Consider the following 115,343-nt stretch of genomic DNA (forward strand, 5'->3'; position numbering starts at 1 on the left):
CGCCGGCGGGGGCCACCACGTGCTGGCCGGGGTGTACTCCGAGGAGCACGCCAAACGGGTCTACCCGGGAGGGGACCTCGCGGCCGCCGTGCTCGGCTTCGTCAACTCCGAGGGCAAGGGCAGCGGCGGCCTGGAGGCGAAGTTCGACAAGGTGCTGGCCGGGAAGGACGGCAAGATCACCTACGCCCAGTCCGGCGGCCGCCAGGTGCCCACCGCGGGCGAGCACGAGCAGCCCGCGCGCCCCGGCTCCGACGTGGAGCTGACCCTGGACCGCGACATCCAGTGGGCCGCGCAGAGCGCCATCGAGGAGCGGGTCGAGAAGTCCGACGCCGACAGCGGCTACGTGATCGTCCAGGACGTCCGCACCGGTGAGATCCTCGCCATGGCCAACGCGCCCGGTTACGACCCGGGCGACCTGTCCACGGCGAGCGCCTCCGCACTGCGCAACGGCGCCGTCGAGGACGCCTACGAGCCGGGCTCCACCAGCAAGGTGATGTCCATGGCCGCGGTCCTGGAGGAGGGCGTGGCCACTCCGGGCACCCATGTCGTGGTGCCCAACCGGCTGCCGCGCGCGGACCGCAGCTTCGCCGACGACATCGACCACCCCACCTGGTACCTCACCCTCAACGGGGTGCTCGCCAAGTCCAGCAACATCGGCACCATCCTGGCCGTCGAGCAGCTCGGCGACACCCAGGCGGAGGCCAACCGGGTGCTCCACTCCTACCTGCGCAAGTTCGGTCTCGGGCAGAGGAGCGGACTGGACTTCCCCGGCGAGACCCCCGGCATCCTCGCCGACCCCGGGGACTGGAACGCCTCGCAGCAGTACACCATCCCCTTCGGCCAGGGCCTGTCGATCAACGCCGTCCAGGCGGCCTCGGTCTACTCCACCATCGCCAACGGGGGCGTGCGCGTCGAACCGTCCCTGGTGCGCGGCACCACCGGGCCCGACGGGGAGTGGGAGCCCGCGCCGGAGCCGCAGCGCACCCGCGTCGTCGGCGAGAAGACCGCCACGACGCTCGCCGCCATGCTGGAGTCGGTGGTGGCGGACATGGAGGGCACCGGCACCACCGCGCGGATCCCCGGCTACCGGGTGGCGGGCAAGACCGGCACGGCCAACCGGGTGGACCCCGAGACGGGCCGCTACAACGGCTACACCTCCTCCTTCGCCGGGTTCGCCCCCGCCGACGAGCCCCGCGTCACCGTCTACTGCGCCGTGCAGAACCCCAAGAAGGGAAGCTACTTCGGCAGCGAGGTGTGCGGCCCGGTGTACCAGCAGGTCATGAAGTACGCGCTCAAGGCCCTGCGGGTCCCCCCGACCGGCGCCGAGCCCCCGCGTCTGCCCGTCACCTTCGACCCCGGGGACTGACCCGGGAACCGACCGGAAAGCGACCGTGAGAACCATCGACGACCTCCCCCGCAACAGCCCCGGCGCCACCGGCGGCGCGCCCGGCACACCCGGCCCCTCGCTTCGCGGCGGGCCCGGCACGGCGGGTACGCTCACCGCCGTGCCACACGCTGATCAGACCCCATCCCTGCCCCCGGCCCCGCCCCGCCCGGAGCGGGTCCGTCCCGTGCCGCTGGCGGAGCTGGCCCGGCGGCTGGGGGTCGCGGCCCCCGAGGGCGACGCGGCCGTCACCGGCATCACCCACGACTCGCGCGCCGTACGTCCCGGCGACGTCTACATCGCGCGTCCGGGGGCCCGCTTCCACGGCGCGGACTTCGCCGTGCAGGCGGCCCGCCTGGGCGCCGTCGCGGTGCTCACCGACCCCACGGGCACCGAGCGGGCCGCCGCCACCGGTCTGCCGGTGCTGACGGTTGCCGAGCCGCGCGAGGTGATGGGCGACCTGGCCGCCGCCATCTACGGCGACCCGGGCCGGGACCTGCTGCAGATCGGCATCACCGGCACCTCCGGCAAGACCACCACCGCCTACCTCGTCGAGGGCGGGCTGCGGGCCGCGGCGAAGGAGGGGGAGCAGACCGGGCTGATCGGCACGGTCGAGTCCCGCATCGGCGACGAGCGGATCAAGTCCGAGCGCACCACCCCCGAGGCCACCGAGCTCCAGGCGCTGTTCGCGGTGATGCGCGAGCGCGGGGTGCGCTCCGTGGCCATGGAGGTCTCCAGCCACGCGCTGGTGCTGGGCCGGGTGGACGGCTGCGTCTTCGACGTCGCCGTCTTCAGCAACCTCAGCCCCGAGCACCTGGACTTCCACCCGGACATGGAGGACTACTTCAGGGCCAAGGCGCAGCTGTTCACGAAGGCCCGCTCCCGCGCCGGAGTGGTCAACATCGACGACGAGTACGGGCAGCGGCTGGCCGCCGGGGTCAGCGAGGTCCCCGTCACCACCTTCTCCGCCGAGGGCCACCCGGACGCCGACTGGCGCGCGAGCGACGTGGAGATCGGCCCGCTCGGCTCCACCTTCACCGTCATCGGCCCGGACGGCGAGACGGTGCGCGCCGCCGCCCCCCTGCCCGGCCCGTTCAACGTCGCCAACGCGCTCGCGGCCATCACCGCCCTGGTCACCGCCGGGATCGATCTGAAGACCGCGGCCGAGGGCGTCGCCGCGGTGCCCGGCGTACCGGGCCGCCTGGAGCGCGTGGACGCCGGCCAGCCGTACCTGGCGGTCGTGGACTACGCGCACAAGCCCGACGCCGTCGACTCCGTGCTGCGCGCCCTGCGCAAGGTCACCGAGGGCCGGGTGCACGCGGTGCTCGGCTGCGGCGGCGACCGCGACCCGCACAAGCGCCCCGCCATGGGCGCCGCGCTGGCCCGGCTGGCCGACACCGCCGTCCTGACCTCCGACAACCCGCGCTCGGAGGACCCGCTGGCCATTCTCGCCGCCATGCTCGCGGGCGCGGCCGAGGTCCCGATCCACGAGCGCGGCACCGTGCTGGTGGAGGAGGACCGGGCCGCCGCCATCGCGGCGGCCGTCGCCCGCGCCGAGCCCGGTGACACGGTGCTGGTGGCCGGCAAGGGCCACGAACTGGGCCAGGACATCGCCGGGGTGGTTCGCCCCTTCGACGACCGCGAGGTGCTGCGCGAGGCCGTCGAGCGCGCCATGGCCGCCCGGCGGGACGCGGGGCGGAACGCCGCGGGCGACGGGGACACCGGGGAGAGCGCGTCGTGATCCCGCTGACCCCCGCAGAGATCGCCGGCATCGTCTCCGGCCGGGTCCACGACATACCGGATCCGGAGCCGACCGTCACCGGCCCCGTGGTCAAGGACTCACGGGAGGTGCGCCCCGGCGCGCTCTTCGTCGCCTTCGCCGGAGCCCGGGTGGACGGCCACGAATTCGCCGCCCGCGCCGTCGCCGACGGCGCGGCGGCCGTGCTGGCCGCCCGGCCCGTCGGCGTGCCCGCGATCGTCGTCGACGACGTGGAGGCCGCCCTGGGAGCCCTGGCCCGCCATGTGGTGCGGCGGCTGGGCACCACCGTCGTCGCCCTCACCGGCTCCGCCGGCAAGACCAGCACCAAGGACCTGATCGCCCAGCTCCTGCGGCGGCTGGGCCCGACCGTCTTCACCCCGGGCTCGCTCAACAACGAGATCGGCCTGCCGCTGACCGCGCTGAGCGCCGAGGAGGGCACCCGCCACCTCGTGCTGGAGATGGGCGCCCGCGGCATCGGCCACATCCGCTACCTGACCGAACTGACCCCGCCGCGCATCGGCGTGGTCCTCAACGTCGGGTCCGCGCACATCGGCGAGTTCGGCGGCCGGGAGCAGATCGCCCTGGCCAAGGGCGAGCTGGTGGAGTCCCTCCCCCCGGCGGACGAGGGCGGCGTCGCCGTCCTCAACGCCGACGACCCCCTGGTGCGCGCCATGCGCGCCCGCACCGAGGCACGCGTCCTCTTCTTCGGCGAGGCCGGGGAAGCCGACATCCGTGCCGAGAATGTCCGTCTCACCCCGAAGGGGCAACCCGCCTTCACCCTCCACACCCCCACCGGGTGCAGCGATGTGACCATGCGCCTGTACGGTGAGCACCACGTGTCGAACGCGCTCGCCGCGGCCGCCGTAGCCCACGAGTTGGGCATGCCCGCCGAAGGGATCGCCACCGCGCTCTCCGAGGCCGGCACGCTCTCCCGCTGGCGGATGGAGGTCACCGAGCGCTCGGACGGCGTGACCGTCGTCAACGACGCCTACAACGCGAACCCCGAGTCCGTGCGGGCCGCTCTCCGCGCGCTCGCCGCCATGGGCAAGGGGCGTCGCACGTGGGCGGTGCTCGGCGAGATGGCCGAGCTCGGCGAGGAGTCGCTCGCCGAGCACGACGCGGTCGGACGGATGGCCGTCCGGCTCAACGTCAGCAAGCTCGTGGCGGTCGGCGGCCGGGAGGCCCGCTGGATCGACATGGGCGCCAAGAACGAGGGTTCGTGGGGTGAGGAGTCGGTGCACGTGTCCGACGCGCAGGCGGCAATCGACCTGTTGCGCGACGATCTGCGGCCGGGGGATGTCGTGCTGGTGAAGGCCTCCAGGTCGGCCGGCCTGGAGAAGGTGGCGCTCGCGCTGGTCGAGGGCGAGGTCGCCGGCCGATGATGAGGCAGATCCTCTTCTCCGGGGTCATCGGGCTCTTCCTGACCCTGATCGGCACTCCGCTGCTGATCAAACTGCTGGCCCGCAAGGGCTACGGGCAGTACATCCGCGACGACGGCCCGCGGGACCACCACAGCAAGCGCGGCACCCCCACCATGGGCGGCATCGCCTTCATCCTGGCGACGCTGATCGCCTACGGGCTCACCAAGGTCATCACCGGCGAGCCGCCGTCGTTCTCCGGCGTGCTGGTGCTCTTCCTGATGGCGGGCATGGGCCTGGTCGGCTTCCTCGACGACTACATCAAGATCGTCAAGCAGCGCAGCCTGGGCCTGCGGGCCAAGGCCAAGATGCTCGGCCAGCTCATCGTCGGCATCGCCTTCGCGGTCCTGTCGCTGAACTTCGCCGACGCCCGCGGCCAGACCCCGGCGTCCACCAAGCTCTCCTTCATCCAGGACTTCGGCTGGTCGATCGGCCCGGTGCTCTTCGTGATCTGGGCGCTGTTCATGATCCTGGCGATGTCCAACGGCGTGAACCTCACCGACGGCCTCGACGGCCTGGCCACCGGCGCCTCGGTGATGGTCTTCGGCGCCTACACCTTCATCGGGGTGTGGCAGTACCAGGACTCCTGCGCGCTGACCGGCAGCCCGAGCTGCTTCGAGGTACGCGATCCGCTGGACCTCGCGGTCGTCGCCTCGGCCCTGATGGGCGCCTGTTTCGGCTTCCTGTGGTGGAACACCTCGCCCGCCAAGATCTTCATGGGCGACACCGGCTCGCTGGCCCTGGGCGGCGCGCTGGCCGGCCTGGCCATCGTCTCCCGCACCGAGCTGCTGCTCGCCCTGCTCGGCGGCCTGTTCGTCCTCATCACCATGTCCGTCGTCATCCAGGTCGGCTCGTTCCGGCTGACGGGCAAGCGGGTCTTCAGAATGGCGCCGCTCCAGCACCACTTCGAGCTCAAGGGCTGGAGCGAGGTGCTGGTCGTGGTCCGCTTCTGGATCATCCAGGGCATGTGCGTGATCGTCGGAATCGGCCTGTTCTACGCCGGCTGGGCGGCCGGGAAATGACGCGCGGCCCCGTCGGCGAGGAGTTCGCCGGAAAGCGTGTCACCGTCGCCGGCCTCGGCGTCTCCGGAATCCCCGCCGCGCGCGTGCTGCGGTCCCTGGGGGCGGAGGTGACGGTCGTCAACGACGGCGACGACGAGCGCGCCCGGCGGCAGGCCGCCGAACTGGAGGAGCTGGGGGCCACGGTGCGCCTCGGCGACGGGGCCACCCTGCCCGAGGGCACCGAACTGGTCGTCACCACGCCCGGCTGGCGGCCGGACAAGCCGCTGTTCGCGGCGGCCGCGGCCGCCGGGGTGCCGGTGTGGGGCGATGTCGAGCTGGCCTGGCGGCTGCGCGGTCCCGGCGCCGCACCCTGGCTGGCCGTCACCGGCACCAACGGCAAGACCACCACCGTGCGGATGCTCGCCTCCGTCCTGGAGGCCGCCGGGCTGCGCACCGCGGCGGTCGGCAACATCGGCGTCTCGCTGCTGGACGCGGTCCTGGGCGGCGAACCGTACGACGTGCTCGCGGTGGAGCTGTCCAGCTACCAGCTCCACTGGTCCTCCTCGGTGCGCCCCCACTCGGCCGCGGTGCTCAACCTGGCGCCCGACCACCTCGACTGGCACGGCTCGATGGAGGCGTACGCCGCCGACAAGGGCCGGATCTACGAGGGCAACCGGGTCGCCTGCGTCTACAACACCGCCGATCCCCTCACCGAGGAACTGGTGCGCCGCGCCGACGTGGTGGAGGGCTGCCGGGCGATCGGCTTCACCCTCGGCGCCCCCGCGCCGTCCCAGCTCGGCGTCGTGGACGGCGTACTGGTGGACCGGGCCTTCGTCCCCGACAGGCGGAGGCAGGCGCAGGAGCTGGCCGAGGTGGCGGACGTCGACCCGCCGGCCCCGCACAACATCGCCAACGCCCTGGCCGCCGCGGCCCTGGCCCGCGCCTTCGGCGTGGAGCCGGGAGCGGTGCGCGACGGCCTGCGCGCCTTCCGGCCCGACCCGCACCGCATCGAGCACGTCGCCGACGTGGGCGGGGTGGCCTACGTCGACGACTCCAAGGCCACCAACACCCATGCCGCCGAGGCCTCCTTGAAGGCCTACGACCCGGTGGTGTGGATCGCCGGAGGACTGGCCAAGGGAGCCGTCTTCGACGAGCTGGTCGCCGGGGCCGCCAAGCGGCTTCGCGCGGCGGTGCTGATCGGCGCGGACCGCCGGCTGGTCCGTGAAGCGCTGGCGCGACACGCCCCGGATGTCCCGGTCGTCGACCTCGACCGGACCGACACTGGGGCGATGGCGGCGGCGGTCGGCGAGGCCGCCCGGCTGGCCCGCCCCGGGGACACCGTCCTGCTGGCTCCGGCCTGCGCCTCGATGGACATGTTCACCGACTACCACGCGCGCGGGGAGGCCTTCGCCGCCGCGGTCCGCGACCTGGCCGCGGACCGTCCCGCGGCGCGGGAGCGATAACCCGCCGGTCCCCGCGCCGCGGACCGGCGGCCGGGGAGACAGGAGGGGACGGATGACGGCCGAGCGACCCGTACCGCCCGCGGCGGTGGCCGCAGCCGGCCTGGCGGGCCGCGTCCTGGCGGCCGTCGCCGCGGCGGCGCCGGGCCTGCCGGCCGCGCTCGCCCGGCCCGTCCCTGCGGCGGGTACGGCCGGGCCGATGCGCCCGGGGCGCGGCGTCGCGCTGCGCGAGGCCCAGCGCTCCCGTCCCGGACCCCGCACGGCGCGTCCGGGTACTGTGCGCGCCCCGCGTCCCGCCGCCGCGCCCCGGGCGTCCGGCGCCGGACGGCCCGCGCCCGGGAGCGCACCCAAGCGCCCCCCTCGCGGCCCGCGCCGTGCCGCGGCCGGGGTCCGCGGGCTCTACCTGCGGGCGAAGCGCGCCTGGGACCGGCCGCTGACCGCCTACTACCTGATCCTCGGCGGCAGCCTGATGATCCTCGGCCTCGGCCTGGTGATGGTCTTCTCCGCCTCGCAGATCGAGGCGCTGGGCTCCGGGCTGCCCTCCACCTACTACTTCCGCAAACAGTTGCTGGCCGCCGTCCTGGGCGGCGTTCTGCTGGTGGCGGCCGCCCGGATGCCGGTGGCCCTCCAGCGCGGGCTGGCGTACCCGCTGCTGGCCGTCTCCGTCTTCCTGCTCTGCCTGGTCCAGGTGCCGGGGATCGGGCAGGAGGTCAAGGGCAACCAGAACTGGATCCAGCTCGGCGGCCCCTTCCAGTTCCAGCCCAGCGAGTTCGCCAAGCTCGCCCTGGTGCTGTGGGGGGCGGACCTGCTGGCGCGCAAGGGCGACAGACGGCTGCTGAACCAGTGGAAGCACATGCTGGTGCCGCTCGTCCCGGTGACCCTCCTGCTGCTCGGCCTGATCATGCTGGGCCGGGACATGGGCACCTCGCTCATCCTCGCCGCGATCCTCGTCGGACTGCTCTGGCTGGCCGGTGCGCCGGTGCGGATGTTCGCCGGGGTCCTCGCCGTCGCCGGAGCGCTGGGAGCCCTCCTGATCGCGACCAGCGGCAACCGGATGGCCCGGTTCGCCTGCCTGGGCGCCACCGACCCCGGCCCCAACGACCAGTGCTGGCAGGCCGTCCACGGCATCTACGCCCTGGCGTCGGGCGGATGGTTCGGCTCCGGGCTGGGCGACAGCATGGAGAAATGGGGACAACTGCCCGAACCGCACACCGACTTCATCTTCGCCGTGACCGGGGAGGAACTCGGCCTGGCGGGGACGCTGCCGGTGCTCGCCCTTTTCGCCGCTCTAGGCTATGCGGGTATCCGCGTGGCAGGACGCACGGAGGACCCCTTCGTCAGGTACGCCGCGGGAGGTGTGACCACCTGGATCACGGCCCAGGCCGTGGTCAACATCGGTGCGGTGCTCGGCCTGCTGCCGATCGCCGGTGTCCCGCTCCCGCTGTTCTCCTACGGAGGTTCCGCCCTGCTGCCGACGATGTTCGCCGTCGGGCTGCTGATCTCCGCCGCGAGATCGGAACCCGCCGCGAAGGCGGCACTGGCCATGCGGCAGCCTGCTGTGAGAAAGAAGCTGGCTGGGGTGAGACGGAAGACGATGGGACGGAGTGCCGTACGGCGCCCGTCCGGAGAGCGGTGAAATTCGGTGCATGTCGTACTCGCCGGTGGGGGGACCGCCGGCCACATCGAGCCCGCGCTCGCCCTCGCGGACGCCCTGCGCAGGCAGGACCCGACCGTGGGGATCACGGCACTCGGCACGGAGCGCGGACTCGAGACCCGGCTCGTTCCGGAACGGGGCTACGACCTGGAGCTGATCCCGGCCGTGCCCCTGCCGCGCAAACCCACTCCCGAGCTGATCACCGTGCCGGGAAGGCTGCGCGGCACCATCAAGGCCGCGGAGCAGGTCCTGGAGCGGACCAAGGCCGACTGCGTGGTCGGCTTCGGCGGCTATGTGGCGCTGCCCGGCTACCTCGCGGCCAAGCGGCTCGGGGTGCCGATCGTCATCCACGAGGCCAACGCCCGCCCGGGTCTGGCCAACAAGATCGGCTCCCGCTACACCGACTACGTCGCCGTCTCCACCCCGGACAGCAAGCTGCGGCACGCCCGCTACGTCGGCATCCCGCTGCGCCGCTCGATCGCCACCCTGGACCGGGCGGCGATGCGCGCAGAGGGGCGGGCCGCCTTCGGCCTCGACCCCGGTCTGCCCACCCTGCTGGTCACCGGCGGCTCCCAGGGGGCCCGGCGGCTCAACGAGGTCGTCCAGGCCGTCGCCCCCGGCCTCCAGCGCTCCGGTGTCCAGATCCTGCACGCGGTCGGCCCGAAGAACGAGCTTCCGCAGGTGGACAACATGCCCGGGATGCCGCCCTACGTCCCGGTGTCGTACCTGGACCGGATGGACCTGGCGTACGCCGCGGCCGACATGATGCTCTGCCGCGCGGGCGCGATGACGGTCGCCGAACTGTCCGCCGTCGGACTGCCGGCCGCCTACGTCCCGCTGCCGATCGGCAACGGCGAACAGCGGCTGAACGCCCAGCCGGTGGTCAAGGCGGGCGGCGGACTCCTCGTCGACGACGCCGAACTGTCGCCGGAGTGGATCCAGTCCAACGTCCTGCCGGTGCTCACCGACCCGCACCGGCTGTACGACATGTCGCGGGCCGCCGCCGAGTTCGGGCGCAGGGACGCCGACGAACTGCTGGTCGGCATGGTGTACGAGGCGATCGCGGCACACCGCCGGGGCTGAGGCCGCAGGCGGGGCGCGGGAGAGCAGGGAGCGTGGCCGGACGGACGGCGGCCGCCGGGCGAGGCGGCCGCGACCAGCGTGACCCCCGCGGGCCGGTGGCGGGCTCAGGGCCGCCCCCGGCCCCGCCGGGCCGGTGGCTCCGGCGCCGCCGCGCGCCCCGCCTTCCGGAGGGCCGCGGACGCCGCCGTCTGCTGCTCGCCCTCGCCCTCGGCCCGGCGCTGCTGATCGGCGGTCTGGCCCTGTGGCTGCTCTACGGCTCCGCGTGGCTGCGGGTGGAGAGCGTCACGGTCACCGGCCAGAGGGTCCTGACGGAGCGGCAGATCCTCGACGCCGCCGACGTCCCCCTCGGTGAACCCCTCGTCTCGGTCGATCCCGGCGAGGTGGAGCGGCGGCTGCTGGAGGCGCTGCCGCGGATCGGCTCGGTGGAGGCGGCCCGCTCCTGGCCGCACGGCGTGGAGTTGACGGTCACGGAGAGAAAAGCCGTGGTCGTGATGGTGCAGGACGCGGAGAACGGGGAAGGCGGGGGAGACGAGGACGGCACGAGGGGGCGGCGCTATGCCGAGGTGGACGGTGAGGGGGTGCTGTTCGGCACGGTCGCCGAACGGCCCGCGGGCGTCCCCCTCCTCGCCCTGGACCTCGCCGGATCCCCCAGCGGGAGCCGCTTCGGACCCGAGAAGATGCGCGAGGAGGCGGTCGGGGTCGCCGCGGCCCTCCCCGAGCGGGTGCGCCGCGACACCCGGACCATCCGGGTCCGCTCCTACGACTCCATCACCCTGGAGATGAGCGGCGGGCGCACGGTGGTGTGGGGGAGCGGTGAGGACAGCGACGCGAAGGCCAGATCGCTCACCCTGCTGATGAAAGCCGCCGACGGTGCGGAGAGATTCGACGTGAGTGTTCCCGGCACACCGGCGGCGTCGGGGAGTTGACGTGCGTACGCGCAGGCCAGCACCCTGGTTGGCTACCGCGTTGCCTGATCACATAGGGTGAGAAGAAAAACGGGAGGTTCGGCGTGTTCATTGAACGCGAACCACTTGTCGACCTAGTGTCCGTTCCAAAGAATCCGAGGAACGACAGACATTGGTAACCCTAAAGTTGAACGTTAGGGTTCGGGTCGGCGTCCGGACCGTCCCACTCGGCATAGGTCGGCGCACCGCAACCATCGTGGAGCGGCGACACGTAACTCGAGGCGAGAGGCCTTCGACGTGGCAGCACCGCAGAACTACCTCGCAGTCATCAAGGTCGTCGGTATCGGCGGCGGTGGCGTCAACGCCATCAACAGGATGATCGAGGTCGGTCTCAAGGGCGTCGAGTTCATCGCGATCAACACCGACGCACAGGCCCTGCTGATGAGCGACGCCGACGTCAAGCTCGACGTCGGCCGCGAGCTCACCCGCGGCCTCGGCGCCGGCGCCAACCCCGATGTCGGCCGCAAGGCAGCCGAGGACCACCGGGAGGAGATCGAGGAGGTCCTCAAGGGGGCCGACATGGTCTTCGTCACCGCCGGCGAGGGCGGCGGCACCGGCACCGGCGGCGCGCCCGTCGTCGCGAACATCGCACGTTCTCTCGGCGCCCTCACCATCGGCGTCGTCACCCGCCCGTTCACCTTCGAGGGCCGCCGCCGGGCCAACCAGGCCGAAGACGGCATCGCGGCCCTGCGCGACGAGGTCGACACCCTCATCGTCATCCCCAACGACCGGCTGCTGTCCATCTCGGACCGTCAGGTGAGCGTGCTCGACGCGTTCAAGTCCGCGGACCAGGTGCTGCTGTCGGGTGTCCAGGGCATCACCGACCTCATCACCACCCCCGGCCTGATCAACCTCGACTTCGCGGACGTCAAGTCCGTGATGTCCGAGGCCGGCTCGGCGCTCATGGGCATCGGCTCGGCGCGCGGCGACGACCGCGCGGTGGCCGCGGCCGAGATGGCGATCTCCTCGCCGCTGCTGGAGGCGTCCATCGACGGCGCCCGAGGTGTGCTGCTCTCCATCTCCGGCGGCTCCGACCTCGGCCTGTTCGAGATCAACGAGGCCGCCCAGTTGGTGAGCGAGGCCGCGCACCCGGAGGCGAACATCATCTTCGGCGCGGTCATCGACGACGCCCTCGGCGACGAGGTCCGGGTCACCGTCATCGCGGCGGGCTTCGACGGCGGGCAGCCGCCGGCCAAGAACCGCGACAAGGTGCTCGGTTCGTACGCCGGCGGCAAGGAGGAGGCGCCGGCCGCCCCGCGCCCGGTGTCCTCCGAGCCCGACCGCCCGTCCTTCGGCGGGCTCGGCTCGGTCACCCCGCGCGAGGACGAGCCGTCCCCGGCCGTCCCGCTGACGGACTCCCCGTCCGCCTACGGCGCGGGCTCCTCCTCGCCGCGGTCCGGCGAGACCGGCCCGTCCCCGGCCCCGCAGGTCCCGCCGGCCCGTCCCTACCAGGACGGTTCGGCCGAGGAGCTCGACGTGCCCGACTTCCTCAAGTAGGCACCACGAGCGTGATAGCACAGCACGACATCGTGAGCGGCGCGCACTTCGCCACCACCGACAGGTGGGGCGGGGTGAGCGCCGCTCCGTATGACGAACTCAACCTCGGCGGCGCGGTCGGGGACGACCCCGGCGCCGTGAGGGCCAACCGGGAGCTGGCGGCGAGGGCGCTCGGCCTGGACCCGGCCGCGGTGGTCTGGATGAACCAGGTGCACGGGCGCGACGCGGCCGTCGTCACCGGGCCGTGGCGCGACGGCCACGTGCCGTGCGTGGACGCGGTCGTGACCGCCCGTCGGGGCCTGGCGCTGGCAGTGCTGACCGCCGACTGCGTCCCCGTCCTCCTCGCCGACCCCGTCGCCGGGGTGGCCGGAGCCGCGCACGCCGGACGGCCCGGACTGGTCGCCGGGGTGGTCCCGGCGGTGGTCGAGGCGATGGGATCCCTCGGCGCGGACCCGGCCCGCACGGTCGTCCGCATCGGCCCCTCGGTGTGCGGGGGCTGCTACGAGGTGCCGGAGCGGATGCGCGAGGAGGTCGCGGCCGCGGTGCCCGAGGCGTACGCCACCACCAGGCGGGGCACCCCGGCGGTCGACGTCGCGGCCGGGGTGCGCGCCCAACTGGTCCGGCTCGGGGTGCCGGAGCCCCCGGAGCCGCCGGTCTGCACGATGGAGTCCCCGGACCACTACTCCTACCGCCGGGAGAGGACCACCGGACGGCTGGCCGGCTACGTATGGCTGGAGGCTCCCGCCGGCGGTGCGGGACAGGCTGACGGGGAGGCCGCCGCATGACCGACCGCAGAGCCGAACTGGCCGCGAACCTCGCCCAGGTGGAGGAGCGCATCACCCGCGCTTGTGTCACCGCGGGGCGCGCGCGGGAGAACGTGACCCTGGTCGTCGTCACCAAGACCCGCCCCGCCGACGATGTGCGGCTGCTGGCCGGGCTCGGGGTGCGGCACGTGGCGGAGAACCGGGACCAGGAGGCGGCGCCCAAGGCCGACGCCTGCGCGGACCTCCCCCTCACCTGGCACTTCGTGGGGCAGTTGCAGACCAACAAGGTCCGGTCCGTGGCCCGCTACGCCGACTTCGTGCACTCGGTCGACCGGCTCCGGCTGGTCGGCGCGCTCTCCTCGGCGGCCGAACGCGAGGGCCGGCGGATCGGCTGCCTGCTGCAGGTCGCGCTCGACCGGGAGGCGGGCGCGGCCGGTGGACGCGGCGGTGCGGCGCCGGAGGAGGTGGGGGAGTTGGCCGACGAGGTGGCCGCCGCCCCGGGCCTCCGGCTCGCGGGTGTGATGACGGTCGCACCCCTTTCCGGACCGTACGCCGGTAGGCCGGGAGCCGCTTTCGAGCGGCTGGTGGAGATCTCAACCGCCCTACGGGCAGACCACCCTGCTGCGACCATGGTCTCGGCGGGGATGAGCGGGGACCTCGAAGAGGCGGTGGCGGCCGGTGCGACACATGTGCGTATCGGCAGTGCGGTACTCGGAGTACGACCCGGGCTCCGGTAACGTCGCCAAGCAAGTCGGACCACAGCAGAAAATATGGTCATTCCCGCCCAGTGTGGATGACCGCGTGGATCCAGGGGCACCGGTGACGGAGTCTTGGGTCTTGGGGCCTCCCTTCGGAGGCACCGGAGGCAGAATGGGGTCCCCGCCGCAGGCAGGGGACGGGGCCTCCCCGCCGAAGGCCGGGGAACCACCACAGAGCGGAGGACGCAGAGAATGGCCGGCGCGATGCGCAAGATGGCGGTCTACCTCGGCCTCGTGGAGGACGATGGGTACGACGGCCCGGGGTTCGACCCCGACGACGAGTTCGAGCCCGAGCCGGAGCCCGACAGGGACCGGCGGCACCAGGCGCACCAGCCTCTGGGGGCCCCCGCGGCGAAGTCCGACGGGGAGCAGGAGGCCGACGAGCCGGTGCGGGTCGTCCACCCTCCCGCCCACCGGGAACGGGAGCAGGCCCCTGCGATCGCCGCCGAAAACGGACGGCACGGGAGGATTGCCCCCGTGTCATCCATCACACCCGAACGCCAGAACCTGGAGAAGAACGCACCGGTGATCATGCCCAAGGTCGTGTCCGAGCGGGAGCCCTACCGGATCACCACGCTGCACCCCCGGACGTACAACGAAGCCCGTACCATCGGGGAACACTTCCGAGAGGGCACCCCGGTGATCATGAATCTGACCGAGATGGACGACACGGACGCGAAGCGTCTGGTCGACTTCGCGGCGGGTTTGGTGTTCGGTCTCCATGGGAGTATCGAGCGGGTGACACAGAAGGTCTTCCTCCTGTCTCCTGCTAACGTCGATGTCACGGCGGAGGACAAGGCCCGCATCGCAGAGGGCGGGTTCTTCAACCAGAGCTGAGAGTCAGTGCAACCGGACGGGCCGGCCGACGGGCCGGACGCGACCAAAGGGGAGAGGGAAGCGCACGATGGGCGTCGTACAGCAGGTGGTCCTCATTGTGCTGCAGGTCTTCCTGGCCGTGCTGATCTTCCGCCTGGTGATGGACTACGTCTTCATGTTCGCCCGCTCATGGCAGCCCGGCAAGGCGATGGTGGTCGTCCTGGAGGCCACCTACACTGTCACTGATCCGCCACTCAAGCTGCTGCGGAGGTTCATACCGCCGCTGCGCTTCGGGGGCGTGGCGCTCGACCTGTCCTTCTTCGTACTGATGATCATCGTCTACATCCTGATCAGTGTCGTGGCCAGGCTGTGAGCGATACGGTCTTGCCGATATGCCGATGACTTACGTTGAGGTGAAGAGATGCCGCTGACCCCCGAGGACGTGCGGAACAAGCAGTTCACAACCGTCCGCCTGCGAGAGGGCTACGACGAGGACGAGGTCGATGCCTTCCTCGACGAGGTCGAGGCCGAACTGACGCGTCTGCTCCGGGAGAACGAGGATCTGCGCGCCAAGCTGGCCGCCGCGACGCGGGCCGCCGCGCAGAACCAGCAGCAGGGCATGCGCAAACCCGAGCCCCAGCAGCAGGAACGGCCGGGTCCCGTACCCGCCGCCATATCGGGACCGCAGCCGGTCCCGCCGGGGCAGATGGGCGGTCCGCCCCAGTTGCCCGGCGGTGCGCCGCAGCTGCCTGCAGGCCCCGGCGGGCACGGCCCGCAGGGCGGTCCGATGGGTCCCGGCCCGATGGGCGGTCACGGCGGTCCGGGTGGTCCCGGCCCGATGGGCGGTCACGGCGGTCCCGGTGGCCCCGGCATGCACCAGCAGGGCCAGGGGCCGGGCGGCGACAGCGCGGCCCGCGTGCTGTCGCTGGCGCAGCAGACCGCGGACCAGGCGATCGCGGAGGCCCGTTCCGAGGCCAACAAGATCGTCGGTGAGGCGCGCAGCCGCGCCGAGGGCCTGGAGCGGGACGCCCGTGCCAAGGCCGACGCGCTGGAGCGGGACGCGCAGGAGAAGCACCGTGTCGCGATGGGCTCGCTGGAGTCCGCCCGCGCCACGCTGGAGCGCAAGGTCGAGGACCTGCGCGGCTTCGAGCGCGAGTACCGCACCCGCCTGAAGTCCTACCTGGAGAGCCAGCTCCGTCAGCTGGAGAACCAGGCCGACGACTCCCTGGCCCCGCCGCGCACCCCGGCCACGGCCTCGCTGCCGCCGTCCCCCTCGATGGCATCGGCGGGCGCACCGGGCGGCGGCGCCATGGGCGGCCACCAGTCCATGGGCGGCGGCCAGTCGATGGGCGGCCACGGCGGTCCCGGAGGTCACAACCAGGGCGGCGGTCAGACCTACGGCGGACAGCAGCAGATGTCCCCGGCGATGACCCAGCCGATGGCCCCGGTGCGGCCGCAGGGTCCGCAGCCGATGCAGCAGGCACCCTCGCCTATGCGCGGTTTCCTCATCGACGAGGACGACAACTGACGCAGCCGCCGTAGGCGGCGGGCGAATCGGATCGGCATATCGCAGAGGGCCGGGCCCGGGATCGAAGATCCCGGGCCCGGCCCTCTGGTGTGCCCGTTCCGTCCAGCAGCCCCTCCGGACGGGCCGCACTCCGGGGCACCGGTGTCCTGTCTCCGGTGCCCCGGGCCGGCGGGCGGCCCGGGGCACCGGAGGCCGCCGGTCAGACGCGGCGCAGCCGGAAGACCAGGGACAGCGACTCGTCCTCGAACGGCTCGCCGAAGGAGCCGTCGCCCTCGCCCTCCGCGTAGTCCGTCGCCAGGACCTCGTCCGCGATCAGGGTCTGGTGCTCGGCCAGCGCCCGGGCGACCTCCTCGTCGTCCGACCGCCACCGCAGGGCGATCCGGTCGGCGACGTCCAGGCCGCTGTTCTTGCGCGCCTCCTGGATCAGCCGGATCGCGTCACGGGCGAGCCCCGCCCGCCGCAGTTCCGGGGTGATCTCCAGGTCCAGGGCGACCGTGGCGCCGGCGTCGGAGGCCACCGACCAGCCCTCGCGCGGGGTCTCGGTGATGATGACCTCCTCCGGGGAGAGCGCGATGGTCTCGCCGTCGACCTCCACCGCCGCCGTGCCGGCGCGCAGCGCCGCCGACAGCGCCGCCGCGTCCGCCTCGGCGATGGCCTTGGCGACCGGCTGGGTCCGCTTGCCGAACCGGCGGCCCAGCGCCCGGAAGTTGGCCTTGGCGGTGGTGTCCACCAGGGAGCCGCCGACCTCGGACAGGGAGGCGAGCGAGGTGACGTTCAGCTCCTCGGCGATCTGCTCGCGCAGATCGTCGCTGAGCAGCTCGAAGCCCTGCGCCGCCAGCAGTGCGCGGGACAGCGGCTGCCGGGTCTTGACCCCCGACTCCGCGCGCGTGGCCCGGCCCAGCTCCACCAGCCGCCGCACCAGCAGCATGTCGCGGGACAGGTCCGGGTCGACGGCCGACAGATCGGCCTCGGGCCAGGTGGCCAGGTGCACGGAGTCCGGCGCGCCGGGGGTGACGGGGACGACCAGGTCCTGCCAGACCCGCTCGGTGATGAACGGCACCAGCGGGGCCATCAGCCGGGTGACGGTCTCCAGCACGTCGTGCAGGGTGCGCAGCGCCGCCGCGTCACCCTGCCAGAAGCGGCGCCGGGAGCGGCGCACGTACCAGTTGGACAGGTCGTCCACGAAGGTGGACAGCAGCTTGCCGGTGCGCTGGGTGTCGTATGCCTCCATGGCCTGGGTGCACTGGTCGACCAGGGCGTGCAGCTCGCTGAGCAGCCAGCGGTCCAGCAGCGGGCGCGTGCCCGGGGCCGGGTCCGACTCCGACGGCGCCCAGCCGGAGGTGCGGGCGTACAGCGCCTGGAAGGCGACGGTGTTCCAGTAGGTCAGCAGGGTCTTGCGGACGACCTCCTGGATCGTGCCGTGCCCGACGCGCCGCGCGCTCCACGGGGAGCCGCCCGCGGCCATGAACCAGCGCACCGCGTCCGCGCCGTGCCGGTCCATCAGCGGGATGGGCTCCAGGATGTTGCCCAGGTGCTTGGACATCTTCCGGCCGTCCTCGGCGAGGATGTGGCCCAGGCAGACCACGTTCTCGTAGGAGGAGCGGTCGAAGACGAGCGTGCCGACCGCCATCAGCGTGTAGAACCAGCCGCGGGTCTGGTCGATGGCCTCGGAGATGAACTGCGCCGGGTAGCGCTTCTCGAAGACGTCCTTGTTGCGGTACGGGTAGCCCCACTGGGCGAAGGGCATCGAGCCCGAGTCGTACCAGGCGTCGATGACCTCCGGGACGCGGACGGCCGTCAGCGAGCAGCCCTCGGCGGTGCAGCCGAAGACGACGTCGTCGATGTACGGGCGGTGCGGGTCCAGGCCCGACTGGTCGGTGCCGGTCAGCTCCGACAGCTCCGCCAGCGACCCGACGCAGGTGAGGTGGCCATCCTCGCAGCGCCAGATGGGCAGCGGGGTGCCCCAGTAGCGGTTGCGGGACAGGGCCCAGTCGATGTTGTTGTCCAGCCAGTCGCCGTAGCGGCCGTGCTTGACCGACTCCGGGAACCAGTTGGTCCGCTCGTTCTCCCGCAGCAGGGCGTCCTTGATCGCGGTGGTGCGGATGTACCAGGACGGCTGCGCGTAGTAGAGCAGCGCGGTGTGGCAGCGCCAGCAGTGCGGGTAGCTGTGCTCGTAGGGCAGGTGGCGGAAGAGCAGGCCGCGGGCGTCGAGGTCGGCGACCAGAGCCTCGTCGGCCTTCTTGAAGAACTGCCCGCCGACCAGCCCCAGGCCCTCCTCGAAGGTGCCGTCGGGCCGGACGGGATTGACCACCGGCAGCCCGTAGGCACGGCAGGTGAGCAGGTCGTCCTCGCCGAAGGCGGGGGACTGGTGGACCAGACCGGTGCCGTCCTCGGTGGTGACGTACTCGGCGTTGAGGACGAAGTGGGCGCCCTCGATCTCCACCAGGTCGAACGGGCGGCGGTAGGCCCAGCGCTCCATCTCGCGGCCGGTGAAGGTCTGCCCGGTGGCGCTCCAGCCCTCGCCCAGCGCCTTGGCCAGCAGCGGCTCGGCCACCACCAGCTTCTCGGCGCCGTCGGTGGCCACCGCGTAGGTGACGTCGGGGTGGGCGGCCACGGCGGTGTTGGAAACCAGCGTCCAGGGCGTGGTCGTCCACACCAGCAGCGAGGCCTCGCCGGCCAGCGGGCCGGAGGTCAGCGGGAAGCGGACGTAGACCGAGGGGTCCACGACGGTCTCGTAGCCCTGCGCCAGCTCGTGGTCGGACAGGCCGGTGCCGCAGCGCGGGCACCAGGGCGCCACACGGTGGTCCTGGACGAGCAGGCCCTTGCCGAAGATCTCCTTCAGCGACCACCACACGGACTCGATGTAGTCCGGGTCCATCGTCCGGTAGGCGTCGTCCATGTCGACCCAGTAGCCCATCCGGGTCGTCAGCTCGGCGAAGGCGTCGGTGTGCCGGGTCACCGACTCGCGGCACTTGGCGTTGAACTCCGCGATGCCGTAGGCCTCGATGTCCTGCTTGCCGTTGAAGCCCAGCTCCTTCTCCACCGCCAGCTCCACCGGCAGGCCGTGGCAGTCCCAGCCGGCCTTGCGCGCCACGTGGTAGCCGCGCATGGTGCGGAAGCGGGGGAAGACGTCCTTGAAGACGCGGGCCTCGATGTGGTGGGCGCCGGGCATGCCGTTCGCGGTCGGCGGACCCTCGTAGAACACCCACTCGGGACGGCCCTCGGACTGCTCCAGGCTGCGGGCGAAGACCTTGTTCTCGCGCCAGAAGTCCAGCACGGCGCGCTCCAGGGCGGGGAGATCCACCTGGGCGGGCACCGGACGGTACTGGGGCGGGGGCTGCGGGCTCATGGTGAGCTTCCTCCAACGGACGTGGTGACTTCCGCCGGAGGGACGAGACCGCCGCCAGTCGGCGCCGGTGCCCGCGGTACCACCCTCCTTGGCGCCGGACGCGTACGCGGGTACGTGTCCACCGCCCTCTCATTGGTGCGGCGATGCCGGTTCTACTCACCGCCCGTCGCACCGCGTGCTGTCGCCGCACGTGCGCGGGGGTTTTCTTCCGGCGGCTCCGGGGTGATCTTCACGCCGCGCTCGCCCCCGGGCTCACACCGTCCCCGGGTCGCTCGTGGCCGCATACGGACGCTACTCGTCCCCTTCGACGCCTCTCGCTCAGCCCAAGTGTAAGGGTGCCTCCCAATGGGGGCTGACCGGTTTTCGGCCCGCGGTGCCGGGCAGAACGCTTCGCGAGGGCACGGGTTCCGCCTGCCGGGGAAGCGGAAGCGGATCGGCGTGCCCTGTTGCCGCACGATCGGTGTCGATTTATCGTTCCGGTCACGATTCATACACAAGATCACAATATGTGAAGGGGTCGCGGCCATGGTGGCGAGGGAGTCCGCAGCGAGGAGGGCGCGAGCCGCGCGGGAGCCCGCCGGGGGGAAGGACACCGGGAGTTCCGCGAACCCCGGGAACCCCGAAGACACCGAGGAACCCGCGAGCGCCGGGAGCGCGGGGAACGCGGGGAAGAAGCCCTCCGGAGGGAAGTCCGCTGCGAAGAGGGCAGCGGCGAGCACGGGCGCCGGAAAGGCGGCCGACGGGAAGACAGGAGCCGAGACGGTGGTTGCCAAGAAGTCCACGACGGGAGCGCGGGCCGCCGGGCACGCCGCCCCGGTCCCCCCGGCGCGTACGGCCGCGGCCACCGCCGCCCCCGACGATCTGGCCGTACGGCCCGGAGAGGAGCCCTGGACCGCTCAGGAGGTGGAGGCGGCGCGCGCGGAGCTGTCCTCGGAGTCCGAGCGGCTGCGCGTGGAGATCCACGCCGCGGAGGAGGCCCTCAACGGCCTGATGCGGGACTCGGCCGACGGCGCCGGGGACGACCAGGCCGACACGGGGACGAAGAACATCACGCGCGAGCACGAGATGGCCCTGGCGGAGAACGCCCGCGAGATGCTCTACCAGACCGAGCGCGCCCTGGACCGCCTGGAGGCCGGTACGTACGGCGTCTGCGAGAACTGCGGCAAGCCGATCGGCAAGGCGCGGATGCAGGCGTTCCCCCGGGCCACTCTCTGCGTCGAGTGCAAGCAGCGGCAGGAGCGCCGCTGACCGCCGCCGACCGCTGCCGCCCGCCGCCGCCCGGGTGTGACGTACCCTGCATCACGTGACAGAGGTGGAACGGGCCGGCGAGCAGCCGGGCGAGGCGCAGACCGAGACCGAGACCGTGGACACAGCCGCCGGCCGGGCCGCGACCGAGGCCGGCGGCGGGCCCGGGAGCACCGCCGGGTCCGCCCCCCGCGGACGCCGGCGGATCGTGGAACTCGCCATCGTGGCGGCCGTCGCCTACGCCCTGGACCTGATCAGCAAGATCATCGTGGTCGAGAAGCTGGAGGGCCACGACCCGGTCGAGGTGATCGGCACCTGGCTGCGGTTCCAGGCCGTGCGCAACCCGGGCGCGGCCTTCGGCATCGGCGAGGCCCTCACCATCGTCTTCACCGTCATCGCGGCGGCCGTGATCGTGGTGATCGTGCGGATCGCCCGCAAGCTCTACAGCACGCCCTGGGCCATCGCGCTCGGACTGCTGCTGGGCGGGGCCCTGGGCAACCTCACCGACCGGGTCTTCCGCTCGCCCGGGGTCTTCCAGGGCCATGTGGTGGACTTCATCGCGCCCGCCCACTTCGCCGTCTTCAACCTGGCCGACTCGGCGATCGTCTGCGGCGGGGTGCTGATCGTGCTGCTGTCCTTCCGGGGCCTGGACCCCGACGGCACCGTCCACCGGGACTGACCGGAGCCGGCCGCGGCCGGTCTGCGGGGGATCGGCCCGCGGGGACCGGCCCGCACCGGGTGTGCGCCCCGCCCGCCGAACGGGAGCACCGTCCGCTTCCGGCATACTCGATCGGGTGAGCCAGCTTCCCGAGATCCGCACCCTGCCCGTACCCGACGGCCTGGAGGGCGAGCGTATAGACGCGGCCCTGGCCAGGATGTTCGGCTTCTCCCGCACGAAGGCGGCCGAACTGGCCGCCACGGGGAAGGTCCGGCTCGACGGCGGCGAGGTCGGCAAGTCCGAGCGGGTGCGCGGCGGGGCCTGGATCGAGGTCGAGATGCCCGCACCGCCCGCGCCGGTGCAGGTGGTGGCCGAGCCCGTGGAGGGCATGGAGATCGTGCACGACGACGACGACATCGTGGTCGTCGCCAAGCCGATCGGCGTGGCCGCCCACCCCAGCCCCGGCTGGAGCGGCCCCACCGTGATCGGCGGGCTGGCCGCCGCCGGCTTCCGCGTCTCCACCTCGGGCGCGGCCGAGCGGCAGGGCATCGTGCACCGGCTGGACGTGGGAACGTCCGGACTGATGGTGGTCGCCAAGTCCGAGCGCGCCTACACCCTGCTCAAGCAGCAGTTCCGCGAGCGCATGGTCGACAAGCGCTACCACGCGCTCGTCCAGGGCCACCCCGACCCGCTCAGCGGCACGATCGACGCCCCCATCGGACGGCACCCCGTGCACGACTACAAGTGGGCCGTCACCGCCGACGGCAAGCCGTCGGTCACCCACTACGACCTCATCGAGGCGTTCCGGGCGGCCAGTCTGCTCGACGTCAAGCTGGAGACCGGCCGCACCCACCAGATCCGCGTCCACATGGCCGCCCACCGGCACCCGTGCGTCGGCGACACCACCTACGGCGCCGATCCGACGCTGGCCAGGCGCCTGGGACTGACCCGGCAGTGGCTGCACGCGGTACGGCTGGGCTTCGAGCACCCGGCGGACGGCCGCTGGACGGAGTTCTCCAGCGACTACCCCGGCGACCTGCAGACCGCTCTGGACAGGATCCGGGCCGAGAGCGCGTAGGAGGACGCGCCGCGGGGCTCCGGCGGACGCCTCGGGCGCCGCCGGAGCCCCCGCGGGGCCGTCCGCCCGGTGTGCCCGTCCGCCCGCTCAGCTCGGCTTCCGCGCGTCCGGTATCCCCGGCCGCCCGCCGCCGGCCCGGCCGTCCGCGCCCGTCTCCCCCCGCTCCGGTGCTCGCTCCGCCCCCCGCTCGAAGGCCGGGGCCGGAGCCGCCTGCGCGGTGGTGACGCGGGGCAGGGCGTAGGGGTGCTCCCGGTGGAGCCAGGTGATGAGCCCCTCGCGGACCTCGCAGCGCAGCGTCCAGATGTCGTCGGGGCTGCGCGCCGTCATCGTCGCGCGGACCTCGATCGTGGTGGGCGTGGAGTCGGTCACGACCAGCCCCCAGCTGCGGCCGTCCCAGGCGTCGCTGGCGCGCACGATCTCCTCGGTCCTGCGCCGGATCTCGGCGATCGGCGCCGAGTGGTCGAGGTGGAGGTAGACGGTGCCGGTCATCTGCGGGTTGCCGCGGGTCCAGTTCTCGAAGGGCTTGCTGGTGAAGTAGGACACCGGCATGGTGATCCGGCGCTCGTCCCAGGTGAGGACCACCAGGTAGGAGGTGGTGATCTCCTCGACCGTCCCCCACTCGCCGTCCACGATCACCGTGTCGCCGATGCGCACCATGTCACCGAAGGCGATCTGCAGGCCGGCGAAGAGGTTGCCCAGCGTGGACTGGGCGGCGATGCCGGCGACGATGCCGAGCACACCGGCGGAGGCCAGCATGGAGGTGCCCAGCTTCTCCATGGCGGGGAACTGCAGCAGCATCGCCGCGCCGGCGATCACCGTGACCACCGCCGTGGCCAGCCGCTTGATCAGCGTCAGCTGGGTGCGCACCCGCCGCACCCGCGCCGCGTCGTGGGCGATCCCGGCGTACCGGGAGTAGGCCGTCTCCACCACGGCGGTCAGCACCCGCAGCATCAGCCACGCGGCGGCCCCGATCAGTATCAGGTCCAGCCACAGGTCGACGGTCCTCTGGTGGTCCCTGGCCAGGTGGGTCTCGTCGGAGAAGGCGTTGAGCAGTCCGACGAAGACCACCGCCCGGAGCGGGACCCTGCCGCTGCGCAGCAGACCCCACAGCGGGGTCTCCGGATGCCGGGCGTCCATGCGCCGCAGCGCGCGGTCCACCGCCCAGCCGACGGCGAACGCCAGGAAGATGGCGCCGCCGAAGACGATCAGCGGCCGCAGCACGTTCTCCATGGTGGTGTGAACTCCTCGGAAGACTCCAGGGGACGGAAGAAGGACCCCACCGACCGTACCTGGCACCATGGGAGGACTCCGCCCCCGGCGCGGCGCCGTGAGACGGATCATGAGGCTGACCTGCTGAGGAAGTGACACCGTGCCCACCGTTGTGATGTTCCACTCCGCCTACGGGCCGCGCCCCGCCGTCGAGGAGGCGGCCGGGAGACTGCGGGAGGCCGGGCACGAGGTCCACACCCCCGACCTGTACGGCGGGCGGACGGCCGGGACGGTCGAGGAGGGCATGGCGATCAAGGACGAGATCGGCCGCGACGAACTGCTGAGGAGGGCCGTCGCCGCCACCGCTCCGCTCTCGGAGCGCGGGGTGGTGTACGCCGGGTTCTCCCTGGGCGGGGCGATCGCCCAGAACCTCGCGCTCGCCGACACCCGCGCCCGCGGGCTGCTGCTCCTCCACGGCACCTCCGACATCCCCGAGGACGCGGCCGTGGACGACCTGCCCGTGCAGCTCCACGTCGCCGACCCCGACCCCTTCGAGCCGCACGACTGGCTGAACGCCTGGTACCTGCGGATGCGGCGGGCGGGCGCGGACGTCGAGGTGCACCGCTACCCCGGGGCCGGGCACCTGTTCACCGACCCGGGCCTGCCGGACCACGACGGGGACGCGGCCGAGCGGACCTGGCGGACCGCGCTCGCCTTCCTGGCCGAGCTGGAGGAGCCGGCGGACCGCTGACACCGCGTACGGGAGGCCGGTGGCCCTGGGGCCTCCCGTACGGTGGCGCGGCCTCAGCGCACGGGACCGTCCGCGCGCTCCACCCGCTGCGTGCCCGAGCGGGTGCGGTAGGAGCGCACGTGGACGGCGGACGCCCGCGGGTCGGTCTTGTCCGACAGCGCGTAGTAGTCCATCTGGGTCCGCTCGGCGTCCACGTCGAGGACGCCGTAGCCGTGCGAGTCCATGTCGAGCCACCTGGTGTGCCGGTTGGCGGCGCGTATGGCGGTCTCCGCGACGGAGGAGACGGTGTGCGGCGGCACCTTCAGGATGTCGTCGATGTTGTCGGAGGTGACGGAGGTGACCACGAACTCCGTGGCGACCGGGGGCTGGAGCGGATACGTCGCGGCCCGGACGGGGACCTCGTTGGCGAAGGCCATGTGGATGTCGCCGGTGAGGAAGACGGTGTTGCCGATGCCGCGGTCGCGCAGGTGCGTCAGCAGTTCGCGCCGGTCGTCGGTGTAGCCGTCCCACTGGTCGACGTTGACGGCCAGGCCCTCGCGGGGCACGCCGAGCAGTTCGGCCAGCGGCCCGAGCAGGTACGCCGGCACGGAGCCGAAGGCCATCGGCGAGATCATCACCGAGGTGCCCACCAGGTGCCACCGGGCGCCGGAGGACGCCAGGGAGGACTTCAGCCAGTCCAGCTGCGCGCGGCCGGTGATGGTGCGGTCGGGGTCGTCCACGTCGCCGCTGCCGACGCCCGCCTGGCGGTCGCGGAAGGAGCGCAGGTCGAGCAGGTGGAGGTCGGCGAGGTCGCCGAAGCGCAGCCGCCGGTAGACGGTGCCCTCGACCGAGGGGCGGACCGGCATCCACTCGAAGTACGCCCGGCGCGCGGCCGCGGCGCGCGCCTCCCAGTCGCCCTCCGTGCCGGGGGTGTGGTTCTCCGCGCCGCCGGACCAGGCGTCGTTGGCGGTCTCGTGGTCGTCCCAGATCGCGATCACCGGGTGCGCGGCGTGCAGCGCCTGGAGGTCGGCGTCGCTCTTGTAGTGGGCGTGGCGCTGCCGGTAGTCGGCCAGGGTGATTGTTTCGTGGACGGGGCGCATCTCGCGGACGACCCCGTCCTTGAGCGGGTACTCGCCCTTTCCGTACTCGTAGATGTAGTCGCCCAGGTGGAGGACGGCGTCGAGGTCGGCACGGGCGGCGAGGTGGCGGTAGGCGGAGAAGAAGCCGCTCTCGTAGTGGGAGCAGGAGACCACCCCGAAGCGGACGCGGTCCGCGGCCGTGCCGTCGGCGGGCGCGGTGCGGGTGCGCCCGGCGGGGGAGAGCACGCCCCCCGCGGAGAAGCGGTAGTGGTACCCCGTGGCCGGCCGCAGCCCGCGTACGTCGGCCTTGACGGTGTGGTCGGCCTCCGCGGTGGCGGTGGTGCGGCCGGAGGCGACGACGCGGGTGAAGGCGCGGTCCTCGGCGACCTCCCAGGAGACCTCCACGGGCGCGCCCAGACCCGAACCGGGCGTCGCGTCGGGGGTGGGGGTGACCCGGGTCCACAGCAGGACGCCGTCGGGCAGCGGGTCCCCGGAGGCGACTCCGTGGGCGAAGGCCGGGCCCTGCGCGGCCCGGGCGTGCCGCGGGGCGGCCAGTGGCAGCAGCGCGGCGCCGGCGGCGGTCGCGGCGGTGGCCGCGACGACCGTGCGCCGCGTGGGGGCAGGGGTGTGGGATGCGGTGTGGGTGTCGGTCACGGCCGCAGATGCTACGTGCCGGTAGAGCTACCGGACAGGGCGCCGGAAAGAGTTCGCCCACTGGTCGAACGACGTTGTCCTGAAAGCACCGTGAGCCGCACCGGGCCGCACCGGGCCGCACCGCACCCGGGCCGCACCGGGAACGGGACCGGCCCGCCGGTACGCCGCTTCAGAGGCGTACCGGCGGGCCGGTGCGGCGCCGCCGGGTCATCGGCCGGTCACTTGACGCCGAGCTTCTCCAGTTCGGCGGGCAGCGCGCTGACCTCGACGTCCTTGCCGTCGATCCGTACGGTCGGGGTGCCCTGGACACCGGCCTCGTTGAAGCTGTCGATCATCTCGAGCGCCCACTTGTCGTAGGTGCCCTTCTCGATGGCGGCCTCGAACTCCTTGTTGTCCTTGAGCGCGTCGACGTTCTCCGCGACCTTCAGCAGGTAGTCGTTGTCGGCGAACTTGTCCTCGTTCTCCGGCGGGTGGTGCTCGGCCGAGTACAGCAGGGAGTGGTACTCGCTGAAGGCCTCGGTGCTCACGTCGAGCGCGGCGCCCAGGGCGCTGGCGGCGTTCTTGGAGCCGTCACCGCCGAAGTTGCCGTCGATGATGCTGCCGAGGTGGATCTGCAGCTTGTACTTGCCGTCCTCCGCGCCCTTCTTGACCGTCTCGCCGAGGGCCTGCTCGAAGTTGGCGCAGGCGGGACAGCGCATGTCCTCGTAGACGTCGATCGTCTTCTTGGCGCCCTCGTCGCCGATGAGCACGATCGTGCCGTTCTTCCCGGCGGCGTTGGCCGGCTTCACCAGCTTCTTGTCCGCCGCGTCGGCCCAGGACTTGTCGCTGCCGCCGTCGTCCATGTTGGCGACGGCGAAGCCGATGCCGCCCGCGACCGCGAGGATCGCCAGCACCGAGCCGCCGACGACGGCCTGGCGGCGGATCTTGTCCTTCCTGGCCTGCCTCTCGCGCTCGATCTTCAGCCGCTCGCGGGCGGCGCGCTTGGCTTCCTGGCTGTTGCGCTTGCTCATGGGGGTGTGTTCTCCGTGTCCGGTTCGTGGTGGGTGGGGACGGTGGTGCTCAGGCGGCGAGGGCCGCGGAGCACGGAGGTCCGCGCCGTACGACGGAGTGGGTCAGCAACGGGAGCGCGTGGCGCGCGCGGGAGTGGCGGGCGGGGCGGGGCGGGCGGCCGGGAGCCCTGCCGGCCGTGCGCCGGACGCCGACGGCCAGCAGCAGCGGCCGGAAGACGGCCGCCGCGGCGGCGCGCAGCAGCCGGGCGAGCGCCGCGTCGCCCCGGTGCAGCCACGCGGCCGCCGCCAGGCCGACGGCCACATGCGCGGCCAGCAGCAGCCACGGGGCGGCCGGATGGGCGGCCACGGGCAGCGGGGACGCGCCGGAGGCGGTCATCCGCGCCAGCGGGGTGCCGAAGTCGCCCCCCGCGCACAGCAGGTCCAGGCCGATCGCGCGCAGCGGCCCGGCCACCGGGCCGCCGGCCTGCCCGTAGCAGGCGTGCTGGCCGGTGGTGAAGACGGTGTCGGCGGCCAGCTCCAGCGGCACCAGCAGCGCGGCGATCGCCCGGAAACCCCGCTCGCGCCCGGCGAAGGCGAAGGCGATCGCGAACACCGCCGCGCCGACCGCCAGGAGCGGCGGGTAGGGCAGGGGGCCGGCCGAGAGCAGCACATGGGCGCCCGCGGACAGCACGAGGCACACCGCGGTGAAGACCGCGGCGCGCACCGCCCGGATGCCTGTGTCGGGAAAGCCGGTCCTGCTCATCGCAGCCGAGTGTGCCACGGGCTCCGCTAAGAAGTGCCTAAAGGGCGTGGACCGGGTGAGGATCGCAACACGACCGATGTCCGCGGCCGCGGGTGCGGGCGGTGTGACCTGTGTGGTGCCGGGGATTTTCCGAGGAGGGGCGCACGGGATCTCGCAGGGGCTCCAGGGGTGTGGCGGCGGCCGGCGCGGGGACACGCGGAACGAGCCGCCGCACCCGCCGGGCGGCGGGTCCCCGCCGGCCCCGGGACTAGACTTCGGAGCCGTCCGGAAGCGCCGCAAGCCCGCTCGTTGGAGGTCCTCCGCCGTGGCCAAACCGCCGTTCACACACCTGCACGTACACACGCAGTACTCCCTGCTGGACGGTGCGGCGCGGCTGAAGGACATGTTCGAGGCGTGTCAGGAGATGGGCATGACGCACATCGCCATGACCGACCACGGCAACCTCCACGGGGCCTACGACTTCTTCCAGCACGCCACCAAGGCGGGCGTCACGCCGATCATCGGCATCGAGGCGTACGTCGCCCCGCAGTCGAGGCGGTACAAGCGCCGTGTCCAGTGGGGCCAGCCGCACCAGAAGCGCGACGACGTCTCCGGCTCCGGCGGTTACACCCACAAGACGATCTGGGCCTCGAACAAGGCCGGTCTGCACAACCTCTTCCGGCTCTCCTCGGACGCCTACATGGAGGGCTTCTTCGTCAAGTGGCCCAGGACCGACCGGGAGATGATCGCCGAGTTCTCCGAGGGCCTGATCGCCTCCACCGGCTGCCCCTCGGGCGAGGTGCAGACCAGGCTGCGGCTCGGCCAGTTCGACGAGGCGCTCAAGGCGGCCTCCGAGTACCAGGACATCTTCGGCAAGGGCCGCTACTTCCTGGAGCTGATGGACCACGGCATCGAGATCGAGCGCCGGGTCCGCGACGGGCTGCTGGAGATCGGCAAGAAGCTGGGCATCCCCCCGCTGGTCACCAACGACAGCCATTACACCTACTCCCACGAGGCCGAGGCGCACGACGCGCTGCTGTGCATCCAGACCGGCAAGAACCTCTCCGACCCCGACCGCTTCCGGTTCGACGGCTCGGGCTACTACCTGAAGTCCACGGAGGAGATGTACGCCATCGACTCCTCCGACGCCTGGCAGGAGGGCTGCCGCAACACCCTCCTGGTCGCCGAGCAGATCGACACCACCGGATGGTTCGAGAAGCGGGACCTGATGCCCCGCTTCCCCGTGCCCGAAGGCCACACCGAGGAGTCCTGGTTCCGCGAGGAGGTCCGCCGCGGCATGGCCCGCCGCTACCCCGGCGGCGTCCCCGAGGACCGGCAGAAGCAGGCCGACTACGAGATGGACGTCATCGTCCAGATGGGGTTCCCCGGCTACTTCCTGGTCGTCGCCGACTTCATCATGTGGGCCAAGAACAACGGCATCGCCGTCGGTCCCGGCCGCGGCTCCGCGGCCGGCTCGATCGTGGCGTACGCCATGGGCATCACCGACCTCGACCCGATCGAGCACGGACTGATCTTCGAGCGGTTCCTCAACCCCGAGCGCGTCTCCATGCCCGACGTCGACATCGACTTCGACGAGCGCAGGCGCGGTGAGGTCATCCGCTACGTGACCGAGAAGTACGGCGCCGACAAGGTCGCCCAGATCGGCACCTACGGCACCATCAAGGCGAAGGCCGCGATCAAGGACTCCGCCCGTGTGCTCGGCTACCCGTACGCCATGGGCGACCGCATCACCAAGGCGATGCCCGCCGACGTCCTGGGCAAGGGCATCCCCCTGTCGGGCATCACCGACCCCAAGCACCCCCGCTACAACGAGGCGGGCGAGATCCGGGGGATGTACGAGAACGAGCCGGACGTGAAGAAGGTCATCGACGCCGCGCGCGGCATCGAGGGACTGGTGCGGCAGATGGGCGTGCACGCCGCGGGCGTGATCATGTCGAGCGAGCCGCTGATCGACCACGTGCCGGTCTTCAGCCCCAAGAACGACGGCGCGGTGGTCACCCAGTGGGACTACCCCACCTGCGAGTCGCTCGGCCTGCTGAAGATGGACTTCCTGGGCCTGCGCAACCTCACGATCATGGACGACGCCGTCAAGCTGGTGAAGGCCAACAAGGGCGTCGACATCACCCTGCTCGACCTCACGCTGGACGACCCCAAGACCTTCGAGCTGCTCCAGCGCGGCGACACCCTGGGCGTCTTCCAGTTCGACGGCGGCCCCATGCGCTCCCTGCTGCGCATGATGAAGCCCGACAACTTCGAGGACATCTCCGCGGTCTCGGCCCTGTACCGGCCCGGCCCGATGGGCATGAACTCCCACATCAACTACGCGCTGCGCAAGAACGGGCAGCAGGAGATCACCCCGATCCACCCGGAGCTGGAGGAGCCTCTCAAGGAGGTCCTCGACATCACCTACGGCCTGATCGTCTACCAGGAGCAGGTGCAGAAGGCCGCCCAGGTGCTCGCCGGGTACAGCCTCGGACAGGCCGACCTGCTGCGCCGGGCGATGGGCAAGAAGAAGAAGGAGGTCCTGGACGCCGAGTTCGTCAACTTCCAGAAGGGCGCCCGGGAGAAGGGCTACTCCGACGAGGCCATCCAGGCCGTGTGGGACGTGCTGGTGCCCTTCGCCGGATACGCCTTCAACAAGGCGCACTCCTCGGCGTACGGACTGGTCTCCTACTGGACGGCCTACCTCAAGGCGAACTACCCGGCCGAGTACATGGCCGCCCTGCTGACCTCCGTCCGCGACGACAAGGACAAGTCGGCGGTCTACCTCAACGAGTGCCGCCGCATGGGCATCAAGGTGCTGCCGCCGGACGTCAACGAGTCCGAGGCGAACTTCACCCCGCGCGGAGACGACACGATCGTCTTCGGGCTGACCGCCGTGCGCAACGTCGGCCAGAACGTGGTGGACTCGATCGTCGCCTGCCGCAAGGCCAAGGGGAAGTACACCTCCTTCCCCGACTTCCTGGACAAGGTCGACGCGGTGGTGTGCAACAAGCGCACCGTCGAGTCGCTGATCAAGGCCGGCGCCTTCGACGAGCTGGGCCACACCCGCAAGGGCCTGACCGCGCACTTCGAGACCATGATCGACAACGTGGTGCAGGTCAAGCGGAAGGAGGCCGAGGGGCAGTTCGACCTCTTCGGCGGGATGGGGGAGGAGTCCTCCGACAGCGGCCCCGGCTTCGGCATGGACGTGGAGTTCTCCCCCGAGGAGTGGGACAAGAGCTACCTGCTCGCCCAGGAGCGGGAGATGCTCGGCCTCTACGTCTCCGACCACCCGCTGTTCGGTCTGGAACACGTGCTGTCCGACAAGACGGACGCGGCGATCTCCCAGCTCACCGGCGGCGACTTCTCCGACGGCTCGATCGTCACCATCGGCGGGATCATCTCCGGGCTCCAGCGGAAGATGACCAAGCAGGGCAACGCCTGGGCGATCGCCACCGTGGAGGACCTGGCGGGCTCGATCGACTGCATGTTCTTCCCCGCCACCTACCAGCTCGTCTCCACCCAGCTCGTGGAGGACGCGGTGGTCTTCGTCAAGGGGCGCCTGGACAAGCGCGAGGACATCCCCCGCCTGGTCGCCATGGAGCTGATGGTCCCCGACCTGTCGGACGCCGCCTCCGACGCGCCCGTCACCATCACCATCCCCACCGTCAAGGTCACCCCGCCGCTGGTGGAGAAGCTGGGGGAGGTGCTCACCCACCACCGCGGCTCCACCGAGGTGCGGGTCAGGCTGCAGGGCAGCCGCAAGACGACGGTGCTGCGTCTGGACCGGCACCGGGTCACCGCCGACCCCGCGCTCTTCGGCGACCTCAAGGCACTGCTCGGCCCCTCCTGCCTGGCCGGCTGAGGCGGGCCGTACGCGCGACGGGGCGCCCCGGTCCTCCCGGGGCGCCCCGTCGCGGTGACCGCCGCTGTGCCGTGCGCGGCGGTGGTGTCAGTTGTGGCCGAAGCGCCTGCGGTGCTTGCGCGCCACGTCGGCGGGGGTGCCCTGCGCGGCCGGCTGCGTCCGCGCCATCCGCTCGGCGGTGGCCTTCGACTGCTCCTGCGTCTCCTCGGCGACGATGCGCCCGCCGCGCTGCCCGCGGCCTTCCTTCTTGGGCTTGCCCATGATCTCCTCCTGTGCGGATCTCGGAACGATGGGCCGTGCCCAGCGTCGCACGCCTCCGCACGGTGCGCATGTCGGGCGACAGCCCTCGGTAGCCGCCCCTTCCGACCGGAAGGGGCCGCCCGCACGGTGGACACCGGCGTCCCGCCACGCCGAAGATCGAGCCGGAACCTATAAGCCCTGTACGGTCGGGCAGACTCGAAACAGGTTCGAAGGAGCGGGGCCGGGGCGGACACGCCGCGGCCGCGCGAGGTGTCACCGGCCCCGGCGGCCGTACCGGGCGTGCCGGTCGTACCGAGAGTGGGTGGAGCGTGGACCGCTGCGTCGTCCTGGTGGACGCCGGATATCTCCTGGGCGCCGCCGCGAGCCTCCTGGCGGGCGAGCCCGCGCGCTCCCGGATCACCGTGGACCACTCCGTGCTCATCCAGGGGCTGCGCGAGCGCGCCGAGCAGGACACCGGCTGCCGGCTGCTGCGCATCTACTGGTTCGACGGCGCCCCCGACCGGGTGCCCCAGCCCGAGCACCGGCGGCTGCGGGTGATGCCGCGTGTGACGGTGCGGCTCGGCGCCCTCACCCGCAGCGAGGGGCGGTGGGCGCAGAAGGGCGTGGACGCCGCCATGCACGCCGAGCTGACGGAGCTGGCCCGCAACCGCGCCTGCTCCGACATCGTGCTGGTCACCGGGGACGGCGACCTGCTGCCCGGGCTGATGTCCGCCAAGGAGCACGGCGTCGCCGTCCACCTGTGGGCGGTCCAGGCCGCCGACGGCGACTACAACCAGTCCGAGGACCTGGTCGCCGAGGCCGACGAGCGGCGCGTCCTGGACCGCGCCTGGATCACCCGCGCCGTACGGGCCAGGGACGTCACCGGGATCTGCCCGCCCCAGCAGCCCGAGATCGCCGCCATCCTCTCCGCCCCGCTGCCCGAGCCCGCCCCTTCCGGCGGGAACGCCCCGGCCACCGCCTCCGGAGGTACGGGGGTCCCCGCGGCGGGCACCGCGAGTACCGCGGGCACCGCCGACGCGGCGGGCACCGGGAACACGGCCGTTCCGGTCCCGGCCCCCGGCGGGAACGGCGTCGCGGCCCCCGTCCCCGGGGAGTTCGCACAGGAGAGGGCCCGGGAACCCGAGGGAGGGCTCGCGGAAGGGGGCGGGGGAGAGGGGGGACGGTCCGCCGACACCGGCCACGGCCGGGGCGTGCCCACCCCCAAGGACCTCGCCGGACTCGGCCGGCCCGCCGTGCACCAGAACAACGCCCCCTCCGCCCCCGCCTCCGCCACCCTGCGCTGGTCCTCCGACAAGGGGTGGATCGACCGGGGCACCGCCCCCGAGTCCCCCGAGGCCGCCGCCCTGCCGATGCTGGCCCAGCTCACCACCGCCGAGCAGCGGTGGGCCGACCGCGAGGAGGACATCACCACCGTCAGCGGCGACCCCTTCGAGGTCGGCCAGGTCTTCGCCCGCCGCTGGATCGAACGGCTGGCCACCACCGCCCATCTGCGGACGCTGTCGGGGGAGTACCCCCGCATCCCGCACCGCATCGACGGCGAGCTGCTGCGCTACGCCGCCCGCTTCGGCCTGCTCGCGCACAAGGACGACCAGATCGACGAGCACGACCGCTACGCGATCCGCGCGGGCTTCTGGCGCGAGGTCGACGCCCGCACCGCCGGCGAACGCGCACCCGCCGCGGAGTGAGCCCGCGCCGGGCGCGTACCCTCGTAGCTCGTGAGCACGGGCACTCGGCAGGCGGTGGGCGACGCGGTGGACGGCGTGGGGATGCCGGAGCCGGCCGCCGTACGCGTCCACGACCTGGTCAAGACCTACCCCGCCCGGCGCGGCCGCCGCGGCGCCCCGGCCGCCCCCGCCGTACGGGCCAGCGACGGCGTCAGCCTGACCGTCCGGCACGGCGAGGTCTTCGGCCTGCTCGGCCCGAACGGCGCCGGGAAGACCACCCTGGTGCGCCAGCTCACCGGGCTGCTGCGCCCCGACTCCGGACGCGTCGACGTCCTCGGCCACGATCTGGTCCGCCATCCGCGGAGGGCCGCGCGGCTGCTGGCCTACCTCGGCCAGGAGTCCACCGCGCTGGACGAGCTGACCGTGGCGCTGGCCGCCGAGACCACCGGACGGCTGCGCGGCCTGGACGCGGCGGCCGCGCGCCGCGAGAGCGGCGAGGTCCTGGAGGAGCTGGGGCTCGGCGCGATCGCCTCACGCCCCCTGAAACGGCTCTCCGGCGGCCAGCGGAGGCTGGCCTGTGTGGCGGCGGCGCTGGTGGGGGAGCGGCCCCTGCTGGTGCTGGACGAGCCGACGGCCGGCATGGACCCCGTCGCGCGGCGCGCGGTGTGGGCGGCGGTCGACCGGCGGCGGGCCGAGCGCGGGGCCACGGTCGTCCTGGTGACCCACAACGTCATCGAGGCCGAGCTGGTCCTGGACCGGGTCGCGGTGATGGACCGCGGCCGGGCGGTCGCCTGCGGCACCCCCGCGGGCCTGAAGGCCATGGTCGGCGAGGACGTGCGGCTGGAGCTGGTGTGGCGCGACCGGCCGCCGCTGGAGGTTCCCGAGGTCGCCGCGCTGCGCCCGGACGCCGTGGAGACGGGCCGCCGCTGGACGCTGCGGCTGCCCCCGGAGGAGGCGCGTGCGGCGGTGGCAGCCGTCACCGGCGGCCCGGCGTTCGCCGCGCTGGACGACTTCACCCTCGCCATGCCGAGTCTGGAGGACGTCTACCTGGCGCTGGGAGGACACACGGAAGGTCTGGTGAAGGTGTGAGCACGGCCGTGGCGAGGACCCGGCAGGAGACCGCGGAGGCCGTCGGGGCAGCCGAGACCGCGGGAGCCGGCAAGGAGGCGGAGGAGGCGGGGGCCGCTCCGCTCGCTCCGGGCGCGCGGCTGTGGCCCGCCCTGGGCGCCGTCTACCGGGCGCAGCTCTCCCGGGCACGGGTGGCCCGCATCCCGCTGCTGTTCGTGGCGACCTTCCAGTCGATCGGGATCATGGTCCTGATGCGCGGGGTCGTCGACGGCGGCCCCGGGGAGGAGGCACGGGCGGTGGTGGCCGGCTCCAGCGTGCTGGTGGTCGCCTTCGTCGCGCTCAACCTCCTCGCCCAGTACTTCGGCCAGCTGCGCGCCTCCGGGGGGCTGGACCACTACGCCACCCTGCCGGTGCCGCCCGCCGCGGTGGTGCTGGGCACGGCGGGCGCGTACGCCTCCTTCACGGTGCCCGGCACGGCGGTCACCGCGGTGACCGGCTGCCTGCTCTACGGGCTTCCGCTGGGCGGCCTGTGGCTCCTGGCGGCGGTGGTGCCGCTGGCCGGCGCGGCGCTCGCCGGACTCGGCGCGGCCCTCGGCCTGCTCGCGCCACGCCAGGAACTGGCCACGCTCTGCGGGCAGTTGGGCATGTCCGCGGCCCTGCTGCTGGGTGTGCTGCCGGCCGGGGGCCTGCCGGAACCGGTCCGGCTGCTGCGGGACCTGCTGCCCTCGACGTACGGCGTGGAGGCGCTGGCCGCCGTCCTCGGGCCCCGGCCGCACTGGGACCGGGTGGTCCTCGACCTCGGGGTGTGCGCGGCGGTCGGGGCGGTGGCACTGGCCGCCGCGGCCTGGGCGTACCGCCGGGCCGCGGTGCGCTGACCACCGCCGCCGCGGGCCGCCGCGGGCCGCCGTTCTCCGCGGCGGCCCGGTGCCCCGGCCCCGGTACCCGGCCGCCGCTTCGGCCGGGTGGCCGCCGAGCGCGGTACCGCCGGGCGGGCCCGGGGCCGGACCTGGCACGATGGCGGGGTGACCGCACCGACGCCTCCCTCCCCGAACCACGGCCCGTCCCGGTCGGCCCCGTCCTACGACCCGTGGGGGAGCGCCCCGCACGGCAAGGACCCCGGTGAGGAGGGGTACGCCCGCGCCTCGGCAGGCCGGGAGGTCCTCGAGGCCGCGGTGGTGGCGGCGGCCGTGGCGGTCCTGGGCGTGGCGCTGGGGCTGCTGTGGCTGTGGCTGGCCCCCAGGGTTCCGCTGATCTCCGACGGCACGGCCGTCTACCTCAAGGACTCCGAGGGCGAGGAGACGATCGGCGCCGACGGCACGTTCGTCCTGCTGGCCCTGGGCGTCGGCGCGCTGAGCGGGGCCGCTGCCTTCCTCGCGCGGCGCCGCGGCGGCGTCGGCGTGGTGATCGGCCTGGCGGCCGGCGCGCTGGCCGGCTCGCTGCTGGCCTGGTGGCTGGGCGTGCAGCTCGGCCCGGAGCAGGACGTGACCGCCCAGGCCAGGGTCGTGGGCGAGGGCAGGGTCTTCGACGCCCCGCTGGACCTCCGCGCCAAGGGAGCGCTGCTGGTGTGGCCGCTGGCCGCGCTGGGAGTCCATCTGGCGCTCACGTCCCTGTTCGGCCCCCGGGACCCGGAGCCCGCGCATCCGCTCCACCCCGGGTGGGGTCCGCCGCCGGGCGGCGGAGAGGACCGGCCGGGGGCGTGAGGCCCGCCGGCGGCCGCTCGCCGTCCCCCGCTCCCTGCCGCAGCGGCTAGCGGGAGCGGGCGATCGGCGCCGTCACCGCGCCGGTGAGCTTCACCAGGTCGGCGGGGGCCAGTTCGATCTCCAGCCCCCGGCGCCCGGCCGAGACGCAGACGGTGGCGTGCCCCTCGGCCGAGGCGTCCACCACCGTCGGCAGCGCCCTGCGCTGTCCCAGCGGGGAGATCCCGCCGCGTACATAGCCCGTGGCGCGCTCGGCCGCGGCCGGGTCCGCCATCGCGGCCCGCTTGCCGCCGACCGCCGCCGCCAGCGCCTTGAGGTCCAGCGAGCCGGAGACGGGGACGACCGCGACGGTCAGCGCGCCGTCGACGTCCGCGACGAGCGTCTTGAACACCTGCCCCGGGTCGAGCCCGAGCGCCTCGGCGGCCTCCTCCCCGTAGGAGGGCGCGGCCGGGTCGTGCTCGTAGGAGTGGAGGGTGAAATCCACGCCGGCCTTCGTGGCGGCCACCGTCGCCGGGGTGCCTCCGGAACCCGCCTTCTGCTTCTTCCTGGCCATGTTCGCCGTGCCTCGCGTCGGTCGGTGCTGGTGTGCGGTCGCCGTTCCCCGGCGGTGCGCCGGTTTCCGGACGGTGTCAGTTCGGGCTGGTCGGCACGCGGGTGAGGTCCGCCGCGGGAACGGACGGGAGCCTGCCGATCAGCGCCGTCTCGCGCCTGAGGATCCTCAGCTCCTCGGCCAGCCGGGTGGCGGTGTCCGGAGCCTGCAGGAGCCGCTGCTTGGCCGGGGTGTCCAGGACGGTGGCGGCGGCCACCAGGTACGACACCACCGACGGCTCGTCCGGCAGCTCCTGCCCGCCCGCCAGGGTCCTCTCCCGCGCGCCGGCGAGCTGCTTCTGGTAGGCGCGGAAGGCCCGCAGCACTCCGGAGGCGAGCGCACCCGCCCCCTCGCCGCCGTCCTCCGCCAGCTCCTCGACCTCGCCGACCAGATACGGCCCGGAGGCGTCGACGGACAGCAGCCGGAAGCGGGTGGTGCCGGTGGCGAGCACCTCGTAGCCGCCCCCGGTCCCGCCGTCCTCACCGTCTCCGTCGCCGTCCCCGCCGCCCTCCTCGCCGCCGCCGGAGCGCTCACGGATGGACGTGGCGTCGGCGACGCAGCCCACCGTGTGGAAGGCGCGCATCGGATCGGGACCGAAGCCCGCGGCCGGCCCGGCGGCGGCCTGCGCCGTGGGATCCGGCATCCCGGACGCGGTGGGGGCGACCTCGCGGCCGTCCCTGATGGCGACCACCCCGAAGCGGCGCGGTGCGTCCTCGGGAATCTCCAGCAGGTCGCGCATCAGGGCGCGGTACCGCTGCTCGAAGACGTTCAGCGGCAGCACCAGCCCCGGGAACAGCACGGTGTTGAGGGGAAAGATCGGTAGGCGCGTGGTGGTCACAGCCGCAGCCTAAGGCCTCTCCGCGGCAGAGCGCCCCCGTCGCCCGCCACCCGCCCGCCGCGCGGGCCCGCCGCACCCGCCCGCCGGGCACGCTCACTGGCGCCTCAGCAGCCGGGTGGCCCCGGCCGCGACCGTGGTGGCCAGCACCCAGCCGAGCATGATCAGCGCCGCGGCCGTCCACTGGTAGGCCCCCGCGGGCTTCCAGTGGCTGTCCTGGCCCAGGTCGATCACCGGCAGCAGCAGGTCCAGGACGTACAGCGGGGCGTTCCAGTGCGGCGACTCCCCCGGTTTGAGCGGGTCCGGCGGCTGCCGGGCGAACAGCACCGCGCCCGAGGCCCACAGCACGGCCATCCACAGGGCGGCCTGGCCCGGCCGGTAGCCGTAGGCGACCGTCCAGTCCTGCAGATAGCCCCACAGCTTGGCGGCCAGCGGCAGCGTCTCGCGGCGCCGGCGCTGCTTGGCCAGCAGCACCGCGCGCGCGTCCGCGTCCTCCCCGCTGTTGCGCATCACCGCCGCGAGCTGCTCGTACGGCTCCGGGGCGTACTCCGGCGTCGCCGTCTCCAGCCATCTCAGCCGCTGGGCGAGGGTGAACGGGCCGCGCGGGATCAGGTTCTGGTAGGTGAACCCGGCCATCCACAGCCCCTCGTCCACCGGCCAGCTCTCCACCCTGTCCACCAGGTTGTCCACCGTCGCTCCGGCGAGCACCACCCGGCCGCCGCCCGGCCGCTCGGGCGTGAAGCACAGCTCCGGGGTCTGGACGCGGCGCAGCGACAGCTCCTGGTCACGCTGGAGGTTGAAGCGCGCGTCGTCCAGCACCAGCGAGTCCCCGAACCTCCCGTCGTCCAGCTTCACCCCGCCGGTGCACTCGAAGCGCTTGACGCGCCGCACCATGTGGCTGTGCTCGTCCGGAGGCGGCCAGGAGGTGCCGCCCGGCGGGGTCGTGCCGTGGACGACCGGCAGCTGGCGCGGGCCGGAGGAGGCGAAGTGGGCGAAGTGCTCCACTGTCATCTGCGGCGCGTACAGCGCGTACTGCCCGTTGCCGCCGCGCAGGACGCTGCCGTACATGAACAGCGAGCCGCCGATCTCCGCGCCGCGCAGGCTCACCTCCCCCTGGGCGAGCATCAGGCTGGCCTGGAGGTCCTGGGCGATCTGGATCCCGTCGGCGGACAGCGACCGCACCCGCTCCCCGCGGCCGACCGTCATCTCGTTGAGCATCAGGTCCGTGCCTATGGAGGCGTCGGTGAGCCGGACGCCGCCGGGGATGGTGCAGCGCGGCAGGTGGAGATCGCCCTCGGTGCTCATCCGGGCGGCCTCCAGCCGGGGTATGTGGCAGTCGATCATGCGGGCGGTCACCAGCCGGCACTCGTGCAGCAGCACCTCCTGCTCGAAGCGGCACTGCCGGAACTCGAAGTACGGCTCCACCGTCCCGCCGGACAGGTCCAGCCGTCCCGTTATGTACACACCGGTCAGCTGCAGGGACGCGACACGCCCGAGCAGCGGCGGCGGGCCGTGCAGCAGGAGCAGGGCGACGACGCGGGCCCGCACCGTGCGCTGCGGCCCCCACTCGTGGTCGCCGTTCGGGTCGTCCAGCTCCGCCTCGCCCGAGCGCAGATCGTGCTCGCTGCCGTTGCGGAAGGCCTGCCACATGCCCCACTCCGCGGTGGTCAGCCGGATCCCGGGCGGCGGATCCCCGTTGTTCGGAACCTCACTCACGACGTGTCCCCCAAGTCACAGATGGCACTGCGTGACGATCACAACGCTATCGGTCAGCACTGACATCTGAATGCCCCCTCGGAGCCCACCCGTACCGCGTATCACGCACTGATACGGGCGCCGGGCACCGGATCGCGTCTGAGACACTGGGACACGTGCTTCGATCCGTATCCATGACCCGACTCGACCTGCGCGGACGCGACCTCGCCGCCGACGGGGTCGAGCGGGAGCTGCTGCCCCGAGCCGAACTCGACGTCGAGGCCGCCCTGGAGAAGGTGCGGCCGATCTGCGACGCGGTGCACCATCGAGGCACGGCCGCGGTGATCGAGTACAACGAGCGCTTCGACGGCGTGCGGCTGGAGCGCGTACGGGTCCCGGCCGAGGCCCTGGACAAGGCCCTGGCCGAACTCGACCCGGCGGTGCGGGCGGCGCTGGAGGAGTCCATCCGCCGCGCCCGGATCGTCCACCGCGACCAGCGGCGCACCGACTCCACCGTCCGCGTCGTCCCCGGCGGCACCGTCACCGAGCGGTGGGTGCCGGTCGAGCGGGTGGGTCTGTACGTGCCGGGCGGACGGGCGGTCTACCCGTCGTCCGTGGTGATGAACGTCGTGCCCGCGCAGGAGGCCGGGGTCGGCTCGCTGGCCGTCGCCTCGCCGCCGCAGAAGGGCGTCCCCGGACACTGGGCGGCGGGACTGCCGCACCCCACGATCCTGGCCGCCTGCGCGCTGCTGGGCGTCGACGAGGTGTACGCCGCCGGCGGCGCACAGGCCGTCGCCATGTTCGCCTACGGCACCGAGGAGTGCGCGCCCGTCCAGCTGGTCACCGGCCCCGGCAACATCTGGGTCGCCGCGGCCAAGCGCCTGCTCAAGGGCCGCATCGGCATCGACTCCGAGGCCGGCCCCACCGAGATCGCCATCCTCGCCGACGACACCGCCGACGCCCGCCACGTCGCCGCCGACCTGATCAGCCAGGCCGAGCACGACACCCTGGCCGCCGCCGTCCTGGTCACCCCCTCCGAGGCGCTGGCCGACGCCGTCGACTCCGAGCTGGCCTCCCAGGTGGCCTCCGCCAAGCACGCCGAGCGCATCGCCGAGGCGCTGGCCGGACGGCAGTCCGGCACCATCCTGGTGGACGACCTGGAGCAGGGCCTGGCGGTGGTGGACGCCTACGCCGCCGAGCACCTGGAGATCCAGACCGAGAACGCCGCCGAGGTCGCCGCCCGGGTCCGCAACGCGGGCGCGGTCTTCGTCGGCCCCTGGGCCCCGGTCTCGCTGGGCGACTACTGCGCCGGCTCCAACCACGTGCTGCCCACCGGCGGCTGCGCCTGCCACTCCTCCGGGCTGTCCGTGCAGTCCTTCCTGCGCGGCATCCACGTCGTGGACTACACCCGCGACGCGCTGGCCGACGTGGCCCACCACGTGGTCACCCTGGCGGAGGCCGAGGACCTGCCCGCACACGGGGCGGCCCTCAAGGCGAGGTTCGACTGGAAGGTGCCCCCGGGGAAGTGACCGGAATCGACGACCTGCCCATCCGGGACGAACTGCGCGGCAAGTCCCCCTACGGGGCGCCGCAGCTGGACGTGCCCGTACGGCTGAACACCAACGAGAACCCCCACCCGCTGCCCGAGGCGCTGGTGGCCCGCATCGCCGAACGCGTCGCCGAGGCCGCCCGCGAGCTCAACCGCTACCCCGACCGCGACGCGGTGGAGCTGCGCGGCGAGCTGGCCCGCTACCTCACCCGCACCGCCGGGCACGAGGTCACCGCGGAGAACGTCTGGGCCGCCAACGGCTCCAACGAGGTGCTCCAGCAGCTCCTCCAGGCGTTCGGCGGGCCGGGGCGCACCGCGATCGGCTTCGAGCCCTCGTACTCGATGCACGCCCTGATCGCCCGCGGCACCGGCACCGGCTGGATCTCCGGGCCGCGCAACGACGACTTCACCATCGACGTGGAGGCGGCCAAGGCGGTCATCGCCGAGCGCCGGCCGCACGTGGTCTTCGTCTGCTCGCCCAACAACCCCACCGGCACGGCCGTCGACGCCGACACCGTGCTGGCCCTGTACGACGCCGCCCAGGCCGCCCGGCCCGCCATGGTGATCGTCGACGAGGCGTACGGCGAGTTCAGCCACCGGCCCTCGCTGCTGCCGCTGATCGACGGCCGCCCGAACCTGGTGGTCTCGCGCACCATGTCCAAGGCGTTCGGCGCCGCCGGACTGCGGCTGGGCTACCTCGCCGCCCACCCGGCCGTCGTCGACGCCGTCCAGCTGGTGCGCCTGCCCTACCACCTGTCCGCCGTCACCCAGGCCACCGCGCTCGCCGCGCTGGAGCACACCGACACCCTCCTCGGCTATGTCCGGCAGCTCAAGGAGGAGCGGGACCGGCTGGTGACCGAACTGCGGGCGATGGGCTGCGAGGTCACCGAGTCCGACGCCAACTTCGTGCAGTTCGGGAACTTCGACGGCCCCGGCGGCGCCCACGCGGTGTGGCAGGCGCTGCTGGAGCGGGGCGTGCTGGTCCGGGACAACGGGGTGCCGGGCCGGCTGCGGGTCACCGCCGGCACCCCGGCCGAGAACGACGCGTTCCTCGACGCGGTACGCGCAGTACTGAAGGAGAACAACCGATGAGCCGTGTGGGTCGCGTCGAGCGCACCACCAAGGAGACCTCCGTCGTCGTCGAGATCGACCTCGACGGCACCGGAAAGGTCGACGTGTCGACCGGGGTCGGCTTCTACGACCACATGCTCGACCAGCTCGGCCGCCACGGGCTGTTCGACCTCACGGTCAAGACCGAGGGCGACCTGCACATCGACAGCCACCACACCATCGAGGACAGCTCGCTGGCGCTCGGCGCCGCCTTCCGGCAGGCGCTGGGCGACAAGCGCGGCATCGTCCGCTTCGCCAACGCCTCGGTGCCGCTGGACGAGTCCCTCGCCCAGGTGACCGTGGACCTGTCGGGGCGGCCGTACCTGGTGCACAGCGAGCCGGAGAACATGGCGCCGATGATCGGCAGCTACGACACCACGATGACCCGGCACATCCTGGAGTCCTTCGTCGCCCAGGCGCAGATCGCCCTGCACGTCCACGTCCCCTACGGGCGCAACGCGCACCACATCGTGGAGTGCCAGTTCAAGGCGCTGGCCCGCGCGCTGCGCTACGCCAGCGAGATCGACCCGCGCCAGACGGGCATCCCCTCCACCAAGGGCGCCCTGTGAGCGTCGCGCGCGCGGCTGCCGGGTCGCGGTCGGCGGTGGTGTCCGTGCTGTGCCGCGCGAGCGGAGAAGCTCACGGAAGGGATGCTGTGAGCGTCGCGCGCGCGGCTGCCGGGTCGCGGTCGGCGGTGGTGCCCGTGCTGTGCCGCGCGGGCGGAGAAGCTCACGGAGGAAGGCCGTGAACGGTGTCTCCACGCTGCTGGTCTTCGTGGGGCTCTTCCTCCTCGGCGGCGCCATCTCCTTCTGGAAGCAGCAGATGCCCAAGGGGGTCGTCGCCCTGCTCGGCATCGGCTCCGCCCTGTCCCTGATCGCCGGAATCCTGCGCCTGGAGGTGTGGTCATGACGGAGAGGAAGAAGGTCGTCGTCTTCGACTACGGCTTCGGCAACGTGCGTTCCGCCGAGCGCGCCCTGGCCAGGGCCGGCGCGGAGGTGGAGATCACCCGCGACTACGACACCGCGATGAACGCCGACGGGCTGCTCGTGCCCGGCGTCGGCGCCTTCGCCGCCTGCATGACGGGTCTGCGCAAGGCCCGCGGCGACTGGGTCGTCGAGCGCCGGCTCGCCGGCGGACGCCCGGTGATGGGCATCTGCGTCGGCATGCAGATCCTGTTCGGCCGGGGCATCGAGCACGGTGTCGAGGCCGAGGGCCTGGACGAGTGGCCCGGCACGGTCGGCCCGCTCAGGGCGGACGTCGTACCGCACATGGGCTGGAACACCGTCGAGGCGCCCGGGGACTCCAGGCTGTTCGCGGGCCTGCCCGCCGACGCCCGCTACTACTTCGTGCACTCCTACGCCGTGCACGACTGGGAGCTGGAGACCGCCAACCCCGCCATGGCGCCCCCCAAGGTCACCTGGGCCACCCACGGCGAGCGGTTCGTCGCCGCCGTGGAGAACGGCCCGCTGTGGGCCACCCAGTTCCACCCCGAGAAGTCCGGCGACGCAGGCGCGCAACTCCTGACCAACTGGATCAGCACTCTCTAGCCCCACCGCCACCACCGACCCCCAGGACCTTAGGACCGCCAGCTGATGAGCACCCACCGTCTCGAACTCCTCCCCGCCGTCGACGTCCGCGACGGACAGGCCGTCCGCCTCGTCCACGGCGAGTCCGGCACCGAGACCTCCTACGGCGACCCGCTGGAGGCCGCCCTGGCCTGGCAGCGGGCGGGAGCGGAGTGGCTGCATCTGGTGGACCTCGACGCCGCGTTCGGCACCGGTGACAACCGCGAGCGGATCGCCGAGGTCGTCCGCACCATGGACATCAAGGTCGAGCTCTCCGGCGGCATCCGCGACGACGCCTCCCTGGCCGCCGCGCTGGCCACCGGCTGCACCCGGGTGAACCTGGGCACCGCGGCCCTGGAGAGCCCCGAGTGGGTCGCCAAGGTGATCGCCGAGCACGGCGAGAAGATCGCCGTCGGCCTCGACGTGCGCGGCACCACCCTGCGCGGGCGGGGCTGGACCCGCGACGGCGGCGACCTCTACGAGACGCTGGAGCGCCTGAACTCCGAGGGCTGCGCACGCTACGTCGTCACCGACATCGCCAAGGACGGGACCCTCAAGGGCCCCAACCTCCAGCTGCTGAAGGACGTCTGCGCCGCCACCGACCGCCCGGTCGTCGCCTCCGGCGGCGTCTCCTCCCTTGACGACCTGCGCGCGATCGCCACCCTGGTACCCGAGGGCGTCGAGGGAGCCATCGTGGGCAAGGCCCTCTACGCCAAGGCGTTCACCCTGGAAGAGGCCCTGGAGGCAGTGTCCCGATGACGGAGTCCGCGGCGGTGGGACGGGAGAGCGACACAGACGGGGACGGCCGGCGGCTCCGGCGCGTCGGCAGCGACAGCCCCTGGGAGGAGACCATCGGCTTCGCCCGGGCCGTCGAGATCGGCGACCGGGTCCTCGTCGCGGGCACGATGCCCCTGGTCGACGGGGCGATCCAGGGCGAGGGCGACCCGTACGTCCAGGCCAGGACCGCCTTCGAGCGCGCCGTGGCGGCGCTGGAGCCGTTCGGCCTGGACGTCCGGTCCGTCGTGCGCACCCGCATGTACATAACCCACGCGCGCGACGTGGAGGACGTGGGCCGCGCGCACCGCGAGGTCTTCGGCTCCGTCCGCCCCGTCGCGACGCTCGTGGTCGTCTCCGGCTTCGTCGACTCGCGCGTACTGGTCGAGGTGGAGATCGAAGCCTTCCGCACCCCGAAGGAGCGCCCCTAAGTGTCCCTGGCCGTACGAGTCATCCCCTGCCTGGACGTGGACGGCGGCCGGGTCGTCAAGGGGGTCAACTTCCAGAACCTGCGCGACGCCGGCGATCCGGTCGAGATGGCCAAGGTGTACGACGCGGAGGGCGCCGACGAGCTGACCTTCCTCGACATCACCGCCTCCTCCGGCGACCGCGAGACCACCTACGACGTGGTGCGCCGCACCGCCGAGCAGGTCTTCATCCCGCTGACGGTGGGCGGCGGCGTGCGCACCACCGGGGACGTGGACAGGCTGCTGCGCGCGGGCGCCGACAAGGTGGGCGTCAACACCGCGGCCATCGCCCGCCCGGAGCTGATCCGGGAGATCGCCGAACGCTTCGGCAGCCAGGTGCTGGTGCTGTCGGTGGACGCCCGCCGCTGCCCGGAGGGGACGGTGACGCCGTCCGGCTTCGAGGTCACCACGCACGGCGGCCGGCGCGGCACCGGTATCGACGCGGTGGAGTGGGCGCACCGGGCCGCCGAGCTGGGGGCCGGGGAGATCCTGCTCAACTCCATGGACGCCGACGGCACCAAGGACGGCTACGACATCGCCATGGTCGGCGCCGTCCGCAAGCACGTCACCATCCCCGTCATCGCCTCCGGCGGAGCGGGGAAGCTCGCCGACTTCGCCCCGGCGGTGGAGGCGGGCGCGGACGCGGTGCTCGCCGCGAGCGTCTTCCACTTCGGCGACCTGCGCATCGGACAGGTCAAGGACGCCCTGCGCGAGGCCGGCCACCCGGTGCGCTGACCCGTGCCGTGCCGCCCGGCCGCCGTACCGGCGTCAGGCGCCGGTGCGGCCGGCGGCCTTCGCGGCCCTGCGCAGGGCCGCGCCCGCGTCCCGGGCGATCGGATCGCCGTGCCCGAAGCAGGCGGTCTCCGTCTCCAGGGCGGCCAGCCGGCGGAACGACTCCAGGGCGCGGGCGCGGTCGAGGTTGAACACCCCCAGGATGGTGCGGCCCTCCGCGTTCGCGACCGTGTCCCCCGTGAACAGCACGCCGTGCGCGGGCAGATGGAGCGCGATGCTGCCGTCGGTGTGCCCCGGCGCGGCCACCACCCGGGCCCCGCCGCCGAAGTCGACCACCTCGCCGTCCTCCAGCTCGCGGTCGACGCGGCACGGCGGGGCCGCGGGCAGCGGGGGCAGGTTCTCGTACAGCTCGCGCTCCCAGCCGGGCGCCCCGGTGAAGTCCGGCGGCGGACCGGGCGCCTCGCCCCGGACGAACGGCGCGTCCAGCCGGTGCGCCATGACGGTCGCGCCGGTCAGCTCCGCGAGTTCGGCGGCGCCGCCGGCGTGGTCCTCGTGGAAGTGGGTCAGGACGATGCGGTCGATGTCCCCCGGATCGTGGCCCAGCTCCCGGACGGCCTCGGCGACGGCGCTCCCGGATCCGGCGGTCCCGGTGTCCACCAGGGTCAGCGAACCGGGGTCGTGCCACAGGTAGGCCTGGCCGACGGCGAAGGCGAGCATGTGCAGTCCGGGCAGCACTCGGGTGGTCTCCATGAGGCGCACCCAAGCACGCGGACGGCCGCCGCACCGCGCCGTTCGCCGTCGGCTTGAACGCAGGCGCGCGGGGCGGGGCCGTACCGCGTGGCGTCAGAGGCCGAGCTTCGCCTCGCGTACGCGCGCCACGGACTTCTCGTCGCCCTCCAGCTCCACCCGCGCCGCGTCCTGCCGGCCGGAGACGAAGAGCAGCAGCTCACCGGGCTCGCCCGTGACGGTGACCACCGGGGTGCCCTTGCGGGCCACCGCCACCTGGCCGTTGGGACGGCGCAGCACCAGGCCGACCGGGCACCGGCGGCCGTAGGCGCGGGCGGTGGTCTCCAGCCGCCGCCACAGGGCGTCGGCGAGGACCGGGTCGATCTCGCGCGGCGTCCAGTCCGGCCGGGCCCGCCGGACGTCCTCACCGTGGACGAAGAACTCCACGGTGTTGGCCGCCTCGTCGACCTGCTTGAGGGAGAAGGGCGACATCCGCGGCGGCCCGGTGCGGATGAGCTGGATCAGTTCCTCGTACGGCTTGGCCGCGAACTCCTGCTGCACACGTTCCAGCCGTGGCTGCAGCGCCTTGACGAGTATCCCGCCGGCGGCGTCCGCGCGGCGCTCGCGCACCACGACATGGGCCGCCAGCTCCCTGGTCCGCCACCCCTCGCACAGGGTGGGCGCCTCGGGTCCGTAGGTTTCCAACAGATCGGCCAGCAGAAGGCGTTCGCGCCGGGCGTGGGTCGACATACGGCCACCCTACGACCGTGTGCCGACCCATGCCACGCACCGCGCCCGGTCAGCCCGGCAACGGCGCGTCCAGCTCCGGTCCGTCCACCTCGTTGCTGAGCGTCAGGGAGCAGGTGACCTGGTCCTCACCGCGGTTGTACGTCAGGAGCGTCGGATAGATGGCGTAGTAGTAGTAGGTCCTGTCCTGCGGCATCCGGGCCAGCCGCTTCTCCACGTCCGCCTTGCACAGCGACATGACCTCCTTCTGCAGCTCCGCCTGGGTGTCGAAGTCGCCGGTGATCGTCTGGTTGGCTATCACCTCGCCGTCGTGGGGGCCGTCGCAGGGCCGCTCCTCGACCTCGGTGACGTCGCTGCTCAGCGACGGGTGGTCGAAGCAGGTGCCCGGGTCGAGCACCACGTACAGCACGAGGTCACTGGGCATCGCCGTCACGTCGGGCGTGGGGACGGCCGTGGCCGGCGGGTCCGCCGGCTCGTCGCTCGGCTCGGGGGAGGCGGTGGAGGGATCGGCGGAGGCCGGGGTGCTGGGGGCGGCGGTCGGCTCCGCCCGGTCCTCACCGCCCCCGCCGTCGGCCGCCAGCAGCACGCCTCCGAGGATCAGCCCGGCGACGAGCACCGCGGCGACGATGATCGCGGCGACCTTCCCGCCGTTGCCCCCGCCCCCGCCCGGCGGGGGCGGGTAGGGCCCGGGTGTGCCGGGGCCCCCGGGCGGGCCGGGGTAGCCGTACCCGGTGGGCCCCCCCGGGGCTCCGGGCTGCCCGGGAGGGCCCACCGGGGCCGGGTAGCCGTAGCCGCCCGCGGGCGGACCGGGCTGCCCGGGCGGACCGAAGCCCTGCGGCGGACCGAAACCGCCGCCTGGGCCGGGGTTGTGTGCGCCGTTGGGCGGCGGTGGATAGCTCATGCCGGAAGGATGCCGTACCGCACGGACATGCCAAATCCCGGGTGCGTCACAGCATTGCCACAGCAGGGCGGCGCGCCCGGCGGACCGCGGCCGTCCCGGCCCCCGGGCGGGGTTCGCGGTGCGCGCCGCGGCGGCGGCACAATGACCCCATGCCCCGATCCCCACTCGACCCCGCCGTCGCCGCCCGTCTCAAGCGCAACGCCGACGGCCTGGTGCCCGCCGTCGCCCAGCAGTACGACACCGGTGAGGTGCTGATGCTCGGCTGGATGGACGACGAGGCCCTGCACCGCACCCTCACCACCGGCCGCTGCACCTACTGGAGCCGCAGCCGCGGCGAGTACTGGACCAAGGGCGACACCTCCGGGCACGTCCAGCACGTGAAGTCCGTGGCCCTGGACTGCGACGGCGACACCGTGCTGGTGAAGGTCGACCAGGTGGGCGCCGCCTGCCACACCGGGGACCGCACCTGCTTCGACGCCTGCGAGCTGCCCCTGGACGGCCCCGCGGCCGGCGGAGAGGGGGAGCGGGCATGACCGCCCCCGGCCCCGCGGGCCCCGCCGGCGCCGTCCCGGCCGCCAGCCCCGACCCGGAGACCTTCCGTACGCTCGCCAAGGACCGCCGCGTCATCCCGGTCACCCGGCGCCTGCTCGCCGACGGCGACACCCCCATCGCGCTGTACCGCAAACTCGCCGCCGAACGCCCCGGGACCTTCCTGCTGGAGTCCGCCGAGAACGGCCGCACCTGGTCGCGCTACTCCTTCGTCGGCGTGCGCACCTCCGCCACACTCACCGTCCGCGACGGCAGGGCCCACTGGCTGGGCGCTCCGCCGGTCGGCGTCCCCGCCGGCGGGGATCCGCTGGACGTCCTGCGCGCCACCGTCGAGGCCCTGCACACCCCGCGCGACCTGCACCGCGACGCGGACCTGCCGCCCTTCACCGGCGGCATGGTCGGCTACCTCGGCTACGACGTCGTGCGGCGCCTGGAGCGCATCGGCGACAGCACCCGCGACGATCTGGGGCTGCCCGAGCTGACCATGATGCTCACCTCCGACCTCGCGGTCCTCGACCACCGCGACGGCACGGTGCTGCTGATCGCCAACGCCATCAACCACAACGACCTCGACACCGGGGTGGACGAGGCCTACGCCGACGCCGTGCGCCGCCTGGACGCCATGGCCGCCGACCTGGCCCGGCCCGCGCCCGCCCGGGCCGCCCCGCTGCCGGCGCCCGAGCTGCCCGAGTACACGGCCCTGTGGGGCGGGGCGGCCTACCGGGAGGCCGTGGAGGCGGTCAAGGAGCGCATCCGTGCGGGCGAGGCGTTCCAGGTGGTGCCCTCGCAGCGCTTCCAGGCGCCCTGCCCGGCGAGCGCGCTGGACGTCTACCGCGTGCTGCGCGCCACCAACCCCAGCCCGTACATGTACCTGCTGCGCCTGGACGGTTTCGACGTCGTCGGCTCCAGCCCCGAGGCCCTGGTGAAGGTCGAGGACGGGCACGCGATGATGCACCCCATCGCCGGGACCCGCCCGCGCGGCGCGACCCCGCAGGAGGACGCGGCCCTGGCCGAGGAACTGCTGGCCGACCCCAAGGAGCGCGCCGAGCACCTGATGCTCGTCGACCTGGGCCGCAACGACCTGGGCCGGGTCTGCGAGCCCGGCAGCGTCGAGGTCGTGGACTTCATGTCCATCGAGCGCTACAGCCATGTGATGCACATCGTCTCCACGGTCACCGGGCGGCTGGCGAAGGGCCGCACCGCCTTCGACGCGCTCACCGCCTGCTTCCCGGCCGGCACGCTCTCCGGCGCGCCCAAGCCGCGCGCGATGCAGATCATCGAGGAACTGGAGCCGACCCGGCGCGGTCTGTACGGCGGCTGCGTGGGCTATCTGGACTTCGCGGGCGACGCCGACACCGCCATCGCCATCCGCACCGCGCTGCTGCGCGACGGGACGGCGTACGTCCAGGCGGGCGCCGGGGTGGTGGCCGACTCCGACCCGGCGGCGGAGGACGCCGAGTGCCGCAACAAGGCCGCGGCGGTGCTCAGGGCGGTGCACACCGCCGGGCGGCTCGGCGGTAGCGTGGTGGAGTGATTTCCCCGCACACGCCCCCTTCATCCCCCGAGCCCGCCCCCCGCTCCGCGGGGTCCTGGGAGGCCGGCGCCTCCCGGGAGTCCGAGGCCCCCGAGACGCCCGCCGCCGCGGGGGCGCGGCGCGCGCTGGGCGCCGCGCTGACCGCCGGCGCGCTGGGCGCCGCCGCGGTGCTCGTGGCCGCCGGGCAGGTCTGGGGCGAGGGCACCGCGGTCCTGGCCCGGGGCGAGGTGCCGGTCCGGGTCGAGGGCGGCGAGGTGACCGGGCTGCCCAGCGCCCTGGCGCTGGTCGGCCTGGCCGCGCTGGTCGCCGTCTTCGCCGTACGCCGCACCGGCCGCACGCTGGTCGCCGCGCTGCTGGCCCTGTGCGGCGCGGGCACCGTCGCCGCCGCCCTCGGGGGAGCGGGCGACCGGAGCGCGCTGGAGGCGAAGGCGGCCGAGGCCAGCGGACTGACCCGGGGCGCGGTCGAGGCCGTCTCCTTCGGCCCGTGGCCCTATGTCGCGGCCCTGGGCGGCGCCGCGCTGCTGGCCGCCGGGCTGCTGGCGCTGCGCCACGGGAGCCACTGGCCCGCGATGTCGGGCCGCCACGAGCGCGCGGACGGCGCCGCAGCGGCCCGGGGCCGTCGCGCGGCCCCCGACCCGGACCGCCCCGAGGAGCTGTGGAAGGCCCTGGACCGCGGAGAGGACCCCACCACCGGGAGCGGCGGAAACCGGTCCTGACACAATGGCTGGTGAGCGAGCCCAGATCGGACCTACGAGGAGCACTCAATGGCGGGCAACAACCACGGACACACCCCTGCCGCCTGGACCGGCGTCACCATCGCGTTCATCGGCTTCTGCGTGGCCTCGGCCTTCACCGTGATGGCCGAACCGGTGGGGTTCTGGATCGGTGTGGCCATCACCCTCCTCGGCGGCGTCGTCGGCCTGGTCATGCGCTCGATGGGCATGGGCCAGCCCGAGGAGTCGCAGGGCCGCCGTCTGGACCAGTCCAAGGAGCGGGTGGGGGCCTGACGGGCCGCCCCGGGCGGCTCACCCCGGCGCGGTGCCGGTGAGGCGGCACCGCGCTCTTCCGTGCCGGGCCCTCCGGAGCACGGCACGGCGATACCGCCCGGTATATGGGACCGGGCCGCCCGGATGCGGGTTCCGCATCCCGGGCCGGATACCATCGCAGTGCGCGACCGCGTGTCCGGACAAGCCCCGCGCCCGCCGCAGGGGCCCGAGCCAGCCAGGAAGGGGGCCGCTCGCGTGAGTGTGCTCGACGAGATCATCGACGGGGTCCGCGCCGACCTCGCCGAGCGGCAGGCGCGTGTGGGCCTCGACGAGCTCAAGGAGCGCGCGGCCCGCGCGCCGCGCCCGCGCGACGGCGTGGCGGCCCTCAAGGGCGAGGGCGTCAAGGTCATCTGCGAGGTCAAGCGGTCCAGCCCCTCCAAGGGGGCGCTGGCGGCCATCGCCGACCCGGCCGGCCTCGCCGCCGACTACGAGGCCGGCGGCGCCGCGGTCATCTCGGTGCTGACCGAGCAGCGGCGCTTCGGAGGCTCACTGGCCGATCTGGAGGCGGTACGCGAGCGGGTGGACATCCCCGTACTGCGCAAGGACTTCATCGTCACCTCCTACCAGCTGTGGGAGGCCCGGGCCCACGGCGCCGACCTCGCCCTGCTGATCGTCGCCGCGCTCGACCAGGACGCGCTGGTGTCCCTGGTGGAGCGGGCCGAGTCCATCGGGCTGACCCCGCTGGTCGAGGTGCACGACGAGGAGGAGGTCGAGCGCGCGGTGGACGCCGGGGCCAAGGTCATCGGCGTGAACGCGCGCAACCTCAAGACCCTGGAGGTCGACCGCGGCACCTTCGCCCGGGTCGCCCCCGAGATCCCCGAGGGCGTGGTGAGGATCGCCGAGTCGGGCGTGCGCGGCCCGCACGACCTGATCGCCTACGCCAACGAGGGCGCCGACGCGGTGCTGGTGGGCGAGTCCCTGGTCACGGGCAAGGACCCGAGGACGGCCGTCGCCGATCTGGTCGCCGCCGGCGCCCACCCCGCCCTGCGGCACGGGAACTGAGACGGGAACGACCGCGATGGCCCTGTCCGCCCGCCTCGCCCCCGGCTGCCGCCCCCGCGGCTGCCGCGCGCCCGCGCGCCGGGTGCTGGGGCGGCGGGTGCGCTACCACATCGGTTGCGAGCCCGGTCAGATCAACGGCAGGCGATGGCCTGACCGGGCCGGGAGCTGAACGGGCGCAGCCCGCCCCGGCCGCACCCCGCCCCGGCCGAGCCCCGCCGGGCCGCCGACGGCCGCAGGCCGCGCGCCCGCCCCGGCCGCCCGCCGCACCCGCCCTCCGGGCCGGTGCGGCCCGCCGTTCCCTCTGACCACCCTTCCTGGGGCATGCGCCCCGACAAGGAGCACGTCGGATGTCTACCGACTTCTTCGTTCCCGACCCCGAGGGCCGGGTGCCGACCGCCGAGGGCTACTTCGGCGCCTTCGGCGGCAAGTTCATCCCGGAGGCACTCGTCGCCGCCGTGGACGAGGTGGCCGCCGAGTACGAGAAGGCCAAGGCCGATCCCGCCTTCGCCGCCGAGCTCGAGGACCTGCTCGTCAACTACACCGGCCGGCCCAGCGCGCTGACGGAGGTGCGGCGTTTCGCCGAGCACGCCGGCGGGGCCCGGATCTTCCTCAAGCGCGAGGACCTCAACCACACCGGCTCACACAAGATCAACAACGTGCTGGGGCAGGCGCTGCTGACCCGGCGCATGGGCAAGACCCGCGTCATCGCCGAGACCGGCGCGGGCCAGCACGGCGTCGCCACCGCGACCGCCTGCGCCCTGTTCGGCCTGGAGTGCACCATCTACATGGGGGAGATCGACACCCAGCGCCAGGCGCTCAACGTCGCCCGGATGCGGATGCTGGGCGCCGAGGTCGTCCCCGTCACCTCCGGCAGCCGCACCCTGAAGGACGCCATCAACGAGGCGTTCCGCGACTGGGTCGCCAACGTCGACCGCACCCACTACCTCTTCGGCACCGTCGCCGGCCCCCACCCCTTCCCGGCGCTGGTGCGCGACTTCCACCGCGTCATCGGAGTCGAGGCCAGGCGGCAGATCCTGGAGCGCACCGGGCGGCTGCCGGACGCGGCGCTGGCCTGCGTCGGCGGCGGCTCCAACGCCATCGGCCTGTTCCACGCCTTCATCCCCGACACCTCCGTGCGCCTGATCGGCCTGGAGGCCGCCGGGCACGGCGTGGCCTCCGGCGAGCACGCGGCCACCCTGACGGCAGGCGAGCCGGGCATCCTGCACGGTTCGCGCTCCTACGTCCTGCAGGACGACGAGGGCCAGATCACCGAGCCGTACTCCATCTCCGCCGGGCTGGACTACCCCGGCATCGGCCCCGAGCACTCCTACCTCAAGGACATCGGGCGCGGCGAGTACCGCCCGGTCACCGACGACGAGGCGATGCGGGCGCTGCGCCTGCTGTCGGAGACCGAGGGCATCATCCCGGCCATCGAGAGCGCGCACGCGCTGGCCGGCGCGCTGGAGGTCGGCCGCGAGCTGGGCCCGGAGGCGCTGCTGCTGGTGAACCTCTCCGGCCGCGGCGACAAGGACATGGACACCGCCGCCCGCTACTTCGGGCTGTACGACGGTGCGGACACCGCGAGGGGGACCGAGTGATGGCGGGCCGTGCGGAACTGCTGGGACGCGTCCTGGCACAGGCCAAGGACGAGGGACGGGCCGCGCTGGTGGGCTACCTGCCCGCGGGCTTCCCCACCGTGGACGGCGGCATCGCCGCCTGCACCGCCCTGCTGGAGGGCGGCTGCGACATCGTCGAGGTCGGGCTGCCGCACAGCGACCCGGTGCTGGACGGGCCGGTCATCCAGACCGCCGACGACATCGCCCTGCGCGGCGGGGTGCGCATCGCCGACGTGCTGCGCACCGTGCGCGAGACGCACACCGCCACCGGTGCGCCGGTGCTGTGCATGACGTACTGGAACCCCGTCGACCGCTACGGCGCCGAGCGCTTCGCCGCCGAGCTGGCCGAGGCGGGCGGCGCCGGCTGCATCCTGCCCGACCTGCCGGTCGAGGAGTCCGGGGCATGGCGCAAGGCCGCCGAGCAGCACGGCCTGGCGACCGTCTTCGTGGTGGCCCCCAGCAGCCGCGACGAACGGCTGGCCAGGATCACCGAGGCCGGCAGCGGCTTCGTCTACGCGGCCTCCCTGATGGGCGTCACCGGCACCCGCGAGTCCGTGGGGCGGGAGGCGGAGGAGCTGGTGCGCCGCACCCGCGCCACCACCGACCTGCCGGTCTGCGTCGGGCTGGGCGTCTCGAACGCGCGGCAGGCCGCGGAGGTGGCCGCCTTCGCGGACGGCGTCATCGTCGGCTCGGCCTTCGTCAAGCGGCTGCTGGACCACGAGGACGACCCGGAGGCCGGTCTGGCCGCGGTCCGCGAACTCGCGGGTGAACTGGCCGAGGGCGTACGGCACCGCGGCTGAGCGGGGCCGGAGGCGAAGGGCACGGACACGGGCCCGGGGGCGTACGGTGAACGGCCGCGCGCTCCCGGGCCCGCGGCGTACGGGACACCGGCGCTCCCGCGCCCGCGGTGCCCGCGTCCCCGTCCGCCGGGTCCGTCAGGGAGCGTGCAGCCGCAGCACGGCACGCTCGGACCAGTCGGCCGGGACGCCGCGCAGCGAGACCGCGATCATCGTGAGGAACGCCAGCGGAACGGTCCAGGCGGCGGGCTGGGCCAGCAGTACGGTCAGCCAGGCCGACGACGGCTGCGTGACGGCGGACAGCACCGCGGCCCCCGTCGCCGTGACCACCCCGGTGGCCAGCCCGGCCGCCGCGCCCGCGACCGTCAGCCTCGTCCACCAGATGCCCAGCACCAGCAGCGGGCAGAACGTGGACGCCGCCACCGCGAACGCCCAGCCGACCACCACGTTGATGTCCAGGTGCGCGGCCGGCAGCGACAGCAGCACCGCCACGAGCGCCCCCGCCGCCACCGCCAGCCGCAGCCTGGTCACCCCGCCGCCGAACAGGTCGTGGGAGAGCCCGCCGGCCAGGGCCAGCAGCAGCCCGGAGGAGGTGGACAGGAACGCGGCGAACGCGCCGGTGGCCACCAGCGCCGTCAGCACGCTCCCCAGCGTCCCCGGCACGGCCGCCCCCGGCAGGACGACGGATACGGTGTCGGTGGCGTTGCTGTGGACCAGGTGCGGGGTCAGCACCCGCCCCAGCAGCCCGTAGACCGCCGGGAACAGGTAGAACAGGCCCAGCAGGCCGATCACCAGCACGGCCACCCGCCGGGCGGCCCGGGCGGTGGGGCTGGTGTGGAAGCGCATGATCACGTGGGGCAGCCCGATGGCGCCCAGCGTGGTGGCCAGCAGCACCGACCAGGTGGACAGCAGCGGCAGCCCGGCCCCCTGGATGTCGATCAGCGGGCGGGTCCACTCCTCGGCGGCCGGTCCCGTCTCCCGGACCGGGCGCAGCGCGTCGGCCCGCGTCTCCGCGCCGACGTGCACGATCAGGTAGATCGCCGGCACGGCGATGAAGGCCAGCTTGACCAGGTAGTGGAACGCCTGGACGTAGGTGGCCGACCGCATGCCGCCCACCGCGATCGACGCGCTCACCACCAGCCCGGCCAGCACCACGCCCACCCAGTACGGAGTGCCGCTGACCAGGCTCAGGACCACCCCGGCGCCCTTGAACTGCGGCACCAGATAGAGCCACATGATCACCAGCACGATCACCCCGCACAGCTTGCGGATCGCGGGCGAGCCCAGCCGGTACTCGGCGAAGTCGGGCACGGTGAACGCCCCCGAGCGCCGCATCGGCCCGGCCACCAGCGCCACCACCGCGACGTACCCGGCGGTGAAGCCGACGGCGTACCACATCGCCCCGATGCCGTGCTTGAGCATCAGCCCGGCCAGACCGAGCACCGAGGCGGCCGACACGTACTCCCCGGCGATCGCCATGGCGTTCCAGCCGGGGGCGACACGGCGGGAGGCGACGAGGAAGTCCGGGCTGGTGCGGGCCGCGTGGACGCCGTACAGGCCGATGACCAGGCTGGCGGTCAGCACCAGGCCGATCGCGGTCACGGCGGTCACGGGCCGCCCCCGGCGCCCGCACCCGCACCGGCCTCCGCGTCCGTACCCGCGCCCGCGGAGCTCTCCACCCGCTCGGCGCGGCGCACATGGCGCAGGGCGAGCAGCAGCAGCACCGGATAGGTGGCCACCACCAGCACCAGCCACGACACCGGCACGCCCGCCACGGCGAGCCGGTCCAGCACCGGCAGCGCCGCGATCGTCCCGCTGGAACCGAACAGCACCGCCCCCAGCAGGGCCACGGTCCGCAGCGCGGTGCGGCGCTGCGCGGTGAACACGGCACGGGCGGCCTCGGCATCGGCCGGCGCGGGCAGCGGCAGCAGCTGCGGATGGCGGCGGTGCCCGCGCGCCAGGGCGATACGGGTCTGCGGGCTGGTGACCTTCACCCGGCGCGGACCGCCGAGCTGGTTCCCCTTGACCGGGCCCTTCACCGGGCCGCCCTGCCCAGCCGGCCGCTGCGCGCCGCCTCCAGCAGCTGCTCCTTCAGGCTCCGGGCATGGCGGCGGCTGACCGGCACGTCACCGGCCGGAGTGCACGCCACCAGCCCCGACGAACTGGTGACCCGCAGGTCGTGGACCCAGCCGACGGCCACCAGATAGCCGCGGTGCACCCGCACGAAGCCCGCCGGAGCCCATATCTCCTCCAGATACGACAGCGACAGCCGGATCAGGTGCGTGCCCTGCTCGGTGTGCAGCCGTATGTAGTCGCCGTGGGCCTCCACGAACTGGACGTCGTCGCGCCGCACGAACACCGTCCGGCGGCCGTGGTCGATCTGGACGACCGCCAGCTCGTCGCGCGGCTCCCGGGTGTCCGTGCCACCGGACGAAGCGGCCCGCCGCGTGGTGCCGATCCGGGCCACCGACTCGGCCAGCCGCTCGGGCCGGACGGGCTTGAGCAGGTAGTCCACGGCTCCGATGCCGAACGCCTCGATGGCGTGGGACTCCGAGGCGGTGACGAAGACGATGGAGGGCGGCGCCGAGAGCCGGCTGATGACCCGGGCCACGTCCATGCCGTCCAGACCCGGCATGGAGATGTCCAGGAAGACGGCGTCGAAGGCGGCCGCCCCCATGAGCTGCACCGCCCGGGCGCCGCTCTCGGCGGCGTACACCTCGCCTACCTCGGGGATGTCCGAGAGGAGGTCGGCGAGCTCCTCGCGGGTGGAGGCCTCGTCCTCGACGACGAGGACCTGAAGGGCCCGCGGCGCGCTGCTCATTCCGTAACCACTCCTCGCATGAATCGCGGCACCCTGATCGTCACCTTGGTGCCGTTGCCGGGCGCGGTCTCGATGACGAGGCCGTACTCCGGGCCGTACACGGTGCGCAGCCGCCGGTCCACGTTGGCCAGACCGACGTTCTTCGCGGGAGGGCCGACTCCGGCGAGGATCGCCCGTGCGAGTTCCGGCTCCATGCCCACGCCGTCGTCCTCGATCTCGATGACGCACAGCGGGCCCTCGCCGAACCCCGAGACGCCGATGTGTCCGGGTCCGGCCTTCTTCTCCAGACCGTGGCGCACGGCATTTTCCACTATGGGCTGGACGACGAGGAAGGGGATGGCGACGGGAAGGATCTCCGGCGCCATCCGGACGGTGATCTCCATCCGGTCGTCGAACCGGGCGCGCTGCAGCTCCAGGTAGGTCTGGGTGGCCTGGAGCTCGTCGGCGACCGTCACGTAGTCGCCAGCCGTGGAGAAGCTGTAGCGCAGGTAGTCGGCGAAGTCGGTGAGCAGGCGGCGGGCGCGGCCGGGATCGGTGCGGATGTGCGCGGCGATGACGGCCAGGGAGTTGTGGACGAAGTGCGGGGATATCTGGGCCCGCAGGGTGCGCAGGTCCGCCGCCGCGATCCGGGCGCGGGCGCTGCGCAGCTCGGTGTGGTCCAGCGCCTGCGACACCAGCTCGGCCACCTCGGCGGTCTCCGCCTCGTCCAGCGCACGCCCGTCCGCGGAACCGCTGACCACCAGGCAGCCCGTCAGCTCGTCCGCCACCAGCAGCGGGGCCGCGCACAGCGGGGGCTTGCGGAAGACGGTGCCGTGCTCGTACACCTGGGCGAGCACCGCGTCCAGGTCGGTGCCCTCCGGCAGCGCGCCGTGCCGGGCGACGGGCCCGTCGAGATCGGCGAGCACCACGGCGTCGGCGCCCACCAGCCGCCGGATGCGGCGGGTCGCGGCCAGGGCCCGGCTGCCGTGCAGACCGTCCTGGAGGTCCGAGCCGATCAGCCGTACCTCCCGCAGGACGCCCATGGTCTCGGGCAGGCCGGATCCGGCCGGGCCTCCCCGGCCCGCCCGCCCGCGGCGGGCGCCGATCCACGATCTCCTGGCCACGGTGCGACCGTATAACGCGACAAATGGCGATGGGGAGTCCTTCGAACGTGCTTCGAAGGACTCCCCGTGGGGCCCGGTGGCGGGACCGGCGCCATACGTGGGGGGTCACGCCGGAGAGAAGCACCCGCCACCGGGGGCCCGGGGGCCCGCCCGGAGGGTCGGCGGGCCCGGTCCGGGGCGCGGTCAGTGCCTGGCCGCGCCCTCGGCGCCGGCTCCGGTCAGGGCCCGCACCTGGAGCTGGGCGAAGCGCCGCGGGTTGCTCTCGCCCGAGGACAGCGTGCCGACGATCGCGCACAGCAGGCCGAGCGGGATGGAGACCAGGCCCGGGTTGGTCAGCGGGAACCAGGCGATGTCGATGCCCGGGATCAGCGCCTTCTCGGTGCCGGAGAACACCGGCGAGAAGATCACCAGGCCGACCGCGCTGATCAGACCGCCGTAGATGCCCGCGACCGCGCCCCGGGTGTTGAACCGCTTCCAGAACAGGCTCAGCAGCAGGGTCGGCAGGTTGGCCGAGGCGGCGATGGCGAAGGCCAGACCGACCAGGAAGGCCACGTTGAGGCTCTGGGCGAAGATCGCCAGGACGATCGACGCGGCGCCGATGCCGAAGGCCGACAGACGGGCGACCTTGATCTCCTCGTGCTCGGAGGCCCGGCCCCTGCGCACCACGCTGTTGTAGAAGTCGTGCGCCAGGGACGAGGAGGAGGCGATGACCAGGCCGGCCACCGTGGACAGGATCGCCGCGAAGGCGACGGCCGCGATGACCGCCAGCATCACCGAGCCGAAGAACTCGCCGCCGAAGTGCTCCCCGACCTGCCGGGCGAGCTGTGGCGCGGCGGTGTTGCCCGCGGCGTCCTGGGCGGTGATGGCCTCCTTGCCCACCAGGGCCGCGGCGCCGAAGCCCAGGATCAGGGTCATCAGGTAGAACGAGCCGATCAGGCCGATGCCCCAGTTGACGGACTTGCGGGCGGCCTTGGAGTCCGGAACGGTGTAGAAGCGGATCAGGATGTGCGGCAGGCCCGCGGTGCCCAGCACCAGAGCCATGCCCAGGCTGATCAGGTCCAGCTTGTTCCACATCGTCTGCAGGGCGTCACCGGGCACCTCGACGCCGAACCGCAGCCCCGGCTCCAGGAAGGACTGCCCGGCGCCGCTGGCGCCTGCGGCGTCGCTCATCAGCTCGCCGAAGTCGAAGCCGTAGACGGCCATCACCAGGAAGGCCAGGATGATGGTGCCGCCCATCAGCATGCCGGCCTTGATGATCTGCACCCAGGTGGTGCCCTTCATGCCGCCGAAGGTCACGTACAGGGTCATCAGGATGCCGACGACGACGATGCCCACGATCTTGGCGGTGTCGGCGTCCATGCCCAGGTACGTCTCGCCCGGCTGGATGCCCAGCAGGAGGGCGACGACCGCGCCGGCGCCGACCATCTGGGCCAGCAGGTAGAAGATCGACACGGTGATGGTGGACACGGCCGCGGCGGTGCGCACCGGGCGCTGCTGCATCCGGTACGACAGCACGTCGGCCATGGTGAAGCGGCCGGAGTTCCTCAGCAGCTCGGCGACCAGCAGCAGGGCCACCAGCCAGGCGACGAGGAAGCCGATGGAGTAGAGGAAGCCGTCGTAGCCGAACAGCGCGATCATGCCCGCGATGCCCAGGAAGGACGCGGCGGACATGTAGTCGCTGCCGATGGCGAAGCCGTTCTGCATACCGGTGAACTCGCGTCCGCCGGAGTGGAAGTCGGTCGCCGACTTCGTCTGGCGGCCCGCCCACACCGTGACGCCGAGCGTCACGGCGATCATGATGACGAACACCAGGATGGTGAGGGTACGGCTGCTGGAGCTGACCTCTTCGGCCGCCAGGAGCACGCCGGAAGCGGTGTTCGTCATGCCCGTCCTCCCGTCCGGCCGGCGGAGGAGCCCGCGGGCGCACCGGCCAGTTCGGCCCTCAGGTCGTCCGCGAGCGGGTCGACCTTCCGGTCGGCGTAGCGCGCGTACATGATCGCGATGCCGAAGGTGCTGACGAACTGGAGGATCCCGAACACCAGGGCCACGTTGACATCGCCGAAGAGGACCGTGGACATCACGTCACGGGCGTAGGCGGACATCAGCACGTACAGCAGGTACCAGGCGAGGAAGCCGACGCTCACCGGGAGCACGAACCTCATCAGGCTCCGCCTGAGCTGGTCGAAACGCGGATCGCTGTGCATGGCCACCATGCGGTCCTCCGCGTCCCCGGCGGGGTCCAGGGTTTGTTGTAGACGGTCTGCGGACACTGCCGCCTCCTTCATCGACACGACGCGACACGACACGACGTACGGGAGCGGAAAAGGAATGCGGGGAACGTAAGGTGCGTCACACCCGGGGTGAAGAAGCTGATCGCGGCGTGCGGCGAACGCCGGATGCGTGCGCCGAACGGTAGACCGTCGTGCGCCGAACGGTCGCTCTTCCGCGCCGAGCGGTCACCCTCGCGGGGGAAACGGCGACGGAGCGCGCACCGGGGCGCGCACCGGGGCGCGGCGACGGCCCGTCGGGCCCCTCCCGGGCCGCGGGTCGCATACGCGTCGCGCGGGCCTCACCCCGTCCCCACGCGCGTTACGCACCCGTTGCCGGGGTGAAGCGGCGCCTTCGGGGCCCGGCACGGTAGCGTTCGTGGGGTCATGGAAACCCTTGCCTTCATCCCCAGCCCGTCGTCGGGCGAGATCGTCATCGGACCGGTCCCGCTGCGGGGTTACGCGTTCTGCATCATCGTCGGCGTCTTCATCGCGGTCTGGCTCGGCGGGAAGCGCTGGGTCGCCCGTGGCGGACAGCCCGGCACGGTCGCCGACATCGCCGTGTGGGCGGTCCCGTTCGGCCTGGTCGGCGGCCGCCTCTACCACGTCGTCACCGACTACCAGCTCTACTTCGGCGAGGGCCGCGACTGGGTCGACGCCTTCAAGATCTGGGAGGGCGGACTCGGCATCTGGGGAGCGATCGCCCTCGGCGCGGTGGGCGCCTGGATCGGCTGCCGCAGGCGGGGCATCCCGCTGCCGGCCTACGCGGACGCCATCGCCCCCGGCATCGCGCTCGCCCAGGCCGTCGGCCGCTGGGGCAACTGGTTCAACCAGGAGCTGTACGGGCGCCCCACGGACCTGCCGTGGGCGGTGAGGATCGACAACGGCGTCGACACGGGCACCTTCCACCCCACCTTCCTGTACGAGTCGCTGTGGTGCGTGGGGGTCGCCCTGCTGGTGATCTGGGCCGACCGCCGCTTCCGCCTCGGCCACGGCCGCGCCTTCGCGCTGTACGTCGCGGCCTACACGGTGGGCCGCTTCTGGATCGAGTACCTGCGCATCGACGAGGCCCACGAGATCTGGGGCCTGCGTCTGAACAACTGGACCTCGATCGTCGTCTTCCTGGCGGCGGTGGCCTACATCGTGCTCTCGGCCAGGCTCCGCCCGGGGCGCGAGGACGTGGTGGAGCCGGCGGCGGATAAGGCCGACGCCGACACCGATGACGCCGCCGACGCCGACGGCACCGGTACCGGCGGCGGCGCGGCGGCGAAGGGCTCCACCGAGGGCGAGGGGAAGGCCGCGCAGGACCGGGCCGACGGACCGGAGCGCGCCGAGCCCGCCGGCGGGGCGTCCGCCTCCACCGCGGGCTGACCCGGCGGCGAGAACCGCCCCGGCCCCGGCCGCGCCTCTCCGGCACGGCCGGGGCCTTCTCCATGCCGCGGCGAAACCCCAGGCCAGCGAGGTAAGTTCGGCCTGCCTTGCTGGAATCGCACCCGGGGGCGGACGTACGGTCGAGGCGTCGGGCACCGTACGGGGGAATTTCAGGAGGCGCAGGCGGATGTCGTCCATGGCCGGAGACGGAAGCGAGATCACCCTGCGGCCCGGAGCCCCGAACTCCGCGCACCGTGACAACCACACCCACCGCGATGTGACCGGCGGCTGGCTGCGCCCGGCCGTCTTCGGGGCCATGGACGGGCTGGTTTCCAACCTCGCCCTGATGACGGGTGTCGCGGGCGGCAACGTGGACCGCACCGTGATCATCATCAGCGGTCTCGCGGGACTGGCGGCCGGAGCCTTCTCCATGGCGGCCGGCGAGTACACCTCGGTGGCCTCCCAGCGCGAGCTGGTCCTGGCCGAGCTGGACGTGGAGCGGCGCGAACTGCGCCGCAGCCCCGAGGACGAGCAGCGGGAGCTGGCCGAGCTGTACGTGGGCCGGGGCGTGGAACCCGAGCTGGCCCTGAAGGTCGCCGCGCAGCTGTCCAGGGACCCCGACCAGGCGCTGGAGATCCACGCGCGCGAGGAGCTGGGCGTGGACCCGGGCGATCTGCCCTCGCCCGTGGTCGCCGCCGTCTCCTCCTTCGGCGCCTTCGCGGTGGGCGCGCTGATACCCGTGCTGCCCTACCTGCTGGGAGCGGTCGCGCTGTGGCCCGCCGTGCTGGTGGCGCTGCTGGGCCTGTTCCTGTGCGGCGTGCTGGTCTCCAAGATCACCGTACGCCCGTGGTGGTACAGCGGGCTGCGGCAGCTCACCCTGGGCGGCGCGGCGGCCGCGGTCACCTACGGGCTCGGTACCCTGTTCGGAGTAGCCGTGGGCTGAGCGGGGCCGCGAGGGCGCGGTCCCGGCCCGGTGTGAGCTGTTCAACTCCTGGAACCCCCGCTCGTCTGTTACCCGCCGGTTTCAGCCGTGTCACCGTCGGGAATGAACAACGAGCGCTTCTGGCAGTGTCGCCGACGCAGTCCGGATCCACGCAGCGGCTGTGTACCGTATGCCCGATTCGACCCCCACCGCAGGTCCGCATGGTGGACCGAGGTGTCCGCTCCTCGGAAGAAACCTCATCATGTAACCTGCACGAAAATTTGTTCCGCAGAGGGCCAACGTCGTCCCTCGGTGCCTTCCGGGCCGGCTCCGCAAGGCGCCACCAAGCCCCACCATGACGACGGGAGAGCCGATGCGTGCTGCGCCCCTGACGGCCTACCCTGCCAAGCAGGGAATGTACGACCCGCGCGACGAGCACGACGCCTGCGGCGTCGGCTTCGTGGCCACCCTCACCGGTGAGGCGAGCCACACGCTGGTCGACCAGGCGCTGACCGTCCTGCGGAATCTGGAGCACCGCGGCGCCACCGGCGCCGAGGCCGACTCCGGCGACGGTGCGGGCATCCTGGTCCAGGTCCCCGACGCCTTCCTGCGCGAGACCGCCGGCTTCGACCTGCCCGAGGCGGGCTCGTACGCCGTGGGCACCGCCTTCCTCCCCACCGGCGAGGCCGACAGCGCCGAGGCCGTCACGCGCATCGAGACGATCGCCGCCGAGGAGGGCCTGAACGTCCTGGGCTGGCGCGATGTCCCCGTCGCCCCGCAACTGCTGGGCAGCGGCGCCCGCGCCACCATGCCCGCCTTCCGACAGCTCTTCGTCGCCGACGGCGTGAACACCGGCCTGGCCCTGGACCGCAAGGCCTTCGTGCTGCGCAAGCGCGCCGAACGAGAGGCCGGCACCTACTTCCCGTCGCTGTCCGCGCGGACGATCGTCTACAAGGGCATGCTGACCACCGGGCAGCTCGAACCCTTCTTCCCCGACCTGTCCGACCGCCGCTTCGCCAGCGCCATCGCGCTGGTCCACTCGCGGTTCTCCACCAACACCTTCCCCAGCTGGCCGCTGGCCCACCCCTACCGCTTCGTCGCCCACAACGGCGAGATCAACACCGTCCGCGGCAACCGCAACTGGATGCGCGCCCGCGAGTCCCAGCTGGTCTCCGACCTCTTCGGCGGCAAGGACGCCAGGGGCATCGAGCGGATCTTCCCCGTCTGCACCCCGGACGCCTCCGACTCCGCATCCTTCGACGAGGTCCTGGAACTGCTCCACCTCGGCGGCCGCTCCCTGCCCCACGCAGTGCTGATGATGGTCCCCGAGGCGTGGGAGAACCACCCCTCCATGGACCCCGCCCGGCGCGCCTTCTACCAGTACCACTCCACGATGATGGAGCCCTGGGACGGGCCGGCCTGCGTCACCTTCACCGACGGCACCCAGGTCGGCGCCGTCCTGGACCGCAACGGACTGCGCCCGGGACGCTACTGGGTCACCGACGACGGCCTGGTCGTCCTCTCCTCCGAGGTCGGCGTCCTGGACATCGACCAGGACAAGGTCGTCCGCAAGGGCCGCCTCCAGCCCGGCCGCATGTTCCTGGTGGACACCGCCGAGCACCGCATCATCGAGGACGACGAGATCAAGGCCGCCCTCGCCGCCGAGCACCCCTACCAGGAGTGGCTCGAGGCCGGGATCATCGAACTGGAGGACCTGCCCGAGCGCGAGCACATCGTCCACACCCACGCCTCGGTCACCCGCCGCCAGCAGACCTTCGGCTACACCGAGGAGGAACTGCGCGTCCTGCTCGCCCCGATGGCCCGCACCGGCGCCGAGCCGATCGGCTCGATGGGCACCGACTCGCCCATCGCCGCGCTCTCGACGCGCCCGAGGCTGATCTTCGACTACTTCACCCAGCTGTTCGCCCAGGTCACCAACCCGCCGCTGGACGCCATCCGCGAGGAACTCGTCACCTCGCTGATCTCCTCCCTCGGCCCCCAGGGCAACCTGCTGGAACCCACCGCGGCCTCCTGCCGCAGCGTCACCCTGCCCTTCCCGGTCATCGACAACGACGAGCTCGCCAAGCTCGTCCACATCAACGCCGACGGCGACATGCCGGGGATGAAGGCCGTCACCCTCTCCGGTCTCTACCGCGTCGGCGGCGGGGGAGCGGCCCTGGCCGAGCGGATCGAGGAGATCTGCGCCGAGGCCGAGGCCGCCATCACCGACGGCGCCCGCCTGATCGTCCTGTCCGACCGCCACTCCGACGCCGAGCACGCGCCGATCCCGTCCCTGCTGCTGACCTCCGCCGTCCACCACCACCTCATCCGCACCAAGCAGCGCACCCAGGTGGGCCTGCTGGTCGAGGCCGGAGACGTCCGCGAGGTCCACCACGTCGCCCTGCTCATCGGCTACGGCGCCGCCGCGGTCAACCCCTACCTGGCCATGGAGACCGTCGAGGACCTCGTCCGCGCCGGCACCTTCCTGCCCGCCGACACCGACCCCGAGACCGCCATCCGCAACCTGATCAAGGCGCTCGGCAAGGGCGTGCTGAAGGTCATGTCCAAGATGGGCATCTCCACCGTCGCCTCCTACCGCGGCGCCCAGGTCTTCGAGGCCGTCGGCCTGGAGCAGGACTTCGTCGACACCTACTTCCACGGCACCGCCACCAAGATCGGCGGCGCGGGCCTGGACGTCATCGCCAAGGAGGTCGCCGCCCGCCACGCCAAGGCCTACCCGGCCTCCGGCATCGCACCGGCCCACCGCAACCTGGAGATCGGCGGCGAGTACCAGTGGCGCCGCGAGGGCGAGCCGCACCTGTTCGACCCGGAGACGGTCTTCCGCCTCCAGCACGCCACCCGCACCCGCCGCTACGACATCTTCAAGCAGTACACCCGGCGCGTGGACGAGCAGTCCGAACGCCTGATGACGCTGCGCGGCCTGTTCGGCCTGAAGTCCGAGCGGCCCTCGATCCCCCTCGACGAGGTCGAGCCCGTCTCCGAGATCGTCAAGCGGTTCTCCACCGGCGCCATGTCCTACGGCTCCATCTCCCAGGAGGCCCACGAGACCCTCGCCATCGCCATGAACCGGCTGGGCGCCAAGTCCAACACCGGCGAGGGCGGCGAGGACCCCGAGCGGCTGTACGACCCGGCCCGCCGCTCGGCCATCAAGCAGGTCGCCTCCGGCCGCTTCGGCGTCACGTCCGAGTACCTGGTCAACTCCGACGACATCCAGATCAAGATGGCCCAGGGCGCCAAGCCCGGCGAGGGCGGCCAGCTGCCCGGCCACAAGGTCTACCCGTGGGTGGCCAGGACCCGGCACTCCACGCCGGGCGTGGGGCTCATCTCCCCGCCGCCGCACCACGACATCTACTCCATCGAGGACCTCGCCCAGCTCATCCACGACCTGAAGAACGCCAACCCCGCCGCCCGCATCCACGTGAAGCTGGTCTCCGAGGTCGGCGTCGGCACGGTCGCGGCGGGCGTCTCCAAGGCCCACGCCGACGTCGTGCTGATCTCCGGCCACGACGGCGGCACCGGCGCCTCCCCCCTCACCTCCCTCAAGCACGCGGGCGGCCCCTGGGAGCTGGGCCTGGCCGAGACCCAGCAGACCCTGCTGCTCAACGGCCTGCGCGACCGCATCGTCGTCCAGACCGACGGCCAGCTCAAGACCGGCCGCGACGTGGTCATCGCCGCCCTCCTGGGCGCCGAGGAGTACGGCTTCGCCACCGCCCCGCTGGTCGTCTCCGGCTGCGTGATGATGCGCGTGTGCCACCTGGACACCTGCCCCGTCGGCATCGCCACCCAGAACCCGGTGCTGCGCGGCCGCTACAGCGGCAAGGCCGACCACGTGGTGAACTTCTTCGAGTTCATCGCCGAGGAGGTCCGCGAACTCCTGGCCGAACTGGGCTTCCGCAGCCTGGACGAGGCCATCGGCCACGCCGAGGTCCTCGACGTCAGCCGCGCGGTCGACCACTGGAAGGCCCAGGGACTGGACCTGGCCCCGCTGCTGCACGTCCCCGAACTGCCCGAGGGCGCCGCCCGCCACCAGGTAGTCCCCCAGGACCACGGCCTGGCCAAGGCCCTGGACAACCAGCTCATCAAGCTCGCCGCCGACGCCCTGTCGGCCGACACCGCCGAGGACGCCCGGCCTGTGCGCGCCCAGGTGCCCATCCGCAACATCAACCGGACGGTCGGCACCATGCTCGGCCACGAGGTGACCAAGAAGTTCGGCGGCGCCGGCCTGCCCGACGACACCATCGACATCACCTTCACCGGCTCCGCCGGCCAGTCCTTCGGCGCCTTCCTGCCGCGCGGCATCACCCTCCGCCTGGAGGGCGACGCCAACGACTACGTCGGCAAGGGCCTGTCGGGCGGACGCGTCGTCGTCCGCCCCGACCGGGGCGCCTCCCACCTGGCCGAGTACTCCACCATCGCCGGCAACACCCTCGCCTACGGCGCCACCGGCGGCGAGATGTTCCTGCGCGGCAGCGTCGGCGAGCGATTCTGCGTCCGCAACTCCGGCGCGCTGGTGGTCTCCGAGGGCGTGGGCGACCACGGCTGCGAGTACATGACCGGCGGCACGGCCGTCGTCCTGGGCCGCACCGGCCGCAACTTCGGCGCCGGCATGTCCGGCGGCACCGCGTACGTCATCGACCTCGACGCCGACGACGTCAACCCCGACATCGCCGGAGCCGTCGAACCCCTCGGCGACACCGACCGGCAGTGGCTGCACGACGTGGTGCGCCGCCACCACGAGGAGACCGGCTCCACCGTCGCGGAGAAGCTGCTCGCCGACTGGGAGAGGGCCGCAGGCCGCTTCAGCAAGATCATGCCCCGTACCTACAAGGCAGTGCTCGCCGCCAAGGACGCCGCCGAGCGAGCCGGACTGTCCCAGGACCAGATCCACGAGAAGATGATGGAGGCGGCGACCAATGGCTGATCCCAAGGGCTTCCTGAACACCGACCGCGAGGTCGCCCGGACCCGCCCCGTGCCCGAGCGCGTCAAGGACTGGAACGAGGTCTACGTCCCCGGCTCCCTGCTGCCGATCATCGGCAAGCAGGCCGGCCGGTGCATGGACTGCGGCATCCCGTTCTGCCACAACGGCTGCCCCCTGGGCAACCTCATCCCCGAGTGGAACGACTACGCCTGGCGCGGGGACTGGCAGGCCGCCGGAGAGCGGCTGCACGCGACCAACAACTTCCCGGAGTTCACCGGGCGGCTGTGCCCGGCCCCCTGCGAGTCCGCCTGCGTACTGGGCATCAACCAGCCCCCGGTGACCATCAAGAACGTCGAGGTCACCATCATCGACAAGGCCTGGGAGGCCGGCGGCGTCACCCCGCAGCCGCCCGAGCGCCTGTCGGGCAAGACCGTCGCCGTCATCGGCTCCGGCCCCGCGGGCCTGGCCGCCGCCCAGCAGCTCACCCGCGCCGGCCACACGGTCGCCGTCTACGAGCGCGCCGACCGCATCGGCGGACTGCTGCGCTACGGCATCCCCGAGTTCAAGATGGAGAAGCGCCACATCAACCGCCGCATCGAGCAGATGCGCGCGGAGGGCACCAAGTTCCGCACCGGAGTGGAGGTCGGCCGCGACATCGACGCCGCCGACCTGCGCAAGCGCTACGACGCCGTCGTCATCGCCGCCGGCTCCACCACCGCCCGCGACCTGCCCGTGCCCGGCCGCGAACTGCGCGGCATCCACCAGGCGATGGAGTACCTGCCCCTGGCCAACAAGGTCCAGGAAGGCGACTACGTCGCCCCGCCGATCACCGCGGAGGGCAAGCACGTCGTCGTCATCGGCGGCGGCGACACCGGCGCCGACTGCGTCGGCACCGCCCACCGCCAGGGCGCGGCCTCCGTCACCCAGCTGGAGATCATGCCCCGGCCCAACGACGAGCGGGACCCGGTGAGCCAGCCCTGGCCCACCTTCCCCATGCTCTACAAGGTCACCTCCGCCCACGAGGAGGGCGGCGAGAGGGTCTACTCCGTCTCCACCACCCACTTCGGGGGCGACGAGGACGGCAACGTTCAGGCCCTGCACCTGGTCGAGGTCGAGTTCAAGCAGGGCAGGCTCGAGCCCAAGCCGGGCACCGAGAGGCGCATCCCGGCCCAGCTCGTCACCCTGGCCATGGGCTTCACCGGCATCGACAGGACCAACGGCCTGGTCGAGCAGTTCGGCCTGGAACTGGACGAGCGCGGCAACGTCGCCCGCGACGCCGACTACGCCACCAACGTCGACGGCGTCTACGTCGCCGGCGACGCCGGCCGCGGCCAGTCCCTGATCGTGTGGGCCATCGCCGAAGGCCGCTCGGCGGCCAGGGCCGTGGACCGCTACCTGACCGGCACCAGCTCCCTGCCGGCACCGATCAGGCCGACCGACCGCGCACTGACCGTCTGACGCACCCCGGCCGTCCGCGCGGCGCGGGCGGCAGGCCGCCTCGGACGGCCGCCCGCACCGGCACGGACACACAGACCGCGGCGCCGACCCCCTCCCCGACCGGGGGCCGGCGCCGCGCCGCGTCCGCGGACGGGTCAGGACCCCCGGGCCAGCCGGGCCGGGAAACCGCCCGTGGCCACCGGACCCCAGCGCACCGGCGTGATCCGCAGCAGCGACTTGCCCTGCCGCACCATCGCCTCGCGGTACTCGTCCCAGTCCGGATGCTCGCCCGCGATCGCCCGGTAGTACTCCACCAGCGGCTCCACAGCCTCGGGCACGTCCAGCACCTCGGCGGTGCCGTCCACCTGCACCCACGGACCGTCGAAGTCCTCCGACAGCACGATCACGCTCACGGCCGGATCACGGCGGGCGTTGCGCGCCTTGGCGCGTTCGGGATACGTCGAGACCACGATCCGCCCCGCGCCGTCCACCCCGCACGACACCGGCGACCCCTGCGGGGAGCCGTCGGCACGGCGGGTGAGCAGCACCGCCCGGTGGCGGGGGCGCACGAAGTCCAGCAGCTCGTCGGGACCGACACGGGTGTTGGTGGCGATGGAAGGGCTCATGATCCGAGCCTATGCCGCCCCGCCCGGGCGCCGCCCCAGCACGCCGCGGCCCGCCGTCCCGCACGTACTGCGCCCCGAACACCGTCCCGCCGGACCTGGAGCGGGAGGGAAGACCCCGAGCGCATAGAGTCGGTGACCATGACGAACAGCGAGATCGACCCGTCGGTGCAGGCAGAACTCGCCCGGCTGCGCGACAGCATCGACAACATCGACGCCGCCGTGGTGCACATGCTCGCCGAGCGCTTCAAGTGCACCCAGCAGGTCGGCCGCCTCAAGGCCGAACACCGGCTGCCCCCCGCCGACCCCGCCCGCGAGGCCCAGCAGATCGCCCGGCTGCGCTCCCTCGCCGAGAGCGCCAAACTCGACCCGGCCTTCGCCGAGAAGCTGCTGAACTTCATCATCGCCGAGGTCATCCGCCACCACGAGACCATCGCCCGCTCCTGACGAGCCCCGCCGCCCCGGCCGCACGGCCGGCCCCCGCCGTCCCGCCCACCACCGGCCCGGGGGCACGGCGCGGGACACCCGGTGCGCCCCGCCCGGCCGATACGGCAGCATGAGCGCCATGCCCGCACTGACCCGCGAAGAGGCGCGGAGCCGAGCCCGGCTCATCGACGTCCAGCACTACGCCATCGACCTCGACCTGACCCGGGGCGAGGAGGTCTTCGGCTCCACCACCACCGTCCGCTTCACCACCCGCGAAGCGGGCGACACCTTCGTCGAGGTACGGCCCCGCACCCTCCACCGGGCCGTCCTCGACGGACACGGCCTCGACACCGCCTCCCTCACCGACGGGCGCCTGCCGCTGACCGGACTGAGCGCGGGCGAGCACGAACTGCGCATCGAGGCCGACATGGCCTACTCGCGCACCGGCGAAGGCATGCACCGCTTCACCGACCCCGCCGACGGCCGCACCTACCTCTACACCATGTGCTTCCAGACCGAGGCCCCCCGCGTCTTCGCCGCCTTCGACCAGCCCGACCTCAAGGCCCCCTTCACCGTCACCGCCACCGCACCCCGGGAGTGGACCGTCCTCGGCAACGGCACCGCCCGCCGCGCCGAAGGGGAACCCGGCCGCTGGGAATGCGCCCCCACCCCGCCACTGAGCACCTACCTCGTGGCACTGGCCGCCGGCCCCTGGCACTCGGTGCGCACCGAGCACGCCGGCATCCCCTTCGGCCTCCACGTACGCCAGTCCCTGGGCAGCCACCTCGACGACGACGCGCAGGAACTGCTCGACATCACCCGCGCCTGCTTCGACCGCTACCACGAGATCTTCGACGAGCCCTACCCCTTCGACTCCTACGACCAGGCGTTCGTCCCCGAGTTCAACGCCGGCGCCATGGAGAACCCCGGGCTGGTCACCTTCCGCGACGAGTACGTCCACCGCTCCGCCGTCACCGACACCCAGCTCCAGAGCCGGGCCGTGACCATCGCCCACGAGATGGCCCACATGTGGTTCGGCGACCTGGTCACCCTGCGCTGGTGGGACGACATCTGGCTCAACGAGTCCTTCGCCGAGTACATGGGCTACCAGGTCGTCGCCGAGGCCACCCGCTTCACCGGCACCTGGACCGAGTTCGCCGTCGACCGCAAGTCCTGGGGCTACGACGCCGACCAGCGCCCCTCCACCCACCCCGTCGCCCCCGAGCCCGAGGCGGTGCCCGACACCGCCACCGCCCTGCTCAACTTCGACGGCATCTCCTACGCCAAGGGAGCCTCCGCACTGCGCCAACTGGTCACCTGGCTCGGCGAGAAGCCCTTCCTCGCCGGAATCAACGACCACTTCGCCCGCCACCGGTTCGGCAACGCCACCCTCGCCGACCTCCTCGACTCCCTCACCCGCGCCTCCGGCCGCGACGTCCGCACCTGGGCCGAACGCTGGCTGCGCACCAGCGGCGCCGACACCCTCACCCCCCGCATCACCACCGGCACCACCCCCGGACGGGACGGCCGGCGCTGGCACCTGGAGATCGCCCACACCGGCAACCGCCCCCACCGCGTCACCGTCGGCCTGTACGACCTGGACGGCGGAACCGGAAAGGAGCGCCTGGCACCGCGCGAACCCCTCACAGCCGACATCCCCGCCGACGGCGGCCACACCCTCACCGCCGACGGCCCCCGCCCCGACCTCGTCCTCCTCAACGACCGCGACCTCACCTACGCCAAGATCCGCCTGGACACCGGCTCCTGGCGCACCGTGCGACGCGCCCTGGCCCAGCTGCCCGACCCGCTCACCCGCGCCACCGTCTGGAACGCGGCCCGCGACATGGTCCGCGACGGCCGACTGCCCCCCGCCGACTACCTGGACACCGCCCGCGCCCACCTGCCCCACGAGAGGGACGACGCCGTCGTCGCCGGCGTACTGGACTTCGCCCGCCACGAGATCGCCGACCGCTACCTGCCGCCCGGGCAGCGCACCGCCGCCCTGGAGACCCTCACCGACCTCGCCCTCACCCTGCTGGAGCGCGAACCGGCCGGCGGCGGACGCGACGGGGGAATCCGCCTGACCGCCGTACGCGCCGCCATCGACAGCGCCACCACCCCCGGCGGCCTCCACCACTGGTGGACCACCGGCACCCTCCCCGGCGGGCGCCCCCTCGACCACGAACTGCGCTGGCGGCTCCTGCACCGCCTCGCCGTCCTCGGCGCGGTGAACACCTCCGACATCGGTGCCGCACTCGACGCCGACCCCAGCGCCACCGGCACCGAGGGCGCCGCACGCTGCCGCGCGGCCCTGCCCGACGCCACCGCCAAGGAAGCCGCCTGGCAGGCCCTGTTCGACGAGTCCGACACCCTCTCCAACTACCTGCTCAAAGCCACCTTCCAGGGCTTCTGGCACACAGAGCAGCACGACCTGCTGCGCGACTACGTGCCCCGCTACTTCGCACAGGCCCCCGCCCTCGCCGCCCGCCGCGGCCCCGCCATCGCCCAGGCACTGGGACGGCACGGCTTCCCCCGCCCCTTCACCGACGCGGACACCCTGGCCCTGGGACAGCGGTGCCTGGCCGACGACTTGCTCACCCCCGCCCTGCGCCGCCCCCTCGCCGACGAACTCGACGACCTCGCCCGCGCCCTGCGCGTCCGCGCGGCGCACTGACGCCCCGCGGTGCCGGGCCCCGACCACGGACGGACCCGGCACCCCGGTTCACCGGTCGGCGCACGGATCGCTTCCCGGGAACTCCTCGCCCCGGCCGGCAGGTGCGTCTTGTCGTCCGGATCGGTGGCGGTGGCCGGTTCTCAGAAGACCGGAACGGTACGGCCCGGAAAGCCTCTGCCGTCGAGCGGCATGCTGTTCTCCTCGCGATCGTGCGCCTGGCGCCTTCGGGCGGCGCGTACGGCCGCCTCCATGGCGACGTTGCGTGGACTCCGCCGCGGCCGGCGTCCCTGCCGACAGCGGGCGCGCAGGCGGCTCCTCGGGCCGACGCCGGCGCAGTCCGGAAGGGACAGTGGAGGCGGGAACGGGGGAATGAGGCGTTCCGCGATTTCCGGGCGGTCGTCCGACGACTCCCGCGCAGCGGGGAAAAGCCCGCACCCGCCGTCATATGCCGCCGGGGAAAACGGGAATGCTCATCCGAGCGGCCTTGCGCCCATTTCACAAGTTGTTAACGGCCCTATATGGAACGGCCGTTGAACAGTTCCCTCTCCACAGTTCCCTACCGGCGGGTAAGTCGTAGGGTCGCTGCCATGCGCCGCGCGAAAATCGTCTGCACCCTGGGCCCCGCCACCGATTCGTACGAGCAGATCAAAGCGCTCGTCGAAGCCGGAATGGACGTCGCCCGCCTCAACCTCAGCCACGGCGCCCACGCCGAGCACGAGGAGCGCTACCACCGCGTGCGCCGGGCGTCCGAGGCGACCGGCCGCAGCGTCGGCATCCTCGCCGACCTTCAAGGCCCGAAGATCCGGCTCGGACGATTCCGCGAAGGCCCCGTACTCCTCGAACGCGGCGAGGAGTTCACCATCACCACCGAGGACGTCGAGGGCGACCGCGAACAGTGCGGCACCACCTACGAAGGACTCGCCGACGACGTCACACCCGGCGAACTCGTCCTCGTCGACGACGGCCGCGTCACCCTGAGGGTCACCGCCGTCGACGGCCCCCGCATCCGCACCGAGGTCACCGAGGGCGGCATGGTCTCCGACCACAAGGGCCTCAACCTCCCCGGCGTCGCCGTCTCCGTGCCCGCCCTCTCCGACAAGGACGTCGACGACCTGCGCTGGGCACTGCGCACCGGCGTGGACGTCATAGCCCTCTCCTTCGTCCGCAGCGCACGCGACATAGCCGACGTCCACCGCGTCATGAAGGAGGAGGACCGCCACCTCCCCGTCATCGCCAAGATCGAGAAACCCCAGGCGGTGGAGAACCTCGCCGAGATCGTCGCCGCCTTCGACGGCCTCATGGTCGCCCGCGGCGACCTCGGCGTCGAGATGCCCCTGGAAGCCGTCCCCCTGGTGCAGAAACGCGCCGTCGCCCTCGCCCGGCGCAACGCCAAGCCGGTCATCGTCGCCACCCAGATGCTCGACTCGATGATCGACTCCTCCCGGCCCACCCGCGCCGAGGCGTCCGACGTGGCCAACGCCGTCATGGACGGCACCGACGCCGTGATGCTCTCCGGCGAGACCAGCGTCGGCAAGTACCCGGTCGAGACGGTCAGGACCATGGGCCGCATCGTCGCCGCGGCCGAGGAGGACATGCTCTCCCAGGGCCTCCGCCCGCTCGCCGAGAGCGCCAAGCCCCGCACCCAGGGCGGCGCCGTGGCCCGTGCCGCGGCCGAGATGGGCGACTTCCTCGGAGCCAAGTTCCTCGTCGCCTTCACCCAGTCCGGCGACACCGTCCGCCGCCTGTCCCGCTACCGCTCACCGGTCCCCGTCCTCGCCTTCACCCCCGACCCGGCCACCCGCGCCCAGCTCAACCTCACCTGGGGCGTGGAGACCTTCCTCGGGCCCACCGCGCGCAGCACCGACGAGATGGTGGAGCAGGTCGACCGGAGGCTGCTGGAGGTGGGGCGCTGCGAGAGGGGCGACAAGGTGATCATCACCGCCGGCTCGCCGCCCGGCGTCCCCGGTACCACCAACATGGTCCGCGTCCACCGCATCGGCGAGGAGCACCCCGCCCGCTGACCCGGCCCCGTACGGCCCGACCGGCCGCCCCGTGAACCGGGAAGCCCCGGCCGCCGCCCCGCGCCAGCGGCGGCCGGGACTTCCCCCGTCCCCGCGCACCCGCCCGCTTCAGTGCTTGGGGCCGATGTGCGCGTCCATCAGCGCCACGGACGCCCGGCGGGCGACGGAGACGTTGTACGTCCCGGAGGGGCGGCGTACGGCCCGCCATTCGACCCCCAGCCGGTCCAGGGTCTCTCCGTAGATGCGCACGATGTCCTCGGAGGTGTTGGTGAAGAAGTACCGCGGGTACTCGTAGCGCTTGCGCACCCCGCCGACGGGACGTGTCGTCCAGTTGGTGATCCGGCAGCCGTCGGAGTGGACGAGCCCCCGGATCAGCTCCCAGGGGTGCTCATCGGTGATCTCCTGCTGCCAGGGCTCCAGGGCGATGCGCCGCTCATGCTTCCTGCCCGGCCCGTGCTGGGGGAACAGACAGGTCCAGTGACGGCCGTAGGAGGTGACCATGACGCACCCCTGCGCCTGTACGAGGTAGGCGTTCCGGTCCGGCAGGACGGCGGTGATCGCCTCGCGGCACGCGGTGATCAGCCCGGGCCAGGCGTCCGCGCAGGCGATACGCAGATAGTGGCCGTCACGCCGGGGGTGCGCACTGAGGCAGCCGTCGCCCAGATAGAGGCCGAGCAGGTATGCGTAGGCGGGCCGGTCGGCGGGGAGGGACGGCTCGGGTCCGCACCGGAAGCACTCCTCCTCCCGTGAGGCGTTCGGGAGCGGCTGGACGCGGATCTGCCAGGCGCGGATCGCGGAGCGGGATATCCCGGTCTGCCTGCTGACGGAGTTGAGGCTGCGACCCTGGTCGACGAGGGCGAGAACACGCTTCCGCGTGGCGAGGTCGTACATGCTCGCGAGCGTGCACGAGAGGCTGTTCCCCGGGGGAGGATCCGAGGGGCGTTCCCTCTGATCAGTGAAGTTTTCCCGCTTTGCTTGCAACCTTGGAAATAAAGGTAGAGTGCCCCGGGTCGGATTCGAACCGACACTGTATGGGTTTTGAATCCATTGCCTGCTGCCAATTGGGCTACCGGGGCCATGTGAATCGAAGGCTGGGGCCTCCCGACGTAGGTACACCTTACAGGAACTAGGTAGGCTCTTGTGGTCCACCTGGCCGGAAAACGAGGAGCCCAGTGAGCACCGCGGACATCCCCGAGCCCATCAGCACCGACGCCGGCGCCGACAGCGGAGCCGGCGCGGCCGGCGAGCGGGCGCACGTGCCTCCGGAGACGACGCGGGTCGTCATCGCCGAGGACGAGGCGCTGATCCGCCTGGACCTCAAGGAGATGCTGGAGGAGGAGGGCTACGACGTCGTCGGCGAGGCCGGGGACGGGCAGCGGGCCGTGGAGCTGGCGCGGGAGCACCGGCCGGATCTGGTGATCATGGACGTGAAGATGCCCGTGCTCGACGGGATCTCGGCGGCCGAGAAGATCGCCGAGGAGTCGATCGCCCCGGTGCTGATGCTGACCGCCTTCTCGCAGCGCGAGCTGGTGGAGCGGGCGCGGGACGCGGGCGCGATGGCGTACCTGGTGAAGCCGTTCAGCAAGAGCGACGTGGTGCCCGCCATCGAGATGGCGGTGTCGCGGTTCAACGAGATGAAGGTGCTGAGCCGGGAGGTCGCCGACCTCGCGCAGCGGCTGGAGACGCGGAAGCTGGTGGACCGGGCCAAGGGGGTGCTGCAGACGCAGTACGGGCTGACCGAGCCGGCCGCGTTCCGGTGGATCCAGAAGACCTCGATGGACCGCCGGCTGTCGATGAGGCAGGTGGCCGAGGCCGTGATCCAGGACGCGGAGGAGAAGAAGCAGCAGCGGTGACGCCGCCCGGGGGTGCGCGGGGCCGCTCGGGGGTGCGGCCCGGATGCGGCGGGGGTCGTTGCCGGTGCCGGGCCGCAAAGCGCGGGCCGCGGCCGCCTTCGGCGGCGCCGGCCCCGCGTGAGCTGGGGGGTGTCGGAGGGGGAGGGGGGTTCCGGATCTTCGTGTGGGCCGTGTGCGGTCGCAAGTGGGCTGCGGGGGACGGGTTTTGTGACCGGCGGTTCGGAATTCGCCGGGTCCGACCCCTGATGATCTTTCCCTTTCTGTCCGTTCTTCGGTAAGGAGTGTTCTGTTTCCGGCGCATGGCGCAGGTCACAGGGAGATCACATCTGTCGCTCTCACCTATCTGGTCTGCTTCTGGGGCAATAGATTCCGGGCCACGCCGCACGTACGTACGTGCGGACCGCGACGCCGGAACGTACGGCGGTCGTCGTGATCTGAGCAGGCTCCAGGGGGTTCCACGTGCTCAACAAGACCATCGTCAAGCTGGCCATTCCCATGGCCGTCGGCGCGCTCGCGCTGACCGGTTGCGGCGGAGGGGACAGCGGAAGCGGCGACGCGTACAAGATCGCCTTCCAGGGCCCGCTCTCCGGCGACAACGTGCAGCTCGGCCAGAACATGGAGAACGGCATCAAGCTGGCGATCGACCAGGCGAACGCCGAGGGCGACCTCGGGTTCAAGGTCGAGTACGTTCCGGTCGACGACCAGGGTCTGCCGGACAAGGCGACGGCGGCCGCGCAGAAGGCGATCGACGACGAGGACGTCGTCGCGGTGATCGGCCCGGCGTTCTCGGGTCCGGCGGACACGGCCGCCGAGGTGTACGGGGCCGCGGGCCTGGTGGCGCTGTCGTCGTCGGCGACGCGCCCCGACCTGACGACCAAGGGCTACGAGACGTTCCTGCGCGCGGTGCCGAACGACAGCGCCCAGGGCGCGGGGATGGCGAAGTACCTGTCGGGCAAGGTCAAGGCAGAGAAGGTCGTGGTGGTCGACGACAAGACCGACTACGGCATCGGCCTGGCGGACGTCGCCGAGAAGGACCTGAAGGCCGCCGGTGTGGACGTGGTGCGCCAGAGCGTGCCGCAGAAGACGCCGGACTACAGCGCCGCGGCGAAGAACGTCACCAAGAACAAGCCGGACGCGCTGATCTACGCGGGCTACTACCAGGACGCCGGCCCGTTCGCCAAGAAGCTCAAGGAGGCGGGCTTCGACGGTGTGGCGATGTCGGGTGACGGCACCAACGACGCGCAGTTCATAGAGCTGGCGGGCGACGCCTCGGACGGCTGGCTGCTGACCTGCCCGTGCACGGACGCCACCAAGGAGGACGCGACGAAGAAGTTCGCCGCGGACTACGAGAAGGAGTTCAAGCAGGCTCCGGGCACGTACTCGGCCGAGTCGTACGACGCCGCCTCGATGATCATCGAGGAGATCAAGAAGCTCCACGAGGACGGCGGCGTCGAGCGCCAGGCGCTGGTGGACGCTCTGCGCGGGGCGAAGTACAAGGGTCTGACGAAGGAGTTCTCCTTCGACGACAAGGGTGAGTTCACCAACCAGACCATCTACCTGTACCAGGTCAAGGGCGAGGGCATCGAGTACCAGGGCAGCGTCGACGAGCTGGCCGGCTGAGCAGGCCGACGCTTCCGGCCGGCCGGCGCGGCGGGTTCGCTCCCGCGCCGGCCGGCGTGACACCCGGCGGACACCGCCTTCGTGCTGGGCGTCCGCCTCCGTGATCCTCGCGCCGCCCGCTCCCCGAGTGCTGAACGCACGGCCGGGCGGCACATTCCCACAAGGAAGACAGTTCGATGTCCCTCAGTGAGTTCTGGGACTTCCTCGTCCTAGGGGTGGTGCTCGGCAGTCTCTACGCCGTCATCGCCATCGGCTACACGCTGGTGTACGGCGTGCTCCAGCTTCTGAACTTCGCGCACAGCGAGGTCTTCATGTTCGGCGGTTACGGGGGCCTGCTGGCCCTGACCGCCCTGATCCCCGAGTCGACGCCCTCCGGCATGGGCTCGGTCGCCTACGTCCTGATCGGCATGCTGGCCGGTGCCGCGCTGGGCGGCGCGGTGGCCTTCGGTCTGGAACGGGTGGCGTACCGGCCGTTGCGCAGACACCACGCGCCGCGCCTGGTTTTCCTGATCACCGCGATCGGCGCCTCGTTCTTCCTGTACAACCTGGCGGGCAAGCTGTTCGGCCGCAATCCGCTGCCGATGCCGTCGATGTACGAGAACAAGAAGGTGCTGAGCGTCTTCGGCGCCGAGCTGACGATCACGCAGGTGCTGATCCTGGTGTCGGCGGTGGCGATGATGGTCGGCCTGGACTACGTGGTGAACCGCACGAAGATGGGTTCGGGCATCCGCGCGGTGGCGCAGGACCCGGAGGTCGCGTCGCTGATGGGCGTGGACATCGACAAGGTGGTGTCCCGGACGTTCGTGCTCGGCGGTCTGCTGGGCGGTGCGGCCGGCTTCCTGTTCGGCACCAACAGCCAGGTCTGGTACACGATGGGCTTCCTGCCCGGTATCACGGCCTTCGCCGCGGCGGTGCTGGGCGGTATCGGCAATGTGCGCGGCGCGATGCTGGGCGGTCTGGTGCTGGGCGTGGTGGAGACCATGACGGTGGGCCTGTGGGGTGACGACTGGCGTTACGTCGGTGCCTTCGTGGTGCTGGTGCTGGTGCTGATGGTCCGTCCGACCGGCATTCTCGGCGAGCGTGTGGGGAGGACGGCGTGAGCATCAAGACCTCGACTGCGCAAGGGTCCGGGCAGGACTCGCCGAAGAGCGCCGCGGTGCCGCTGTCGGCGGCGGCCCGGCTGCGGAGGGTGCGCTGGTACCAGGAGCCGCGCTGGCGGCGGCTGGGGGCCCTGCTGGCGCTGGCGGTGACGCTCAGGCTGATGACGGGCGAGGAGGGCACCACCCGGGATCTGTTCCTGGCGCTGCGTGAGGACTTCACCGGCCCCGGTCTGTGGGTCTGGCTGGCGATCGCGGTGGCGGTCTGGGCGGTGCGGGAGTTCCTGGCCGACCAGACCTCCCGTGCGGTCAAGGGCACGAAGAAGGTCTCCTCCGGCCCGCTGGAGCGGGTCCGTCAGGTGTGGTCGGCCGACAAGCGGGTGCGCATGGGCGTGCTGACGGCCGTGCTGGCGCTGGTGGTGTTCGGGCCGCTGGGGGTCGAGCGGTACTGGCAGCAGGTGCTGGTGGACCAGATCGCGATCTTCGTGCTGCTGGCGATCGGCCTGAACGTGGTGATCGGCTGGGCGGGTCTGCTGGACCTGGGCTTCATCGCGTTCTTCGCGATCGGCGCGTACAGCGCGGCGTACTGGACGGGCGCGCTGCCGGTCCAGCCGCCGGTGGCGCTGAACAACTTCCTGGTGCTGCCGATCGCGGTGCTGACGTGCCTGGTGGCGGGGGTGATCCTGGGCGCTCCGACGCTGCGGCTGCGGGGTGACTACCTGGCGATCGTGACGCTGGGCTTCCACGAGATCGTCTACCTGGTGGCGAAGAACGCCGACGGGGTGACGGAGGGCGCGCGCGGTGTGAAGGTCGAGCGGTTCAGCGTCGACCTGGGCTTCTTCTCCTACGAGTGGAAGCTGGACCCGATGCCGTACTACTGGCTGCTGGTCGCCTTCGTGGTGCTGGCCATCTTCCTGTTCCTGCGGCTGGAGCACTCCAAGGTGGGCCGGGCGTGGACCGCGATCCGGGAGGACGAGGTGGCCGCGGCGGCCACGGGTGTGCCCACGGTGCGGTACAAGCTGATGGCGTTCGCGATCGGTGCGTCGACCTCGGGTGTGGCCGGGGTGGCGTACGCGAGCAAGGTCGGGTACTTCAATCCGGAGAACTTCGCGATCCTGCTGTCGATCCTGGTGCTGGCCTATGTCATCTTCGGCGGCATGGGGTCGATCCCCGGGGTGCTGTTCGGCGCCGCGTTCCTGGTGTGGCTGCCCGAGTACCTGCGCGAGTGGGTGGATCCCAAGGACCGCTACATGTACCTGGGTGCTCTCCTCGTCATCATGATGATCTACCGGCCGCAGGGTGTGCTGCCCTCCCGCCGCCGCAAGCGTGAGCTGCAGATGGCGGAGGCGGGGATCGGCGGAGCCGACGCGACCGGCCCGGCGGAAGGCAGGCAGCCGTGACCACCGAGACGGTGAAGAAGGAGCAGGGGCCGGCGGGTGGTTCGGCCGGCGCCGGTGAGCTGGTGCTGGAGACGTCGGGCGTGACGCTGCGGTTCGGCGGCCTGACCAGTCTGGACAACGTCGAGCTGCGGATGCGGCGCGGTGAGGTGCTGGCGGTCATCGGGCCCAACGGTGCGGGCAAGACGTCGCTGTTCAACTCGCTGACGGGCGCGTACGTGCCGCAGGAGGGGCGGATCGTCTTCCGTCCGCGCGCGGGCGGTGAGCACTCGCTGCTGGGCGCCAAGCCGCATGTGGTCAGCCAGTGGGGTCTGGCGCGCACGTTCCAGAACATCCGGCTGTTCGGGGCGCTGACCGCGCTGGAGAACGTCAAGATCGCGGCGGAGACCCGGCTGAAGGCCGGCCCGGTGTCGATCATGCTGGGGCTGCCTAACGCGCGGAAGGCCGAGCGGGCCAGTGACCGCCGGGCGCACGAGGTGCTGTCCTACGTCGGCCTGCTGGGGAAGATGAACGAGCTGGCGGGGTCGCTGAGCTACGGCGACCAGCGGCGGCTGGAGATCGCGCGGGCGCTGGCGACGGATCCGGAGGTGCTGCTGCTGGACGAGCCGGCGGCGGGCACCAACCCGACGGAGAAGCTGGAGCTGGAGGAGCTGATCCGGCGGATCAACACCGAGCTGGGTGTGAGCGTGCTGCTGATCGAGCACGACATGCGGCTGGTGATGTCGGTGGCCGACCGGGTGATGGTGCTCAACTTCGGCAAGAAGATCGCCGAGGGTTCCCCGTCGCAGGTGCAGCAGGACCCGGCGGTGATCGAGGCGTACCTGGGCTCGGTGGCCGAGGAGGACGAGGCCGCGGTGGCGGAGGTCGTCGCCGAGGGCGCGGGCGCGGGTGCGCAGGAAGACGCCGGAGCCGGGGCCGACGCCGGTGCCGGGGCGCCGCAGCGGGACACCAAGGAGCACGAGTGAGCGTCACCACGGATCTGAAGAAGGAGCCGCAGGGCGGCGAGCCGGCCGCCCCGGTGGTGCTGGAGCTGCGGGATCTGCGGGTGTTCTACGGCGCCATCGAGGCGCTCAAGGGCGTCAACCTGACGGTCCGCCGCGGTGAGGTGGTCGCGCTGCTCGGCGCCAACGGCGCGGGCAAGACGACCACGCTGCGGACGGCGTCGGGGATGATCGCGCCGCGCGAGGGGCAGGTGCTGCTGCACGGGGAGCGGATCGACGGCATCAAGTCGCACGATCTGGTCCGGTTCGGCATCGGCCATGTCCCCGAGGGGCGCGGGGTGTTCCCGCGGATGACGGTCCGGGAGAACCTCCAGATGGGGGCGTACCGGTTCAAGTCGGTGGACAAGGCCGACATGGACCGGGTGTTCACGCTGTTCCCGCGGCTGGGTGAGCGCAAGAGCCAGCTGGGCGGGACGCTGTCGGGCGGTGAGCAGCAGATGCTGGCGATCGGCCGCGCGCTGATGGGCAAGCCGGAGGTGCTGCTGCTGGACGAGCCGTCGATGGGTCTGGCGCCGCTGATCGTTCAGCAGATCTTCGAGATCATCAAGGAGATCAACGAGCAGGGCACCACGGTGCTGCTGGTGGAGCAGAACGCCGCCCAGGCGCTCCGGATGGCCGATCGCGGGTATGTGCTGGAGACCGGCTCGGTGGCGATGGAGGGCGAGGCGTCCGAGCTGCTGTCCGACCCGCGGGTGCGGGCGGCCTATCTGGGCGAGGGCGCCTGACGGCTCCCCCTCGTCGGGTACGGCGGTGCCGCGGCGGCCTCCGGGCCGCCGCGGCACCGCCGTCCGCGTGTCCGGCCGGTGGTGCCGGCCGGACACGCGGACGGTCCGGCGGGTGCGCGGGTCAGGGCAGGTCGGTGTAGGGGGCGAGGAAGGCGCGGGCGCCGGGCGCGTCGAGGCGGTAGGCGACGTTCGTGGCGTAGCAGGGGGCGTCGCCGGTGATGGTGGTGCCGACCAGGACGCGCTCGCCGTCGATCTCGGCGAAGTTGGGGCCGCCGGAGTCGCCGTAGCAGGCGCCGCCGTTGCCCTGCGGGGCGGTCATGGCCACGCGCACCCACGCCTTGTTGAGGGCGTTGAAGGAGGTGGGGGCCTTCATCCGCACGCCGCCGCCGGGGTGGGTGTGGCCGCCGGGGCCGCGCTGGGCCTCCTGGGTGCCGTAGCCGGCGACGGTGAAGCCGGCGCCGTCCAGCGCCTTGGGGCCCAGGGCGTCGAGCTGCCCGGCGGTGGGCAGGGTGGCCGGGGTGAAGTCCCAGCGGCCGGCCATCAGGTCGGCGGGGACCTCCACGACGGAGATGTCGCGGGTGTCGGTGGCGGGGCCGGGGTATTCCGGGTGGTTGTGCGCGGTGCCCTCGACGGCGACGGCCGCGGCGACGGCGGCCGGGTCGCCGGGGTGCTCCCGCGCGGCCGCGTCGAGGGCGGCCTGCACGTCCTGCTCCAGGGAGACGTGGAAGCGGGCGCCGGCCGGCCAGTCGGTGGTGCAGTGGGCGGCGGTGAGGAAGGTGTCGCGGTCGATCATGGTGCCCGAGCAGAACCAGTCGACGCGGTCGGGGGTGGTGGCGTCCCCGTCGTGGTCGTAGGTGACGACCAGGGCCCCGACCTCGGTCCGTTCGGGGGCGGGGGAGGAGTTGTAGGTGCTGATGGCCGCCGCGGGGAGGGCTGCGGCCACCGTGAGCGCGGCGGCGGCCGTGGTGACGGCCGCGGCGCGCTTGCGGGGGGATGTCAGGCGTGTGGCCCGCACGATCGGTTTCCTTTCGGTCCCGGCCGCCCCGGTGGCGGCCCGGACCGGTATCGAAGCGCATCGGACCGGGTGCGGAGAACCCTTTGACCTGTGCTTTTTCGGTGAGGGTCGGTCAGTTGCGGTAGGCGTCCCCAGGCGCGTCGCGCAGCATGCAGGTGAGCCGGGCGCTGCACACGCGGCGGTCCTGCTCGTCGGTGACGGCGATCTCGTAGGTGGTGGTGGACCGGCCGCGGTGCACGGGGGTGGCGGTGCCGGTGACGGTGCCGGAGGTCAGTCCGCGGTGGTGGGTGCAGTTGAGGTCCACGCCGACGGCGAGCTTGGTGGGGCCGCCGTGGAGCATGGCGCCGACGGAGCCGAGGGTCTCGGCCAGCACGGCGGAGGCGCCGCCGTGCAGCAGCCCGTAGGGCTGGGTGTTGCCCTCGACGGGGAGGGTGCCGACGACCTTCTCGGGCGCGGCGTGGGTGATGACCAGGCCCATGCGCTCGCCGAGGCGTCCGGCGGAGAACAGGGCGGGCAGGTCGATGCCGAGCCCGGCCCACTGGTCGAGGATCTCCTGGGGGAAGACGGTGCTGGTCGGCTCGCCCATGGACGCGTGGCTCCGATCGTCGTGCCGGGGCCGGTGGGACGCGGCCCTGCGGCGGGTGATGGATGTGCTCTACACCGTCTTACTTATCAGAGGAGTCGGCGGGCCCCCGGGCGGGGGTGAGGCGGATCACCACGGACTTGCTGGCGGGGGTGTTGCTGGTCTCGGCGGTGGCGTCGAGGGGGACCAGGACGTTGGTCTCGGGGAAGTAGGCGGCCGCGCAGCCGCGGGCGGTGGGGTAGTGGACGACGCGGAAGCCGGGCGCGGTGCGCTCGCGGCCGTCCTCCCACTCGCTGGTGAGGTCGGCGTAGGAGCCGTCGGGCAGGCCGAGCGCGGCGGCGTCGCCGGGGTGGACGAGGACCACGCGGCGGCCCCCCTTGATGCCGCGGTAGTGGTCGTCGAGGCCGTAGACGGTGGTGTTGTACTGGTCGTGGGAGCGCAGGGTCTGCAGCAGCAGGCGGCCGGGCGGGAGGTGCGGCCAGGTCAGCGGCGCGGCGGTGAAGTTGGCCTTTCCGGTGGCGGTGGGGAAGCGGCGCTCGTCGCGCGGGGCGTGGGGCAGGGTGAAGCCGCCGGGGCGGGCGACGCGTGCGTTGAAGTCGGCGAAGCCGGGGATGGTGCGGGCGATGCGGTCGCGGATCGCGGCGTAGTCGGCCTCGAACTCCTCCCAGGGCACGGGGTGGCCGGGGCCCAGGACGCGGCGGGCCAGCCGGCAGACGATGGCGGGCTCGGACAGCAGGTGTTCGCTCGCGGGGGCGAGGCGCCCGCGGGAGGCGTGGACGACGCCCATGGAGTCCTCGACGGTGACGAACTGCTCCCCGGAGGCCTGGAGGTCGCGCTCGGTGCGGCCGAGGGCGGGGAGGATCAGGGCGCGGGCGCCGGTGACGCAGTGGGAGCGGTTGAGCTTGGTGGACACGTGCACGGTCAGCCGGGCCCGCCGCACGGCCGCCTCGGTCACCTCGGTGTCGGGCGAGGCGGCGACGAAGTTGCCGCCGAGGGCGAAGAACACCTTCGCCCGCCCGTCGCGCAGGGCGCGGATGGCGTTCACCACGTCCAGGCCGTGCTCGCGCGGCATGGGGAGGCCGAACTCCGCCTCCAGGGCGTCCAGCAGGGCCTTCGAGGGCTTCTCGACGATGCCCATGGTGCGGTCGCCCTGGACGTTGCTGTGGCCGCGCACCGGGCAGACCCCGGCGCCGGGGCGGCCGACGGCGCCGCGCAGCAGCAGGAGGTTGACGATCTCGCGGATGGTGGGCACGGCGTGCCGGTGCTGGGTCAGGCCCATGGCCCAGCACACCACGGTGCGCTCCGAGGCCAGCACCAGTTCGGCGGCGCGGTCGATGTCGGCCGGGGCGAGCCCGGTGGCGCGCAGCACGTCGGCGGGGTCGGTGGCGCGGGCCGCGGCGGCGAACTCCTCGTATCCGTGGGTGTGTTCGCGGACGAAGGCCTCGTCCACCCCGCCGTCGGCCTCCAGCACCCGGCGGCACAGCTCGCGGAAGAGGGCCTGGTCGCCGCCGATGCGGATCTGCAGGAACAGGTCGGTCAGCGGTGTGCCGGAGCCGGCCAGGCCGCGCAGGGTCTGCGGGTTGTCGAACCGTTCCAGGCCGGCCTCGGGCAGCGGGTTGACGGTGATGATCCGTGCGCCGCCCTTCTTGGCCTTCTCCAGCGCGGAGAGCATCCTCGGGTGGTTGGTGCCCGGGTTCTGGCCGGCGACGATGATCAGGTCGGCGCGGTGGAGGTCCTCCAGGAGCACGCTGCCCTTGCCGACGCCGAGGGTCTCGGTCAGCGCGGCGCCGGAGGACTCGTGGCACAGGTTGGAGCAGTCGGGCAGGTTGTTGGTGCCCAGGCAGCGGGCCAGGAGCTGGTAGAGGAAGGCGGCCTCGTTGCTCGTGCGGCCGGAGGTGTAGAAGACGGCCTCGTCGGGGGAGTCCAGGGCGCGCAGTTCGCCGGCGACGATCTCGAAGGCCTCGTCCCAGCCGATCGGCTCGTAGCGGCCGGATCCCTCGGCCAGGTACATCGGGCGGGTGAGGCGGCCCTGCTGCCCCAGCCAGTACCCGGAGCGCGTCGCCAGGTCGGCCACGGGGTGCTCGGCGAAGAAGGCGGGGGTCACCCGCCGCAGCGTGGCCTCCTCGGCGACGGCCTTGGCGCCGTTCTCGCAGAACTCCGCGGTGTGCCGCCGCTCCGGCTCGGGCCAGGCGCAGCCGGGGCAGTCGAAGCCGCCTTCCTGGTTGACCCCCAGCAGGGTCAGCGCGGTGCGCCGCACCCCCATCTGCTCCCCGGCCACGCGCAGGGAGCGGACGACGGCGGGCAGCCCGGCGGCGCTTCGGCGCGGGGGGCCCACGCGGGGGGCGTCCTGGACGGGATCGGTGGCGGGCGGCCTGCGTCTCATGACCGGTGATCCTGCCACGCGCCACCGGCGCGCGACAGTGGCTCCAGGACGGCCCGTGATCCGGTGTCGGTGGTGCGTGGCAGGATCGGGGCGTGGCCAACAAAGCATCGAAAGCGACCGCAGCGAACTCCTCCGATCCGCCCGAGCCCCAGGACAGGCGCCTGCTCCTGCTGGACGGGCACTCCCTCGCCTACCGGGCGTTCTTCGCGCTGCCCGAGGAGAACTTCTCCACCACCACCGGGCAGCCGACGAACGCGATCTACGGTTTCGCCTCGATGCTGGCGAACACGCTGCGCGACGAGGACCCCACCCACCTGGCGGTCGCCTTCGACGTGTCGCGCACGACCTGGCGCACCGAGGAGTTCGCCGACTACAAGGCGAACCGCTCCAAGTCGCCGGACGGCTTCAAGGGCCAGGTGGAGCTGATCGGCGAGCTGCTGGACGCGATGGGCATCCGGCGGTTCGCGGTGGAGGGCTTCGAGGCGGACGACATCATCGCCACCCTGGCCACGCAGGCGGTGGCCGAGGGCTTCCAGGTCTCGATCGTCACCGGCGACCGGGACTCCTTCCAGCTCGTCAACGACGCGACGACGGTGCTGTACCCCACCAGGGGGGTGTCGGAGCTGACCCGCTTCACCCCTTCGATGGTGGAGGAGAAGTACGGCCTGACCCCCGAGCAGTACCCGGACTTCGCGGCCCTGCGCGGCGACCCGTCGGACAACCTGCCGGGCATCCCCGGAGTGGGCGAGAAGACCGCCGCGAAGTGGATCAGGCAGTTCGGCTCCCTCGCCGAGCTGCTGGAGCGCGCCGACGAGGTCAAGGGCAAGGTCGGGGAGAAGCTGCGCGAGCACCTGGACAGCGTCCGGCTCAACCGGCGGCTGACGGCGCTGGTGTGCGACGTGGAGCTGCCGGCCGGCCCGGCGGACCTGGTGCGGGCGCCGTACGACCGGGGGGCGCTGGATGTGGTGCTGGACGCGCTGGAGTTCCGCAACACCGGTTTCCGCGACCGGCTGTACGCGGTCGACCCGGGCGCGTCCGGCCAGGCGGCGGCCCCGGCGGACGGTGTGGAGGTCGACGGGGTGGTCGCCGGCGCGGGCGAGCTGGCCCCCTGGCTGGCCGAGCACGCCGCCTCCGGCTCCGACCCGCTGGGCGTGGCCACCGTCGACAGCTGGAAGCTGGGCTCGGGCGGTGTCGCCGAGATCGCCCTGGCCACCGGGCGTGGCCCGGCCGTGTGGTTCGACCCCTCCCAGCTGGACGAGGCCGACGAGCGGGCGTTCGCGGCGTGGATCGCCGACGGGGCCCGGCCCAAGGTGATCCACGACGCCAAGGCGGTGATGCGGGTCTTCGCCGAGCACGGCTGGAGCGTCGCGGGCGTCACGATGGACACCGCGCTGGCCGCCTATCTGGTGCAGCCGGGCCGCCGCTCGTTCGCCCTGGAGGCGCTGTCGGTGGAGTTCCTGGGCCGGGAGCCGGCCAGGCCCGCCGAGAGCAGCGGGCAGCTGGCGCTGGGCGCGGACGAGGAGGCCGAGGCGGACGCGCTGATGGCCCGGGCCCGCACCGTCCTGGATCTGGGCGGGGCGCTGACCGGGAGGCTGGCGGAGGTCGGCGCCTCCGGTCTGCTCCAGGACATCGAGCTGCCGACCTCGGGCCTGCTGGCGCGGATGGAGCGGGCGGGCATCGCCGCGGACCGCGAGTGGCTGGGCCGTATGGAGCAGCAGTTCGCCGCGGCCGTCCAGCAGGCGGTGCGCGAGGCGCACACCGCGGTGGGCCACGAGTTCAACCTCGGCTCGCCCAAGCAGTTGCAGGAGGTGCTCTTCGGCGAGCTGGGCCTGCCGAAGACCAAGCGGACCAAGACCGGTTACACCACGGACGCCGACGCGCTGACCTGGCTGGCGACGCAGACCGAGCACGAGCTGCCGGTGATCATGCTGCGCTACCGCGAGCAGTCCAAACTGCGCACCACCGTCGAGGGCCTGATCAAGACGATCGCCGCCGACGGCCGCATCCACACCACCTTCAACCAGACGGTCGCCGCCACCGGCCGGCTGTCCTCCACCGACCCCAACCTGCAGAACATCCCGGTGCGCACCGACGAGGGACGGGCCATCCGCCGGGGCTTCGTGGTCGGCGAGGGGTACGAGTCGCTGCTGACGGCCGACTACAGCCAGATCGAACTGCGGGTGATGGCGCACCTGTCGGAGGACGAGGGCCTGATCGAGGCGTTCACCTCCGGCGAGGACCTGCACACCACCGCCGCCTCCCAGGTCTTCGAGGTCCCCAAGGACCGGGTGGACCCGGAGATGCGCCGCAAGATCAAGGCCATGTCGTACGGGCTGGCCTACGGGCTGTCGGCCTTCGGCCTGTCGCAGCAGCTCGGCATCACCGCGGACGAGGCGCACAGGTTGATGGACGCCTACTTCGAACGCTTCGGCGGGGTGCGCGACTACCTGCACCGGGTGGTGGAGGACGCCCGGGCCACCGGCTACACCTCCACCATCCTGGGCCGCCGCCGCTATCTGCCCGACCTCAACAGCGACAACCGCCAGCGCCGCGAGATGGCCGAGCGGATGGCGCTCAACGCCCCGATCCAGGGCACCGCCGCGGACATCGTGAAGATCGCGATGCTGAAGGTGGACCGGGCGCTGGACGAGGCGGGGCTGCGCTCGCGCATGCTGCTCCAGGTGCACGACGAGATCGTGCTGGAGGTGGCTCCGGGTGAGCGGTCCCGGGTGGAGGAGCTGGTGCGCCGCGAGATGGCCGGGGCCGTCCGGCTGAGGGCTCCGCTGGACGTCTCCGTGGGCTCCGGCGAGAACTGGGAGGACGCCGCCCACTGAGGCGGCCGCGGAAGGCCGTGTGCCGCCCGGGGGCCGGAGACGGCCCGCCCCGGGCGGCACACGGCGGTCCTCCGCGCGGGGAAGCGGGCGGGGACGGCCCGCGGCCGGCCCCGGGAGCCCGGACCCGGCCCAAGGCGACCGCGAGCGCCGCGAGCGCCCGCGGAGCGACCGGCCGCGGAGGACGGCGAACGGCGGTGAACGTCCGGTGGAACGGTGGTGAGCGTTGCCGCGTCGTCCCCGAGTGTGGTGGATCGGGTGCCGAACTTGCCGTAGTGTCCCGCTCGTTACCGTTCGCGGGGAGGCGGTGCGCTCGGAACGCGAACACACCGCACGTGCCGGGCGAACCGGGCACACAGGGCGTACACAACCGTACAGGGCGTCTGGGATGTGCCGCATCCGGCGGATGCGGCGCGGCAGCGCGGGACAACAGCGTGGAGGGTCTGGCAGATGGCGGCTCGGCGGCTCGTGGGCAGGGTCCGAAGGGGCGTTACCAGCACCGCGGTGGCGGCTGCGGCGATGGCCGCGCTCACCGCGTCGCAGGGACCCGGCCTGGAACTGGTGCAACCCGGCGGCCGGGAGGCGGCCGGCTCCCCGGACGCGTCCGACCTTCCCGCCGACGGCAACTCCCCCTACCACACCGAGCTTCCGCCGCTGGTGAAGCCGGACAAGCCCGGATCCTCCAGCGACCTGCCGGAGGCCACCGGTCCCGCCGAGTCCGGCATACCCGCCACCGTTCTGGCCGCCTACAAGCGGGCGGAGCGGACCCTCGGCGAGGAGCGGCCCGGCTGCAACCTCCCCTGGCAACTCCTGGCCGCGATAGGCAAGGTGGAGTCCGGGCAGGCACGCGGCGGAGCCGTGGACGCCCAGGGCACCACCCACAAGCCGATCCTGGGGCCCGCGCTCAACGGCGTGGGCTTCGCGCACATCTCGGACACCGACGGCGGCGCGTACGACGGCGACACCGTCTACGACCGCGCGGTCGGGCCGATGCAGTTCATCCCGTCCACCTGGGCCGTCTGGGGCGCGGACGGCAACGGCGACGGTCGCAAGGACCCGAACAACATCTACGACGCCGCCCTCGCCGCCGGGCGCTACCTGTGCGCGGGCGGCAGGAACCTGTCGGACCCGGCCGATCTGGAGCGGGCCATCCTCAGCTACAACCAGTCGCGGGAGTACCTGCGCACGGTGCTGTCCTGGCTGGACTTCTACCGCAAGGGCGCCCACGAGGTCCCCGACGGCGAGGGAGTGCTGCCCGACAGCCCCGGGGCGGGCAACGAGTCGCGGCCCGCACGGCCTGGCGGAAAGCCGGCCGCCGGCTCCACCGAGCGTCCGGGGGAGAAGGGCGGCGACCGGAAGAACGAAGGCGGCGGGGGGAAGGACGGGGACGGCGGAGGGAAGGAAAAGGAAGGGGGCGGCGGGAAGCCCTCGCCGAAGCCGCCCGTCTCCCGGGACGGAGAGATCATCCCCCTCCCGCCGACCGACCCCGAGGAGCCGGAGACGCCGGGCGAGGAACCCGGGGAGGACCCGGAGCAGCCGGGGGAGGAGCCCGAGAACCCCGAAGAGCCCGGAGAGGAGCCGGAGGAGCCCGGAGAGGACCCCGACTGCCCGGTGGACCCGGAGGACCCCGAGAGCCCGGAGGAGCCCGGCGAGAGCACCGGGGAGCCCGGCGACTCGCCCTCCCCCACCCCGAGCGGGGAGCCGGGCGAGGGGTCCGGGAACTCCGGGGACCCGGAGGAGCCCGGGGACGACCCGGAGGATCCCGAGGACCCCTGCGGGGACGGGGACCCGGAGAACACGGACGAGCCCGGGCGGGAGGAGGACGGCAGCGGTCCGCAGGACGACGGGGAGCGGACCCCCGCCCCGACCGCCGGCGCCACCGTCCAGGCCCGCCAGGAGGACTGAGCCGCCGCGCCGTGGGGTCCGGCTGCAACCGGACCCCACGGCGCACCGCTCAGCGCCCCCGCCCGGCCGCCCCCCGCGCCGCGGCGGCCGTACGCCCGGTCGGCTCCGCGGTCGCCGGGTCCTCGGGCCAGGGGTGCTTGGGGTAGCGGCCGCGCAGCTCGGCCCGCACCGAGCGGTATCCGTCGCGCCAGAACGACGCCAGGTCCGCGGTCACGGCCGCCGGCCGCCCCGCCGGCGACAGCAGGTGCACCAGCAGCGGCACCCGGCCGCCCGCCAGCCGGGGAGCCTCCTGCCAGCCGAACAGCTCCTGGAGCTTGACCGCGAGCACCGGCCGCTCCCCGCCGTAGTCCACCCGTATCCGCGAGCCCGAGGGCACCTCGATCCGCTCCGGCGCCAGTTCCTCCAGCCGGGCGGCGTCCCCGGAGGCCCACGGCAGCAGGGCTCCCAGCAGCCGGCCCGCGTCCGCGCGCTCCAGGTCGGCACGCTGCCGCGCCGAGCCCAGCACCCCGTCCAGCCACTCGTCCGCCCGCGCCAGCAGCGCCTCCTGGGACACGTCCGGCCACGGCTCGCCCAGCTCCCGGTGGAGGAAGGCCAGCCGCTGCCGCAGCGACTCGCCCTCCCGCGTCCAGCGCAGCAGCCCCACGCCCTCGCGCCGCAGCCCCTCCAGCAGGGCCGCCCGCACCGGTGCGGGGCCCGGGTCGCGCAGCGGACCGGAGGACAGCTCGATCGAGCCCAGCCGCTCCACGCGCCGGGCCACCACGTCGCGCCGCCCCGCGGACCAGCCGACCTCCTCGGCCTTCGCGTACAGCGCCCCGGCCGCCTCCCGCGCCGTGTCCTCGTCGACCGCCGCGGCCAGCCGTATCCGCGCGGAGGCGGCCCCCACGGGCCGGTCCGCGACGGCGACCGCCAGCCAGGGCGCGTCGCCCAGCCCGGACCCCGGGGCGAGCTCGGCACGGGTGCCGGAGGCCATCAGGTACGCCCGCCCGCCGCGCGAGCGCGCCACCCGCTCGGGGAAGGCCAGCGCCACCACCAGCCCGGCGGCCGCGTCGTCGGCCGCTCCCGCGCGGCCCTGCCCGCCGGACCCGCCGGGCAGGGCTCCCTCCAGCCGGCGCGCCTCCCGGCGCCAGCGGGCGGCGTACGCGTCCCGGCCCCGGCGCGCGGTGCGCCACACCGCCGCCACCTCGTCCCCGTACTCCCGGGGCGGCTCCTCGCTCAGCAGGGCCACCACCTCGGCCGCCCGCCGCGCCCCCACCAGGGGAGCGGCGTCCAGCAGGGCGCGCGCCAGCCGGGGGTGCAGGCCCAGCGAGGCCATCGCCTTCCCGCGCCCCGTGGCCCGCCCGTCCGCGTCCACGGCGCCGATCGCCCGCAGCACCTCGCGGGCCGCCGCCATCGCGCCCTGCGGAGGGGCGTCGGGCAGCGCCAGCCCGCGCGCGTCCGGATCGCCCCAGCAGGCCGCCCGCAGCGCGAAGGAGGTGAGGTCCGCGACGGCGATCTCGGGGGAGGGGAAGCGCGGCAGCCGGTCGTGCTCGGCCTCCGGCCAGCAGCGGTAGACCACCCCCGGCGCCTCGCGCCCGGCCCGTCCCGCGCGCTGCCGGGCCGACGCCCGGGAGGCCCGCACCGTCGCCAGCGCGCTCAGTCCCCGGGCGTGGTCGGTGCGCGGCTCGCGGGACAGCCCCGCGTCCACCACCACCCGCACCCCGGGCACCGTCAGGCTGGACTCGGCGACCGCCGTGGCCAGCACCACCCGCCGCCGCCCGGCCGAACCGGCCAGCACCGCGTCCTGGACGGCGGCCGGGGCCCGCCCGTGCACCTGGAGCACCTCGGCGCCGGCCGCGTCGCCCAGCACGGCGGCCACCCGGGCGATCTCCCCGGCCCCCGGCAGGAAGCACAGCACGTCGCCCTCCTCCTCCCGCAGCGCCCGGCGCACCACGTCCGCCACGTGCTCCAGCAGGACCGGATCCACCCATGTGCCGTGCGCGGGGCGCACCGGACGGGGCCCGGCGGGAGGCGCCCACACCACCCGCACCGGGTGGGAGGCGCCGGGCGCCTCCACCACGGGGGCGTCCAGCAGCCGGGACCAGGCCCCGGCGTCGGTGGTGGCCGAGGCGGCCACCAGCCGCAGCTCCGGCCGCAGCGCGGCGCGCACGTCCAGCAGGAAGGCGGCGGCGGTGTCCGCGTCCAGATGCCGCTCGTGGCACTCGTCCAGCACCACCGTGTCAACCCCGGGCAGCTCCGGGTCCCGCTGGAGCCGCTGGAGCAGCACCCCGGTGGTCACCACCTCCACCAGGCATCCGGGACCGACCGCCCGCTCCCCGCGCACGGTGAACCCGACCCGCCCTCCGGCGTTCGGCCCGGGTCCCGCGCCGACGGTCTCGCCCAGCAGCCAGGCCATCCGCCGCGCCGCGGCCCGCACCGCGATCCGGCGCGGCTCGGCGACCAGCACACGCCGCACCGAAGCCCCCTCCCGAGGGCCGGCGAGCCCGGCCAGGGCGAGCGGCACCAAGGTGGTCTTGCCCGTGCCCGGCGGGGCGCACAGGACGGCCGCCCCGCGCGTGCCGAGGGCCTCCTCCAGCGCGGGCAGGACGGTGCGTACGGGCAACTGGCGCAGGGCGTCGGTCCGCAGGGGCATGCCCCCATCCTCGCAGCGCCCGCGGGGCGCCCGGAGGATCCCCGGTCCCGCTCGCTAGTCCCGCTCGCAGACGAAGATCGCGGTGCCCGGGATCAGCCGGCCGCGCAGCGGCGACCAGCCGCCCCACTCCTGCCGGTTCCACCCGGGCCACTCCGGCTCCACCAGGTCCACCAGGCGGAACCCGGCGGCGACGAGGTCGCGCACCCGGTCGCCGAGGGTGCGGTGGTGCTCGACGTAGACGGCGCGCCCCCGCTCGTCCTGCTCCACGTAGGGCGTGCGGTCGAAGTAGGAGGCGGCGACCGTCAGCCCCTCGGCCCCCGGCTCGTCGGGGAAGGCCCAGCGGACCGGGTGCGTCACGGAGAACACCCACCGGCCGCCCGGCCGCAGGACGCGGCGCACCTCGCGCAGCACCCGCACCGGGTCGGCGACGAAGGGCAGCGCCCCGTACGCGGAGCAGGCCAGGTCGAAGGAGCCGTCGGCGAAGGGCAGCGCCCCGGCGTCGGCCTGCACCAGGGGGAACGCGGGGACGGCTCCGTCGATGCGCAGCGCGTGCTGGAGCTGCCGGTGCGAGATGTCCAGGGCCACCGGGCGCGCCCCGCGCGCGGCCAGCCAGCGCGAGCACTGGGCCGCCCCCGCGCCGACCTCCAGCACCGAGCGGCCGGCCAGCCGCTCGGCCGGGCCCAGCAGACCGGCCTCCTCCTCGTCCAGGCCCTCCGGGCCCCACACGAAGCGGTCGTCCCCGAGGAAGCCGCCGTGCTCGCGCTGGTACTCGTCTGCGTTCCGGTCCCACCAGCCGCGGCTGGCCCGGCTGCTCTCGGCGGCGTCCGCGTCGCGGCGGGCGGCCTCCGGCTCTGGTCCGCTGTCCTGGTTCATCTCGCCTGTCGTCGTAGCCTTCGGTTCCGGCGCGCGGCCGGGGGAAAACGCCGGATGCGGTGGCGAGGGCCCTCGCAGGCACGCCTCTCCGGGGTCCGGCGGGCCCCGGAGAGGCGGGGACGGGACGGGAATCCGGCGACTTGTGCCGGATATGGGAGCAAAGTCCCGTGTGTCCTCGTTCGCGCATTGACCCTGCCCGGCTGCCCCCGTATGCTACAAGTTGCGCTGCGGGCCTGCGCGCCTCAGACGGAGCAGGTCGCGCTCGCATCTGTTGTATGTCCCCTCGGTTGTCGAGGTGCTCGTGGTTTCCTCGGAGATCTTCGGTGAAGCACCTCTCAGGCTGTCCGGCTTCGGCAGTGCGATACGGGCTCTCGGCGTAGCAGTACCTACGACTTCAATGTCCGTACCGGAGCCCTTTTCCACATGACGAGCAGCACCGAGACCACCGTGACCACCCCGCAGGTTGCGGTTAACGACATCGGTTCCGAGGAAGCCTTCCTCGCCGCGATCGACGAGACGATCAAGTACTTCAACGACGGCGACATCGTCGACGGCGTCATCGTGAAGGTCGACCGGGACGAGGTCCTGCTCGACATCGGCTACAAGACCGAAGGCGTCATCCCTTCCCGAGAGCTGTCGATCAAGCACGATGTCGACCCGAACGAGGTCGTCGCCGTCGGTGACGAGATCGAGGCCCTGGTCCTCCAGAAGGAGGACAAGGAGGGCCGCCTGATCCTCTCGAAGAAGCGTGCCCAGTACGAGCGGGCCTGGGGCACCATCGAGAAGATCAAGGAAGAGGACGGCATCGTCACCGGTACCGTCATCGAGGTCGTCAAGGGTGGTCTCATCCTCGACATCGGCCTCCGCGGCTTCCTTCCCGCCTCCCTGGTCGAGATGCGTCGCGTCCGCGACCTCCAGCCGTACGTCGGCAAGGAGCTCGAGGCCAAGATCATCGAGCTGGACAAGAACCGCAACAACGTGGTCCTCTCCCGCCGCGCCTGGCTGGAGCAGACCCAGTCCGAGGTCCGCCAGACCTTCCTCACCACCCTCCAGAAGGGCCAGGTGCGGTCCGGCGTCGTCTCCTCGATCGTCAACTTCGGCGCCTTCGTGGACCTGGGCGGCGTGGACGGTCTGGTCCACGTCTCCGAGCTGTCCTGGAAGCACATCGACCACCCCTCCGAGGTCGTCGAGGTCGGCCAGGAGGTCACGGTCGAGGTCCTGGACGTCGACATGGACCGCGAGCGCGTCTCCCTGTCGCTCAAGGCGACCCAGGAAGACCCGTGGCAGCAGTTCGCCCGGACCCACCAGATCGGCCAGGTCGTGCCCGGCAAGGTCACCAAGCTGGTGCCGTTCGGTGCGTTCGTCCGCGTCGACGAGGGCATCGAGGGCCTGGTCCACATCTCCGAGCTGGCCGAGCGCCACGTGGAGATCCCGGAGCAGGTCGTCCAGGTCAACGACGAGATCTTCGTCAAGGTCATCGACATCGACCTGGAGCGCCGCCGCATCAGCCTCTCGCTGAAGCAGGCCAACGAGTCCTTCGGCGCCGACCCGATGGCGGTCGAGTTCGACCCGACCCTGTACGGCATGGCCGCGTCCTACGACGACCAGGGCAACTACATCTACCCCGAGGGCTTCGACCCGGAGGCCAACGACTGGCTGCCGGGTTACGAGAAGCAGCGCGAGGAGTGGGAGCGCCAGTACGCCGAGGCGCAGCAGCGCTTCGAGCAGCACCAGGCGCAGGTGCTCAAGTCCCGCGAGGCCGACGCCCAGGCCGAGGCCGAGGGTGCCGGCGGCGGTGCCCCGCAGGGCGGCGGCGCCGGTGGCGGCGGCGGCTCGTACTCCTCGGAGTCGGGCGACAACTCCGGCGCCCTGGCGTCGGACGAGGCCCTGGCGGCCCTCCGCGAGAAGCTCGCGGGCGGTCAGAGCTGACCCGTCGGTCCACCGCGGCCGGCACACGGTGACCCGCGGTAGTGCATGAAGCAGGGCCCCCTCCCCGCCCGGGGAGGGGCCCTGCGGCGTCCCCGCCCGGGGACGCCGCAGGGCCCCGCTGCCGGAGACCGTGCCGGAGATGGCACGATGCTTGCCGGAGAGGCCTTCCGGTCACCCGATCAGGGGAATGCGCATGCGGCGGCGGACGTTGCCGACAGACGGAAGCGACACGGAGGAGCGGCGAAGGTGCTGGACCCGCAGGGTTTGTACGCATGGGATCCGACCGGCCTGGCGGAGGCCGAGGCGGCCGTCGGCGAGCAGGGCGGTGCCGGACCCGTCATGCTCTACCACTTCGAGGGGTTCATCGACGCCGGCGAGACCGGCGGGCAGATCGTCGAGGGGCTGCTGGACCGCGGCCCGCGCACGACCGTCGCCCGCTTCGACGCGGACCGCCTCATCGACTACCGCGCCCGCCGCCCGGTGATGACCTTCCGGCGCGACCACTGGGCGTCCTACGACACCCCCCGGCTGGAACTGCGGCTGCTGCGGGACGACACCGGCACCCCCTTCCTGCTGCTGTCCGGCCCCGAGCCGGACGTCGAGTGGGAGCGGTTCACGGCCGCCGTGCGCGAGATCGTCGAGCGGCTCGGCGTGCGGCTGTCCATCGGCTTCCACGGCATCCCCATGGGCGTGCCCCACACCCGCCCCGTCGGCCTCACCCCGCACGGCAACCGCCTGGACCTCACCCCCGCGCGGCAGAGCCCCTTCGACGAGGCGCAGGTCCCCGGCAGCGCCGCCTCGCTGCTGGAGCTGCGGCTGGCCGAGTCCGGCCACGACGTGCTGGGCTTCGCCGCGCACGTCCCCCACTACGTGGCCCGCTCCACCTACCCCGAGGCCGCCCTGACCGTGATCGAGTCGATCACCGCGGCCACCGGGCTGGTGCTGCCGGAGATCACCCACGCGCTGCGCACGGACGCGCAGCGCGTGCGGGAGGAGATCGAGCGGCAGCTCGCGGAGGGGGACGGCGAACTGGTCGCGGTCGTCCGCGGACTGGAGCAGCAGTACGACGCCGTGGCCGGGGCCGAGACCCGAGGCAGCCTGGTCGCCGAGCCCGCCGAACTGCCCTCCGCCGAGGAGCTGGGAGAGGTCTTCGAGCGTTTCCTGGCCGAGCGCGAGAGCGGGGGCGAAACCGGGGACGGGGACACCGGCGGCCCCCGGCCCTGACCGGGGGCCGCCCGCGCTTGGGTAGGGTGACGGCAGCCGCCGCGGGCGATCCCGCACGCGGCACACGGCCCCGCCTCCTGACGCGGGGCTCGGTGCGGGGACGGACACATGTGGAGGCGCGGCCATGCTCTCCGTGGGGCTGACGGGCGGAATCGGCGCGGGCAAGAGCGAGGTCTCGCGGCTGCTCGGCGAGTACGGCGCCGTGATCGTCGACGCCGACCGGATCGCCCGCGAGGTCGTCGAGCCGGGCACCGAGGGGCTCGCCGCGGTGGTCGCCGAGTTCGGCGAGGAGGTCCTCGCCCCGGACGGCACCCTGGACCGGCCCCGGCTCGGCTCGATCGTCTTCGGCGACCCGGAGAGGCTGAAGGCGCTCAACGCCATCGTCCATCCGCTGGTCGGGGCGCGCTCGGCCGAACTCCAGCGCGCGGCCGGCGAGGACGCGGTGGTCGTACACGACGTACCGCTGCTGACGGAGAACGGTCTGGCACCCCTGTACGACCTGGTGGTCGTCGTCGACGCATCCCCGGCCACCCAGCTCGACCGCCTGGTGCGGCTGCGCGGCATGGACGAGGAGGACGCCCGGGGCCGGATGGCCGCCCAGGCGACGCGCGAGCAGCGGCTGGCGGTCGCGGACATCGTCATCGACAACGACGGCCCCCTGGAGAAGCTGGAGCCCCAGGTCGCCGAGGTCTGGCGGCGGCTGGGGGAGCGCGCCGGCGAGAGGACCTGAACGAGAACGGCGAGCACGGGCGTGGCGGGTACGGGCGCGGGCCCGGCCGGCGGTCCGCGGCCGCGGCGGTGCGCTTGGCCGGTCCCGGCGCCGGGAAGAATCCCTCCGCCAGGGCGGACGGGGAATACGCCCGTGCGGCGGCGCGTTGCCGTGGCGGTACACCACGACGTCAAGGGACGTCCCCGGACGTTCCGTGACGCCCCCGGAACCACTATCCGTACCCGAAGGACCCGTGATCCCGCGGCCGGTGCGACGCGGCCGATCCCGGTCGAGGAGGCGTCGACGTGCACGAGACCACGCCCGAGACCCATGTCATCCAGTACCGTGCCGCGGAGCAGCTGCTGGCCGCCCGCGACCCCAGGGGCGCGCTGAAGCTCCTGGAGTCCGTCGTCACGGCCTTCCCGGAGAAGACCTCCGTCCGTCTGCTGCGCGCCCGCGCCTTCTTCCTCAGCGCCCAGCTGCGCGCCGCCGAGGAGGAGTTCCAGGTGGTCCTGGAACGCGAGCCGGACAACTCCTTCGCGCACTTCGCCCTCGGCCGCACCCTGGAGCGCGCCGGCCGCGACGGCGAGGCGCTGCGCCACTTCCGCCTGGCGGCGGCGCTGGATCCCCGGCCGGACTTCTGGGAGGCGGCCCGCTTCGGCGACCGCGCCGTCTGACCGCCGCCCGAGGCCCTCCCGGACGCCCGTCCGCCGTTCGACGGCCGTACGAGCCCGCCCGCCGCGGCACCCGCGGACACCGCGGCGGGCGGTCCGCGTTCCCTCACCGGTCCGCCTCCCGGGGCATCCCCAGCCCCAGCGAGCCGGTCATGAAGAAGGCCCCCTCCACCCAGCGGCCGGCCCACCGGCCGGGCGCCGGTGCGTGCGGGAGCTGGGCGCCGGCGGCGGCGACGTCCACCTCGATCCCGCCGAGCGTCCGCACCCTCAGCCGGTGGAAGACCTCGCCGCTGATCTCGCTCTCGGTGCGCTCGGCGGCCACCACGCCGCCCGCGAACAGGGCGTGTGCCACAGGGGCCCACTCCCGGCCCGCGTCGTCGGGGCGGAACAGCCCGGAGGGGATGAGGTACTCCGGCGCGAACCCCGGCTCGCGCCCCCGCTGCGCCGCGTCGTACGCTGCCCGGTCCGGGTACAGGTCGATCCGCTCGGCGAGCGCGCTCAGCCGCACCAGCCCCTCGGTGGGTGCGCCACCCTCCTCCCGCCCCAGCGCACGCAGCTCCGCGCGGTCGGTCAGCTCCACCGGCAGCGGGCACAGCATCCGCCCGCCCTCGCCGTCCAGCAGCTCCATGTGCGCGACCCCGTCCGGGGCCAGGGCGATGCCGCGCACCGGCACCGGCGCCCCCCGCGGCACCAGGGCGGGCAGGACGTACGCCAGCGAGCCCTCGCCGTCGATCTCCAGTTCGACACGTGCGCCGCCCGCGCCGGTCCACACCACCCGCACCGCACCCCCGCCGACGGGCTCCGCACGGCCGAGGGCGTACAGTCGCCGCAGCAGTTCGCCGTACTCCTGCCTGTCGCCCACCTCGAGGCCGATGGCTCCGAAGTGACTGGTCATGAGGTACCCCCGTGGGATCGATCGGCTTCGACAGCCCCCTACCGTCCTCCGCCCGCCGGGGGAGGGCAATCGGATTTCGCCCGGGGCGCCGGGGAAGGATGGACGGTGGGCCGGCGCTGTCCGCAGCGGCGGGCCCATCGCGTACACCCGCCCCGACCCCTGGACAGCCCGTGCCGATACGAGACCTCCGCCCGCTTCCCGCCGCCGCCCTCGCGCTGAGCGCCGCCCTGTCCCTGACGGGCTGCGAGTCGATCGACCTCGAAGGACCGTCCCCGGGGCCGGAGTCCGGCGCGTCCGCCGGACGCGCCGTCAGCCCGCTGGAGAACGAGGACGGCACCGGGCCGGGACTGGCGCCCGTCTCCTCCGCGGACCGGGCCAGGGCCCGCGAGATCGTGTCGGAGCTGGCGACCAAGGGGCGCGGGCCCAGGACGGGTTACGACCGGGACGAGTTCGGTTACGCGTGGATGGACACGGCCGACGGGGTGCCGCTGGCGCGCAACGGCTGCGACACCCGCAACGACCTGCTCGCCCGCGACGGCGAGGAGTTGCGGTTCCGCTCCGGCTCCGACTGCGTGGTCGTCTCCATGACGCTGGCCGACCCGTACACGGGCAAGGAGATCGCCTGGAAGAAGCAGGACGCCGCCGAGGTGCAGATCGACCATGTGGTGCCGCTGTCGTACGCCTGGCAGATGGGCGCCGCACGCTGGCCGGAGGACAAGCGGGAGCGGTTCGCCAACGACCCGCTGAACCTGCTGCCGGTCGAGGGCCGCGCCAACTCGGCCAAGGGCGACTCCGGTCCGGCCTCCTGGCTGCCCCCCAGCAAGGCGATCCGCTGCGCCTACGCGGTGCGCTTCGCGCAGGTCGCCCTGGAGTACGAGATGCCGGTGACGGCCGCGGACAAGGAGACGATGCTGCGGCAGTGCGGGGGCTGAGGTCCGCTGCGCGGGACGGGCGGCCGGGGCGGGCGGTCTGGCGGGAGCGGCCGGTCCTCCCCAGCATGGGGTGACGACAGCATCCACCGGCACCGCCCGCACCGGGAGGAACCATGAGACGCCCACCCGTTCCCGTGACCGTCCTGACGGCACTGGCCGCCCTCGCCGCCGTGCTCCTCGCCGCCCCCGCGGCCCTTGCCGCCCCCGCCCCGGCCGTCTCGGCGGCGCCGACCGCCGTGCGCGGCGGAGACGTGCTGTACGGCGGTGACGGCCGCCGCTGCACGGTGGCCTTCAACGCCCGCGGCGGTGACGCGTACTACGGCCTCGTCGCGGGCCACTGCGCGGGCGGGGCGACCACCTGGTACGCCGACGCGGCGCGGACCGTGCCGGTCGGCACCACCGCGGGCAGCAGCTTTCCCGGCGACGACCACGGGATCATCCGCTACACCAACACCTCCCTGTCCTACCCTCCCGAGGTGAACCTGGGCGGCGGGGCCGTCCGGAGCATCACCGGGGCCGCCGCCCCCCGCGTGGGCCAGTCCGTCTGCCATGCGGGCCGGACCAGCGGGCTGCGCTGCGGCACGGTCACCGCGGTCAACCTCACGGTCAACTACGGCGGCGGCGCCGTTCACGGGCTGTTCAGGTCGAACGCCTGCTCGGAGCCGGGCGACGCCGGCGGCCCAGCCTTCTCGGGCGGCACGGCCCTCGGCGTCATCGTGGGCGGCGGTGGCAGCTGCGTCTACGGCGGAGGCACGTACTACCAGCCCGTCGTCGAGGTCCTGGCAGCGTACGGGCTGAGCATGCGCTGAACGCCGGCGGAGCGTTCCGGCGGAAGGCCCCGCGGCGCCGGCAGGCCGGCCGGATTCCTCCGAGGCGTACTTGGCAGCGGCCGCGACACCTTCTAACTTGACGGTGTCCATTCAAATCGGGGGTGCCGTCACAAGCGGCGCCTCCGGCTGCCGAGGAGGACCGCGTGTTCGGCTATCGCATGTTCGGCTGGAGAAGACCCGGAACCCGGCGGACCGCCGGCATCACCACCGCTGTGCTGACCCTGGCGGGAACGCTGGCCCTGGCCGCCCCGGCGGGGGCCGCCCCCGCCGACCGGCGGGACGCCGGCCCGGAGGCGGCCGTCGCCGAGCGCCTCGTCGAACGCGGGCGCGCCGAGATCGGAGCCGCGGCCGCGCACGACACTACGCGCGTCAACGTCACCCGCGGCACGGGAGGGTGGGCCTTCGGCACGGCCGTGCTGGCGACCGAGCCCGGCTCGGAGCGGATGCCCGTGGGCTGGCTGTTCCACGCCGAGCGGGAGGGCGGGACATGGCGGGTCGCTTTCGAGGGCGAGGAGCGGTTCGCCGAGCTCTCCCGGCGCTCCCCGCTGGTCAAGGCCGAGGAGAAGCCCCTGTTCGCCCGGCTCGACGGCAGGCGGGCGAAGCCCTCCGAGGAGGGCGGCCGGGACGCCGGCGGGGCGGTGGTGTACGGCGCCGGTGACTACCGCACCGGCATGGCGCTGCCGACGACCGTCGGCGCCGGCACGGTCATGACCGGCGGCCCGCACGGCTGGAGCGGCAGCGCGGCGCCGTGGAGTTCGCTGGACTTCGCCGGCGGCGACGAGGTGGTGCGCGCGGCCCGGCAGGGCACGGCCTACACCATGTGCCGGGGCTGGATCAGGGTCGTCCACGACCGCGGCTACGCCACGGACTACTACCACCTGTGGAACAACATCAACACCAACGGCGGCTGGGTCGGCGCCGGCGCCTTCCTCGGCTACACGGGCACGGACGTCACCTGCGGCGGCGCCGCCTACGGCCGCCACGTCCACTTCGGCCTGATCCAGAACGGCTCGTACATCCCGGTGGCGGGCCACAACCTGGGCAAGTGGGTGATCTACAACGGCTCCGCCGCCTACCAGGGATCGGCGATGCACGGCAGCCGGCGGGTGAACGCCGGCGGGACCCTGTACAACTACGGCGCGCTGGGCCTGAACCAGGCCGTGGTCGACGCCAACGGAGGCACATACGTCAACAAGCGCACCGGCCCCGGGACCGGTTACGCGGTCTCGGGATCGGCCGCGGACGGAGCCACGGTCACCGTCTCCTGCTCCGCCAACGGCACCGCGCACACCGGCCGCTACGGCACCACGAGCCTGTGGAACAGGCTGAGCGACGGCACCTGGATCAGCGACGCCTACGTGTGGTCGGGCGTCAACGGCCCGATCAGCGGATGGTGCTGAGACCCCCCGCCCGCCGCACCGCCGCAGGGGGCGCCTCGCCGCGGTCGTAGACGGCGTACGCCGACAGACGCCCGGACGGGGAGACGAACTGACCGACTTTCCCGGAGGGACGGCCGTATCCCCGCACACCGCCATCGCCGCAGTGACGGCGAGGGTACCGTGCGTCGCCGAACGAGCGGACTGGAGGCGGGGGTCGTGGGCACGACACGGCGAACGGTTGTGACCGCACTGGCGGCGGCCGGTGTGCTGCTGCTGGGCGGCTGCGGTCAGACGGACGGCACCGGGGGACCGGGCGGCGGCGCCGCCGGGGAGGCCGGTGCCGTCGGCCGGTCCGTCCCCCCGGAACTGGTGGGCAGTTGGAGCACCGACCGGTCCGTCAACTTCGACACCACCGTCTTCAGCTTCTACGAGGACGGCGTCTTCACCCAGGAGGTCGGGACGGCCAGGGTCACGGGCCGCTACGAGGTCAGGGACAGCACGCTCGTGACCTTCCCCGAGGAGGGGAAACCGAAGGCGTACACCTGGCGGACGGGAGAGGGAGGCTGCCTGTACCTCGACGGCGTCCGGCACTGCCCGTACTCCTGAGCCGTGCCCCGGAGACGGCCCGGCCCGGCAGGGCGCCGCACGCGTGCGGCGCCCTGCCGGGCCGTCGCACGCGGCGGTCTCAGTGGGCCGCCGGAGGCGGCGGAGGCGGCAGGTGGCCGCACAGCCGCGGGCAGAGGACCGTCCGCCCGGACTCCGCCCCGGCCCTGACCGGCGGGCGCCCGGCGTGTTCCCTCCCGGCCGCCGGACGGCACCGCGCCCGGAAGGGGTACCGGTGGAGGGACCCGTTGAAACAGCAGAGCCTGTGCGGGGACGGGGACGGAAAGCGGGGGGAAGACAACACACTCACACCGTATCGGCCCCGGCCCTTTCCCGGGTGTGCCGTGTGAGTACCGGCACACCCGCCCCGCGGCGCACGGGACCGCCGCCGCGTCGGCAGGCCGCGCGGGAAGGCCGCGTCAGCCGGACGCCTGGCCGCCCGGACGCGACTCGCTCGGCCGCACGATCACGAACCCGTCGCCCTCCAGCCTGAGTTGGACCGCCTCGCCGGAACCGCCGCGGATCATCGAGCCGAAGCTCTGCGAGCGGTGCAGCGAGGTGTTCAGCCGGGCGCTCCAGCCGACGACCGCGTCGGTGTCCACGAAGACCGGGGCGCCGGGGGAGACGGGGATGACGATGGGGGTGCCCTCGCACACCACGCCCAGCCTGCCCTCCCCGGTGAAGACGCTGTTGAACAGGCCGCCGCCGGCCATGCCGGCGCCCTTGACCATCCTCACGTCGTACCGGAGGGTCGCGTCGAAGCAGAGGACGTTGCGCCCGTTGACGGTGAGGCTGTCGCCGGGGTCGATGTCGACGAGGAAGCAGTTGGCGGAGTCGTGGGCGAACCAGGCCTCGCCCCGGCCGCGGACGGACATCAGGGCGAGCCCTTCGCCGGTGACGGAGCGTTTGAGGAAGTTCCCCACCCCCTGCCCCTTCCTCTCGAACCTCAGATCCCCCCGGAAGGCGATCATCGCGCCCTGCCGGGCGTAGCACTCGCCGTCCACCACGTACCGGATCGACTGCGGATTCTGCAGGGACATGCCGGGGGCGGTGGTCGGCCGGACCATGTTCTCGGAGGTGAAGAGATCGCTGCGCATGGACGCATGCTCCCCAAAACCCCGCAGCCCGCCAAGGCGCCGCGCTCGGCCCGGCCGGCCGGCGGCGGAGGCGGTGCCGATAGCGTGTGCCCATGGCGATGGACGAGGTGAGGGCGGCCGACGGGCCCGGACCCGCTCCGGGGAGCAGGGGGCCGACCGCGACGACACAGGCGCGGGTGGAGGAGGTGGGCGCCGTGCGGACGCTCTACGCGCCCGATCCGGACGGCGACCCCGACCCCGGCGAGATCGTCTGGACCTGGGTGCCGTACGAGGAGATGGACGGACGGGGCAAGGACCGGCCCGTCCTGGTCGTGGCGCGCGAGGCGGCCGGCACCCTGCTGGCCGTCCAGCTCTCCAGCAGGCGGCGGGAGGGCGAGCACGACCGGGTGCCGCTCGGCTCCGGCCCCTGGGACCGCTCCGGGCGCGACTCGTGGGTGGACCTGGACCGGGTGCTGCGCGTCCACCCGCAGGGGATGCGGCGCGAGGCTTGCGCGCTGGACCGGGCGAGGTTCAACCGGGTCGTGCACAGCCTCCAGCGGCGGTACGGCTGGCGCTGACCCGGGCGCATACTGGCCCGGTACGGCACAACCGACTCACAGCGCTGCCGCGAAGGAGGCCACCGTGGACGCCACCGTGGACGGTCGGCTCAGCCCCATGCCCGAGGACTGGAACCGCGCGCTCGCGATCGTCGCGCACCCCGACGACCTGGAGTACGGCGCCGCCGCCGCGATCGCGCGGTGGACCGCCGCCGGGCGGGAGGTCGCCTACCTGCTGGTGACCCGGGGCGAGGCCGGGATCGACACCATGGAGCCCGAGCGGGCGGCCCGGGTGCGGGAGGAGGAGCAGCGGGCGAGCGCGGCCGTGGTCGGAGTGGAGAGGGTGGAGTTCCTGGACCACCGGGACGGGGTCATCGAGGAGGGCGTCGCCCTGCGCCGCGACCTGACCGCCGCGATCCGCCGCCACCGGCCCGAACTGGTCGTCACCCTCAACCACCACGAGACCTGGGGCGGCGTCAACTGGAACACCCCCGACCACCGGGCCGTCGGCCGCGCGGTGCTGGACGCGGCCGGGGACGCCGGCAACCGCTGGATCTTCACCGACCTGGCCGGCCAGGGCCTGGAGCCCTGGGACGGCGTGCGCTGGGTGGCGGTCGCGGGGTCGCCGCAGCCGACGCACGCCGTGGAGGTGACGGAGGAGGACGTGGACCGGGCCGTCGCCTCGCTCGCCGAGCACCGCGCGTACATCGGGGCGCTCAGCGACCAGGAACCCGCCGAGTACGCCCGTGAGTTCGTCACCGGCGTGATGGGCATGCTCGCCGAACGCACCGGCGGGCGGCGGGCCGTGGCCTTCCAGGTGTACCCGAGGGGATGACCCGCGCGCCCGGTCCGCGCGCCGCGGCGGGGCCCGTCACCGGCCGTCCTGGGCCGGAGGGCGCAGGCTCTGGCGCAGGGCGAGCGCGGCGACCGGCAGGAGCAGGGCCGCGCCCATCGCGTTGAGCCAGCCGTAGCCCGCCTGTGCGACGACCAGGCCGGCGAGGGCGCCGCCCGCGCCCGCCGCGGCGTTCATCGACAGGTCGGACAACCCCTGGACGGCCGCGCGGGTGGCCTGCGGCACCGAGTCGGTGAGCAGGGTGGAACCGCCCACGAGCCCCGCCGACCAGCCCAGCCCCAGGAGGAACAGGCCCGCTGCGCTCCGGATGTGGTCGCCGTCGGCCGTGCCGGCGACCAGCGCCGCGCACGCCAGCAGCGCGACGCCGACGGAGACGACGCAGACGCGGCCGATGCGGTCGCACAGCCGGCCCATCAGCGGGGAGAAGGCGTACATGCCCGCGATGTGAACGCTGATCACCAGGCCGATCAGCTCGATGCCGGCGCCGTGGTGACCGAGGTCGACCGGGGTCATCACCATGATCGAGACCATGGTGGTGTGGGAGCCCGCGACGGCCACCAGGGCCAGCCGGGCCCTCGGCGAGGCCGCCACGGCAAGGAGCCCGGCGCGCAGCGAGCGGCTCTCGGCGGACGCCGGGGCGTCCCGGTCGGCGGCGGCCAGCGCGCGGGCGGTGAGCAGGGGGTCGGGCCGCAGCAGGACGAACACCAGCGCCGCGGCCAGCAGGAAGACGCCCGCGCCCCACAGGAACGGGCCCGCCGCCTCGGGGACGCCGAGGCCCCTGACGCTCCGCCCGGCCGGGGCGGCGATGTTCGGACCGAGGACCGCGCCGACGGTCGTGGCCCACACCACCGTGGAGATGGCCCGCCCGCGGTGGGCGGGCTCGGCGAGATCGGCGGCGGCGAAACGGGCCTGGAGATTGGCTGCGGAGCCCGCACCGAAGGCCGCCGTGCCCAGCAGCAGGAGGGGGAAGCTGCCCAGGACGGCGGCGAGCACCACCACACCTCCGCCCACCGCACCGACCAGATAGCCCAGGGCGAGGCCCGCGCGGCGGCCGCGCGCCGCCGTCAGGGCGGCGAGCGGCAGGGACAGCACGGCCGTGCCCAGCACCGACGACGTCATGGCCAGGCCGGACAGCCCCTCGGAACCGCTGACCTCCTCGGCCAGCACGGCGGCCAGCGCGATGCCCGTGGCCACGCCCAGCCCGCCCAGGATCTGGCCGGCCACGAGCACGGCGGTGGTGCGGCGGCGCAGTGCGGCCAGGTCGTCCCCGCGGGGGACCGCGGCGGTGCCGCGGGGGTCGGCGGGACCGGGTATGCCCGAGGGCCCGTCGGCGGCGTCGGCGGTCCGGGAGGTGTCCTTCACGAGGGGAAGTCTGCCAGCCGGAGGCGGCCGGGGAGCCGGGCGGGAGATGCTCGGGAGGCGAGGTTCGCCACAGGGGGAACCGGGGGCCCGCACTCCGGGACCTGCGGACGGGCCCGGAGCGCGGGGCTCAGAACAGCGGTGCCGGAAGAACCCCCTCCAGCGCGAGCAGCGCCCGCTTGGTCTCCAGCCCGCCGCCGAAGCCGCCGAGCCCCCCGCCGCTCTCCACCACCCGGTGGCAGGGGACCACGACCGGCAGCGGGTTGGATCCCATGGCGACGCCCACCGCGCGGGCCGCGCCCGGCTCGCCGACGCGGTCGGCCAGCGTCTGGTAGCCGACGGTGCTGCCGTACGGCACGGAGGCGGCCAGCGTCCGCAGCACCCGCCCGTTGAACCCGGAGGTCAGGGACCAGTCCAGGGGCAGGGAGAACTCCCGCAGTCCGCCGCGGAAGTACGCGTCCAGCTCCCGGGACGCCTCGGCCAGGACCGGATCGCCCCCGCCGTCCCCGCCGGGAGCCGGCTCGGTGCCCAGCCGCGCCGCGAGCCGGGCCAGGGACCGGCGCACCGTCCGCTCCCCGGCGTGGAAGACGACGCTCACCAGCCCCCGGCCGGTCGCCGCGAGCAGCAGCGGGCCGACGGGGGTGTCCCGTACGGTCCAGGCGGGGGCCGCGGTCGCGCCCCCGGCCGGTGTCTCGGTCATGGGGCGAGTCTACGGAGGCCGCCCCGCCGCGGGCCGATGTGCGCACATCGGCCCGCGGCGGGGGCGGCGGCCGGGGTGGCAGGCCGGGCGGGCGGCAGGTCAGGAGGCCCCCGCTTCCCGGGCCGCCTCCCGCGCTTCCTCCCGGGCTTCCTCCAGCGCCTCTTCGCGGGCCGCCCCCGGCGAGTCCTCCCGCCCGCCGCCCCGGACCGCGTCCCGGGCCGCGGCCCCGGCGCCGGCCCGTGTGGCGTCCCGGACGACGTCCGGGTAGTTGGAGATGATCCCGTCCACGCCCATGGCGGCGACCCGGCGGGCCGCCCCCGCGCTGTTCACCGTCCAGGTGAAGACCTCCAGCGGCTTGCCGTGGGGGCCCTTCAGGGCGTGGACCTGCCGCACGTACTCCTCGGTCAGGGTGGTGTGGGGCGGGTTGATCTGGTCGCTGAACCGCGCGTACCGCGGCAGTTCCTCGACGGCGGGGGTGCCCAGGAAGCCGGTCCTGACGGCCGGCGCCTGGTCGTGCACGGCCCGCACCGAGTCGGCTCCGAAGCTCTGGACGACCAGCTTGCTCTGTACGTGCCGCCGGTCCAGCCAGCCCTCGCTGCGCAGCTCGCCCAGGATGTCGGCCTCGATGCCCGGGTAGAGCTCGGGCCGCTTGATCTCCAGCAGCAGGTTCTGGCCGGTGCGGTTCAGGTGCCGCAGGTACTGCTCCAGGGTGGGCACCCGCTCGCCCGCGTACAGCGGGTCGAACCAGCTTCCCGCGTCCAGCTGGGCGATCTCGGCGGCGGTGAAGTCGGCGACCCTCCAGGGCGCGCGGTCGGGGAAGACCTCCTCGACGTCCGTGGTGCGGCTCAGGGTGGCGTCGTGCATCACGACGAGCTCGCCGTCCCTGGTGCGCTGCACATCGTTCTCCACCCATCTGATGTCCAGGGCGCGGGCGGCGTCGACGGCGGCCAGGGTGTTCTCGGGCGCGTAGCCGGAGGCTCCGCGGTGCGCGATCGGGAGGGGAGCCCCCGCCGGTGCGGCCTTCGGCGCGGCTTCCGGTGCGGCCTGCGGGGCGGCCTGGGCGGGGACGGCCGTCAGGACGAGCGCGCACAGGCCGGCGAGTGAACCGGTGACGGTGGCAGCGGGGCGTAGGGACACGGGGGACTCCTCACGTCTTCGATGCGCTGACCCCAGAAGCATTCCGGCATCGGTGACCGGTTACATGGGCGGGAAGTGGACAGAACCTGAACGCTTCACGGAAAGCCCTCCCGCCGGTGGCGGGCCGGGCCGTGCCCGGGCCGGGGTCCGGGAGCCGGCCCCGGTTGTCAGTGGGGGGACGTAACGTGGTGGACATGCGGCCCCAGACCCAGATCGAACGCAGGACGGCGCCCTTCGAGGTCGTCAGTCCCTACCGGCCCAGCGGCGACCAGCCGGCGGCCATCGACGAGCTGGCCAGGCGCGTCACGGCAGGCGAGAAGGACGTCGTCCTGCTGGGTGCGACCGGCACCGGCAAGTCGGCGACCACCGCGTGGATGATCGAGAGGCTCCAGCGGCCGACTCTGGTGATGGCGCCGAACAAGACGCTCGCCGCCCAGCTCGCCAACGAGTTCCGCGAGCTCCTGCCGAACAACGCCGTCGAGTACTTCGTGTCGTACTACGACTACTACCAGCCCGAGGCTTACGTCCCGCAGACGGACACCTACATTGAGAAGGACTCCTCCATCAACGAGGAGGTCGAGAGGCTGCGCCACAGCGCGACGAACTCGCTGCTCACCCGGCGCGACGTCGTCGTGGTCGCCTCCGTCTCGTGCATCTACGGCCTGGGCACACCGCAGGAGTACGTCGACCGGATGGTGCCGCTGAGGGTCGGCGAGGAGATCGACCGGGACGCGCTGCTGCGCCGCTTCGTCGACATCCAGTACACCCGCAACGACATGGCGTTCACCCGCGGCACCTTCCGGGTGCGCGGTGACACGATCGAGATCTTCCCGGTGTACGAGGAGCTGGCCGTCCGCATCGAGATGTTCGGCGACGAGATCGAGGCCCTCTCCACGCTCCACCCCCTCACCGGCGAGGTCGTCTCCGAGGACCGGGAGCTGTTCGTCTTCCCCGCCTCGCACTACGTCGCGGGCCCCGAGCGCATGGAGCGGGCCATCGCGGGGATCGAGGCGGAGCTGGAGGAGACCCTCGCCCGCATGGAGAAGCAGGGCAAGCTGCTGGAGGCGCAGCGGCTGCGGATGCGGACGACGTACGACATCGAGATGATGCGGCAGATCGGCACCTGCTCCGGCATCGAGAACTACTCGCTGCACATCGACGGCCGCGAGAAGGGCTCCCCGCCGCACACCCTGCTCGACTACTTCCCCGACGACTTCCTGCTGGTCATCGACGAGTCCCACGTCACCGTCCCGCAGATCGGCGCCATGTACGAGGGTGACGCCTCGCGGAAGCGGACCCTGGTCGACCACGGTTTCCGGCTGCCGTCCGCGATGGACAACCGTCCGCTGAAGTGGGAGGAGTTCCTGGAGCGCATCGGGCAGACGGTCTACCTGTCGGCGACGCCGGGGCAGTACGAGCTGTCGCGCTCCGACGGAGTGGTGGAGCAGATCATCCGCCCCACCGGCCTGGTCGACCCGGAGGTCGTGGTCAAGCCCACCGACGGCCAGATCGACGACCTGGTGCACGAGATCCGCACCCGCACCGAGAGGGACGAGCGCGTCCTGGTCACCACGCTGACCAAGAAGATGGCCGAGGACCTGACCGACTACTTCCTGGAACTGGGCATCCAGGTCCGCTACCTGCACAGCGACGTGGACACCCTGCGCCGGGTGGAGCTGCTGCGCGAGCTGCGCGCCGGCGAGTACGACGTGCTGGTCGGCATCAACCTGCTGCGCGAGGGCCTGGACCTGCCGGAGGTCTCGCTGGTCGCCATCCTCGACGCCGACAAGGAGGGCTTCCTGCGCTCGGGCACGTCCCTGATCCAGACCATCGGCCGTGCGGCGCGCAACGTCTCGGGCCAGGTGCACATGTACGCCGACAGGATCACCCCGGCGATGGCCAAGGCCATCGACGAGACCAACCGGCGCCGGGCCAAGCAGATCGCCTACAACGAGGCGAACGGCATCGACCCGCAGCCCCTGCGCAAGAAGATCGGCGACATCGTGGCGACGATCGCGCGCGAGGAGGTCGACACCCGGGAGCTGCTGGACAGCGGCTACCGCAAGGCGGGCGCGGGAGAGGAGCGCCGGGCCAAGGCACCGGTGCCCGACCTCGGCCGCGCGGCCGGCGGGGACGGCGACGGCGCACGGGGCGGAGGCGGCAGGGGCCGCGGGGCCGCCCGGCCCACCGATCGGCCCGCCGCCGAACTGGCCGAGCTCATCGAGGAGATGACCGAGCGCATGCGTGCCGCGGCGGCCGAGCTGAAGTTCGAGGTGGCCGCCCGGCTGCGCGACGAGGTCGGCGAACTGAAGAAGGAGCTGCGGCAGATGAAGGAGGCGGGCCTGCGGTGATGTGAGGCGATGCGGGGCGGCAGGACCGTAAGGAAGTGTTGCAGGAACGACACAAAGCCCGCCCGCCCCGTCCGCGCCGTCGACGGCGGTGCGTAGGGTTCGTGGCAGTCGCCGGAGACGGCGGCCGATCGCAACGGTTGGAAAGAGGGGAACGCACGTGACGGTCAACTTGTCCAAGGGACAGGCGATCAGCCTGCAGAAGTCCGACGGGGGCACCCTGACCGCGGTGCGGATGGGGCTCGGCTGGCAGGCGGCTCCCCGCCGCGGCCTGTTCGGCCGGCGCACCCAGGAGATCGACCTGGACGCCTCGGCCGTGCTCTTCGCCGGGCAGCAGCCCGTGGACGTCGTCTTCTTCCGCCACCTGGTGAGCGACGACGGCTCCGTGCGCCACACCGGCGACAACCTCGTCGGCGGCGCCGGGCAGGGGGGCGACGACGAAGCGGTCCTGGTGGACCTCCAGCGGGTCCCGGTCCACATCGACCAGATCGTCTTCACCGTGAACTCCTTCACCGGCCAGACCTTCGCCGAGGTGCAGAACGCCTTCTGCCGGCTGGTGGACGAGACCAACGGCCAGGAACTGGCGCGCTACACCCTCACCGGGGGCGGCCAGTACACCGCGCAGATCATGGCCAAGGTCCACCGCCAGGGCGACGGCTGGCAGATGACCGCCCTGGGCACCGCGGCCAACGGCCGCACCTTCCAGGACCTGATGCCCTCGATCACCCCCCTGCTGTAGCAGGCGGCGGACGGCCGCGGGGAGGCCGCGGGGGGGCGAGCCCGCAGGCGCGGTGTCCGGCCGGGGGGCCGGGCCGCGGTGGAGCACAGCGGAACACACGCAGGAGGGGGGCGCGGCGATGACGGCCGAACTGGTCCGGGGGCAGAACCACCCACTGCCCGGGAGCCGTCTGGAGATCCGGGTGTCCGCGGGAGGACCTGTCGTGGCCGGGGCCACGCTGGGCGACGAGGACGGGCGGCTGCGCGAACCCGGCTGGATCGCCCACCCCGCCTCCCCCCGCCTGCCCGGACTGGAGGTCTCGCGGCAGGCCGCCGCCGACCACCGGATCGCGGTGGACCTGGAGGCGCTCCCCGAGGCCGTACACCGGGTCAACGTGCTGCTCGCCCTGCCCACCGGTGCCGGCGGGCCGCTCTCCTTCGGGGCGACGGCCGCCCCGGTCGTGGCCGTCACCGGCCCGGACGGCACCGGGATCGCCGGCTACACCATCACCGGACTCGGCGCCGAGTCCGCCGTCGTCGCGGTGGAGCTCTACCGCCGGCTGGGCGCCTGGAAGGTACGCGCGGTAGGCCAGGGCTACGCGGGCGGGCTCGCCGCCATGCTGGAGGACCAGGGGCTGCCCCGGGCGCGCGAGCTGGCCGCCGCCGTCGAGGAGGCCATCGCCTCGGGGGCGGCCCGCTCCGTGGCACCGCCGCCGGCCCGTACCGGAGGCGAGGACCGCGGCCGGCGCACCGTGCCGGCCGGCGGATCGCCCGGCGCACCGGGCACCGCGCCGGAAGCGCTCCCGGACGCGCCGCCGGACACCGCCCCGGCGCTCCGGCCCGCATCCCAGGGACCGGCCGCGCCGACCGCGCCGCCTCCGCCCGCCGCGGGCCCCGTGGACTACCGCCACCCCCGCCGTGCGGCCCGTACGGCGGCCGCGCCGCCGCCTCCGCCGCCTGCTCAACCAGAGCAACCCGGCCGGCCCGCCCGGCCCGTCGCGGGTGACGCCGCGGGCTGGAGCATGGAGGAGCGGCTCTACAACCAGGTCTGGGGGATGTTCGAGGATCTGGCCCGTACCACCGCCGCCTACCGCAGCGCGGTCGACTTCGCCGACTCCCGCATGGAGCAGGAGCTGGACAAGGCGCTGGCCGACCCGCGCTCGCGGATCGGCGCCGCCGCGGACGCGGCCCGCGCCCGGGCCCGGGAGCGCCACGCCCAGCTCACCGACCGGGCCCGGGCCGCCCTCGAGCGCGATCTCGCCCAGCTCACCGCCGAGTCCGAGGTCGTCGAGCCGGCCCTGCCGCCCGCCTTCGCCCGCTGGGACAGCCCCGTCTGGCACGCCTACCAGGTGCCCATGGAGACACCGATGGCGGTGCGCCTGGGCGATCTCGGCCTTCCCGAGCACAGCGGCCTGCGCATCCCCATGCTGATGCGGCTGCCGCTGGAGCGCGGGCTGTGGATCGACGCCGGGCGCACCCGTTCGGCGGCCTCCCTGACGGCCGACCCGCACGAGACGCGCCGCCTGGCGGGCGAACTGGCCACCGCCGTCGCCGGCCGGCTGCTCGCCGTCCACCCGGTCGGCGGCTTCACCGTGCACGCGCTCGACCCCACCGGCGGCGCCGCGCCCACCCTGGCCCCGCTGTCGGAGGCCGGAGTGCTGCGCGAGCCGCCCGCCACGGGCCCGCAGGGCGTCGCCTCGGTACTCGCCGGGCTGACCCGCCGCGTCGACCTGGTGCAGATGGCGGTGCGCACCGGCGCCACCGACGCGCTCCCGCCGGACGTGGACCCCGCCGAGCAGTTGCTGATCGTCCACGACTTCCCGCAAGGCTTCGACGACCGCGCCGTCACCCGGCTGCGCTACCTCGCGGACGAGGGGCCGTCCGTCGGGGTCCACCTGATGATGGTCGCCGACCGGGAGGAGGCGCGGGAGTACGGCCCCGTGCTCGATCCGCTGTGGCGGTCGCTGCTGAGGATCACCCCCGTGCCCGACGACCACCTCGCCGACCCCTGGGTCGGCCACGCGTGGACGTACGAGCCGCCCCTGGTGCCCGGGGGGAGCCGGATCCTGTCCAGGGTGCTGGGGCAGGTGGCCGGGGCCCGCCGGAGGTACGGCCGCTGACGGGGCGGGCTTCGGACCCCCCGGCTTTGCCTTTCCTTGGCTCTGCTTTACCCTGCCTTGAGCGGAGGGGAGTACTCCCGTGTGCGGCGTTCCCGTCAGTACGGGCCGGGTGTGACCGGCCCCGGGGCGTCGGCCCGCGGACCGGTCGGGTCCCGGGCGGAGGAGACCTCCG

Annotated in this window: 97 protein-coding genes and 1 tRNA gene (1 of these 98 running past the window's edge); 67 read left to right on the top strand and 31 right to left on the bottom strand. The window is 73.2% G+C overall.

Annotated features, from left to right (window positions below; genetic code table 11):
* From QPK52_RS20430 to QPK52_RS20495, 14 genes are all read left to right on the top strand, one after another.
* On the top strand, positions 1–1,366 hold the 3' portion of the coding sequence (locus tag QPK52_RS20430) for a peptidoglycan D,D-transpeptidase FtsI family protein (protein ID WP_410538914.1). The gene continues 569 nt to the left of window position 1, outside the view; only the last 1,366 of its 1,935 coding nucleotides appear in the window; its start codon lies beyond the left edge, outside the window; it ends in the stop codon at positions 1,364–1,366.
* A gap of 139 nt (positions 1,367–1,505) precedes the next feature.
* Positions 1,506–3,125 carry a UDP-N-acetylmuramoyl-L-alanyl-D-glutamate--2,6-diaminopimelate ligase gene (locus QPK52_RS20435; protein ID WP_410538915.1) on the top strand — a complete coding sequence of 540 codons (1,620 nt, stop codon included), beginning with the start codon at positions 1,506–1,508 and terminating at the stop codon, positions 3,123–3,125.
* Positions 3,122–4,525, top strand: a complete 1,404-nt coding sequence (locus QPK52_RS20440) for a UDP-N-acetylmuramoyl-tripeptide--D-alanyl-D-alanine ligase (RefSeq protein ID WP_410538916.1) — start codon at positions 3,122–3,124, stop codon at positions 4,523–4,525. The genes QPK52_RS20435 and QPK52_RS20440 overlap by 4 nt, the downstream gene beginning before the upstream one ends.
* Positions 4,525–5,583 (top strand): phospho-N-acetylmuramoyl-pentapeptide-transferase, encoded by a 1,059-nt coding sequence (gene mraY, locus QPK52_RS20445; protein WP_410540410.1) that lies wholly within the window; start codon positions 4,525–4,527, stop codon positions 5,581–5,583. The genes QPK52_RS20440 and mraY overlap by 1 nt, the downstream gene beginning before the upstream one ends.
* On the top strand, positions 5,580–7,025 hold the full coding sequence (murD, locus tag QPK52_RS20450; protein WP_410538917.1) for a UDP-N-acetylmuramoyl-L-alanine--D-glutamate ligase: 1,446 nt from the start codon (positions 5,580–5,582) through the stop codon (positions 7,023–7,025). Before mraY ends, murD begins: the two co-directional genes overlap by 4 nt.
* 196 nt (positions 7,026–7,221) lie before the next feature.
* Positions 7,222–8,658 (top strand): putative lipid II flippase FtsW, encoded by a 1,437-nt coding sequence (ftsW, locus tag QPK52_RS20455; RefSeq protein WP_410540411.1) that lies wholly within the window; start codon positions 7,222–7,224, stop codon positions 8,656–8,658.
* A gap of 6 nt (positions 8,659–8,664) precedes the next feature.
* A complete protein-coding gene (gene murG, locus QPK52_RS20460; protein ID WP_410538918.1) occupies positions 8,665–9,759 on the top strand; it encodes an undecaprenyldiphospho-muramoylpentapeptide beta-N-acetylglucosaminyltransferase in 1,095 nt (364 codons plus the stop codon).
* A 32-nt stretch (positions 9,760–9,791) separates the two neighbouring features.
* Positions 9,792–10,685 carry a cell division protein FtsQ/DivIB gene (locus QPK52_RS20465; RefSeq protein ID WP_410538919.1) on the top strand — a complete coding sequence of 298 codons (894 nt, stop codon included), beginning with the start codon at positions 9,792–9,794 and terminating at the stop codon, positions 10,683–10,685.
* Between the two features lie 276 nt (positions 10,686–10,961).
* A complete protein-coding gene (ftsZ, locus tag QPK52_RS20470) occupies positions 10,962–12,221 on the top strand; it encodes a cell division protein FtsZ (RefSeq protein ID WP_410538920.1) in 1,260 nt (419 codons plus the stop codon).
* Positions 12,222–12,232: 11 nt separating this feature from the next.
* Positions 12,233–13,006: a peptidoglycan editing factor PgeF gene (gene pgeF / locus QPK52_RS20475; RefSeq protein ID WP_410538921.1), complete on the top strand. Its 774-nt coding sequence runs from the start codon at positions 12,233–12,235 to the stop codon at positions 13,004–13,006.
* Positions 13,003–13,722 (top strand): YggS family pyridoxal phosphate-dependent enzyme, encoded by a 720-nt coding sequence (locus tag QPK52_RS20480; protein ID WP_410538922.1) that lies wholly within the window; start codon positions 13,003–13,005, stop codon positions 13,720–13,722. Before pgeF ends, QPK52_RS20480 begins: the two co-directional genes overlap by 4 nt.
* Positions 13,723–13,935: 213 nt before the next feature.
* Entirely contained in the window at positions 13,936–14,580 is a 645-nt protein-coding gene (locus QPK52_RS20485; RefSeq protein WP_410538923.1) for a cell division protein SepF, read from the top strand.
* A 67-nt stretch (positions 14,581–14,647) separates the two neighbouring features.
* Complete coding sequence (locus QPK52_RS20490; RefSeq protein ID WP_241718398.1) at positions 14,648–14,932, top strand: YggT family protein; 285 nt, start codon at positions 14,648–14,650, stop codon at positions 14,930–14,932.
* Between the two features lie 48 nt (positions 14,933–14,980).
* Positions 14,981–16,087: a DivIVA domain-containing protein gene (locus tag QPK52_RS20495; RefSeq protein ID WP_410538924.1), complete on the top strand. Its 1,107-nt coding sequence runs from the start codon at positions 14,981–14,983 to the stop codon at positions 16,085–16,087.
* A 199-nt stretch (positions 16,088–16,286) separates the two neighbouring features.
* On the opposite strand, the gene ileS is transcribed toward QPK52_RS20495, so the two are convergent.
* The gene (gene ileS / locus QPK52_RS20500; RefSeq protein WP_410538925.1) at positions 16,287–19,436 is read right to left on the bottom strand and encodes an isoleucine--tRNA ligase; all 3,150 of its coding nucleotides are present in this window, start codon (positions 19,434–19,436) and stop codon (positions 16,287–16,289) included.
* A gap of 762 nt (positions 19,437–20,198) precedes the next feature.
* On the opposite strand from ileS, the gene QPK52_RS20505 reads away from it, so the two are divergent.
* From QPK52_RS20505 to QPK52_RS20515, 3 genes are all read left to right on the top strand, one after another.
* Positions 20,199–20,684 carry a TraR/DksA family transcriptional regulator gene (locus QPK52_RS20505; protein ID WP_410538926.1) on the top strand — a complete coding sequence of 162 codons (486 nt, stop codon included), beginning with the start codon at positions 20,199–20,201 and terminating at the stop codon, positions 20,682–20,684.
* 55 nt (positions 20,685–20,739) lie between these two features.
* Positions 20,740–21,360: a signal peptidase II gene (gene lspA, locus QPK52_RS20510; RefSeq protein WP_410538927.1), complete on the top strand. Its 621-nt coding sequence runs from the start codon at positions 20,740–20,742 to the stop codon at positions 21,358–21,360.
* Between the two features lie 115 nt (positions 21,361–21,475).
* The gene (locus tag QPK52_RS20515; RefSeq protein ID WP_410538928.1) at positions 21,476–22,417 is read left to right on the top strand and encodes an RluA family pseudouridine synthase; all 942 of its coding nucleotides are present in this window, start codon (positions 21,476–21,478) and stop codon (positions 22,415–22,417) included.
* Positions 22,418–22,504: 87 nt separating this feature from the next.
* On the opposite strand, the gene QPK52_RS20520 is transcribed toward QPK52_RS20515, so the two are convergent.
* Positions 22,505–23,647 carry a mechanosensitive ion channel family protein gene (locus tag QPK52_RS20520; RefSeq protein ID WP_410538929.1) on the bottom strand — a complete coding sequence of 381 codons (1,143 nt, stop codon included), beginning with the start codon at positions 23,645–23,647 and terminating at the stop codon, positions 22,505–22,507.
* 139 nt (positions 23,648–23,786) lie between these two features.
* On the opposite strand from QPK52_RS20520, the gene QPK52_RS20525 reads away from it, so the two are divergent.
* Positions 23,787–24,377, top strand: coding sequence for a dienelactone hydrolase family protein (locus QPK52_RS20525; RefSeq protein WP_410538930.1), 591 nt, complete (start codon positions 23,787–23,789; stop codon positions 24,375–24,377).
* A 53-nt stretch (positions 24,378–24,430) separates the two neighbouring features.
* On the opposite strand, the gene QPK52_RS20530 is transcribed toward QPK52_RS20525, so the two are convergent.
* From QPK52_RS20530 to QPK52_RS20540, 3 genes are all read right to left on the bottom strand, one after another.
* On the bottom strand, positions 24,431–26,089 hold the full coding sequence (locus QPK52_RS20530; protein WP_410538931.1) for an alkaline phosphatase D family protein: 1,659 nt from the start codon (positions 26,087–26,089) through the stop codon (positions 24,431–24,433).
* Positions 26,090–26,307: 218 nt separating this feature from the next.
* Positions 26,308–27,099, bottom strand: a complete 792-nt coding sequence (locus tag QPK52_RS20535; RefSeq protein ID WP_410538932.1) for a thioredoxin domain-containing protein — start codon at positions 27,097–27,099, stop codon at positions 26,308–26,310.
* A gap of 49 nt (positions 27,100–27,148) precedes the next feature.
* Positions 27,149–27,841 (bottom strand): hypothetical protein, encoded by a 693-nt coding sequence (locus QPK52_RS20540; protein ID WP_410538933.1) that lies wholly within the window; start codon positions 27,839–27,841, stop codon positions 27,149–27,151.
* A gap of 304 nt (positions 27,842–28,145) precedes the next feature.
* Here QPK52_RS20540 and dnaE point away from each other — a divergent pair, with 304 nt between their 5' ends.
* Positions 28,146–31,688 carry a DNA polymerase III subunit alpha gene (gene dnaE, locus QPK52_RS20545; RefSeq protein WP_410538934.1) on the top strand — a complete coding sequence of 1,181 codons (3,543 nt, stop codon included), beginning with the start codon at positions 28,146–28,148 and terminating at the stop codon, positions 31,686–31,688.
* An 87-nt stretch (positions 31,689–31,775) separates the two neighbouring features.
* Here the strand turns inward: dnaE and QPK52_RS20550 are convergent, their stop codons facing one another.
* On the bottom strand, positions 31,776–31,949 hold the full coding sequence (locus QPK52_RS20550; protein WP_410538935.1) for a hypothetical protein: 174 nt from the start codon (positions 31,947–31,949) through the stop codon (positions 31,776–31,778).
* Positions 31,950–32,257: 308 nt separating this feature from the next.
* Between QPK52_RS20550 and QPK52_RS20555 the strand changes: the two genes are divergently transcribed.
* The 4 genes from QPK52_RS20555 (at position 32,258) to QPK52_RS20570 (ending at position 36,381) form a co-directional block, all read left to right on the top strand.
* Positions 32,258–33,634, top strand: a complete 1,377-nt coding sequence (locus QPK52_RS20555) for an NYN domain-containing protein (RefSeq protein ID WP_410538936.1) — start codon at positions 32,258–32,260, stop codon at positions 33,632–33,634.
* A gap of 30 nt (positions 33,635–33,664) precedes the next feature.
* Positions 33,665–34,702, top strand: coding sequence for an ABC transporter ATP-binding protein (locus tag QPK52_RS20560; RefSeq protein WP_410538937.1), 1,038 nt, complete (start codon positions 33,665–33,667; stop codon positions 34,700–34,702).
* An 8-nt stretch (positions 34,703–34,710) separates the two neighbouring features.
* Positions 34,711–35,556 carry an ABC transporter permease gene (locus tag QPK52_RS20565; RefSeq protein WP_410538938.1) on the top strand — a complete coding sequence of 282 codons (846 nt, stop codon included), beginning with the start codon at positions 34,711–34,713 and terminating at the stop codon, positions 35,554–35,556.
* Positions 35,557–35,703: 147 nt separating this feature from the next.
* Positions 35,704–36,381 (top strand): hypothetical protein, encoded by a 678-nt coding sequence (locus QPK52_RS20570; RefSeq protein ID WP_410538939.1) that lies wholly within the window; start codon positions 35,704–35,706, stop codon positions 36,379–36,381.
* 46 nt (positions 36,382–36,427) lie between these two features.
* Here the strand turns inward: QPK52_RS20570 and ybaK are convergent, their stop codons facing one another.
* The 3 genes from ybaK to QPK52_RS20585 all read right to left on the bottom strand — a co-directional run bounded on the left by ybaK (position 36,428) and on the right by QPK52_RS20585 (position 39,518).
* Positions 36,428–36,931, bottom strand: coding sequence for a Cys-tRNA(Pro) deacylase (gene ybaK, locus QPK52_RS20575; protein WP_410538940.1), 504 nt, complete (start codon positions 36,929–36,931; stop codon positions 36,428–36,430).
* 76 nt (positions 36,932–37,007) lie between these two features.
* Entirely contained in the window at positions 37,008–37,805 is a 798-nt protein-coding gene (locus tag QPK52_RS20580; RefSeq protein WP_410538941.1) for an LON peptidase substrate-binding domain-containing protein, read from the bottom strand.
* Between the two features lie 93 nt (positions 37,806–37,898).
* Positions 37,899–39,518, bottom strand: a complete 1,620-nt coding sequence (locus tag QPK52_RS20585; RefSeq protein ID WP_410538942.1) for an oxidoreductase — start codon at positions 39,516–39,518, stop codon at positions 37,899–37,901.
* A gap of 173 nt (positions 39,519–39,691) precedes the next feature.
* On the opposite strand from QPK52_RS20585, the gene hisD reads away from it, so the two are divergent.
* The 8 genes from hisD to hisF all read left to right on the top strand — a co-directional run bounded on the left by hisD (position 39,692) and on the right by hisF (position 45,697).
* Positions 39,692–41,026 carry a histidinol dehydrogenase gene (gene hisD, locus QPK52_RS20590; RefSeq protein ID WP_410538943.1) on the top strand — a complete coding sequence of 445 codons (1,335 nt, stop codon included), beginning with the start codon at positions 39,692–39,694 and terminating at the stop codon, positions 41,024–41,026.
* The gene (locus QPK52_RS20595; RefSeq protein ID WP_410538944.1) at positions 41,023–42,138 is read left to right on the top strand and encodes a histidinol-phosphate transaminase; all 1,116 of its coding nucleotides are present in this window, start codon (positions 41,023–41,025) and stop codon (positions 42,136–42,138) included. Before hisD ends, QPK52_RS20595 begins: the two co-directional genes overlap by 4 nt.
* Entirely contained in the window at positions 42,135–42,725 is a 591-nt protein-coding gene (gene hisB, locus QPK52_RS20600; protein ID WP_093655257.1) for an imidazoleglycerol-phosphate dehydratase HisB, read from the top strand. The genes QPK52_RS20595 and hisB overlap by 4 nt, the downstream gene beginning before the upstream one ends.
* A gap of 175 nt (positions 42,726–42,900) precedes the next feature.
* Positions 42,901–43,065 (top strand): hypothetical protein, encoded by a 165-nt coding sequence (locus tag QPK52_RS20605; protein ID WP_410538945.1) that lies wholly within the window; start codon positions 42,901–42,903, stop codon positions 43,063–43,065.
* Positions 43,062–43,703, top strand: coding sequence for an imidazole glycerol phosphate synthase subunit HisH (gene hisH, locus QPK52_RS20610; RefSeq protein ID WP_093655259.1), 642 nt, complete (start codon positions 43,062–43,064; stop codon positions 43,701–43,703). The genes QPK52_RS20605 and hisH overlap by 4 nt, the downstream gene beginning before the upstream one ends.
* Before the next feature lie 45 nt (positions 43,704–43,748).
* Positions 43,749–44,480 (top strand): bifunctional 1-(5-phosphoribosyl)-5-((5-phosphoribosylamino)methylideneamino)imidazole-4-carboxamide isomerase/phosphoribosylanthranilate isomerase PriA, encoded by a 732-nt coding sequence (gene priA, locus QPK52_RS20615; RefSeq protein ID WP_093655261.1) that lies wholly within the window; start codon positions 43,749–43,751, stop codon positions 44,478–44,480.
* Complete coding sequence (locus tag QPK52_RS20620) at positions 44,477–44,926, top strand: RidA family protein (RefSeq protein ID WP_410538946.1); 450 nt, start codon at positions 44,477–44,479, stop codon at positions 44,924–44,926. Before priA ends, QPK52_RS20620 begins: the two co-directional genes overlap by 4 nt.
* A complete protein-coding gene (gene hisF / locus QPK52_RS20625) occupies positions 44,927–45,697 on the top strand; it encodes an imidazole glycerol phosphate synthase subunit HisF (RefSeq protein ID WP_410538947.1) in 771 nt (256 codons plus the stop codon).
* A gap of 33 nt (positions 45,698–45,730) precedes the next feature.
* Here hisF and QPK52_RS20630 read toward each other — a convergent pair whose 3' ends face one another.
* From QPK52_RS20630 to QPK52_RS20640, 3 genes are all read right to left on the bottom strand, one after another.
* Positions 45,731–46,444, bottom strand: coding sequence for an MBL fold metallo-hydrolase (locus QPK52_RS20630; RefSeq protein ID WP_410538948.1), 714 nt, complete (start codon positions 46,442–46,444; stop codon positions 45,731–45,733).
* Between the two features lie 93 nt (positions 46,445–46,537).
* Positions 46,538–47,170, bottom strand: coding sequence for a TIGR03085 family metal-binding protein (locus QPK52_RS20635; RefSeq protein WP_410538949.1), 633 nt, complete (start codon positions 47,168–47,170; stop codon positions 46,538–46,540).
* A 49-nt stretch (positions 47,171–47,219) separates the two neighbouring features.
* Positions 47,220–48,068 (bottom strand): hypothetical protein, encoded by an 849-nt coding sequence (locus QPK52_RS20640; protein ID WP_410538950.1) that lies wholly within the window; start codon positions 48,066–48,068, stop codon positions 47,220–47,222.
* Between the two features lie 149 nt (positions 48,069–48,217).
* On the opposite strand from QPK52_RS20640, the gene hisI reads away from it, so the two are divergent.
* From hisI to trpA, 8 genes are all read left to right on the top strand, one after another.
* Positions 48,218–48,601: a phosphoribosyl-AMP cyclohydrolase gene (hisI, locus tag QPK52_RS20645; protein WP_410538951.1), complete on the top strand. Its 384-nt coding sequence runs from the start codon at positions 48,218–48,220 to the stop codon at positions 48,599–48,601.
* Positions 48,598–50,151: an anthranilate synthase component I gene (locus tag QPK52_RS20650; RefSeq protein WP_410538952.1), complete on the top strand. Its 1,554-nt coding sequence runs from the start codon at positions 48,598–48,600 to the stop codon at positions 50,149–50,151. Before hisI ends, QPK52_RS20650 begins: the two co-directional genes overlap by 4 nt.
* Before the next feature lie 125 nt (positions 50,152–50,276).
* On the top strand, positions 50,277–50,867 hold the full coding sequence (locus tag QPK52_RS20655) for a TIGR02234 family membrane protein (RefSeq protein WP_410540412.1): 591 nt from the start codon (positions 50,277–50,279) through the stop codon (positions 50,865–50,867).
* A 48-nt stretch (positions 50,868–50,915) separates the two neighbouring features.
* Entirely contained in the window at positions 50,916–51,158 is a 243-nt protein-coding gene (locus QPK52_RS20660; protein WP_093655272.1) for an HGxxPAAW family protein, read from the top strand.
* Positions 51,159–51,392: 234 nt separating this feature from the next.
* Positions 51,393–52,199, top strand: coding sequence for an indole-3-glycerol phosphate synthase TrpC (gene trpC, locus QPK52_RS20665; RefSeq protein ID WP_410538953.1), 807 nt, complete (start codon positions 51,393–51,395; stop codon positions 52,197–52,199).
* Positions 52,200–52,215: 16 nt separating this feature from the next.
* A complete protein-coding gene (gene trpM, locus QPK52_RS20670; protein ID WP_410538954.1) occupies positions 52,216–52,368 on the top strand; it encodes a tryptophan biosynthesis modulator TrpM in 153 nt (50 codons plus the stop codon).
* A gap of 178 nt (positions 52,369–52,546) precedes the next feature.
* Positions 52,547–53,797 carry a tryptophan synthase subunit beta gene (trpB, locus tag QPK52_RS20675; protein ID WP_410538955.1) on the top strand — a complete coding sequence of 417 codons (1,251 nt, stop codon included), beginning with the start codon at positions 52,547–52,549 and terminating at the stop codon, positions 53,795–53,797.
* Positions 53,797–54,615, top strand: a complete 819-nt coding sequence (gene trpA / locus QPK52_RS20680) for a tryptophan synthase subunit alpha (RefSeq protein ID WP_410538956.1) — start codon at positions 53,797–53,799, stop codon at positions 54,613–54,615. The genes trpB and trpA overlap by 1 nt, the downstream gene beginning before the upstream one ends.
* 135 nt (positions 54,616–54,750) lie before the next feature.
* On the opposite strand, the gene QPK52_RS20685 is transcribed toward trpA, so the two are convergent.
* The 6 genes from QPK52_RS20685 to QPK52_RS20710 form a co-directional block, all read right to left on the bottom strand.
* Positions 54,751–56,223 (bottom strand): cation acetate symporter, encoded by a 1,473-nt coding sequence (locus QPK52_RS20685; protein WP_410538957.1) that lies wholly within the window; start codon positions 56,221–56,223, stop codon positions 54,751–54,753.
* Positions 56,220–56,651, bottom strand: a complete 432-nt coding sequence (locus tag QPK52_RS20690) for a hypothetical protein (protein ID WP_410538958.1) — start codon at positions 56,649–56,651, stop codon at positions 56,220–56,222. Before QPK52_RS20690 ends, QPK52_RS20685 begins: the two co-directional genes overlap by 4 nt.
* Positions 56,648–57,433 carry a LytR/AlgR family response regulator transcription factor gene (locus QPK52_RS20695; protein ID WP_410538959.1) on the bottom strand — a complete coding sequence of 262 codons (786 nt, stop codon included), beginning with the start codon at positions 57,431–57,433 and terminating at the stop codon, positions 56,648–56,650. The genes QPK52_RS20690 and QPK52_RS20695 overlap by 4 nt, the downstream gene beginning before the upstream one ends.
* Positions 57,430–58,536 carry a sensor histidine kinase gene (locus QPK52_RS20700; protein WP_410538960.1) on the bottom strand — a complete coding sequence of 369 codons (1,107 nt, stop codon included), beginning with the start codon at positions 58,534–58,536 and terminating at the stop codon, positions 57,430–57,432. Before QPK52_RS20700 ends, QPK52_RS20695 begins: the two co-directional genes overlap by 4 nt.
* Before the next feature lie 183 nt (positions 58,537–58,719).
* Positions 58,720–60,420, bottom strand: a complete 1,701-nt coding sequence (locus tag QPK52_RS20705; protein ID WP_410538961.1) for a cation acetate symporter — start codon at positions 60,418–60,420, stop codon at positions 58,720–58,722.
* Positions 60,417–60,806, bottom strand: coding sequence for a DUF485 domain-containing protein (locus QPK52_RS20710; protein ID WP_410538962.1), 390 nt, complete (start codon positions 60,804–60,806; stop codon positions 60,417–60,419). The genes QPK52_RS20705 and QPK52_RS20710 overlap by 4 nt, the downstream gene beginning before the upstream one ends.
* 384 nt (positions 60,807–61,190) lie before the next feature.
* On the opposite strand from QPK52_RS20710, the gene lgt reads away from it, so the two are divergent.
* From lgt to QPK52_RS20730, 4 genes are all read left to right on the top strand, one after another.
* Complete coding sequence (lgt, locus tag QPK52_RS20715) at positions 61,191–62,174, top strand: prolipoprotein diacylglyceryl transferase (protein ID WP_410538963.1); 984 nt, start codon at positions 61,191–61,193, stop codon at positions 62,172–62,174.
* Between the two features lie 196 nt (positions 62,175–62,370).
* A complete protein-coding gene (locus QPK52_RS20720; RefSeq protein WP_410538964.1) occupies positions 62,371–63,117 on the top strand; it encodes a VIT1/CCC1 transporter family protein in 747 nt (248 codons plus the stop codon).
* 352 nt (positions 63,118–63,469) lie between these two features.
* Positions 63,470–68,038, top strand: a complete 4,569-nt coding sequence (gene gltB / locus QPK52_RS20725; protein ID WP_410538965.1) for a glutamate synthase large subunit — start codon at positions 63,470–63,472, stop codon at positions 68,036–68,038.
* Positions 68,031–69,494, top strand: a complete 1,464-nt coding sequence (locus QPK52_RS20730) for a glutamate synthase subunit beta (RefSeq protein WP_410538966.1) — start codon at positions 68,031–68,033, stop codon at positions 69,492–69,494. The genes gltB and QPK52_RS20730 overlap by 8 nt, the downstream gene beginning before the upstream one ends.
* Before the next feature lie 134 nt (positions 69,495–69,628).
* On the opposite strand, the gene QPK52_RS20735 is transcribed toward QPK52_RS20730, so the two are convergent.
* Complete coding sequence (locus tag QPK52_RS20735; RefSeq protein WP_410538967.1) at positions 69,629–70,099, bottom strand: PPOX class F420-dependent oxidoreductase; 471 nt, start codon at positions 70,097–70,099, stop codon at positions 69,629–69,631.
* Positions 70,100–70,237: 138 nt separating this feature from the next.
* On the opposite strand from QPK52_RS20735, the gene QPK52_RS20740 reads away from it, so the two are divergent.
* The 3 genes from QPK52_RS20740 (at position 70,238) to pyk (ending at position 75,217) form a co-directional block, all read left to right on the top strand.
* Positions 70,238–70,543, top strand: a complete 306-nt coding sequence (locus QPK52_RS20740) for a chorismate mutase (RefSeq protein WP_410538968.1) — start codon at positions 70,238–70,240, stop codon at positions 70,541–70,543.
* A gap of 118 nt (positions 70,544–70,661) precedes the next feature.
* Positions 70,662–73,196: an aminopeptidase N gene (gene pepN / locus QPK52_RS20745; protein WP_410538969.1), complete on the top strand. Its 2,535-nt coding sequence runs from the start codon at positions 70,662–70,664 to the stop codon at positions 73,194–73,196.
* Between the two features lie 587 nt (positions 73,197–73,783).
* The gene (pyk, locus tag QPK52_RS20750; protein ID WP_410538970.1) at positions 73,784–75,217 is read left to right on the top strand and encodes a pyruvate kinase; all 1,434 of its coding nucleotides are present in this window, start codon (positions 73,784–73,786) and stop codon (positions 75,215–75,217) included.
* A 108-nt stretch (positions 75,218–75,325) separates the two neighbouring features.
* Here the strand turns inward: pyk and QPK52_RS20755 are convergent, their stop codons facing one another.
* Positions 75,326–76,108 carry a helix-turn-helix domain-containing protein gene (locus tag QPK52_RS20755; RefSeq protein ID WP_410538971.1) on the bottom strand — a complete coding sequence of 261 codons (783 nt, stop codon included), beginning with the start codon at positions 76,106–76,108 and terminating at the stop codon, positions 75,326–75,328.
* Between the two features lie 110 nt (positions 76,109–76,218).
* A tRNA-Leu gene (locus QPK52_RS20760) sits at positions 76,219–76,293 on the bottom strand.
* 123 nt (positions 76,294–76,416) lie between these two features.
* Between QPK52_RS20760 and QPK52_RS20765 the strand changes: the two genes are divergently transcribed.
* The 6 genes from QPK52_RS20765 (at position 76,417) to QPK52_RS20790 (ending at position 82,910) form a co-directional block, all read left to right on the top strand.
* Positions 76,417–77,070 carry an ANTAR domain-containing response regulator gene (locus QPK52_RS20765; protein WP_410540413.1) on the top strand — a complete coding sequence of 218 codons (654 nt, stop codon included), beginning with the start codon at positions 76,417–76,419 and terminating at the stop codon, positions 77,068–77,070.
* A 459-nt stretch (positions 77,071–77,529) separates the two neighbouring features.
* Entirely contained in the window at positions 77,530–78,690 is a 1,161-nt protein-coding gene (locus QPK52_RS20770) for a branched-chain amino acid ABC transporter substrate-binding protein (RefSeq protein WP_410538972.1), read from the top strand.
* Positions 78,691–78,866: 176 nt separating this feature from the next.
* Positions 78,867–79,790 carry a branched-chain amino acid ABC transporter permease gene (locus QPK52_RS20775; protein ID WP_093655306.1) on the top strand — a complete coding sequence of 308 codons (924 nt, stop codon included), beginning with the start codon at positions 78,867–78,869 and terminating at the stop codon, positions 79,788–79,790.
* Positions 79,787–81,187: a branched-chain amino acid ABC transporter permease gene (locus QPK52_RS20780; RefSeq protein WP_410538973.1), complete on the top strand. Its 1,401-nt coding sequence runs from the start codon at positions 79,787–79,789 to the stop codon at positions 81,185–81,187. The genes QPK52_RS20775 and QPK52_RS20780 overlap by 4 nt, the downstream gene beginning before the upstream one ends.
* Positions 81,184–82,149 (top strand): ABC transporter ATP-binding protein, encoded by a 966-nt coding sequence (locus QPK52_RS20785; RefSeq protein ID WP_410538974.1) that lies wholly within the window; start codon positions 81,184–81,186, stop codon positions 82,147–82,149. The genes QPK52_RS20780 and QPK52_RS20785 overlap by 4 nt, the downstream gene beginning before the upstream one ends.
* Positions 82,146–82,910 (top strand): ABC transporter ATP-binding protein, encoded by a 765-nt coding sequence (locus tag QPK52_RS20790; RefSeq protein ID WP_410538975.1) that lies wholly within the window; start codon positions 82,146–82,148, stop codon positions 82,908–82,910. The genes QPK52_RS20785 and QPK52_RS20790 overlap by 4 nt, the downstream gene beginning before the upstream one ends.
* Before the next feature lie 121 nt (positions 82,911–83,031).
* Here the strand turns inward: QPK52_RS20790 and QPK52_RS20795 are convergent, their stop codons facing one another.
* The 3 genes from QPK52_RS20795 to QPK52_RS20805 all read right to left on the bottom strand — a co-directional run bounded on the left by QPK52_RS20795 (position 83,032) and on the right by QPK52_RS20805 (position 86,891).
* Positions 83,032–83,925, bottom strand: coding sequence for a trypsin-like serine protease (locus QPK52_RS20795; protein ID WP_410538976.1), 894 nt, complete (start codon positions 83,923–83,925; stop codon positions 83,032–83,034).
* Between the two features lie 112 nt (positions 83,926–84,037).
* Complete coding sequence (locus QPK52_RS20800) at positions 84,038–84,511, bottom strand: PaaI family thioesterase (RefSeq protein ID WP_410538977.1); 474 nt, start codon at positions 84,509–84,511, stop codon at positions 84,038–84,040.
* 79 nt (positions 84,512–84,590) lie between these two features.
* Entirely contained in the window at positions 84,591–86,891 is a 2,301-nt protein-coding gene (locus QPK52_RS20805; protein ID WP_410538978.1) for an FdhF/YdeP family oxidoreductase, read from the bottom strand.
* 92 nt (positions 86,892–86,983) lie between these two features.
* Between QPK52_RS20805 and polA the strand changes: the two genes are divergently transcribed.
* Both polA and QPK52_RS20815 read left to right on the top strand, forming a co-directional pair.
* Positions 86,984–89,725 carry a DNA polymerase I gene (gene polA, locus QPK52_RS20810; RefSeq protein WP_410538979.1) on the top strand — a complete coding sequence of 914 codons (2,742 nt, stop codon included), beginning with the start codon at positions 86,984–86,986 and terminating at the stop codon, positions 89,723–89,725.
* A 501-nt stretch (positions 89,726–90,226) separates the two neighbouring features.
* On the top strand, positions 90,227–91,627 hold the full coding sequence (locus tag QPK52_RS20815; protein WP_410538980.1) for a lytic transglycosylase domain-containing protein: 1,401 nt from the start codon (positions 90,227–90,229) through the stop codon (positions 91,625–91,627).
* Positions 91,628–91,676: 49 nt separating this feature from the next.
* On the opposite strand, the gene hrpB is transcribed toward QPK52_RS20815, so the two are convergent.
* A complete protein-coding gene (hrpB, locus tag QPK52_RS20820; protein ID WP_410538981.1) occupies positions 91,677–94,256 on the bottom strand; it encodes an ATP-dependent helicase HrpB in 2,580 nt (859 codons plus the stop codon).
* A 54-nt stretch (positions 94,257–94,310) separates the two neighbouring features.
* On the bottom strand, positions 94,311–95,129 hold the full coding sequence (locus QPK52_RS20825) for a class I SAM-dependent methyltransferase (RefSeq protein WP_410538982.1): 819 nt from the start codon (positions 95,127–95,129) through the stop codon (positions 94,311–94,313).
* Positions 95,130–95,552: 423 nt separating this feature from the next.
* On the opposite strand from QPK52_RS20825, the gene rpsA reads away from it, so the two are divergent.
* From rpsA to QPK52_RS20845, 4 genes are all read left to right on the top strand, one after another.
* Positions 95,553–97,058 carry a 30S ribosomal protein S1 gene (gene rpsA, locus QPK52_RS20830; RefSeq protein ID WP_093655322.1) on the top strand — a complete coding sequence of 502 codons (1,506 nt, stop codon included), beginning with the start codon at positions 95,553–95,555 and terminating at the stop codon, positions 97,056–97,058.
* A gap of 246 nt (positions 97,059–97,304) precedes the next feature.
* The gene (locus QPK52_RS20835) at positions 97,305–98,282 is read left to right on the top strand and encodes a PAC2 family protein (protein ID WP_410538983.1); all 978 of its coding nucleotides are present in this window, start codon (positions 97,305–97,307) and stop codon (positions 98,280–98,282) included.
* A gap of 124 nt (positions 98,283–98,406) precedes the next feature.
* Positions 98,407–99,012 (top strand): dephospho-CoA kinase, encoded by a 606-nt coding sequence (coaE, locus tag QPK52_RS20840; protein WP_410538984.1) that lies wholly within the window; start codon positions 98,407–98,409, stop codon positions 99,010–99,012.
* Between the two features lie 284 nt (positions 99,013–99,296).
* Positions 99,297–99,668: a tetratricopeptide repeat protein gene (locus QPK52_RS20845; RefSeq protein ID WP_410538985.1), complete on the top strand. Its 372-nt coding sequence runs from the start codon at positions 99,297–99,299 to the stop codon at positions 99,666–99,668.
* Between the two features lie 103 nt (positions 99,669–99,771).
* On the opposite strand, the gene QPK52_RS20850 is transcribed toward QPK52_RS20845, so the two are convergent.
* Positions 99,772–100,560, bottom strand: a complete 789-nt coding sequence (locus QPK52_RS20850; protein ID WP_410538986.1) for a hypothetical protein — start codon at positions 100,558–100,560, stop codon at positions 99,772–99,774.
* 170 nt (positions 100,561–100,730) lie between these two features.
* Between QPK52_RS20850 and QPK52_RS20855 the strand changes: the two genes are divergently transcribed.
* The 4 genes from QPK52_RS20855 to QPK52_RS20870 all read left to right on the top strand — a co-directional run bounded on the left by QPK52_RS20855 (position 100,731) and on the right by QPK52_RS20870 (position 104,307).
* Positions 100,731–101,492: an HNH endonuclease family protein gene (locus tag QPK52_RS20855; protein ID WP_410538987.1), complete on the top strand. Its 762-nt coding sequence runs from the start codon at positions 100,731–100,733 to the stop codon at positions 101,490–101,492.
* 113 nt (positions 101,493–101,605) lie between these two features.
* Entirely contained in the window at positions 101,606–102,301 is a 696-nt protein-coding gene (locus tag QPK52_RS20860) for a S1 family peptidase (RefSeq protein ID WP_410538988.1), read from the top strand.
* 164 nt (positions 102,302–102,465) lie between these two features.
* Positions 102,466–103,722, top strand: coding sequence for a hypothetical protein (locus tag QPK52_RS20865; RefSeq protein ID WP_410538989.1), 1,257 nt, complete (start codon positions 102,466–102,468; stop codon positions 103,720–103,722).
* Positions 103,723–103,941: 219 nt separating this feature from the next.
* Positions 103,942–104,307, top strand: coding sequence for a hypothetical protein (locus tag QPK52_RS20870; RefSeq protein WP_410538990.1), 366 nt, complete (start codon positions 103,942–103,944; stop codon positions 104,305–104,307).
* Between the two features lie 416 nt (positions 104,308–104,723).
* Here QPK52_RS20870 and QPK52_RS20875 read toward each other — a convergent pair whose 3' ends face one another.
* Complete coding sequence (locus tag QPK52_RS20875) at positions 104,724–105,401, bottom strand: AIM24 family protein (RefSeq protein ID WP_410538991.1); 678 nt, start codon at positions 105,399–105,401, stop codon at positions 104,724–104,726.
* Positions 105,402–105,499: 98 nt separating this feature from the next.
* Between QPK52_RS20875 and QPK52_RS20880 the strand changes: the two genes are divergently transcribed.
* Positions 105,500–105,958: a type II toxin-antitoxin system PemK/MazF family toxin gene (locus tag QPK52_RS20880; RefSeq protein ID WP_410540414.1), complete on the top strand. Its 459-nt coding sequence runs from the start codon at positions 105,500–105,502 to the stop codon at positions 105,956–105,958.
* A gap of 97 nt (positions 105,959–106,055) precedes the next feature.
* Positions 106,056–106,772, top strand: coding sequence for a PIG-L deacetylase family protein (locus QPK52_RS20885; RefSeq protein ID WP_410540415.1), 717 nt, complete (start codon positions 106,056–106,058; stop codon positions 106,770–106,772).
* 36 nt (positions 106,773–106,808) lie between these two features.
* Here QPK52_RS20885 and QPK52_RS20890 read toward each other — a convergent pair whose 3' ends face one another.
* From QPK52_RS20890 to QPK52_RS20900, 3 genes are all read right to left on the bottom strand, one after another.
* Positions 106,809–108,104 carry an MFS transporter gene (locus QPK52_RS20890; RefSeq protein ID WP_410540417.1) on the bottom strand — a complete coding sequence of 432 codons (1,296 nt, stop codon included), beginning with the start codon at positions 108,102–108,104 and terminating at the stop codon, positions 106,809–106,811.
* A 175-nt stretch (positions 108,105–108,279) separates the two neighbouring features.
* Positions 108,280–108,849 carry a methylated-DNA--[protein]-cysteine S-methyltransferase gene (locus tag QPK52_RS20895; RefSeq protein WP_410538992.1) on the bottom strand — a complete coding sequence of 190 codons (570 nt, stop codon included), beginning with the start codon at positions 108,847–108,849 and terminating at the stop codon, positions 108,280–108,282.
* A 99-nt stretch (positions 108,850–108,948) separates the two neighbouring features.
* Positions 108,949–109,986 (bottom strand): glycerophosphodiester phosphodiesterase, encoded by a 1,038-nt coding sequence (locus QPK52_RS20900; RefSeq protein WP_410538993.1) that lies wholly within the window; start codon positions 109,984–109,986, stop codon positions 108,949–108,951.
* 194 nt (positions 109,987–110,180) lie between these two features.
* Here QPK52_RS20900 and uvrB point away from each other — a divergent pair, with 194 nt between their 5' ends.
* From uvrB to QPK52_RS20915, 3 genes are all read left to right on the top strand, one after another.
* Complete coding sequence (uvrB, locus tag QPK52_RS20905) at positions 110,181–112,337, top strand: excinuclease ABC subunit UvrB (RefSeq protein WP_410538994.1); 2,157 nt, start codon at positions 110,181–110,183, stop codon at positions 112,335–112,337.
* Between the two features lie 157 nt (positions 112,338–112,494).
* Complete coding sequence (locus tag QPK52_RS20910) at positions 112,495–113,073, top strand: TerD family protein (RefSeq protein WP_410538995.1); 579 nt, start codon at positions 112,495–112,497, stop codon at positions 113,071–113,073.
* A 118-nt stretch (positions 113,074–113,191) separates the two neighbouring features.
* Positions 113,192–115,171, top strand: a complete 1,980-nt coding sequence (locus QPK52_RS20915) for a TerD family protein (protein ID WP_410538996.1) — start codon at positions 113,192–113,194, stop codon at positions 115,169–115,171.
* Positions 115,172–115,343: the final 172 nt, after the last annotated feature.

Source organism: Streptomyces sp. KL2, from assembly GCF_046529545.1.
Classification (GTDB): Bacteria; Actinomycetota; Actinomycetes; order Streptomycetales; family Streptomycetaceae; genus Streptomyces; species Streptomyces radiopugnans.

What these genes read in the sequence shown, in the direction of transcription:
- mraY (WP_410540410.1), top strand. Translation starts at nt 4,525, where the DNA reads ATGAGGCAGATCCTCTTCTCCGGGGTCATCGGGCTCTTCCTGACCCTG.
- murD (WP_410538917.1), top strand. Translation starts at nt 5,580, where the DNA reads ATGACGCGCGGCCCCGTCGGCGAGGAGTTCGCCGGAAAGCGTGTCACC.
- ftsW (WP_410540411.1), top strand. Translation starts at nt 7,222, where the DNA reads ATGCGCCCGGGGCGCGGCGTCGCGCTGCGCGAGGCCCAGCGCTCCCGT.
- QPK52_RS20480 (WP_410538922.1), top strand. Translation starts at nt 13,003, where the DNA reads ATGACCGACCGCAGAGCCGAACTGGCCGCGAACCTCGCCCAGGTGGAG.
- QPK52_RS20485 (WP_410538923.1), top strand. Translation starts at nt 13,936, where the DNA reads ATGGCCGGCGCGATGCGCAAGATGGCGGTCTACCTCGGCCTCGTGGAG.
- QPK52_RS20490 (WP_241718398.1), top strand. Translation starts at nt 14,648, where the DNA reads ATGGGCGTCGTACAGCAGGTGGTCCTCATTGTGCTGCAGGTCTTCCTG.
- QPK52_RS20495 (WP_410538924.1), top strand. Translation starts at nt 14,981, where the DNA reads ATGCCGCTGACCCCCGAGGACGTGCGGAACAAGCAGTTCACAACCGTC.
- ileS (WP_410538925.1), bottom strand. Translation starts at nt 19,436, where the DNA reads ATGAGCCCGCAGCCCCCGCCCCAGTACCGTCCGGTGCCCGCCCAGGTG.
- QPK52_RS20520 (WP_410538929.1), bottom strand. Translation starts at nt 23,647, where the DNA reads ATGGAGAACGTGCTGCGGCCGCTGATCGTCTTCGGCGGCGCCATCTTC.
- QPK52_RS20535 (WP_410538932.1), bottom strand. Translation starts at nt 27,099, where the DNA reads ATGAGCAAGCGCAACAGCCAGGAAGCCAAGCGCGCCGCCCGCGAGCGG.
- QPK52_RS20540 (WP_410538933.1), bottom strand. Translation starts at nt 27,841, where the DNA reads ATGAGCAGGACCGGCTTTCCCGACACAGGCATCCGGGCGGTGCGCGCC.
- QPK52_RS20550 (WP_410538935.1), bottom strand. Translation starts at nt 31,949, where the DNA reads ATGGGCAAGCCCAAGAAGGAAGGCCGCGGGCAGCGCGGCGGGCGCATC.
- ybaK (WP_410538940.1), bottom strand. Translation starts at nt 36,931, where the DNA reads ATGGCCAGGAAGAAGCAGAAGGCGGGTTCCGGAGGCACCCCGGCGACG.
- hisD (WP_410538943.1), top strand. Translation starts at nt 39,692, where the DNA reads ATGACCCGACTCGACCTGCGCGGACGCGACCTCGCCGCCGACGGGGTC.
- hisB (WP_093655257.1), top strand. Translation starts at nt 42,135, where the DNA reads ATGAGCCGTGTGGGTCGCGTCGAGCGCACCACCAAGGAGACCTCCGTC.
- hisH (WP_093655259.1), top strand. Translation starts at nt 43,062, where the DNA reads ATGACGGAGAGGAAGAAGGTCGTCGTCTTCGACTACGGCTTCGGCAAC.
- priA (WP_093655261.1), top strand. Translation starts at nt 43,749, where the DNA reads ATGAGCACCCACCGTCTCGAACTCCTCCCCGCCGTCGACGTCCGCGAC.
- QPK52_RS20620 (WP_410538946.1), top strand. Translation starts at nt 44,477, where the DNA reads ATGACGGAGTCCGCGGCGGTGGGACGGGAGAGCGACACAGACGGGGAC.
- QPK52_RS20630 (WP_410538948.1), bottom strand. Translation starts at nt 46,444, where the DNA reads ATGGAGACCACCCGAGTGCTGCCCGGACTGCACATGCTCGCCTTCGCC.
- QPK52_RS20635 (WP_410538949.1), bottom strand. Translation starts at nt 47,170, where the DNA reads ATGTCGACCCACGCCCGGCGCGAACGCCTTCTGCTGGCCGATCTGTTG.
- QPK52_RS20640 (WP_410538950.1), bottom strand. Translation starts at nt 48,068, where the DNA reads ATGAGCTATCCACCGCCGCCCAACGGCGCACACAACCCCGGCCCAGGC.
- hisI (WP_410538951.1), top strand. Translation starts at nt 48,218, where the DNA reads ATGCCCCGATCCCCACTCGACCCCGCCGTCGCCGCCCGTCTCAAGCGC.
- QPK52_RS20650 (WP_410538952.1), top strand. Translation starts at nt 48,598, where the DNA reads ATGACCGCCCCCGGCCCCGCGGGCCCCGCCGGCGCCGTCCCGGCCGCC.
- QPK52_RS20660 (WP_093655272.1), top strand. Translation starts at nt 50,916, where the DNA reads ATGGCGGGCAACAACCACGGACACACCCCTGCCGCCTGGACCGGCGTC.
- trpM (WP_410538954.1), top strand. Translation starts at nt 52,216, where the DNA reads ATGGCCCTGTCCGCCCGCCTCGCCCCCGGCTGCCGCCCCCGCGGCTGC.
- trpB (WP_410538955.1), top strand. Translation starts at nt 52,547, where the DNA reads ATGTCTACCGACTTCTTCGTTCCCGACCCCGAGGGCCGGGTGCCGACC.
- trpA (WP_410538956.1), top strand. Translation starts at nt 53,797, where the DNA reads ATGGCGGGCCGTGCGGAACTGCTGGGACGCGTCCTGGCACAGGCCAAG.
- QPK52_RS20695 (WP_410538959.1), bottom strand. Translation starts at nt 57,433, where the DNA reads ATGAGCAGCGCGCCGCGGGCCCTTCAGGTCCTCGTCGTCGAGGACGAG.
- QPK52_RS20705 (WP_410538961.1), bottom strand. Translation starts at nt 60,420, where the DNA reads ATGACGAACACCGCTTCCGGCGTGCTCCTGGCGGCCGAAGAGGTCAGC.
- lgt (WP_410538963.1), top strand. Translation starts at nt 61,191, where the DNA reads ATGGAAACCCTTGCCTTCATCCCCAGCCCGTCGTCGGGCGAGATCGTC.
- QPK52_RS20720 (WP_410538964.1), top strand. Translation starts at nt 62,371, where the DNA reads ATGGCCGGAGACGGAAGCGAGATCACCCTGCGGCCCGGAGCCCCGAAC.
- gltB (WP_410538965.1), top strand. Translation starts at nt 63,470, where the DNA reads ATGCGTGCTGCGCCCCTGACGGCCTACCCTGCCAAGCAGGGAATGTAC.
- QPK52_RS20730 (WP_410538966.1), top strand. Translation starts at nt 68,031, where the DNA reads ATGGCTGATCCCAAGGGCTTCCTGAACACCGACCGCGAGGTCGCCCGG.
- QPK52_RS20735 (WP_410538967.1), bottom strand. Translation starts at nt 70,099, where the DNA reads ATGAGCCCTTCCATCGCCACCAACACCCGTGTCGGTCCCGACGAGCTG.
- QPK52_RS20740 (WP_410538968.1), top strand. Translation starts at nt 70,238, where the DNA reads ATGACGAACAGCGAGATCGACCCGTCGGTGCAGGCAGAACTCGCCCGG.
- pepN (WP_410538969.1), top strand. Translation starts at nt 70,662, where the DNA reads ATGCCCGCACTGACCCGCGAAGAGGCGCGGAGCCGAGCCCGGCTCATC.
- pyk (WP_410538970.1), top strand. Translation starts at nt 73,784, where the DNA reads ATGCGCCGCGCGAAAATCGTCTGCACCCTGGGCCCCGCCACCGATTCG.
- QPK52_RS20755 (WP_410538971.1), bottom strand. Translation starts at nt 76,108, where the DNA reads ATGTACGACCTCGCCACGCGGAAGCGTGTTCTCGCCCTCGTCGACCAG.
- QPK52_RS20775 (WP_093655306.1), top strand. Translation starts at nt 78,867, where the DNA reads ATGTCCCTCAGTGAGTTCTGGGACTTCCTCGTCCTAGGGGTGGTGCTC.
- QPK52_RS20800 (WP_410538977.1), bottom strand. Translation starts at nt 84,511, where the DNA reads ATGGGCGAGCCGACCAGCACCGTCTTCCCCCAGGAGATCCTCGACCAG.
- QPK52_RS20805 (WP_410538978.1), bottom strand. Translation starts at nt 86,891, where the DNA reads ATGAGACGCAGGCCGCCCGCCACCGATCCCGTCCAGGACGCCCCCCGC.
- hrpB (WP_410538981.1), bottom strand. Translation starts at nt 94,256, where the DNA reads ATGCCCCTGCGGACCGACGCCCTGCGCCAGTTGCCCGTACGCACCGTC.
- QPK52_RS20825 (WP_410538982.1), bottom strand. Translation starts at nt 95,129, where the DNA reads ATGAACCAGGACAGCGGACCAGAGCCGGAGGCCGCCCGCCGCGACGCG.
- rpsA (WP_093655322.1), top strand. Translation starts at nt 95,553, where the DNA reads ATGACGAGCAGCACCGAGACCACCGTGACCACCCCGCAGGTTGCGGTT.
- coaE (WP_410538984.1), top strand. Translation starts at nt 98,407, where the DNA reads ATGCTCTCCGTGGGGCTGACGGGCGGAATCGGCGCGGGCAAGAGCGAG.
- QPK52_RS20850 (WP_410538986.1), bottom strand. Translation starts at nt 100,560, where the DNA reads ATGACCAGTCACTTCGGAGCCATCGGCCTCGAGGTGGGCGACAGGCAG.
- QPK52_RS20860 (WP_410538988.1), top strand. Translation starts at nt 101,606, where the DNA reads ATGAGACGCCCACCCGTTCCCGTGACCGTCCTGACGGCACTGGCCGCC.
- QPK52_RS20875 (WP_410538991.1), bottom strand. Translation starts at nt 105,401, where the DNA reads ATGCGCAGCGATCTCTTCACCTCCGAGAACATGGTCCGGCCGACCACC.
- QPK52_RS20880 (WP_410540414.1), top strand. Translation starts at nt 105,500, where the DNA reads ATGGACGAGGTGAGGGCGGCCGACGGGCCCGGACCCGCTCCGGGGAGC.
- QPK52_RS20885 (WP_410540415.1), top strand. Translation starts at nt 106,056, where the DNA reads ATGCCCGAGGACTGGAACCGCGCGCTCGCGATCGTCGCGCACCCCGAC.
- QPK52_RS20895 (WP_410538992.1), bottom strand. Translation starts at nt 108,849, where the DNA reads ATGACCGAGACACCGGCCGGGGGCGCGACCGCGGCCCCCGCCTGGACC.
- uvrB (WP_410538994.1), top strand. Translation starts at nt 110,181, where the DNA reads ATGCGGCCCCAGACCCAGATCGAACGCAGGACGGCGCCCTTCGAGGTC.
- QPK52_RS20915 (WP_410538996.1), top strand. Translation starts at nt 113,192, where the DNA reads ATGACGGCCGAACTGGTCCGGGGGCAGAACCACCCACTGCCCGGGAGC.